Annotated in this window: 97 protein-coding genes and 1 tRNA gene (2 of these 98 running past the window's edge); 45 read left to right on the top strand and 53 right to left on the bottom strand. The window is 67.3% G+C overall.

Annotation, left to right across the window (positions count from 1 at the left end; genetic code table 11):
* Window positions 1–412: the 3' portion of a right-handed parallel beta-helix repeat-containing protein gene (locus tag LO787_RS21210; RefSeq protein WP_232492964.1), read on the top strand. Its footprint begins 533 nt before the window's first position; 412 of the gene's 945 nt are visible here — the last part of the coding sequence; its start codon lies off the left edge, out of view; it ends in the stop codon at window positions 410–412.
* A gap of 109 nt (window positions 413–521) precedes the next feature.
* Here the strand turns inward: LO787_RS21210 and LO787_RS21205 are convergent, their stop codons facing one another.
* The 4 genes from LO787_RS21205 to LO787_RS21190 all read right to left on the bottom strand — a co-directional run bounded on the left by LO787_RS21205 (window position 522) and on the right by LO787_RS21190 (window position 3954).
* Window positions 522–1379 (bottom strand): dienelactone hydrolase family protein, encoded by an 858-nt coding sequence (locus LO787_RS21205; protein WP_232492963.1) that lies wholly within the window; start codon window positions 1377–1379, stop codon window positions 522–524.
* Window positions 1380–1431: 52 nt separating this feature from the next.
* The gene (locus LO787_RS21200; protein WP_232492962.1) at window positions 1432–1833 is read right to left on the bottom strand and encodes a VOC family protein; all 402 of its coding nucleotides are present in this window, start codon (window positions 1831–1833) and stop codon (window positions 1432–1434) included.
* 235 nt (window positions 1834–2068) lie between these two features.
* Window positions 2069–2923 carry a formyltetrahydrofolate deformylase gene (purU, locus tag LO787_RS21195; protein ID WP_232492961.1) on the bottom strand — a complete coding sequence of 285 codons (855 nt, stop codon included), beginning with the start codon at window positions 2921–2923 and terminating at the stop codon, window positions 2069–2071.
* A gap of 11 nt (window positions 2924–2934) precedes the next feature.
* Window positions 2935–3954 (bottom strand): NAD(P)H-dependent flavin oxidoreductase, encoded by a 1020-nt coding sequence (locus LO787_RS21190; protein ID WP_232492960.1) that lies wholly within the window; start codon window positions 3952–3954, stop codon window positions 2935–2937.
* Window positions 3955–4102: 148 nt separating this feature from the next.
* Here LO787_RS21190 and LO787_RS21185 point away from each other — a divergent pair, with 148 nt between their 5' ends.
* The 3 genes from LO787_RS21185 to LO787_RS21175 all read left to right on the top strand — a co-directional run bounded on the left by LO787_RS21185 (window position 4103) and on the right by LO787_RS21175 (window position 7616).
* Window positions 4103–4477: a hypothetical protein gene (locus tag LO787_RS21185; protein WP_232492959.1), complete on the top strand. Its 375-nt coding sequence runs from the start codon at window positions 4103–4105 to the stop codon at window positions 4475–4477.
* A gap of 135 nt (window positions 4478–4612) precedes the next feature.
* Complete coding sequence (locus LO787_RS21180; protein WP_276574170.1) at window positions 4613–6127, top strand: catalase; 1515 nt, start codon at window positions 4613–4615, stop codon at window positions 6125–6127.
* 193 nt (window positions 6128–6320) lie between these two features.
* Window positions 6321–7616: an acetyl-CoA hydrolase/transferase family protein gene (locus tag LO787_RS21175; RefSeq protein WP_232492958.1), complete on the top strand. Its 1296-nt coding sequence runs from the start codon at window positions 6321–6323 to the stop codon at window positions 7614–7616.
* Between the two features lie 60 nt (window positions 7617–7676).
* On the opposite strand, the gene LO787_RS21170 is transcribed toward LO787_RS21175, so the two are convergent.
* The gene (locus LO787_RS21170; RefSeq protein WP_420847769.1) at window positions 7677–8936 is read right to left on the bottom strand and encodes an aspartate kinase; all 1260 of its coding nucleotides are present in this window, start codon (window positions 8934–8936) and stop codon (window positions 7677–7679) included.
* Between the two features lie 83 nt (window positions 8937–9019).
* Between LO787_RS21170 and ubiG the strand changes: the two genes are divergently transcribed.
* On the top strand, window positions 9020–9769 hold the full coding sequence (gene ubiG / locus LO787_RS21165) for a bifunctional 2-polyprenyl-6-hydroxyphenol methylase/3-demethylubiquinol 3-O-methyltransferase UbiG (protein ID WP_232492957.1): 750 nt from the start codon (window positions 9020–9022) through the stop codon (window positions 9767–9769).
* Window positions 9770–9844: 75 nt separating this feature from the next.
* Window positions 9845–10894 carry an NAD(P)H-dependent amine dehydrogenase family protein gene (locus tag LO787_RS21160; protein WP_232492956.1) on the top strand — a complete coding sequence of 350 codons (1050 nt, stop codon included), beginning with the start codon at window positions 9845–9847 and terminating at the stop codon, window positions 10892–10894.
* Here the strand turns inward: LO787_RS21160 and LO787_RS21155 are convergent.
* The 4 genes from LO787_RS21155 to LO787_RS21140 all read right to left on the bottom strand — a co-directional run bounded on the left by LO787_RS21155 (window position 10891) and on the right by LO787_RS21140 (window position 12744).
* Window positions 10891–11403, bottom strand: a complete 513-nt coding sequence (locus tag LO787_RS21155) for an AAA family ATPase (protein WP_232492955.1) — start codon at window positions 11401–11403, stop codon at window positions 10891–10893. The genes LO787_RS21160 and LO787_RS21155 overlap by 4 nt on opposite strands.
* Window positions 11400–11963, bottom strand: a complete 564-nt coding sequence (gene pnuC, locus LO787_RS21150; RefSeq protein ID WP_232492954.1) for a nicotinamide riboside transporter PnuC — start codon at window positions 11961–11963, stop codon at window positions 11400–11402. Before pnuC ends, LO787_RS21155 begins: the two co-directional genes overlap by 4 nt.
* A 15-nt stretch (window positions 11964–11978) precedes the next feature.
* On the bottom strand, window positions 11979–12326 hold the full coding sequence (locus LO787_RS21145) for an arsenate reductase (RefSeq protein ID WP_232492953.1): 348 nt from the start codon (window positions 12324–12326) through the stop codon (window positions 11979–11981).
* Window positions 12327–12423: 97 nt separating this feature from the next.
* Complete coding sequence (locus tag LO787_RS21140; protein WP_232492952.1) at window positions 12424–12744, bottom strand: antibiotic biosynthesis monooxygenase family protein; 321 nt, start codon at window positions 12742–12744, stop codon at window positions 12424–12426.
* Between the two features lie 177 nt (window positions 12745–12921).
* Here LO787_RS21140 and aroC point away from each other — a divergent pair, with 177 nt between their 5' ends.
* A complete protein-coding gene (gene aroC, locus LO787_RS21135; protein WP_232492951.1) occupies window positions 12922–14013 on the top strand; it encodes a chorismate synthase in 1092 nt (363 codons plus the stop codon).
* 293 nt (window positions 14014–14306) lie between these two features.
* Here aroC and LO787_RS21130 read toward each other — a convergent pair whose 3' ends face one another.
* The gene (locus LO787_RS21130; protein WP_232492950.1) at window positions 14307–14747 is read right to left on the bottom strand and encodes a hypothetical protein; all 441 of its coding nucleotides are present in this window, start codon (window positions 14745–14747) and stop codon (window positions 14307–14309) included.
* A 445-nt stretch (window positions 14748–15192) separates the two neighbouring features.
* Between LO787_RS21130 and LO787_RS21125 the strand changes: the two genes are divergently transcribed.
* Window positions 15193–15645 carry a YaiI/YqxD family protein gene (locus LO787_RS21125; protein WP_232492949.1) on the top strand — a complete coding sequence of 151 codons (453 nt, stop codon included), beginning with the start codon at window positions 15193–15195 and terminating at the stop codon, window positions 15643–15645.
* 24 nt (window positions 15646–15669) lie between these two features.
* Here LO787_RS21125 and LO787_RS21120 read toward each other — a convergent pair whose 3' ends face one another.
* Window positions 15670–15828, bottom strand: coding sequence for a hypothetical protein (locus LO787_RS21120; protein ID WP_232492948.1), 159 nt, complete (start codon window positions 15826–15828; stop codon window positions 15670–15672).
* Window positions 15829–16103: 275 nt separating this feature from the next.
* On the opposite strand from LO787_RS21120, the gene ahpC reads away from it, so the two are divergent.
* Together ahpC and ahpF are read left to right on the top strand one after the other, a co-directional pair.
* Window positions 16104–16670 (top strand): alkyl hydroperoxide reductase subunit C, encoded by a 567-nt coding sequence (ahpC, locus tag LO787_RS21115; protein WP_232492947.1) that lies wholly within the window; start codon window positions 16104–16106, stop codon window positions 16668–16670.
* Window positions 16671–16907: 237 nt separating this feature from the next.
* Window positions 16908–18518: an alkyl hydroperoxide reductase subunit F gene (gene ahpF / locus LO787_RS21110; protein WP_232492946.1), complete on the top strand. Its 1611-nt coding sequence runs from the start codon at window positions 16908–16910 to the stop codon at window positions 18516–18518.
* Window positions 18519–18593: 75 nt separating this feature from the next.
* Here ahpF and glpK read toward each other — a convergent pair whose 3' ends face one another.
* From glpK to LO787_RS21095, 3 genes are read right to left on the bottom strand one after another with little or no spacing between them, the layout of a single operon-like run.
* Window positions 18594–20069 (bottom strand): glycerol kinase GlpK, encoded by a 1476-nt coding sequence (gene glpK, locus LO787_RS21105; protein WP_232492945.1) that lies wholly within the window; start codon window positions 20067–20069, stop codon window positions 18594–18596.
* Window positions 20066–21535, bottom strand: coding sequence for a glycerol-3-phosphate dehydrogenase (locus LO787_RS21100; protein WP_232492944.1), 1470 nt, complete (start codon window positions 21533–21535; stop codon window positions 20066–20068). Before LO787_RS21100 ends, glpK begins: the two co-directional genes overlap by 4 nt.
* Window positions 21536–21543: 8 nt before the next feature.
* Complete coding sequence (locus LO787_RS21095) at window positions 21544–22611, bottom strand: YeiH family protein (RefSeq protein ID WP_232492943.1); 1068 nt, start codon at window positions 22609–22611, stop codon at window positions 21544–21546.
* A gap of 197 nt (window positions 22612–22808) precedes the next feature.
* On the opposite strand from LO787_RS21095, the gene LO787_RS21090 reads away from it, so the two are divergent.
* A complete protein-coding gene (locus LO787_RS21090; RefSeq protein ID WP_232492942.1) occupies window positions 22809–24080 on the top strand; it encodes an MFS transporter in 1272 nt (423 codons plus the stop codon).
* Window positions 24081–24325: 245 nt separating this feature from the next.
* Here the strand turns inward: LO787_RS21090 and LO787_RS21085 are convergent, their stop codons facing one another.
* Window positions 24326–26632 carry a TonB-dependent receptor gene (locus LO787_RS21085; RefSeq protein ID WP_232492941.1) on the bottom strand — a complete coding sequence of 769 codons (2307 nt, stop codon included), beginning with the start codon at window positions 26630–26632 and terminating at the stop codon, window positions 24326–24328.
* A gap of 208 nt (window positions 26633–26840) precedes the next feature.
* Here LO787_RS21085 and LO787_RS21080 point away from each other — a divergent pair, with 208 nt between their 5' ends.
* From LO787_RS21080 to LO787_RS21065, 4 genes are all read left to right on the top strand, one after another.
* Window positions 26841–28790, top strand: a complete 1950-nt coding sequence (locus LO787_RS21080; RefSeq protein ID WP_232492940.1) for an alpha-glucosidase — start codon at window positions 26841–26843, stop codon at window positions 28788–28790.
* A 136-nt stretch (window positions 28791–28926) separates the two neighbouring features.
* Window positions 28927–29943: a LacI family DNA-binding transcriptional regulator gene (locus LO787_RS21075; RefSeq protein WP_232492939.1), complete on the top strand. Its 1017-nt coding sequence runs from the start codon at window positions 28927–28929 to the stop codon at window positions 29941–29943.
* Between the two features lie 11 nt (window positions 29944–29954).
* Complete coding sequence (locus LO787_RS21070; protein ID WP_232492938.1) at window positions 29955–30860, top strand: aldo/keto reductase; 906 nt, start codon at window positions 29955–29957, stop codon at window positions 30858–30860.
* Entirely contained in the window at window positions 30857–31930 is a 1074-nt protein-coding gene (locus LO787_RS21065; RefSeq protein WP_232492937.1) for an LLM class flavin-dependent oxidoreductase, read from the top strand. Before LO787_RS21070 ends, LO787_RS21065 begins: the two co-directional genes overlap by 4 nt.
* Window positions 31931–32198: 268 nt before the next feature.
* Here LO787_RS21065 and LO787_RS21060 read toward each other — a convergent pair whose 3' ends face one another.
* The 4 genes from LO787_RS21060 to LO787_RS21045 all read right to left on the bottom strand — a co-directional run bounded on the left by LO787_RS21060 (window position 32199) and on the right by LO787_RS21045 (window position 40568).
* Window positions 32199–34463 (bottom strand): NADP-dependent malic enzyme, encoded by a 2265-nt coding sequence (locus LO787_RS21060; RefSeq protein WP_232492936.1) that lies wholly within the window; start codon window positions 34461–34463, stop codon window positions 32199–32201.
* Between the two features lie 319 nt (window positions 34464–34782).
* Window positions 34783–36219 carry an efflux transporter outer membrane subunit gene (locus LO787_RS21055; RefSeq protein ID WP_232492935.1) on the bottom strand — a complete coding sequence of 479 codons (1437 nt, stop codon included), beginning with the start codon at window positions 36217–36219 and terminating at the stop codon, window positions 34783–34785.
* Between the two features lie 2 nt (window positions 36220–36221).
* Window positions 36222–39395, bottom strand: coding sequence for an efflux RND transporter permease subunit (locus LO787_RS21050; protein WP_232492934.1), 3174 nt, complete (start codon window positions 39393–39395; stop codon window positions 36222–36224).
* 6 nt (window positions 39396–39401) lie between these two features.
* Complete coding sequence (locus LO787_RS21045; RefSeq protein WP_232492933.1) at window positions 39402–40568, bottom strand: efflux RND transporter periplasmic adaptor subunit; 1167 nt, start codon at window positions 40566–40568, stop codon at window positions 39402–39404.
* A 218-nt stretch (window positions 40569–40786) separates the two neighbouring features.
* Here LO787_RS21045 and LO787_RS21040 point away from each other — a divergent pair, with 218 nt between their 5' ends.
* Both LO787_RS21040 and LO787_RS21035 read left to right on the top strand, forming a co-directional pair.
* Window positions 40787–41284, top strand: coding sequence for a TetR/AcrR family transcriptional regulator (locus LO787_RS21040; protein ID WP_232492932.1), 498 nt, complete (start codon window positions 40787–40789; stop codon window positions 41282–41284).
* 142 nt (window positions 41285–41426) lie between these two features.
* On the top strand, window positions 41427–41699 hold the full coding sequence (locus tag LO787_RS21035) for a hypothetical protein (protein ID WP_232492931.1): 273 nt from the start codon (window positions 41427–41429) through the stop codon (window positions 41697–41699).
* A gap of 29 nt (window positions 41700–41728) precedes the next feature.
* Here LO787_RS21035 and LO787_RS21030 read toward each other — a convergent pair whose 3' ends face one another.
* On the bottom strand, window positions 41729–42745 hold the full coding sequence (locus LO787_RS21030; RefSeq protein ID WP_232492930.1) for a LacI family DNA-binding transcriptional regulator: 1017 nt from the start codon (window positions 42743–42745) through the stop codon (window positions 41729–41731).
* Entirely contained in the window at window positions 42742–43998 is a 1257-nt protein-coding gene (locus tag LO787_RS21025; protein WP_232492929.1) for an MFS transporter, read from the bottom strand. Before LO787_RS21025 ends, LO787_RS21030 begins: the two co-directional genes overlap by 4 nt.
* 152 nt (window positions 43999–44150) lie before the next feature.
* Here LO787_RS21025 and LO787_RS21020 point away from each other — a divergent pair, with 152 nt between their 5' ends.
* Window positions 44151–46604 (top strand): TonB-dependent receptor, encoded by a 2454-nt coding sequence (locus LO787_RS21020; protein ID WP_232492928.1) that lies wholly within the window; start codon window positions 44151–44153, stop codon window positions 46602–46604.
* A gap of 283 nt (window positions 46605–46887) precedes the next feature.
* Complete coding sequence (locus LO787_RS21015; protein ID WP_232492927.1) at window positions 46888–49344, top strand: glycoside hydrolase family 3 protein; 2457 nt, start codon at window positions 46888–46890, stop codon at window positions 49342–49344.
* Window positions 49345–49587: 243 nt separating this feature from the next.
* Here LO787_RS21015 and LO787_RS21010 read toward each other — a convergent pair whose 3' ends face one another.
* From LO787_RS21010 to LO787_RS20995, 4 genes are read right to left on the bottom strand one after another with little or no spacing between them, the layout of a single operon-like run.
* Window positions 49588–50739, bottom strand: a complete 1152-nt coding sequence (locus LO787_RS21010) for a glycosyltransferase (protein ID WP_232492926.1) — start codon at window positions 50737–50739, stop codon at window positions 49588–49590.
* A gap of 11 nt (window positions 50740–50750) precedes the next feature.
* Window positions 50751–51260 (bottom strand): DUF2141 domain-containing protein, encoded by a 510-nt coding sequence (locus LO787_RS21005; protein ID WP_232492925.1) that lies wholly within the window; start codon window positions 51258–51260, stop codon window positions 50751–50753.
* Window positions 51257–52204 carry a hypothetical protein gene (locus LO787_RS21000; RefSeq protein ID WP_232492924.1) on the bottom strand — a complete coding sequence of 316 codons (948 nt, stop codon included), beginning with the start codon at window positions 52202–52204 and terminating at the stop codon, window positions 51257–51259. Before LO787_RS21000 ends, LO787_RS21005 begins: the two co-directional genes overlap by 4 nt.
* Before the next feature lie 17 nt (window positions 52205–52221).
* The gene (locus tag LO787_RS20995; RefSeq protein ID WP_232492923.1) at window positions 52222–53400 is read right to left on the bottom strand and encodes a glycosyltransferase; all 1179 of its coding nucleotides are present in this window, start codon (window positions 53398–53400) and stop codon (window positions 52222–52224) included.
* A gap of 332 nt (window positions 53401–53732) precedes the next feature.
* Here LO787_RS20995 and LO787_RS20990 point away from each other — a divergent pair, with 332 nt between their 5' ends.
* The 4 genes from LO787_RS20990 to LO787_RS20975 all read left to right on the top strand — a co-directional run bounded on the left by LO787_RS20990 (window position 53733) and on the right by LO787_RS20975 (window position 58928).
* Complete coding sequence (locus LO787_RS20990; protein ID WP_232492922.1) at window positions 53733–56087, top strand: TonB-dependent receptor; 2355 nt, start codon at window positions 53733–53735, stop codon at window positions 56085–56087.
* A gap of 292 nt (window positions 56088–56379) precedes the next feature.
* Window positions 56380–58119: an alkaline phosphatase D family protein gene (locus LO787_RS20985; RefSeq protein ID WP_232492921.1), complete on the top strand. Its 1740-nt coding sequence runs from the start codon at window positions 56380–56382 to the stop codon at window positions 58117–58119.
* Window positions 58120–58222: 103 nt separating this feature from the next.
* The gene (locus LO787_RS20980; protein WP_232492920.1) at window positions 58223–58579 is read left to right on the top strand and encodes a hypothetical protein; all 357 of its coding nucleotides are present in this window, start codon (window positions 58223–58225) and stop codon (window positions 58577–58579) included.
* A complete protein-coding gene (locus LO787_RS20975) occupies window positions 58566–58928 on the top strand; it encodes a hypothetical protein (protein ID WP_232492919.1) in 363 nt (120 codons plus the stop codon). Before LO787_RS20980 ends, LO787_RS20975 begins: the two co-directional genes overlap by 14 nt.
* Before the next feature lie 24 nt (window positions 58929–58952).
* Here the strand turns inward: LO787_RS20975 and LO787_RS20970 are convergent.
* A tRNA-Ser gene (locus LO787_RS20970) sits at window positions 58953–59043 on the bottom strand.
* A gap of 78 nt (window positions 59044–59121) precedes the next feature.
* Here LO787_RS20970 and LO787_RS20965 point away from each other — a divergent pair.
* A complete protein-coding gene (locus LO787_RS20965) occupies window positions 59122–60030 on the top strand; it encodes a peptidylprolyl isomerase (RefSeq protein WP_232492918.1) in 909 nt (302 codons plus the stop codon).
* On the top strand, window positions 60027–60359 hold the full coding sequence (locus LO787_RS20960; RefSeq protein ID WP_232492917.1) for a DUF1905 domain-containing protein: 333 nt from the start codon (window positions 60027–60029) through the stop codon (window positions 60357–60359). The genes LO787_RS20965 and LO787_RS20960 overlap by 4 nt, the downstream gene beginning before the upstream one ends.
* 170 nt (window positions 60360–60529) lie before the next feature.
* On the opposite strand, the gene pepF is transcribed toward LO787_RS20960, so the two are convergent.
* The 7 genes from pepF to hisS form a co-directional block, all read right to left on the bottom strand.
* Complete coding sequence (gene pepF / locus LO787_RS20955; RefSeq protein ID WP_232492916.1) at window positions 60530–62416, bottom strand: oligoendopeptidase F; 1887 nt, start codon at window positions 62414–62416, stop codon at window positions 60530–60532.
* Between the two features lie 232 nt (window positions 62417–62648).
* Window positions 62649–63863, bottom strand: coding sequence for a methionine adenosyltransferase (metK, locus tag LO787_RS20950; protein WP_232492915.1), 1215 nt, complete (start codon window positions 63861–63863; stop codon window positions 62649–62651).
* 44 nt (window positions 63864–63907) lie between these two features.
* Window positions 63908–65551 (bottom strand): apolipoprotein N-acyltransferase, encoded by a 1644-nt coding sequence (gene lnt / locus LO787_RS20945; RefSeq protein WP_232492914.1) that lies wholly within the window; start codon window positions 65549–65551, stop codon window positions 63908–63910.
* A 79-nt stretch (window positions 65552–65630) separates the two neighbouring features.
* Window positions 65631–66497, bottom strand: coding sequence for a DUF4167 domain-containing protein (locus LO787_RS20940; RefSeq protein ID WP_232492913.1), 867 nt, complete (start codon window positions 66495–66497; stop codon window positions 65631–65633).
* Between the two features lie 266 nt (window positions 66498–66763).
* The gene (gene prmC, locus LO787_RS20935) at window positions 66764–67612 is read right to left on the bottom strand and encodes a peptide chain release factor N(5)-glutamine methyltransferase (RefSeq protein WP_232492912.1); all 849 of its coding nucleotides are present in this window, start codon (window positions 67610–67612) and stop codon (window positions 66764–66766) included.
* 7 nt (window positions 67613–67619) lie between these two features.
* On the bottom strand, window positions 67620–68690 hold the full coding sequence (gene prfA, locus LO787_RS20930; RefSeq protein ID WP_232492911.1) for a peptide chain release factor 1: 1071 nt from the start codon (window positions 68688–68690) through the stop codon (window positions 67620–67622).
* Window positions 68687–69931 carry a histidine--tRNA ligase gene (gene hisS / locus LO787_RS20925; protein ID WP_232492910.1) on the bottom strand — a complete coding sequence of 415 codons (1245 nt, stop codon included), beginning with the start codon at window positions 69929–69931 and terminating at the stop codon, window positions 68687–68689. The genes prfA and hisS overlap by 4 nt, the downstream gene beginning before the upstream one ends.
* Before the next feature lie 103 nt (window positions 69932–70034).
* Here hisS and LO787_RS20920 point away from each other — a divergent pair, with 103 nt between their 5' ends.
* Both LO787_RS20920 and ppa read left to right on the top strand, forming a co-directional pair.
* On the top strand, window positions 70035–71975 hold the full coding sequence (locus LO787_RS20920; RefSeq protein ID WP_232492909.1) for a M61 family metallopeptidase: 1941 nt from the start codon (window positions 70035–70037) through the stop codon (window positions 71973–71975).
* A gap of 174 nt (window positions 71976–72149) precedes the next feature.
* Window positions 72150–72692: an inorganic diphosphatase gene (gene ppa, locus LO787_RS20915; RefSeq protein ID WP_232492908.1), complete on the top strand. Its 543-nt coding sequence runs from the start codon at window positions 72150–72152 to the stop codon at window positions 72690–72692.
* Window positions 72693–72794: 102 nt separating this feature from the next.
* On the opposite strand, the gene LO787_RS20910 is transcribed toward ppa, so the two are convergent.
* The 3 genes from LO787_RS20910 to LO787_RS20900 all read right to left on the bottom strand — a co-directional run bounded on the left by LO787_RS20910 (window position 72795) and on the right by LO787_RS20900 (window position 76134).
* The gene (locus LO787_RS20910; protein WP_232492907.1) at window positions 72795–73544 is read right to left on the bottom strand and encodes an SDR family NAD(P)-dependent oxidoreductase; all 750 of its coding nucleotides are present in this window, start codon (window positions 73542–73544) and stop codon (window positions 72795–72797) included.
* Window positions 73545–73792: 248 nt separating this feature from the next.
* Entirely contained in the window at window positions 73793–74992 is a 1200-nt protein-coding gene (locus tag LO787_RS20905; RefSeq protein ID WP_232492906.1) for an amidohydrolase family protein, read from the bottom strand.
* 104 nt (window positions 74993–75096) lie between these two features.
* Complete coding sequence (locus tag LO787_RS20900) at window positions 75097–76134, bottom strand: AraC family transcriptional regulator (protein WP_232492905.1); 1038 nt, start codon at window positions 76132–76134, stop codon at window positions 75097–75099.
* Window positions 76135–76248: 114 nt separating this feature from the next.
* Between LO787_RS20900 and LO787_RS20895 the strand changes: the two genes are divergently transcribed.
* From LO787_RS20895 to LO787_RS20885, 3 genes are all read left to right on the top strand, one after another.
* Window positions 76249–77307, top strand: coding sequence for a hypothetical protein (locus LO787_RS20895; protein ID WP_232492904.1), 1059 nt, complete (start codon window positions 76249–76251; stop codon window positions 77305–77307).
* An 84-nt stretch (window positions 77308–77391) separates the two neighbouring features.
* A complete protein-coding gene (locus tag LO787_RS20890; protein WP_232492903.1) occupies window positions 77392–78243 on the top strand; it encodes a sulfurtransferase in 852 nt (283 codons plus the stop codon).
* Between the two features lie 92 nt (window positions 78244–78335).
* Window positions 78336–81287 carry a CHAT domain-containing protein gene (locus tag LO787_RS20885; protein ID WP_232492902.1) on the top strand — a complete coding sequence of 984 codons (2952 nt, stop codon included), beginning with the start codon at window positions 78336–78338 and terminating at the stop codon, window positions 81285–81287.
* Between the two features lie 142 nt (window positions 81288–81429).
* Here LO787_RS20885 and LO787_RS20880 read toward each other — a convergent pair whose 3' ends face one another.
* From LO787_RS20880 to LO787_RS20860, 5 genes are all read right to left on the bottom strand, one after another.
* Window positions 81430–81975, bottom strand: coding sequence for a glutathione peroxidase (locus tag LO787_RS20880; RefSeq protein WP_232492901.1), 546 nt, complete (start codon window positions 81973–81975; stop codon window positions 81430–81432).
* A 72-nt stretch (window positions 81976–82047) separates the two neighbouring features.
* A complete protein-coding gene (locus LO787_RS20875) occupies window positions 82048–83007 on the bottom strand; it encodes an NAD-dependent epimerase/dehydratase family protein (protein WP_232492900.1) in 960 nt (319 codons plus the stop codon).
* A gap of 4 nt (window positions 83008–83011) precedes the next feature.
* Window positions 83012–83698, bottom strand: coding sequence for a glutathione S-transferase family protein (locus tag LO787_RS20870; protein WP_232492899.1), 687 nt, complete (start codon window positions 83696–83698; stop codon window positions 83012–83014).
* A 201-nt stretch (window positions 83699–83899) separates the two neighbouring features.
* Window positions 83900–84535: a CoA transferase subunit B gene (locus LO787_RS20865; RefSeq protein ID WP_232492898.1), complete on the bottom strand. Its 636-nt coding sequence runs from the start codon at window positions 84533–84535 to the stop codon at window positions 83900–83902.
* On the bottom strand, window positions 84535–85242 hold the full coding sequence (locus LO787_RS20860) for a CoA transferase subunit A (RefSeq protein WP_232492897.1): 708 nt from the start codon (window positions 85240–85242) through the stop codon (window positions 84535–84537). Before LO787_RS20860 ends, LO787_RS20865 begins: the two co-directional genes overlap by 1 nt.
* A 96-nt stretch (window positions 85243–85338) precedes the next feature.
* On the opposite strand from LO787_RS20860, the gene LO787_RS20855 reads away from it, so the two are divergent.
* The 3 genes from LO787_RS20855 (at window position 85339) to LO787_RS20845 (ending at window position 90218) form a co-directional block, all read left to right on the top strand.
* Window positions 85339–86208: a LysR family transcriptional regulator gene (locus LO787_RS20855; protein ID WP_232492896.1), complete on the top strand. Its 870-nt coding sequence runs from the start codon at window positions 85339–85341 to the stop codon at window positions 86206–86208.
* A gap of 348 nt (window positions 86209–86556) precedes the next feature.
* Complete coding sequence (locus LO787_RS20850; RefSeq protein ID WP_232492895.1) at window positions 86557–87330, top strand: universal stress protein; 774 nt, start codon at window positions 86557–86559, stop codon at window positions 87328–87330.
* A gap of 578 nt (window positions 87331–87908) precedes the next feature.
* Window positions 87909–90218 (top strand): CDC48 family AAA ATPase, encoded by a 2310-nt coding sequence (locus tag LO787_RS20845; RefSeq protein ID WP_232492894.1) that lies wholly within the window; start codon window positions 87909–87911, stop codon window positions 90216–90218.
* Between the two features lie 416 nt (window positions 90219–90634).
* On the opposite strand, the gene LO787_RS20840 is transcribed toward LO787_RS20845, so the two are convergent.
* From LO787_RS20840 to polA, 3 genes are all read right to left on the bottom strand, one after another.
* Window positions 90635–91717, bottom strand: a complete 1083-nt coding sequence (locus LO787_RS20840; protein ID WP_232492893.1) for a hypothetical protein — start codon at window positions 91715–91717, stop codon at window positions 90635–90637.
* A gap of 483 nt (window positions 91718–92200) precedes the next feature.
* Window positions 92201–93355 (bottom strand): mechanosensitive ion channel family protein, encoded by a 1155-nt coding sequence (locus tag LO787_RS20835; protein ID WP_232492892.1) that lies wholly within the window; start codon window positions 93353–93355, stop codon window positions 92201–92203.
* A 63-nt stretch (window positions 93356–93418) separates the two neighbouring features.
* Complete coding sequence (polA, locus tag LO787_RS20830) at window positions 93419–96259, bottom strand: DNA polymerase I (RefSeq protein WP_232492891.1); 2841 nt, start codon at window positions 96257–96259, stop codon at window positions 93419–93421.
* Window positions 96260–96465: 206 nt separating this feature from the next.
* Between polA and LO787_RS20825 the strand changes: the two genes are divergently transcribed.
* Window positions 96466–96792: a hypothetical protein gene (locus LO787_RS20825; RefSeq protein ID WP_232492890.1), complete on the top strand. Its 327-nt coding sequence runs from the start codon at window positions 96466–96468 to the stop codon at window positions 96790–96792.
* A 182-nt stretch (window positions 96793–96974) separates the two neighbouring features.
* Here the strand turns inward: LO787_RS20825 and LO787_RS20820 are convergent, their stop codons facing one another.
* From LO787_RS20820 to LO787_RS20800, 5 genes are all read right to left on the bottom strand, one after another.
* Window positions 96975–98036 (bottom strand): serine hydrolase, encoded by a 1062-nt coding sequence (locus LO787_RS20820; RefSeq protein ID WP_232492889.1) that lies wholly within the window; start codon window positions 98034–98036, stop codon window positions 96975–96977.
* Between the two features lie 204 nt (window positions 98037–98240).
* Window positions 98241–99017 (bottom strand): aspartyl/asparaginyl beta-hydroxylase domain-containing protein, encoded by a 777-nt coding sequence (locus LO787_RS20815; protein ID WP_232492888.1) that lies wholly within the window; start codon window positions 99015–99017, stop codon window positions 98241–98243.
* A 237-nt stretch (window positions 99018–99254) separates the two neighbouring features.
* Window positions 99255–100898, bottom strand: a complete 1644-nt coding sequence (groL, locus tag LO787_RS20810; protein ID WP_232492887.1) for a chaperonin GroEL — start codon at window positions 100896–100898, stop codon at window positions 99255–99257.
* Between the two features lie 41 nt (window positions 100899–100939).
* Window positions 100940–101227 (bottom strand): co-chaperone GroES, encoded by a 288-nt coding sequence (gene groES / locus LO787_RS20805; protein WP_232492886.1) that lies wholly within the window; start codon window positions 101225–101227, stop codon window positions 100940–100942.
* A 175-nt stretch (window positions 101228–101402) separates the two neighbouring features.
* Window positions 101403–102833: an MATE family efflux transporter gene (locus LO787_RS20800; protein ID WP_232492885.1), complete on the bottom strand. Its 1431-nt coding sequence runs from the start codon at window positions 102831–102833 to the stop codon at window positions 101403–101405.
* A gap of 169 nt (window positions 102834–103002) precedes the next feature.
* Here LO787_RS20800 and LO787_RS20795 point away from each other — a divergent pair, with 169 nt between their 5' ends.
* Both LO787_RS20795 and LO787_RS20790 read left to right on the top strand, forming a co-directional pair.
* Entirely contained in the window at window positions 103003–103440 is a 438-nt protein-coding gene (locus LO787_RS20795; protein ID WP_232492884.1) for a c-type cytochrome, read from the top strand.
* Complete coding sequence (locus LO787_RS20790; protein ID WP_232492883.1) at window positions 103437–103892, top strand: nuclear transport factor 2 family protein; 456 nt, start codon at window positions 103437–103439, stop codon at window positions 103890–103892. The genes LO787_RS20795 and LO787_RS20790 overlap by 4 nt, the downstream gene beginning before the upstream one ends.
* Window positions 103893–104087: 195 nt before the next feature.
* Here LO787_RS20790 and LO787_RS20785 read toward each other — a convergent pair whose 3' ends face one another.
* A complete protein-coding gene (locus tag LO787_RS20785; RefSeq protein ID WP_232492882.1) occupies window positions 104088–104693 on the bottom strand; it encodes a hypothetical protein in 606 nt (201 codons plus the stop codon).
* Window positions 104694–104875: 182 nt separating this feature from the next.
* Entirely contained in the window at window positions 104876–105499 is a 624-nt protein-coding gene (locus LO787_RS20780) for a c-type cytochrome (RefSeq protein ID WP_232492881.1), read from the bottom strand.
* Between the two features lie 136 nt (window positions 105500–105635).
* Between LO787_RS20780 and LO787_RS20775 the strand changes: the two genes are divergently transcribed.
* From LO787_RS20775 to LO787_RS20735, 9 genes are all read left to right on the top strand, one after another.
* Window positions 105636–106535 carry a prephenate dehydratase gene (locus LO787_RS20775; protein ID WP_232492880.1) on the top strand — a complete coding sequence of 300 codons (900 nt, stop codon included), beginning with the start codon at window positions 105636–105638 and terminating at the stop codon, window positions 106533–106535.
* 67 nt (window positions 106536–106602) lie between these two features.
* Window positions 106603–107277, top strand: a complete 675-nt coding sequence (locus LO787_RS20770) for a hypothetical protein (RefSeq protein ID WP_338045390.1) — start codon at window positions 106603–106605, stop codon at window positions 107275–107277.
* Entirely contained in the window at window positions 107274–108593 is a 1320-nt protein-coding gene (locus LO787_RS20765) for a DUF4350 domain-containing protein (RefSeq protein ID WP_232492879.1), read from the top strand. The genes LO787_RS20770 and LO787_RS20765 overlap by 4 nt, the downstream gene beginning before the upstream one ends.
* Window positions 108590–109564: an AAA family ATPase gene (locus tag LO787_RS20760; RefSeq protein WP_232492878.1), complete on the top strand. Its 975-nt coding sequence runs from the start codon at window positions 108590–108592 to the stop codon at window positions 109562–109564. Before LO787_RS20765 ends, LO787_RS20760 begins: the two co-directional genes overlap by 4 nt.
* Before the next feature lie 4 nt (window positions 109565–109568).
* Window positions 109569–110897 carry a DUF58 domain-containing protein gene (locus LO787_RS20755; protein WP_232492877.1) on the top strand — a complete coding sequence of 443 codons (1329 nt, stop codon included), beginning with the start codon at window positions 109569–109571 and terminating at the stop codon, window positions 110895–110897.
* On the top strand, window positions 110894–111913 hold the full coding sequence (locus LO787_RS20750; RefSeq protein WP_232492876.1) for a stage II sporulation protein M: 1020 nt from the start codon (window positions 110894–110896) through the stop codon (window positions 111911–111913). The genes LO787_RS20755 and LO787_RS20750 overlap by 4 nt, the downstream gene beginning before the upstream one ends.
* Entirely contained in the window at window positions 111910–112821 is a 912-nt protein-coding gene (locus tag LO787_RS20745) for an RDD family protein (RefSeq protein ID WP_232492875.1), read from the top strand. The genes LO787_RS20750 and LO787_RS20745 overlap by 4 nt, the downstream gene beginning before the upstream one ends.
* A 20-nt stretch (window positions 112822–112841) precedes the next feature.
* A complete protein-coding gene (locus LO787_RS20740) occupies window positions 112842–113306 on the top strand; it encodes a GNAT family N-acetyltransferase (RefSeq protein ID WP_232492874.1) in 465 nt (154 codons plus the stop codon).
* The gene (locus LO787_RS20735; protein WP_232492873.1) at window positions 113303–113815 is read left to right on the top strand and encodes a GNAT family N-acetyltransferase; all 513 of its coding nucleotides are present in this window, start codon (window positions 113303–113305) and stop codon (window positions 113813–113815) included. Before LO787_RS20740 ends, LO787_RS20735 begins: the two co-directional genes overlap by 4 nt.
* A gap of 35 nt (window positions 113816–113850) precedes the next feature.
* On the opposite strand, the gene LO787_RS20730 is transcribed toward LO787_RS20735, so the two are convergent.
* Together LO787_RS20730 and LO787_RS20725 are read right to left on the bottom strand one after the other, a co-directional pair.
* Window positions 113851–114861: a zinc transporter ZntB gene (locus tag LO787_RS20730; RefSeq protein WP_232492872.1), complete on the bottom strand. Its 1011-nt coding sequence runs from the start codon at window positions 114859–114861 to the stop codon at window positions 113851–113853.
* A gap of 42 nt (window positions 114862–114903) precedes the next feature.
* Window positions 114904–115343 carry the end of a S41 family peptidase gene (locus tag LO787_RS20725; RefSeq protein ID WP_232492871.1) on the bottom strand. 664 nt of this gene lie beyond the right edge of the window, so 440 of the gene's 1104 nt are visible here — the last part of the coding sequence; the start codon falls outside the window, past its right edge; its stop codon occupies window positions 114904–114906.

Genomic DNA, 115343 nt, shown 5'->3' with positions numbered 1-115343 from the left:
CATCGGCAACTACGGTGCGCTGACGGTGACGCGCAGCCGCTTCGAGGCGGGCACCGGCGGCCACTACGCCAAGAGCCGCGCGGCGCGCACCGCCATCGTCAACTGCTGGTTCGACGATACGCACGGCACCGGCACCAACTACATGATCGACATGGCCGACGGCGCCACCGGAGAGATCACCGGCAACTGGTTCGTGCAGGGGCGCGACAAGGAGAACTATTCCGCCTTCATCGCCATCGCCGCCGAGCACCGGAACCATCCCTCGGGCGGGCTGCTGATCGCAGGCAACGACGCCAGCTTCGCCCCCGGCGTGGACCGCCGCAGCGCCTTCGTGGCGGACTGGTCCGGCGATGCGGTCAAGCTGGGCGAGAACACGCTGGGGCCGGGGTTGTTGCGGTACGAGCGGCGCTAGCCCCTAACGTTCGTCATTGCGAGCGTAGCGAAGCAATCCAGAGCGGCTCGTGCGACGCTGGATTGCTTCGCTACGCTCGCAATGACGAAGGGAGGAGTATCCCACCCCCTCACAACTTCGCGAACGTCGCCACCATCGCCTTCCATGCGCGATCCGCCTCGCCCGGATCGTAGGCGGGAGAGTCCGGCACGCACCAGCCATGGTCGGCAGCATAGACCTCGACCTGCGCCGGGCGCTTCGCGGCTTCCGCCGCCTTCTTCAGTTCGGTCTTGGCATCGGGTTGCTTGGCGTCGTCGTTGCGGGCGATGGCGAACATGAAGCTGGCCTTCGTGCCCGCCAGAACGCGGTGCGGACTGTCCGCCGCTTCCGTCACCAGCCCGGCGCCGTGGAGCGACACCGCCGCGCCGACGCGCGCGGGCACCGCTGCCGCCGTGCGCACGGTGAACGGCCCGCCCATGCAATAGCCGTTGCTGCCGATGCCACGCTTCCTGTCCACCGCGTCCTGCGTGTCGAGGAACGCGACATAGGCCTTGGCATCGCGCGTGATAGCATCGGGCGTCAGCGCCGCGCGCATCGGGCCGATCTTTGCCTGCCCCTCGGGCGTGCGGTACTCGGCGAAGCTCTGCATCACCGGCGCGGGGCCGGAGCGGTAGTACTGGTTCACCACCAGCACCGCGAAGCCCTGCGCGGCGAGGTTGCGGGCCATGATCTTCTTGGCCTCGCGCAGACCCGCGATGTCCGGCCACATGACGATGCCGGGATGCGCGCCCTTGCCCGGATGGACGAAGAACGCATCGCACACGCCGTCGGTCGTGGTGATCGAAACCATGCGCTCGCTCACCGAACCGCCTTCCGCCGCGACCGCGCCGCAGCCCGCCAGCGCCGCGCCCATGCCGAGCACGGCAAAGGTGCGACGGTCGATACCGCCCGTTTCCGCGAAATCCTCGGGGGCAAGATCGTCACACATGGCACTGGTCTCCGCTGGTTGCGGGTGCAACCTAACCAGAGCTGACGGGAACTCAATCGCCGTTGAAATTCAGCTCGATGTTCACCGCGTTGGGATCGGCGAGGAACAGCTGGCGCAGGCCGATGTGGGTGAGGTCGTTGAAGCGATAGGCGATGCCCATGCCGTCCAGCTTGTCGCGCATCGCTTCGAAACCCTGGCAGCGCAGCGCGACATGGTGGAAGCCATTGGTGGACTGGCCGGGCAGGTAGTCGTCGTAGCGGCCCGGCGCCGTCGTGCGGTCAACGAGGTGGATGATCGGCAGCCCGCCGGTATCGCGCATCCAGTAGCCCGCCGTACCCGCGCGGATCGAGGGGTTCTCGCTGCGTATCAGGCCGAGCACGGCCTCGTAGAAGCTGGCGGTGGCTTCGAGGTCGTCGGTCAGGATGTTGACGTGATCGATTCCGCTGACCTGCATGCCGTGCTCTCCCGTGGTTGCCGGTGTTGTCGCGCATGGCGGGCCTTGGGGCAAGGGTGGTGAGGTTGCGTCCTGCCGCCGGGGCTTCGACAAGCTCAGCCTGAGCGGTATTTAGAGCAAATCTATCAAATCCGCTCAGGCTGAGCTTGTCGAAGCCCCGGCGTGCAAGGCACCCCACCGCGAACTGGCCCGTTCCTGGCCAGCGGTCCCGGATCAAGTCCGGGACGACGACCTCTCAGCTCCTGAAAACCACCGTGCGCGCGCCGTTGATGAGGACGCGGTCCTCAAGGTGCAACCGCACCGCTTCGGCCAGCACGCGGCGTTCGATGTCGCGGCCGGTGCGGACCATGTCCTCGGGCGTGTCGGCGTGAGTCACGGGCTCCACGTCCTGATGGATGATCGGCCCTTCGTCGAGGTCCGCCGTTACGTAATGCGCCGTCGCGCCGATCATCTTCACGCCGCGCGCGTGGGCCTGGTGGTAGGGCTTGGCGCCCTTGAAGCCCGGCAGGAACGAGTGGTGGATGTTGATGCAGCGGCCCGAGAGGAACGCCGCCATCTCGTCCGAGAGGATCTGCATGTAGCGCGCCAGCACCACCAGTTCCGCGCGCGTCTCGTCGACGATGGCGCGGACCTGCGCTTCCTGCTCGGCCTTGTTCGCCTTCGTCACCGGCAGGTGATGGAAGGGAATGTCGCCCAGCATCAGCGTGTTGATCGCCTCGCGCGGGTGGTTGGAGACGACGCCGACGATCTCCATGCCGATCTCGCCGATGCGATGGCGATAGAGCAGGTCGGCAAGGCAGTGGTCGAACTTGCTGACCATCAGCAGCACGCGGCGCGGACGGTCACGGCGCTGCATCGACCAGGCCATGCCGTATTCGTGCGCGATGGGACCGAACCCCTCGCGGATATCCTCGCGGTCGGTTGCGCCCGGATCGAACGCCACGCGCATGAAGAAGCGGCGCTGCTCGATGTCGTCGAACTGCTGCGCCTCGATGATGTTGGCCCCCATCTGCGCGAGGTAGCCCGTCACCCGTGCGACGATGCCCGGACGATCGGCGCAGGAGAACGCGAGGATCAGCGGTTCGGTCATGCTGCCGGTCCTCAGGCCGCGACGCGGTTGGTCAGGGCGGCTTCGCTCTCGGCCATGAGTGCGGCGATGATCTCGGCCACCGGCTCTTCCTTGCCGACCATACCGACCGACTGGCCCGCCATGATCGAGCCGCTCTCCACGTCGCCGTCGATCACTGCGCGGCGCAGGGCTCCGGCCCAGAAGTGCTCGATCTTGAGCTGAGCCTCGCCCATGTCCACCTCACCGGCATCGAGCAGGCGCGCGACTTCGATCTGCTTGGCGGTGAACTCCTCGGTGCCCTTGTTCTTGAGCGCGCGGACGGGGATCACCGGCAGGCGCGGGTCGACCTGCACCGAAGCGACGGCATCGCGGGCGGAGGCGCGGAAGAACGCCTTCTTGAAGTCGGCATGGGCAATCGATTCGCTTGCGCAGGCGAAGCGGGTGCCAAGCTGCACGCCTGCCGCGCCCATCTCCAGATATCCGGCGATCGCCTCGCCCCGGCCGATGCCGCCCGCGACGAAGACAAGGTTGTCGGCGGCAAGCGTCGGCAGGATCTCCTGCGCCAGCACCGAGGTCGAGACAGGGCCGATGTGGCCGCCCGCTTCCATGCCCTCGATCACCAGCGCGTCCGCGCCCGAACGCAGCAGCTTCTTGCCGAGCGCCAGCGTGGGCGCGAAGCAAATGACCTTGGCCCCGTTGGCCTTGATCGCCTCGACGCTGCCCTTGGGCGGGATTCCGCCCGCGAGGACGACGTGGGTAACGCCGTGCTTGGCGCAGACGTCGATCAGTTCGAACAGCGCCGGGTGCATGGTGATGAGGTTGACGCCGAACGGCTTGCCAGTCAGCGCCTTGGTCGCCGCGATCTCGGCATCGAGCAGCGCGGGCGTCATCGCCCCGCAGGCGATCACGCCGAAGCCGCCCGCATTGCTGATCGCCGAAACGAGGTTGCGCTCGGACACCCAGGACATCGCGCCGCACAGGATGGCAGTCTCGCTGCCGAGGAATTCGCAGCCACGCGCCATCAGCGCGGAAGTCTTGGAGTAAGCGGTCATGAAGGTCCCATAGCCCGGATTTTTCTACAGCCGTGCGCCATAGGGTGACGAAACGCCCCAGACAAGCGGCGAGCGAAGGAACCGAACGCGGACAGGCGCATTGTGCTGAGGCATACTTGCAAGGTGCAAAACAGGGGTCACATATAATATGCAGCACGACGACGAGCCGCTGGGTGGAGTCACGACGCCTTCCGGCGCGCCCGAAAACGCAGGCGCAGGGCCGCAGGCTACATCATCGGCCATCGACGAAAGGCTGTTCGAGGATATCCTCGATCTGGAAGGTGCGCTGCGCCTCACCACGCAGGCGACCGCCGGTCTCGGCGCTCCGCGTGCGGGAGAGATTGAGGCGCTGGGCCGCCAGTTGCCGGAACCGGCCGGCTCCCGCCTCCAGCAATTCGCCAACGATATCCGCGCGGCCACGCAGGCCGGCAACATCATGGGTGTTCGCGAGGCGCAACTGGGCGTAATAGATTCGCTGACCGCGCTGCGCACAGCGGTGTGGTCGACGAGTTCCGAAGATTGAGCCCCAGTTCCATCGTTTTCTTCGATTACTCTTAGATGTTCGTATAGCTTCTCCGACCCAGGGGGCTCCGATAGGTCTTCGGTATGACGCCTCTGGGCGGATAAAATCGACCATGACCGAGAAGGAGCCCCAGCGATGCACGGATCCAACCCCGAAGACGGCAAGTGCCCCTACAGCGCGACCCCGCTGACCACCCAGTTCGGCGCGCCCGTCATCGACAATTCCAACTCGATGACCGCAGGCCCGCGCGGCCCCCTGCTGATGCAGGATGTCTGGCTGCTGGAGAAGCTCGCCAACCTCAACCGCGAAGTCATTCCCGAACGCCGCATGCACGCCAAGGGATCGGGCGCGTTCGGCACCTTCACCGTCACCGGTGACGTCTCGAAGTACACCCGCGCGAAGTTCTTGGCGGAAAAGGGCAAGCAGACCGAGATGTTCGCCCGCTTCACCACCGTGGCGGGCGAGCGCGGCGCGGCCGATGCTGAGCGCGACATTCGCGGCTTCGCGGTGAAGTTCTACACCGAGGAAGGCAACTGGGACATGGTCGGCAACAACACGCCGGTCTTCTTCGTGCGCGATCCCCGTCACTTCGCCGATCTCAACAAGGCGGTGAAGCGCGACCCGCGCACCAACATGCGCAGCGCCACGAACAACTGGGACTTCTGGACCCTGCTGCCCGAGGCGTTCCATCAGGTCACCTACGTGATGGGCGACCGCGGCATTCCCAAGTCGTACCGCCACATGGACGGCTTCTCCAGCCACACCTACTCTTTCTACAACGAGGCGGGTGAGCGGTTCTGGGTGAAGTGGCACTTCAAGACCCAGCAGGGCCACGCGCACCTGACCGATGCCGAAGCGGCCGAAGTCGTCGCCGGTGACCGCGAGAGCAACCAGCGCGATCTCTACGAAGCGATCGAGCGCGGCGAGTTCCCGAAGTGGAAGGTCATGGTCCAGATCATGCCCGAGGCCGAGGCCGAGACCTGCGGCTTCCACCCCTTCGATCTCACCAAGGTCTGGTCGCAGAAGGTCTATCCGCTGATCGAGGTCGGCATGATGGAACTGAACCGCAACCCGGAGAACTTCTTCGCGGACGTGGAGCAGAGCGCCTTCAGCCCTTCCAACCTCGTCCCCGGCATCGGCGTCTCGCCCGACAAGATGCTGCAGGCGCGCCTGTTCGCCTACTCGGATGCGCAGCGCTACCGCCTCGGCGTCAATCACCACCAGATCCCCGTCAACGCCGCGCGCTGCCCGGTATTCAACAACCAGCGTGACGGTCAGGGCCGCGTGGACGGGAACTACGGCGGGCGTCCGCACTACCACCCGAACTCGTTCGACCAGTGGCAGGGCCAGCCCGAATTCCGCGAACCGCCGCTGCGCGTCTCGGGCGATGCGGACTTCTGGAACTTCCGCGAGGATGACGACGACTATTACAGCCAGCCGCGCGCGCTGTTCCACCTGATGGACGACGCGCAGAAGGAGCGCCTGTTCGGCAACACCGCCCGCGCCATGGGCGACGCGCCGGAGTTCATCAAGCAGCGCCACATCGACAACGCCACCCGCTGCGATCCCGCCTACGGCGCGGGCGTGGCGGCAGCGCTGGGCATGAGCGTCAGCGCCCAGCTTTCGCCGGAGCCTGAACTGGCGGACTGACCTTCCGGCGAGCCGCCCGCGCGTTCCCCCTCGCGCACGGGCGGCCCCGGCAGCGGCGGCAAGCGCCGCACAAAGCCTCACGCGCCACCCCCGGCGCGTGAGGTTTTTGTTTGGGCGATTGCGGCGCCAGCATTTGCGCATTTCGCAACGGCAAGCCTATCCTGCACCCACAAGATACGAAGGGAGCGGGACGATGGACCCAAGGCGGCTATATGCCGAGAAGCTGGCGAGCGCCGACGAGGCGGTGCGCCTGATCTCCAGCGACAGCGACATGGCGATGGGCATGGCCGTGGCCGAACCGCCCGCGATCCTCGCCGCCCTTGCCCGCCGGGCCGAAGCGGGAACGCTCCACGACCTGCGCGTCTGGTATCTGCTCTCTCAGTCCCACGCCGGATCGACGATCCTGCGCCGCGACCTGTTGGGCGCGATCCGGCCGCGCTGCATCTTCATGAGCGGGGTGGAGCGCAAGCTGATCGCCGCCGACCCGACCGCCGCTGCGCTGATCGACTTCGTGCCTTGCGCCTTCAGCGGCTCGCCCCGCCTTCTGCGCGACGAACTTGCACTCGACGCCTGCGTGCTCACCGTCTCGCCGATGGACGAGGACGGATACTTCAGCTTCGGCGTCGCCAACGACTACACGTCGGTCGCGGCGCATTGTGCCCGGACTGTCATCGTCGAAGTGAACCCGGCGATGCCGCGCGTGGCCTGCTCGACGCCGCTCCATGTCTCGCAGGTGAGCGCGGTGGTGGAGAACGCCGTGCCCCTCCTCGCCTTCGGGGAGCAGGCCGCCGCGCCCGAGGACGAGGCCATCGCCGCCCACATCGCCGCGCTTGTCGATGATGGCGCCTGCCTGCAGATGGGCATCGGCAACCTGCCCGCCGCCGTGTGCAGCCGCATCGGCAACCGCGCCGACCTCGGCATCCATACCGAGCTGCTGACACCGCCGCTGGCCGCGCTGGCGCAGTCGGGCGCCGTCACCAACCGCCGCAAGGCCACGCATCCGGGCCGCAGCGTCTATGCCTTCGCGATGGGCGACGCGCCGTTCTACCGCTGGATGGACGGCAATGCGCAGCTCTATTCCCTGCCCGTCGACGTGGTGAACGATCCTGCGGAAATCGGGCGCAACGAACATGTCGTCTCGGTCAACGCCACCATCCAGGTCGACCTGCAGGGCGCGTGCAATTCCGAATTCATGGGCGGTCGCCAGCATTCCGCGGCGGGCGGCCAGCTCGATTTCGTGCGCGGGGCCGCTGCCTCGAAGCGCGGTGTATCGGTCATCGCCTGCCGCTCCACCGCAAAGGGCGGGACACTGAGCCGCATCGTCCCGCGCCTCGACGGCCCGGTGACGACGCCGCGCAACGACGTCCACTGGATCGTCACCGAGCACGGCGCCGCGAATCTGCGCGGCAAGTCGCTGCATGAGAGGGCGGAGCTGCTGATCGGGCTGGCCGACCCGAAGTTCAGGGACGAACTGGCAAAGGCGCTCTGATACGAAAAAGGCGGCGCTCGTCGCGCCGCCTCTTCCGCATTACCGTAGTGACGGGGACCGTCAGGCCGCCGCGTCAAGCCCGTAGGCGGTGTGCAGCACGCGCACCGCAAGCTCGGTCTCGTCGGTGTCGATCAGGACCGAGACCTTGATCTCGCTGGTCGAGATGGCGATGATGTTGATGCCGCGATCGGCCAGCGTCTTGAACATCGTCGCCGCGACGCCCGCATGGCTGCGCATGCCGACGCCCACGACGCTGATCTTCGCCACGTTGCCCTCGGCGATCATGCGGTAGAAGCCGATGGCTTCCTTGCGCTCTTCCAGCATCGCCTGCGCGCGGGCGAGGTCGGCCTGCGGCACCGTGAAGGTGACGTCGGTCTCGCCCTTGTCCTTGGCGACGTTCTGGATGATCATGTCGACGTTGATGTTCGATTCCGCCAGCGGCGCAAAGATCGACGCCACCGCGCCCGGACGGTCCGCAATGCGGGTCAGGGTGATCTTCGCCTCGTTCTTGTCGGCGGCGATGCCGGTGATGAGCTGGCGTTCCATATCGCTTCCTTCAAGTTCTTCGTCGCTGACGATCAGGGTTCCGGGGATGGTGTCCGCAGCCGGGGCGGTCTCGTCGATGAACGAGGACAGCACCTGCACGCGCACGTTCTCCTTCATGGCGAGGGAGACCGAGCGGGTCTGCAGCACCTTGGAGCCGACCGAGGCCAGTTCCAGCATTTCCTCATACGTCACCAGCGGCAGTTTGCGCGCCTTGGCGACGATGCGCGGGTCGGTGGTGTAGACGCCGTCGACGTCGGTGTAGATGTCGCAGCGGTCGGCCTTGACCGCCGCGGCCACCGCCACCGCCGAAGTGTCCGAGCCGCCACGGCCCAGCGTGGTCACGCGGTTGTCCGGCGAAACGCCCTGGAAGCCCGGGATCACCGCAATCTCGCCCGCCGCCATCGAGGCGATGAGGGCGTCCGAATCGATTTCCTCGATGCGGGCCTTGGCGTGGGCGTCGTCGGTCTTGATCGGCACCTGCCAGCCCAGCCACGAACGCGCCTTGCAGCCCATCGACTGCAGCGTCAGCGCCAGCAGGCCGGAGGTGACCTGTTCGCCCGAGGCGACGACCACGTCGTATTCGGCGGGATCGTAGAGCGCGTTGGCTTCGCGGCAGAAGTTGACGAGGCGGTCGGTCTCGCCCGCCATCGCGGAAACCACCACGGCCACTTCGTGCCCGGCTTCCTGCTGGCGTTTGACGATCCCCGCCACGCGCCGGATTCGCTCGGACCCGGCCATGGAAGTGCCGCCGAATTTCATCACGATACGAGCCAAGGCGCCGTTGCTCCCCTGCGTAAAACACCCGCGCGACATGCCCGGGTGTGGATAAGAGTCGGCGGCGCTGTTAGGGGGGGATCATGGACAATGCAACTGCCTCTCTTACCCCTTCCGGCGCAACAATCGATCCGAAGGAGGCCGCCCACTTCGGCGCGCTCGCCGCCGAATGGTGGGATCCGAAGGGCACTTCGGCGATGCTCCACAAGCTGAACCCGGTCCGCCTCGCCTTTATCCGCGAGGCGATCGACGGCCATTTCGGCACGGATTCGCGGTCGTTGAAGCCGCTCGCGGGCAAGCGCGCCCTCGACGCGGGCTGCGGCGCGGGCCTGCTGTGCGAGCCGCTGGCCCGCATGGGCGCCGCCGTCACCGGCGTCGACGCCGCGCCGGAGAACGCCGCCGCCGCCCGCGCCCATGCCGAAGCGGGCGGCCTCTCCATCGACTACCGCGCAGGGGAACTCGGGTCGCTCGGCCTCTCTGGATTCGATCTCGTCTGCTCGCTCGAAGTGATCGAGCACGTCACCGACAAGGCCGCCTTCATCGGCCAGCTTGCCGGTGCCCTGGCCGATGACGGGCTGATGATCCTCTCCTGCCCCAACCGCACCGCCCGCTCACGCGTGCTGCTGGTGGAGGCCGCCGAACGGCTCGGCCAGGTGCCGCGCGGCACCCACGAATGGAGCCAGTTCGTCACCCCTGAGGAACTGCACGATCTGGCGGCGGGCGCGGGTCTGGAACTCGGCACCCCGCGCGGCATCTCGTGGTCGCCGCTAAAGGGGCTGCACCTCTCGGACGATCTCTCGCTCAACTTCATCGCGACCGCGCGCAAGGCCTGATCCCCGCGCGGGGACTACCCTCCCCGCGCCGCCCGCCCGACACTCGCCCGAAACGGGCCGAAGCGGGAGAGTGAGATGGACAAGCTGCGCGTCATCCAGTGGACCACCGGCAAGGTCGGCAAGCATGCCCTGCGCGCCATCCTCGACGATCCGCGACTGGAACTGGCGGGCTGCTATGCGTGGTCGGACGCCAAGAAGGGTGAGGATGCCGGTGCGCTGTGCGGGCGGCCCGACACCGGGATCGCCGCCACCAACGACATCGACGCCCTCATCGCACTCGGCGCCGATACGGTGCTCTATACGCCGTTCGAGGCCGATCTGGACCATGCCGTGCGGCTGCTGGAGAGTGGGCTGGACGTGATCTCGACCAACCTGTTCCTCAACGTCGGCGGCATTCGCGGCGCGGTGAAGGACCGGCTGGAGGCGGCCTGCGCGAAGGGCGGTTCCTCGCTCTACATCACCGGCATCAACCCCGGCTGGATCAACTCGGTCATCGCCAGCATGACCGCGATCTGCCGCGACGTGCGCTCGGTCGCGATCACCGAATCGGCCGATTGCTCGGTCTATGAATCTGTGGAGACCTGGGGCTTCCTCGGCATCGGCGAGCCCGGCGGCATGACCGAGGAACTGGCGGGGCGCGCGCAGGCGTGGCTGATCCTGTTCCGCGACGCGGTGGAGAGGATCGGCGACGCGCTGGGCCTCGCCTTCGACGACATCGAGTTCTTCTGCGAATACGCCACCGCCGCCGAGGACGTCGACCTTGGCTGGCTGCGGATGGACAAGGGCACCAATGCCGCCCTGCGCGGTGGCTGGCGCGGCAAGCTGGGCGGCGAGACGGTCGTGAGCCTGACGGTGATCTGGTATCTCACCCGCAAGCTCGCCGAAGGCTGGGCCATCGACGACGACCAGTACCACCTCGTCGTCGAAGGGGAGCCGAGCATCGACACCCGCATGCGCCTGATCCCGGCAGAGCACTGGAAGAACCACGACTGGGACATCATGACCGCCCTGCCCGCCGTCAGCGCGGTGCCGCAGATCAAGGCGGCGAGGCCGGGCGTGCTCGGGCTGCTCGACGCCGGCCTGCCGGTCGCTCCGGTGGGTGAATGGAAGCGGGCGCGCCGCTAAGCCGCTAGCAGCCCCTCGATCGCGGCCACCGCCTTCGCCTCGCGCTCCTCCCATGTCCCGGCGATGCGCACGAAGGGCACCCCGGCGTGCAGAAGCGCCTCCTCCGCCAGCGCGGCGAAGCGGGCGCGGGTCTGGTCCTCGCCGAAGAAGCGGGTGCCGTCCTCGCGCCAGGGCACGTCCGCCTCGAACAGCAAGTAGAGGTCGGCCTTGGGATAAGTGAGAAGCTGCTCCGGCACTTCGCCGAACAGCATCTGCGCCCAGGCCGCCGTCATCAGCTGGTCGGTGTCGAACAGCAGCACCTCGGGCGCGTCCTGCATCGCCCTGCGATTGGCGCGGGCCTGACCTTCGGCGATGACGAGAAGGTCGGTCATCGTCAGGTCGATGCCGTTCTCCTCGCAATAGGTCCGCCCGTATTCGGGCACGAAAGGCCAGCCGCGGGTGACGAGGAAGCGCTCGCACAGCACGGATTTCCCCGTGCTCTCGGCGCCGTGGAGGCAGACGGTCTTCATGATTGCTTTCTGTACGCCGCGATCCATTCGCGCAGGCCCAGCGCCGACATCACCAGGAACACGGTATAGAGCGCGGCGGTCGGCCACAGGCCCTTGGTGACGTAGACCGCGACCGATGCCACATCGATCAGGATCCACAGCACCCAGTTCTCGATCCGGCGGAAGCCGAGCAGGATCTGCGCGGCGATACTGGCCCCGGCGATGGCCGCATCGGCATAAGGCAGCGAGGCGTCGGTGAAGCGGTGCATCACCCAACCAAGGTTGAGCGCCAGCGCCGCCGTGGCCGTCGCCCAGACGAGGCGGCTGAGATTGCCCAGCCAGCGCACCGGCACCTGCGAATCGCCCTCGCCGGCGCGCACCCAGAGCCACCAGCCCCAAGCCTGCGCGGCGAAGAAGAACAGCTGGAGCCCGGCCTCTCCGTAAAGCTTGGCCTCGAAGAACACGACGGCGTAGAGCGCCACCATCGCCATGCCGAACGGGTAGTTCCACACGCTGCGCCGCACCAGCAGCGCGATGTTCGCAAGGCCGAGCGCGGCCGCGATCCATTCGACCCAGTTCACGGCTTCAGACCCGAATCAGGCCAGCGCCGCCGCCCACTCGGGCTCCTTGAAGCCGACGAGAACGCCCCCGGGATGCTCGACCACGGGCCGCTTGATCGTGCTGGGATTGGCGACCATCAGCGCGATCGCCTTGCCCGCATCGAGGTCGGCCTTGTCGGCATCGGGCAGCTTGCGGAAAGTGGTGCCCGCGCGGTTCAGCACCTTGTCGAGACCGGCCGCGTCGATCCACGTCGCCAGCTTCTCGGGAGCCGCGCCTTCCTTCTTGTAGTCGTGGAAGGTGTAGGCCAGCCCCTGCGCATCGAGCCAGACACGCGCCTTCTTCACGGTGTCGCAGTTGGGGATGCCGTAGACCTCGATCGCCATGCCGTACCTATCGTGCTGGATCGCAGGGATAATCGCAAGGAATGCGCCTGCCTTGCACGGGGCGATACACGAAGCCGTGGGCGGTGAATACCCGCGTTCAGCCCTGCGGCGCGGCGCTCATGTCGAAGCGCTGCACCCTTGGCACATCGCAGGCGTAGAGCGTGTATTCCTGATAGTACTCCGCACGCCCGCGCTGCTGGACGACGACGTGTTCGGCATGGCGCGCCCAGGCTGCTGCATGCTCCGCGCTTTCCCATTCCGACATGGACAGAACTTCCCCGTCGTCCGCCGTGTAGCTGCGGAACAGGAGGAACCCGGGCTGCGCCTCGGCGAGCGCCTCCATCTCCATCGAATCGTGGATATAGGCGTCGACGTCGATGTCGGCACGCTTGCGGTTGCGGAATACGACCAGAAACATCGTTCTCCCCTGCCGATGCCAAACCGAATCGACAAGTGTTCAAAGGGACCGTTTTGAGCGGGAAGTGTCTCGTCATGGGAACGATTACGTCCAATGCGGGCGCATCGCCCCGATCCGACCGCCGCAGTGTACTCCACTGGACAAACCGCGCGTTTGCCGACAAGGCGCAGAGCCATCATGAGCGTGAACAGCTTCGGCCGCCTTTTCCGTTTCACCACCTGGGGCGAAAGCCACGGGCCCGCCATCGGTGCGGTCGTCGACGGGTGCCCGCCGGGCCTCTCCATCGACGAGAGCGTGATCCAGCCCTTCCTCGACGCGCGCCGTCCGGGGCAGTCGAAGTTCACCACCCAGCGACAGGAGCCGGACCAGGTCCGCATCCTCTCGGGCGTGTTCGAAGGCCGCACCACCGGCACCCCGATCAGCCTGATGATCGAGAACGTCGACCAGCGCTCCAAGGACTACTCCGAGGTCGCGGTCGCCTATCGCCCGGGCCATGCCGACTATGCCTATGACGCCAAGTACGGTTTCCGCGACTATCGCGGCGGCGGGCGTTCCTCCGCGCGCGAAACCGCCAGCCGCGTGGCGGCGGGGGCGGTGGCGCGGCTCGTCATCCCCGAGGTGAAGATCCTCGCCTACGTCTCCGAGATCGGCGGCGACATGATCGACCCCGGCAAGTTCGACGAGGCCGAGATCACCCAGAACCCATTCTTCTGCCCCGATGCCGCCGCCGCGCAGCGCTGGGAGAAGATCGTCGATGATGCCCGCAAGTCCGGCTCCTCGGTTGGCGCGGTGGTGGAATGCTACGCCAGCGGCGTGCCCGCCGGCTGGGGCGCGCCGCTCTACGGCAAGCTCGACGCGGACCTTGCGGCGGCGATGATGGGCATCAACGCGGTCAAGGGCATCGAGATCGGCGACGGCTTCGCCGCCGCGCGCCTTTCGGGCGAGCAGAACGCCGACCCGATGCGGCCCGCCAAAGTCCAGGGCGCCGAAGGACCGGACGGCGCGCCGGAGTTCCTGGCGAACCACGCGGGCGGCATCGCCGGGGGCATCTCGACCGGCCAGCCGGTGACGTGCCGCGTGGCGTTCAAGCCGACCAGCTCGATCCTGACCCCGCAGCAGACCATCAACCGTTCCGGCGAAGCGACCGAAATGTTCACCAAGGGCCGCCACGACCCCTGTGTCGGCATCCGCGGCGTGCCGGTGGTGGAGGCGATGATGGCGCTCGTCCTCGCCGACCACAAACTGCTCCACCGGGGGCAGTGCGGGTAATCGGGCGGCTGAACTGACCGCCTCGGGTCGTGCCGCAAGGCGACAGGTTTACACGGTTTACACGGTCCAGAGGGCAAACCTGTCACCTTGGGGCGGAATGTGTCGCCTTGTGGGTGCAGAGTGTCGCCTTCCCCGGGAAATGTGTCGCCTTGTGCGCCGAAAGTGTCGTCTTGTGGCGGCGTGCATCGGGCGTGCGGGAGAATGACGTGGCTGGGCGGGACATTCGCGCAGGCTACCGTGGGCATGGGGCTGTAGGAAAGCGGGCTGTCGGGATAGGGTTCGGTTCGACCGTCTCAACGATCTTGCCGCGCACGCGATTTGCCGCGCAGGACAAGACAGGCGATCGGAACATGCAGACCTGCGATCACAGAGCCGAACAGCGGACAGACCCCGCGCATGAACGAACCGTCAAAAAACAGGCCTTGAATTACAAGGCCAAGCAAGCCACCAATGAGTGAGACGATAAAGAAGTCGACCACGGGCTGCTGAATAAAGCTGTCGCCATGGAAATAGACGACCGGCACGGCAACCAGCAATATCAGCGGACCCGTCAGAATTACGCTTATAAGCGCAAGCTGCGTGGCAGCAAAGAATAACCCCACAAGATAATCGTCTTCCGCCATATTGCGCCAGGAAACACATAATACGTAAATGAATGACGCAACAGTGCTTCCGATTGCCGCAGAAAAGCCGGGAATGGCGAATGCGTAAAGAGGGTTCCGCTCGACAGTCATGCCGCAATTCTAGACGGGTTCGATAAAATTTTCTTGAACGCCCATGACCACAAACGTCCTGCTGCCGGACGCAACGCAATCGTCGTCCCGGACTCGATCCGGGACCGCTGGCTGCTCTTGAGGCGATAGCTTTGAATGAGTCACTGCGACGTGGCGCTGGCACTCAAGCTCGGGCGGTTTTGCCAGCGATCCCGGCCTGCGCCGGGATGACGGAAAAGATCGGGTTCGCGCAAAGGTGTCGTGCATTTGGCAGCGAAGCTCCTCCTTTCAGCGGTGCGGTTTTATCGGCGTTGACGAGAGAACGGGTCTGCGGCGCAGCCCGACACCTCTGCGCCTTTGTGCGAACCCCTTCTTCCTTGCCCCTTCGGCGAAGCTGACGCTGAACCCCCACCTGCACCATGCCCCCGATATGGCCATACCCCACGCCCCGGTGTAAGGCCGCGCCATGATCCGTATCCTCATCGACGCCGACGCCTGCCCGGTGAAGGACGAGACCTACAAGGTCGCCATGCGCCACAAGGTGCCGGTGACGGTCGTCAGCAACAGCCCGATCCGCGTGCCGCAGAGCGCGCTGATATCGCGCAAGCTGGTGAGCGACGCCTTCGATGCCGCCGACGACTGGATCGTCGAGAATACGGACGCCTCAACGGTCGTGATCACTGCCGACATCCTGCTGGCCGACCGCTGCCTGAAGCTTGGCGCCAGCGTCGTCGCGCCCAACGGCAAGCCCTTCACCACGTCCTCTATCGGAGGCGCCATCGCGACGCGCGCGATCATGGCGGACCTGCGGGCAGGCGGCGACGTCGTGGGCGGACCGCCACCGTTCTCGAAGCAGGACCGCTCCCGCTTCCTTTCGGCGCTGGACGAAGTGCTGGTCAGGATGGCGCGCCGAGGTTGAATGCGGCGGACCTGAACGCTGCCGTCAGGAGCGTCGGTCGGATTTCTTGAGCCAGGCGAACATGCCGACTACGCCCGCGCCCACCAGGGCGCCGACGAAGGCTCCCACGTTTCCTGTCATCACGCTGGCCGAAATCGCGAGAGCCAGTACGACGGCAAGCAGCAGGATCAGCTTGGGACTCATCGATATTTTCTCCGATCTGAAGGCTGGGACAAATGGGGCCTGGCAACCCTTCCTAGATCGTATCACCCCGAATCGGGGGCATTCTTCGCCTTTCCGTGGCTGAGTCGGGGTGGATTGCAGGCCCGCAGCATCTCATCGACAAAGCCGCACAATCTGACGCTCATTTATCGACACATTCGATCAAGCCAATCGGATCAAGACCCTACTAATCGTCACACCTCCGGCCTATCTCCCTCTCACCAGTTTCAACCACCCAACTGAGGGAGCTTACATCCATGGGTATCGTCGGCAGCACCATCAAGCCGTTCAAGAACACCGCCTTCCAGGCCGGCAAGGACTTCTTCGACGTCACCGAAGCGGACATCGCGGGCAAGTGGGCCGTGTTCTTCTTCTACCCCGCCGACTTCACCTTCGTCTGCCCGACGGAGCTGGAAGACCTCGGCGACCAGTACGCGACCCTGCAGGGCCTCGGCGTAGAAGTGTTCGGCGTTTCGACCGACACGCACTTCAGCCACAAGGCATGGCACGACACCTCGGAGACCATCGGCAAGCTCAAGTACGCTTTCCTCGGCGACCAGAACCACGCCCTGACCAACAACTTCGGCGTGCTGCGCGAAGGCGTCGGCCTTGCTGACCGCGCCACCTTCGTGGTCGATCCGGACGGCGTGATCCAGCTGGTCGAAATCACCCCCGAGGGCGTGGGCCGCAACGCGGTCGAACTCGTCCGCAAGATCAAGGCCGCCAAGTACTGGCGCGAGCACCCCGGCCAGGTCTGCCCGGCCAAGTGGGAAGAAGGCGCTGAAACGCTTGCTCCCTCGCTCGACCTCGTCGGCAAGATCTGATTGTTCCGGGCGGCCGGGGAAACTTCGGCCGCCCGCCTACCTGCCTTCCCCCTCGATGGGGGAAGGATAGCGTAGCTTGACCCGGAAGGGTCTAGCGAAGCTTGGATGGGGGTGCGAACGGCGCACCCCGCCCCACACCCCCACCCAACTGCGGCTAGGCCGCTACCGCGACCAAGCCTGCGTATCCCTCCCCCATCAAGGGGGAGGATCGTGAGATCGTGAAAGGAAACCTTTGACATGCTCGACGCCAACCTGAAGCAACAGCTCTCGCAATATCTCGGCATGCTGCGCGAGCCGATCGAGCTCGTCGCCTCGCTGGGCGATGGGCAGAAGTCCGCCGAGACCCGCGAGCTGCTCGAGACCATCGCCTCGCTCTCGGACAAGGTCACCGCCACTTTCGACGGCGACGACAAGCGCCGCCCCAGCTTCATCATCCGCCGCGCGAGCGACGCGAGCGCCTGGGTGCGCTTCGCAGGCCTGCCGCTCGGCCACGAATTCACCTCGCTCGTCCTCGCCCTGCTGTGGACCGGCGGTCACCCGCCCAAGGTCTCGGACGAGGTGCTTGAGCAGGCCAAGGCGCTGGAAGGCAGCCTCGAATTCGAGATGTACTTCTCGCTGTCGTGCCACAACTGCCCCGACGTGGTGCAGGCGCTGACGCTGATCGCGCTGAACAACCCGCACGCCGACGTGACGCTGATCGAAGGCGGCACGTTCCAGGCCGAGGTCGAGGAGCGCGGCGTGATGGCCGTGCCCGCGGTCTTCCTGAACGGCCAGATGTGGGGTTCGGGCAAGATGAGCATCGAGGAAATCCTCGGCAAGCTCGACGTCGGCGCGGATGCCAAGGCGGCTGCCAAGCTGGCCGAGAAGAAGCCTTTCGAGGTTCTCGTCGTCGGCGGTGGTCCTGCCGGTGCGGCTGCTTCGGTCTACACCGCGCGCAAGGGTTTCAGCACCGGCATCGCCGCCGAGCGTTTCGGCGGGCAGGTGCAGGACACCATGGGCATCGAGAACTTCATCTCGGTCCCCTACACCGAAGGTCCGAAGCTCGCCGCCGCGCTCGAGGCGCATGTGGCCGAGTACGACATCGACGTGATGAACCTGCAGCGCGCCGAGAAGCTGATCCCGGCAAGCGAAGTGGGCGGCTATCACGAAGTCGTGTTCGCGAACGGCGCTTCGCTGAAAGCCCGTTCTGTGGTGCTGACCACCGGCGCGCGCTGGCGCAACCTCGGCGTCCCCGGTGAGGCCGAGTACAAGAACAAGGGCGTGGCCTACTGCCCGCACTGCGACGGCCCGCTGTTCAAGGGCAAGCGCGTGGCGGTGATCGGCGGCGGCAACTCGGGCGTCGAAGCGGCGATCGACCTTGCCAACATCGTCGGCCATGTGACGCTGATCGAATTCGACGCCAAGCTGCGCGCCGACCAGGTTCTGGTCGACAAGCTGAAGTCGATGAAGAACGTGGACATCTTCACCAGCGCCCAGACCACCGAGGTCGAAGGCGACGGCGAGAAGGTCAACGCGCTCGTCTACAAGGACCGCAACACGGGCCAGGAGCACAAGGTCGAGCTGGAAGGCGTGTTCGTCCAGATCGGCCTGGTGCCCAACACCGAATGGCTGAAGGACAGCGGCATCGAACTGACCGGCCGCGGCGAGATCGTCATCGACGAGAAGGCCGCGACCAACCTGCCCGGCATCTTCGCGGCGGGCGACGTGACCACGGTGCCTTACAAGCAGATCATCATCGCCATGGGCGAGGGTTCGAAGGCGGCGCTGTCCGCATTCGACTACCTGATCCGCAACGAGGCTCCCGAGGAGATCGCCCAAGCCGCGCAGGCTGCTGCGCAGGCGGCCTGAACGACGCTGAAGCTATAACGAGAGGCGGGCGGGGATCGTAAGGGTCCCCGCCCGTTTTTCGTGGGGCGCCGGGGCTCAAACCCCGTCGATATGCCGCTTCAGTCCCGCCTGCCACATCGCGATGCGCGTTGAACGCACGCCGTCGGCCATGTCCGGCACGAACCGCCGTCCGCCGCCGCCCATGGTCATCGCGTGCTCCAACGAAGCGTGGATGCCGACGCCGACCCCCGCCAGCATCGCCGCGCCGAGCGCGGTCGTCTCAGTGTCCGCAGGGCGCTGTACGGGGATGGCGAGCACGTCGGCCAGGTCCTGCGCCATCCAGTCGTTGGCGCTCATGCCGCCGTCGATGCGCAGGGTCTTCCAGGCGGCGCCGTCGGCGGCGAAGGCGGCCTGCAGGTCGTGGCATTGGTGCGCCATCGATTCCATCGCGGCGCGCACGATATGGGCGCGGCTGGTCCCCTGCGTGAGTCCGGTGACGACGCCCTTGGCGTCCGGACGCCAGTGCGGCGCGCCCAGTCCGGCCAGCGCGGGCAGGAACAGCACGCCGCCGTTGTCCGCCACCGCACGCGCCAGTTCCTCGCTCTCGCGCGCCTCGCGGATCACGCCGAGTTCGTCGCGCAGCCACTTGATGAGGCTGCCCGCCACGAAGATCGAGCCTTCCAGCGCATAGATCCGCTTGCGGTCCTGCTGGCACAGCACGGTGCCGAGCAGACGGTGCGACGAACGCGGCAAGGTCTCGCCCATGTTGGTGAGGATGAACGCGCCGGTGCCGAAGGTCGCCTTGGTCTCCCCCGCCTTGAGGCAGTGCTGGCCGATCGTCGCCGCCTGCTGGTCTCCGGCAAGGCCGCTGATCGGGATCGCCGCGCCGAGCACCTCAGGGTCGCAGGTGCCGACCGTGCCGATGGTGTCTACCACACGGGGCAGCGCCGCGCGCGGCACGCCGAACAGGCCGAGCAGTTCGTCGTCCCAGTCCGCCCCGTCTAGCGCGAGCAGCTGCGTGCGGCTGGCGTTGCTGGCGTCGGTTATGTGCAGGCCCCCGGTCAGCTTCCAGACCAGCCAGCTCTCGACCGTGCCGAGCGCGAGGTTCTCTCCAAGGTCGCGCGCGGCGGGCACGTTGTCGAGGATCCAGCGCATCTTGGTGCCGGAGAAATAGGGGTCGATCACCAGCCCGGTACGGGACTGGATCATCTCTTCGTGCCCGCCCTCGCGCAGCGTCGCGCAGATCGGAGCGGTGCGGCGGTCCTGCCAGACGATGGCGCGCGTCACGGGCTCGCCGCTGCGGCGGTCCCAAGCCACCACCGTCTCGCGCTGGTTGGTGATGCCGAGCGCCGCAATGCGACCCGCACCGCCCGCCTTCCGGATGACTTCGCGCGCGCAGGCGAGCGTGCGGTCCCAGATCTCCGCCGCGTCATGCTCGACCCGGCCGGGCTCGGGGTAATACTGCGTCAGTTCCTGCTGCGCCACATGCAGCACCGCGCCGTCCGCGTCGTAGACGATCGCCCGCGTCGAGGTGGTCCCTTCGTCGAGGACCAGAATGTATTCGCCCGTCACCGTCCCTCACCCATGTAGTTCTTCAGTCGTTCGACCTGCGCGGCATCCAGCCGCAGCCCCAGCTTGGTGCGCCGCCACAGCACATCCTCTGCCGTCATGGCCCACTCATTCGCCATGAGATAGTCGACTTCCGCCCCGGTCAGGCCATGGCCGAAGTCCTCACCCGGCGTGGCGGAAAGCCACGCGCGCGCCTTCGTGCCATAGGCCCGCGCCACGCGGTCCACCGTCATGGCATCGAGGCGCGGATAGTCGCGGGCGAGTTCGGCCTTGAGCGTGTCGATCGCGCCCGTCGCGAAATCGCCGCCCGGCAGCGGCGCGGTGGCGGTCCAGTCCTTGCCCGAAAGCGCGGGGACAAGCGGCTGCAGCTTCTCCACCGCATCCTTGGCGAGATGGCGGTACGTGGTGATCTTGCCGCCGAAGACCGAGAGGAACGGCGCGCGCCCCTCTGCGTCCAGATCGACGTCGAAATCGTAGCCGCGCGTCGCCGCCTCGGGCTTGCCGGAACCGTCGTCCACCAGCGGGCGCACGCCGGAATAGCTCCACACGACGTCGGCAGGGGTGATCGCCTTGGCGAAGTAGGCGTTGGCCGCGTCGCACAAGTAGGCGATCTCCTCCGCGCTCGCCTTCACTTCGCTCAATGGGCCTTCATGGTCGCGGTCGGTCGTGCCGATCAGCGTGAAGTCGCCCTGATAGGGGATCGCGAAGAAGATGCGGCCATCGGGGATCTGGAAGAAGTAGGCGTAAGGGTGATCGAACAGGCGCGGCACGACGATGTGCGAGCCCCGCACCAGCCGCATCGCGCGTTTTGTGCGCTCGCCCGCGCGGCCGACGAGGTCGAGCACCGCAGGCCCTGCCGCGTTCACCACCGCCTTCGCGCGGAAGGTGCCGCCGCTGGTGTGCAGCACCCAGCCGCCGCCCTCGCGCTCCAGACGCTCGACGCCGGTGCGGGTCAGGATCGTCGCGCCCCGGTCCGCCGCGTCGCGGGCGTTGAGGACGACGAGGCGTGCATCATCCACCCAGCCGTCCGAATAGACGAAAGCCTTGCCGAAGCCGGGCTTGAGCGGCGCGCCTGCCGGGTGGCGGTGAAGATCGATGCTTTCGGTCGCGGGCAGCGCCTTGCGCCCCCCGATGTGGTCGTAGAGGAACAGGCCGAGGCGCAGCAGCCAGCGCGGGCGCAGGCCCTTCACATGCGGCAGCACGAAGCGCATCGGATGGATGATGTGCGGAGCGATCTTCCACAGGCGCTCACGCTCGGTCAGCGCTTCGCGCACGAGCGCGAACTCATAATGCTCCAGATAGCGCAGGCCGCCGTGGATCAGCTTGGTCGATGCGGACGAGGTGCCGCCGGCAAGGTCGCCCTGCTCCAGCACCAGCACCTTGGCGCCGCGTCCCGCCGCATCGCGCGCGATGCCGCAGCCGTTCACGCCGCCGCCGATGATCGCGATGTCGTAGATAGTCTCGGTCATTCAGGTACTCACAGGATCATCATGCTGAAGCCCAGCGCCACCACCAGCGAGGCGAGGGTCGCGGCCACCACCGGCATCGCCGCCCGCCAGCCCATCTGCATCACCAGATCGAGCCGCGAACGCATCGCCGTCGCCGTCACCGCCAGCAGGAGGAGGGACTTCGACAGCGTCAGGTTCAGGTGAACCACGAAGGGCGGGATCGTCACCAGCGAATTGACGACGACCACGGCCAGAAACAGGGTAATGAACCAGGGCATCGCGAGTTTCCGGATCCAGTGCCGCTGGCCCGCGTCCTCGTCCGTGAACATCAGCGAGACCACCGCCACGATCGGCGCGAGCAGCGCGACGCGGCTCAGCTTGACGATGGTGGCATAGCTGCCCGCAATGTCCGAATAGGCATAGCCGCCGCCGATGGCCTGTGCGACGTCATGGATCGAGGCACCGATGAGGAAGCCCGCCTGCCGGTCGTCGAGGTGCATCAGCCCTGCCAGCGGCGGATAGAACGACATGGCAAGCGCGCTCGCCATCGATATCACCACCAGCGTCAGCGCGAACTGCGCCTGGCTGACGCGCTTCGCGCCCAGCACGCCGAACAGCGCCAGCGCGGCGGAGGCGCCGCAGATCGCCGTCGCCCCGCCCGCAAGGATGCCGATGGCGGTGGAGGCCCCGGTCGCCCGCGCCACCAGCAGCGCGGCGGCCATGGCAGCGGCCATGACCATCAGCAGCGCCAGGAACGGCACCGGCCCCAGCGCCACGATCTGCGCCAGCGTCACCTGCGTGCCCAGCACCACGATCCCCCAGCGCAGGCACGCCTTCGACGCGAAATCGAGGCCGGGATGCGTGCGCGCCTCGCTGGTCACGAAGTTGAGCGACAGGCCGATCAGCAGACCCATCAGGATGATCGGCGCGCCGTAATGCTCCGAAAGCCAGGCGGCGGCGATGCTGGCGATGCCGCAGATGGCAAGACCGGGCCACAGCGTCTTCCATATCTCGATCCGGCTCGGCTTCGTGGCCGGACCGTCGAGTCCGGCCAGGAACATCTCGCCGTAAAGATCGCCTGCGTGGTCTGCGCTCACTGGTCCCCGTCCTTTCGCCGCATCCTTCTTGGGAAGATGCTGGCGTTCAAATCGGCGCGTCCTAGACGAAGGCGCTTGCCGTATGTCCTACGCTGTCATATCCACCTCTATGGCCATGCGCGCCATGGAGCAAGAGCTTTGCGCAAAAGGCTGGACGAATTGCCGCCGGACCAACGGCGGGATAGGGGAGAGCAGGAATGACTATTCACGAACACCCGGCGCCGCAGGTGCACGCCCCTCCCCCCGATCCCGGCGCTGACCGTGCCGCTGCCCGCGCGCAGAACGTGCTGATCGCGCTGATCTTCTTCGCGACGGCGCTGAACTACGTCGATCGGCAGGTTCTGGCGCTGCTCAAGCCGATGCTGGAGGCGGAGTTCGAATGGAGCGACCAGCAGTTCGCGCACCTCGGCTCGATCTTCCAGCTGGCGGCGGCTGTCTCGCTGCTCGGCGTCGGCTGGTTCGTCGACCGCTTCGGCGTGCGTTTCGCCTATGGCCTTGCCGTGACGGTGTGGAGCCTAGCCGGCATGGCGCATGCACTGGCCGCCAGCGTCCAGCAGTTCGTCATCGCCCGCGCCGTGCTGGCGACCGCCGAGTCGGTGAACACGCCCGCGGCAATGAAGACCGCGGCGATCTACCTCCCGGTGCAGCGCCGCTCGGTCGGCATCGGCATCATCAACACCGCGCCGAACATCGGCGCGATCCTGACGCCGCTCATCATCCCGCCCTTCGCGATGGCGTTCGGCTGGAAGGCCGCGTTCCTCGTCACCGGCGGGCTCGGCCTCGTCTGGCTGGCGTTGTGGAAGCTCAACACCGCGAAGCTCACGCCCGTCGCCGGGCAGGCCGCGACCACGCGCGGCAAGGTCGAATGGGGCGCAATCCTCTCCGACCGGCGCAGCTGGACGGTGATCGGCGCGAAGGCCTTCACCGACCTCGTCTGGTGGTTCGTGCTGTTCTGGACCCCGGACTTCTTCGCGCGCCAGTTCAACCTCAGTCAGGGACAGCTGGGCTGGCCGATCGCGGTGATCTTCGTCCTTGCGGCGCTGGGCGCGGTATCCTCGGGCGCGCTCTATCCCGCGCTGCTGCTGCGCGGCGTGTCGATGAACCTTGCGCGAAAGGGCTCTATGCTGGCCTATGCGCTGATCGTGCTGGTCATGCCGCTGGCCCTGATCGCCGGCGATCCGTGGATCGCGGCGGTGTGCATCGGCCTCGGCCTGTTCGCGCACCAGGGCTTCTCGACCAACATCTTCGGCATGGCGACCGAGATCATCCCGGCCCGCCGCATGGCCACCGTGATCGCGCTGGGCGCGGTCGCGGGGAACCTGACCGGGACCGGGATCATCGAGTTCGCCGGCTGGTCGCTCGACACCGGCCTCGGCTACGCGCCGCTGTTCGTGGTGTGCGGTTCGGCGTACCTGGTGGCGACCGCGTTCATCCACCTCATGCAGCCCAAGCTGGAAGCTGCGGAGTAACCTGAATTCCTCCCCGAGCTTGTCTCGGGGAGGGGGACCGCCGCGAAGCGGTGGTGGAGGGGGAGAACCTCGCGCAATTCCCCCTCCGTCAGCCCTGACGGGCTGCCACCTCCCCGAGACAAGCTCGGGGAGGAACTAGCTTAAAAGGCAAAAGAAAACCCCCGGCGGAGAGGAGATCCGCCGGGGGTTCTTTTGTGCGGGCTTTCAGCCTAGGACGTTTGCGGCCCCCGGGGTTCAACTTGGCCTCAGTTGAACTTCGCCCGCAGGTTCAGGCCTGCGTAACGGTCGGCATCGCGCGGGATCATCAGGCGCTGGCCGTTTGTGGTGTTGAGCAGGACGTAGCTGTCGTCCAGGATGTTGCGGACCATGAAGGTCAGGCGATACTTGTCGTCCGCGTCCGACACGCCGATGCTGGCGTTCCAGATGCCGTAGGGGTCGATCTCACCGCTCTGGCCAAGGTCGGAGAACTGCTTGGAGACGTGGTGCCAGTCGCTCGACAGGTACAGCTTCACCGGGCCGACGGGCACGTCGTAGTCCGCGCCGATGGTGTAGCTGAACTTGGGCGCCAGCGGCAGGCGGGTGCCGTCGCGGGCGTCGGGCGCGTTGGTCAGCGGGTTCGGGTTGAAGCGGCGGACCTTGGCGTCGGCATAGGCAGCGTTGGCGCGGAAGGTCAGGCCCTCGGTCGGCGCGACGGTCAGGTCAGCCTCGAAGCCCTTGGAGCGCACGGTGCCCGCGTTGGTCAGGTTCGTCACCACCGCGCCGTTCAGCAGCACGAAGTTGTTCGCCTGGAAGCCCTTGTAATCGACCAGGAATGCCGCCGCGTTCAGCTGCACCATGCGGTCGAGGAACTGGCTCTTGAAGCCGACCTCGAAGCTGTCCGACTTCTCGGGATCGATCGGGGTCGAGTTGGTCGGTGCAGTGTGGTTGAAGAAGACGTTGAACGCCGGCCCCTTGTAGCCGCGGGTGTAGCTGCCATAGACCATCACGTCGTCCATTACGTCGTACTGCAGCACCGCCTTGCCCGAGAAGTTATCGGCGTTGGTGCTGCCGCGCGAGGTGTTGGTGCCGTTGCCGCCGCTTGCCAGCGTGCCGCCCGCACCGACGCCCGAAAGGCCCGCGCCGGTGGCCGGAAGGCCGGTGGTGGCGTTGACCGCAGGGGCGCGGGTGTGGACGAAGCTCACACTGTCATGCGTGAAGCGGCCGCCCAGCGTCAGGCGCAGGCTCTGGGTTAACTCGTAAGTCGCCTGTCCGAAGACCGCCCAGTTGCGGAACGAGACGTCCGACCGCGAGGTTGCAGTGGGGAACAGGGTGTTCACCGTGTCGGTCAGGTTGCACGGACGCGCGCCCGTCGCCGGATCGATCGGCGAGGTCGACGTCGCGCAGGTCACGTCGCTGCGGGTGAAGTCCTGCGTGTTCTTGGAATACCACATGAAGCCGCCGACCTGGTAGGTCAGTGCCTGGTTCTGCGGCGAGGCGAGGCGGACTTCGGCGGAAACTTGGTCGGTCTCCACAGTGCCGCGGTCATGCAGCTGCGGCGTGCCGACGATGGCGCGCGGCAGGAAGTCGCCGTCGCGGATCTCGGTGTTCTTCCAGTTGCGGTAGCCGGTGACGATCGAGAACGTGTGGTCCGCGAAAGTGTCGATATCGGCGCTCATCGTCACGCTGTACTGGCGGTCCAGCGAGCGGGTGATGAGGTTCTGGTTGACGTCGCGGGTGTCCTCGCCCTGCGGCACGATGCCCAGTTCGTTGTCGATCACCGTGCCGCGCGACACGCCGGTCACTTCGGCGCAGCAGTCGTCGTTGGCCTTGAAGTAGTCCGCGATCAGGCGGAAGCGACCGCCGTTGCCGTCGTAGTCCAACAGGCCGCGCGCGCCGTAGTGCTCGTAACCGTTGACGGTCTTGTCGTAGTAGGTGTTCTTGATGTTGCCGTCGAAGTTGCCGTAGAAGCCGGTCAGGCGACCGGTCAGGTTCTCGGCGATCGGGCCGGAAAGCGTCATCTTCGCGCGGTATTCGTCATCGGTCGTGCCGGAAACGTTGGCTTCGGCCTCGAAACGGTCGGTGCCGCCCTTCGACACGATGTTGACGAGGCCCGCCGAGGCGTTCTTGCCGAACAGCGTACCCTGCGGGCCGCGCAGAACCTCAAGACGCTCGAAATCGACGAGGTCGAGGAACGACTGGCCCGAACGGCTCAGCACCACGCCGTCCACAACGGTGGACACGCTGGGCTCGGCAGCGATCGAGAAGCTGATGGTGCCGACGCCGCGCATCACGATGGCGCTGTTGGCGTTGGTCGTGCCCTTGCGGAACGTGACGGAGGGGACGATTGAGGTGATGTCTTCCAGGCTCTTGGCGCCGGCGCGGGCCATCGCCTCGCCCGTGACCGCGCTGATCGCGATCGGAACGTCCTGAACGTTCTGCTGAACCTTCTGAGCAGTAACGATAATCTCGTCCACCTGCGCGTTCGCGGGCGTCGCCGCGATCATTGCGACGGCGGACGCGGAAAGCGCCAGCGCAGCGCGTGCGAACGTAGATGTGGCGTGTGTGGAAATCATGATTCTCCCCTCCTTGCGCAGTGAGCCTGGGTGTTGACACCTCAGGTGGTCCTGTCGGTTTCGACCCTCTTGATTGGCTCGATCATTTCTGTCAAGCGTTGTCACATCAGGACAGCGCGGCGGCCACGCCAGTGCTGCAAAAGAAGCACACCATGGGAGCTGGGCCTTGCCGCTGACCTTCACCTTACGGGAAGATGGATTTGTCTGCGTGATCGCTGGGCGGGAAATCCTGCGCAGTTCGCCGGAGAATCCCGCCTTTTCCGTGGCTCGCGGCGATCCCGACGTGAAGATGGTGCGCGGCAACTTCTCCATCGAGGACGCCCCGCAGGACCGCGTTTCGCTCTCCCACGCATGGGCCGATGACGGCGATATCCTCCTGTCCGCCGGGACAGGAAGTGCCCCGCTGCTGCGCCTCGCCACGGCGGGCGACTCGCTGACGGTGACGGCGCTCGACCCTGCCCATGACCGCGTCTGGGTCGATCTCGTCGCGCAGCCGGGCGAGCATATCTGGGGCGGCGGGGAGCAGATGAGCTACCTCGACCTTTCGGGCCGTCGCTTCCCGATCTGGACGAGTGAGCCCGGCGTCGGGCGTGACAAGTCCACCGAACTGACCCGCCTGATGGACCAGAACGGCATGGCTGGCGGCGATTACTGGTGGACCAACTATCCCCAACCCACCTTCCTGACCTCGACGCTGTGGGCCTGCCATCTGGGATCGAGCGCCTATTCGGTGCTCGATTTCACCGATGCCGCCCGCCACCGGATCGAGGTGTGGGAAGGCAGCTTCACCCTCGAATTCTTTGCCGAAGATACCCTGCCCGCGCTGGTCGGCACGCTTTCCAGCCGCTTCGGTCGCCAGCCCGCCCTGCCCGACTGGGCCATCGGCGGCGCCATCGTCGGCCTGAAAGAAGGCGAAAACAGCTTTGCCCGCCTCGAAGCGATCATGGACGCGGGCGCGGAAGTCTCCGGCCTGTGGTGCGAAGACTGGATCGGCATCCGCCAGACCAGCTTCGGTCGCCGCCTGTTCTGGGACTGGTCGTGGAACGAGGCCCGCTATCCCGCCCTCCCCGCGCGCATCGCCGAACTGGCCGAAAAGGGCGTGCGATTCCTCGGCTACGTGAACCCCTACCTCGCCAACGACGGCAAGCAGTACGTCGAGGCGGAGGCGCTCGGCTATCTCGCGCTCCGGCAGGATTCGGACGATGTCTACCTCGTCGACTTCGGCGAGTTCGACTGCGGCGTGGTGGACTTCACCAATCCCGCCGCGCTCGACTGGTTCGCGGACCGCGTGATCGGCCGGGAGATGCTGGACTTCGGCCTCTCTGGCTGGATGGCGGACTTCGGCGAATACCTTCCCGTGGACCTGCGCCTCCACGACGGCAGCGACCCGATGCTGATGCACAACCGCTGGCCGGTGCTCTGGGCTGAGGCGAACGCGCGCGCCGTGGCGTCGCGCGGCAAGACCGGCGAGGCGGTGTTCTTCATGCGCGCCGGGTTCTCGGGCGTGCAGGCGCATTGCCCGCTGCTGTGGGCGGGCGACCAGTCGGTTGATTTCACCCGGCACGACGGCATCAACACCGTGCTCACCGCCGCGCTCTCGGCGGGTCTGGTCGGCAACGCCTATTCGCACAGCGACGTCGGCGGCTATACCAGCCTCCACGGCAACGTGCGCACGGCGGACCTAATCCTGCGCTGGTGCGAACTCGGCGCGTTCTCGCCGGTGATGCGCAGCCATGAGGGCAACCGCCCGGACGACAACCTGCAGATCGATTCCAGCCCGGAACTGCTCGACGCATTCGCCGCGATGTCGCGCGTCCACAAGGCGCTCGCGCCCTATGTGCGCCACCTCAGCGACGAGGCGGTGGCCACCGGCCTGCCGGTGCAGCGCCCGCTGTTCCTGCATTACTTCGATACTGCGCTGTTCGCGGTACAGGACCAGTACCTCTACGGCGCCGACATGCTGGTGGCGCCCATCGTCGAGGCCGATGCGACGCAGCGCGAGGTGATCCTCCCCGGCAAGCAGCCCTGGCGCCACCTCTGGACCGGCGAGGACTTCGCGCCGGGCACCCACACCATTGCCGCCCCCTACGGCCAGCCGCCCGTTTTCTACTTGCCGAACAGCAAGTTCGCCGCTCTTTTCGACACGTTGAAGGCATGACGACACTGCCCCCCATCCTCGTCATTGCGAGCCCCGCAGGGGTGCGGCAATCCGGCGCGCGTGCAAGCCGCCGGGGATTGCTTCGCTCCGCTCGCAATGACGAACGGGGGTGTGCGTCATGTTCGGGGGAGAGCACATGAGCGAACGATCCAACATCAAGGACGTCTCCGCACTCGCGGGCGTGTCGATCAAAACGGTCAGCCGCGTGCTGAACGGGCACCGCTACGTCAGCGCCGACACCAAGGAGCGCGTCGAGAAGGCGATGCAGGAACTCGGCTTCCGGCCGAGCGTCGCCGCGCGCATCCTGGCGGGCACCAAGTCCGGCCAGATCGCGCTGATCTACGACAACCACAGCCCCTACTACATGAACCAGGTGCAGATGGGCTGCTGGGAAGCGTGCCACGAAGCCGGATCGCGCCTGCTGGCGCAGCCGGTGGACGTGACCGACCCGCTGGTGGGCGAACAGGTGCGCGGCCTCGTCACCGAGACGCACGTCGACGGCATCATCCTCTCCTCCCCCGTCACCGACTGCGTGCCGGTGCTGAAGGCGCTGGAGGGCATGGACATTCCCTTCGTGCGCATATCGCCGGGCACCAACCATGCGATGACCTCCTCGGTCTTCATGGACGATGCGCAGGCGGCGGACGACATGACGAGCTACCTCATCGCCAAGGGCCATCGCCAGATCGGCTTCGTGAAGGGGCACTCCAACCACATGGCCTCGGAGGAGCGCCTGTTCGGCTACCGCCGCGCGCTCGACCGCGCCGGGCTGCCGTTCGAGCCCGCGCTCGTCGCGCTGGGCGAGTTCGACTTCGACAGCGGCGTCGCCGCCGCGCGCACCTTCCTGACCGGCAAGCGCCGCCCGACCGCGATCTTCGCCAGCAACGACGACATGGCGGCGGGCATCCTCTCCGTCGCGCACGACATGGGGCTTTCGGTGCCCGAGCAGCTTTCGGTGGTCGGCTTCGACGACACCATGGTCGCGCGCATGGTCTGGCCGCAGCTCACCACCATCCGCCAGCCGACGCGCGAACTGGCGCTGGCGGCCACCCAGCTTCTTCTCGAAGGCGCGCAGGCGACACATCGCCGCCTGCCGCACGACCTCATCGAGCGGGCATCCGTCGCCCGCATAAATCCCGACCTTCTCCCCTGACAGGATAACCCATGACCTACCTCCCCTCCCCGGCACCCCGCCGCCAGCTCGGCAAGAGCGGCATCGAAGTCTCCGCCCTCGCCTGGGGCAACTGGCGCATGGAAGGCGAGGCAGCCGACGCCGTGCACCTGCTCCATGCCGCGCTGGATGCCGGGATCGACTTCGTCGACACCGCCGACATCTACGGCTTCGACGGCAAGGGCGGCTTCGGCGACGCGGAAGTGCTGCTGGGCAAGGCGCTGGCCAGCGAGCCGGGTCTGCGCGACAAGCTGGTGATCGCCACCAAGGGTGGCATCATGCCCCCGCTGCCCTACGATTCCAGCGCCGAGTACCTCACCAGCGCCATCGACGCATCGCTCACCCGCCTCGGCACCGACAGCGTCGAACTGTGGCAGATCCACCGTCCCGACATCCTCACGCACCCTTCGGAAATCGCAAAGGCCGTCGAAGCGGCACATAAGGCGGGCAAGATCCGCAGCTTCGGCGTGTCGAACTTCACCGTGAGCCAGATCGCCACCCTGCAGCAGTTCGTGGACCTGCCGATCGTCTCGACCCAGCCGGAAATCTCGGCCCTACGCCTCGACACGATCGAGAACGGCGAACTGGATCAGGCCATCGCCATGGACATGGCGGTGCTGGCCTGGTCGCCGCTCGGCGGCGGGCGCATCGCCAATCCCGAGGACGCGCGCACCAAGGAAGTCGCCGCGCTGCTCGACCAGACGGCGGAAGAGTTCGGCGTGTCGCGCACGGCGGCCGCCTACAGCTGGATCATGGCGCACCCCGCGCGCGTCATCCCCATCGTCGGATCACAAAAGGCCGACCGGATCGCCGAAGCAGCAGACGCACTGAAGGTCCGCTGGACCCGCGCCAGCTGGTACGCGGTACTGGTCGCATCGAAAGGAGAGCCCCTGCCATGAGTGCAACTGACAAGACCTGTGAGGTAAGCTGGTTTTCGGCGCTGTGCGACGATGACTACGAGTTCCTCGGCCAGCCCGACCCGGCGCTGGCGTCGAGCTGGGAGCATTGCCGCAACATCGTGCTGCAGGCGGAAAAGGGCGGGTTCGACAACATCCTGCTCCCGTCGGGCTACAGCCTCGGCATCGACACCACCATGTTCGCGGGCGCCATCGCCCCGCTGGTGGAGAAGATCCGCCTGCTCTGGGCCGTGCGCATGGGCGAGGACTGGCCGCCGCAGCTGGCGCGCCGCATCGCCACGCTCGACCGTATCCTCGGCGGGCGGCTGACGGTGAACATCATCTCGTCCGACCTGCCCGGCGAAAAGCTGGACAGCCGCGCCCGCTACCAGCGCACGCTGGAGGTGATGCAGATCCTCAAGATCATGCTCTCGGGCGAGCACCTGAAGTACGAGGGCGAGTTCTACAACCTCGACCTCGCCCCGGCGCGGATCAGCACGGTGTCCGGCAAGTGCCCGCCGCTCTACTTCGGCGGCCTGTCCGAAGACGCGCGCGAGGCGGCGGCGCAGGGCTGCGACGTCTACCTGATGTGGCCCGACACGATGGACAAGGTGCGCGAGACGATCGCGGACATGACCGCGCGCGCCGCCAAGTACGGCCGCACGCTCAAGTTCGGCTATCGCGCCCACGTCATCGTGCGCGAAACCGAGGACGAGGCGAGGGTCTATGCCGACCGCCTGCTGTCCAAGCTGGACGATGCGGCGGGTGAGGCGATCCGCCAGAAGTCGCTCGACACCGCCAGCGTCGGCGTGACCCGTCAGGCGGAGCTGCGCTCGGCTGCCGGCGGCGACGGCTTCGTGGAAGAGAACCTGTGGACCGGCATCGGGCGCGCCCGTTCGGGTTGCGGTGCCGCGATCGTCGGCAATCCGGATCAGGTGCTGGCGAAGCTGAAAGCCTATCAGGCCGAGGGCATCGATGCCTTCATCCTGTCTGGCTATCCGCATGCGGCGGAAGCGGACCTGTTCTCGCGGCATGTTCTGCCGCAGATCAACCACGCGCCGCTGGTGCTCTGAACCATCGTCGTCCCGGGCTCGACCCGGGACCGGTGGCTGTCTTTAGGCGATTGCTGGCCGCTGGACGCATCGACGATAGCGAGGCCGTTCACGGCCAGCGGTCCCGGATCAAGTCCGGGACGACGATACTCTCCCTCGTCATTGCGAGCGCAGCGAAGCAATCCAGCGGCCCAATCCAGCATTGGGGCCGACCGTGGATTGCTTCGCTGCGCTCGCAATGACGAAAGAAGGGGAAAGGGGAGAGAACCGAAGCCCCCTCCCCCTCAAATCAATGCCCGTCGGCGGCGCAGACCGCGATGCTGGTCAGGTTCAGGATGCCGCGCGCGGTCACGCCCGGGGTCAGGACGTGGATCGGCTGCGACAGGCCCAGCAGCATCGGGCCGACCGTGGGCGAGCTGGACGAGGCCGAGAGCGCCGTCAGCGTGATGTTCGCCGCATCGAGGTTCGGCATCACCAGCAGGTTCGCCGCGCCCTCGAAGGCCGAATCCGGCACCAGCTTCTCACGCAGGGCCTGGCTGAGCGCGGCGTCGGCGTGCATCTCGCCGTCCACCTTCAGTTCGGGCGCGACGGCGCGGACCAGCTTGGTCGCCGCCCGCATCTTGCGGGCGCTCGGGCTGTTGGACGAGCCGAAGTTGGAGTGCGACAGCAGCGCCACCTTGGGGTCGAGACCGAAGCGACGCACCGCGTCCGCCGCCAGCACGGTCATCTCGGCGATCTGCTCCGGCGTCGGGTCCGGAACCATGTGCGTGTCGGTGAGGAACAGCACGCCCGCGTCGAGGATCAGGCCGGACAGCGCATAGACGCGCTTCACGTCGGGCGCGCGCTCGATGATGCGCAGGACGTGCTCGATCTGGCCCCAGTACTCCGAATTGCCGCCGACCAGCGCCGCATCGACCTTGCCGGTGCGCAGCAGCATCGCGGCGGTGACGGTCGGGCGACGGTAGGTGTGGCGGATGACTTCGGCGGTCGGCACGCCCTTGCGCCCGGCGATGGCGCCGTAGGCCGCGACCAGCTCGTTCATGATCTCGTGATCGGACTCGGGATCGACCAGATCGACATGCTCGTCGAGGCGGAACGAGAGGCCCAGTTCGGGCAGCTTCTGCTCAAGGATGCGGCGGCGACCGACCAGCGTCGGGCGGACCATGCCTTCGTCGAGCGCATCCTGTACCGCGCGCAGCACGCGCTCGTCCTCGCCTTCACCGTAAGCAACGCGCTTCATCGCCCCGCGCGCGGCCTGGTAGACGGGCAGCATGAGCTGGCCCGAGCGGGTGTTCATGTTGCCGAGCGAGCGCTTGTACTCGGCGATGTCGAGCGTCTTGGTCGCGACGCCCGAATCCATCGCCGCCTTGGCGACGGCCCCGGCGATCTCGACGATCAGGCGCGGGTCGAACGGGGTCGGGATGATGTATTCCGGGCCGAACACCAGCTTGCGGCCGCCGTAGGCCTGCGCGACGCTGTCGTGGGCGGGCATGCGTGCCAGACCGGCGATGGCTTCGGCGGCGGCGGCCTTCATCGCCTCGTTGATCTGCGTCGCGCCCGCATCAAGCGCGCCGCGGAAGATGTAGGGGAAGCACAGGACGTTGTTGACCTGGTTCGGGTAGTCCGAACGGCCCGTAGCGATGATCGCGTCCGGGCGAACCTCGCGCGCGGCCTCGGGGCGGATTTCCGGCTCGGGGTTGGCGAGCGCGAAGATCAGCGGCTTGTCGCCCATCAGCGGCAGCCATTCCGGCTTGAGCACGCCCGGCGCCGACAGGCCGAGGAACACGGTCGCACCCGGCAGCACGTCGGGCAGCGAACGCGCGTTGGTGTCGCGGGCATAGCGCGCCATGTTGGGCAGCATGCCCTCGCGGCCCGAATGGATCACGCCGTCCTTGTCGGTCAGCGTGACGTTGTCGACCGGCAGGCCCATGGAGACGAGCAAGTCGACGCAGGCCAGCGCCGCCGCGCCCGCGCCCGACGTGACGAGCTTGGCATCGGCCAGCGTGCGCCCCTGCAGCACGAGCGCATTGCGCACGGCGGCGGCGACGACGATCGCGGTGCCGTGCTGGTCGTCATGGAACACCGGGATGTTCATGCGCTTCTTCAGCTCGGCCTCGATGTGGAAGCACTCGGGCGCCTTGATATCTTCGAGGTTGATGCCGCCGAAGGTCGGCTCCAGCAGGGCGACCGCCTCGATGAACTTCTCGGGATCGGTGGTGTCGACCTCGATGTCGAAGACGTCGATGTCGGCAAACTTCTTGAACAGGACGGCCTTGCCTTCCATCACCGGCTTCGAGGCCAGCGCGCCGATCGCGCCGAGGCCGAGCACGGCGGTGCCGTTCGAGATGACGGCGACGAGGTTGCCGCGCGCGGTGTAGTCCAGCGCCTTCGACGGGTCGGCGGCGATCTCGGTGCAGGGCACGGCGACGCCGGGCGAATAGGCGAGCGCGAGGTCGCGCTGGTTCACCATGCGCTTGGTGGGCTCGACGGTCAGCTTGCCGGGCCGGGGCAGGCGGTGGTAATCAAGTGCGGCGCGGCGCAGCGTCTCGTCCATGTGTTCGTCCCGTGCGTGATCAGTTGGGGCGCATCGTCAGGGCGATCCGCCGATGCGCTGTTCCCCCAACACGGTTAGAGCGCCGCTGTCGAGTGCCTAGAGGGCGATTTCGGCGCTAACGACACACTTCGTCATGGCAAAGGGCGCTGCACATGCGCCTGACCGCATCTGCGCACGGCGAAGGCGGCCTCCGGACACCGGGCTCGGTGGGGTGATGTCCGAAGACCGCCTGCGCTTCCGGCGAGGCCGGAACGGCAAGATCGCGTGCGGGATTGGCCGCGGAAGATTGCGGCGCGATTACGGATTTGTCTGAGGCTTGTTACTGCGCGCCGACCGGCGTGGTCTCCTCCAGCCCGCCGCCGAGCGAGCGGTAGAGTTCGACGAGGTTGCTCGCCTGCACCAGCCGCGTCGCCACCAGCGCCTGCTCCGCCGCATAGGCGTTGCGCTGCGAATCGAGCGTGGTCAGGAACGAGTCCACGCCTGCGCGGAACCGTGCGTCGGACAGCTTCGCCGCCACGCCCGCCGCCTCGGCGCGGGTGGACTGGGCACGGATCTGGTCGCCGATCCGGCCACGCTGGGCCAGCGCGTCGGAGACTTCGCGGAACGCGGTCTGCACCGCCTTCTCGTAAGTCGCGACGGCCACCTTCTGCGATGCCTTGGCATAGTCCAGATTGCCCGAGCGGCGCCCGAAGTCGAACAGCGGCAGCGAGACGCTGGGCTGGGCGTTGTAGGTGTAGGTGCCGTCCTTGAAGAGCCCCGACAGCGCCGTGCTCAGGGTGCCGAGCGTGCCGGTGAGCGAGATCGTCGGGAAGAACGCCGCACGGGCGGCGCCGATGTTGGCGTTCTCGGCGATCAGCTGGTGCTCGGCTTGCAGCACGTCGGGACGGCGCAGCAGCACGTCGGAGGCGATGTCGCCCGGCAGCGCGTCGCGCGTCATCGGCTCGCCGGTGAAGCCGGTCGGCAGTTGTGCTGCCGAAACGGTGGTGCCGACCAGCAGGTTGAGAGCGTTCTGGTCGCGCGCGACGCTGGTTTCCAGCGTGGCGATATCGTTGACCGCGCCCTGATAGCTCGTCTCGGCCTGGCGCACTTCCAGTTCGGAGCCGATGCCGACGCGGAACTGCTCGCGCGTCAGCTTGAGCGTTTCCTCGAAGGCTTTCGCCGTCTCGCGCGAGATGCGCAGCTGCTCGCTGTCCGAGGCCATCGTCAGCCAGGCGTTGGCGATTTCCGCGATCAGGCTGATGCGCGCGGAACGCTGTGCTTCCTCGCTCGCGAAGTACTGCTCCTGCGCAGCGCGCGACAGGTTGCGCACGCGGCCGAACAGGTCGAGTTCGAAGGCGGAGAGGCCGACGGTCGCCTGATAGGCCTCGATATCCTGCGAGCCGCCGCCGGCACCGCCGCCCGCGCCGAAGATGTTGTTGGTGTAGACGCCGGTGCCGGTGGCGTTGACCGTCGGCAGGCGGTCGGCGCGCTGCACCCGGTACTGCGCCCGCGCCTGCTGCACGTTGGCAGCCGCGATGCGCAGGTCGCGGTTGTTGGCGAGACCGGTCTCGATGACCTGCCGCAGCCGGTCGTCGAGGAAGAAGTCACGCCAGCCGATGCGCGATACGTCCACCGCGTCGGTCGGGGCCGCCGGGTAGACGCCGCCCTGCGGCAGCGTCACCGGCACGGCCCCGGCGGGCCGCTCGTACTTGGGGGCAAGGTTGCACCCGGCGAGCAGCGTGGTTCCGGCGAGCAGGATGAGGATCGACTTTTTCATGTTCAGCTTTCCTGCGGCTGTACGCCGCCTTCATTATGCTGCTCGTCCTGTTCCTCGCCCTTCGTCTGCCCGTGCTTGAACAGGCGGGCGACGACCACGAAGAACATCGGCACGAAGAAGATCGCGAAGATCGTGGCGGAGAGCATGCCACCCACCACCGCACGACCGATGGCGTTCTGGCCGCCAGCGCCCGCGCCGGTCGACACCGCCAGCGGCAGCACGCCGAAGACGAAGGCGAGCGAGGTCATCAGGATCGGGCGAAGGCGAAGCCTTGCCGCTTCCATCGCCGCGTCGAAGGCGTTCATGCCCGCCTGCACGCGCTCCTCTGCGAACTCGACGATGAGGATCGCGTTCTTGGCCGAGACGCCGATCGTCGTGATGAGGCCCACCTGCAGGTAGATGTCGTTGCCCAGACCCGTCAGCCACGCCGCGAACAGCGCGCCGACGACGCCCAGCGGCACCACCAGCATGACCGCGATCGGCACCGACCAGCTCTCGTACAGCGCCGCAAGGCACAGGAACACGATCGCCAGCGACAGCGCGTAGAGCGCGGGCGCCTGACCGCCAGAGAGACGTTCCTCGTAAGACAGGCCGGTCCATTCGATGGCCGTGCCCGCAGGCAGCTTCTGGTGCATCTCCTCGATAGCCTGCATCGCGCCGCCGGTGCTCAGGCCCTGACCCGGCGCACCCTGAAGCTGCATGGCCGGACGGCCGTTATAGCGGGTCAGGATGACGGGAGCCTGCTTCCAGTCGAGCGTCGAGAAGGCACTGAACGGCGCCATTTCGCCACCCGTGCCGCGCACGTAGAGGTTCTGGATCGCCTCGGGCGACGAACGATAGGGCTGGTCGGCCTGCACGTAGACGCGCTTGGTACGGCCGCGATCGAGGAAGTCGTTGATGTACGAACCACCCCAGGCGGTCGAAATCTCCGAGTTGATCGCGCTGATGTCGAGGCCGAGCGCGCCCGCCTTGTCCTGATCGATCTTGACGTCGAGCTGCGGCGCGTCGTCGAGGCTGACCGGACGGACCTGCGCCACGCGCTGGTCCTGCGCCGCCATGCCGAGCAGCTGGTTGCGTGCGGCCATCAGCTTTTCGTGACCCATGTTGGTCTCATCGACCAGCCACATGTCGAAGCCGGTGGCATTGCCCAGTTCCTGTACCGCCGGCGGGATGACCGCGAAGATCATCGCGTCACGGTACTTGGAGAACGCCCCCATCGCACGCCCCACCAGCGCGGGCGCGCGGTTCTCGGCGCCGCTGCGCTCCTCCCAGTCCTTGAGCTTCACGAAGGCGATGCCTGCGTTCTGCCCCTGACCCGAGAAGGAGAAGCCGTTGATGGTGAAGATCGAGGCGACGTTGGCCTTCTCGTCCTCGAGGAAGTGCTTGCGCACCACGTCGAGGCCCTTCTGCGTGCGCGGCATCGTCGCGCCCGACGGGCCCTGGACGAGGGCGATGATGAAGCCCTGATCCTCGTCCGGCAGGAAGCCGCTGGGCAGGCGCATGAACAGCGCACTCATGATGCCGACGATCACCACGTAGACGAGCAGCGCCCGCTTCCAGCCGCGCGCGGTGCCGCGCACGCCCTTGCGGTACTTGTTCGTGCCCTGGTCGAACTTCTCGTTGAACCAGCGGAAGAAGCGCGCCAGCAGGCCGTTGCCCTGACCCTGCTCGGGGTCATGCGGCTTGAGGATCGTGGCGCACAGCGCCGGGGTCAGGATCAGCGCGACCAGCACCGAGAGCGCCATCGACGAGACGATGGTGATCGAGAACTGGCGGTAGATGACGCCGGTGGAACCGCCGAAGAAGGCCATCGGCAGGAACACCGCCGACAGCACCATGCCGATGCCCACCAGCGCGCCGCTGATCTCGTCCATCGACTTGCGGGCGGCCTGCTTCGGGGAAAGATGCTCCTCCTGTATCAGTCGCTCGACGTTCTCGACGACGACGATGGCGTCGTCGACCAGCAGGCCGATGGCGAGCACCATGCCGAACAGCGTCAACGTGTTGATCGAGTACCCCAGCACCGCCATGACGCCGAAGGTGCCGAGCAGCACGACCGGCACCGCGATCGTCGGGATCAGCGTCGCACGCCAGTTCTGGAGGAACAGGAACATGACGAGGAAGACGAGCACGACCGCCTCGACTAGCGTATGCACGACCTGCTCGATCGAGAGGCGCACGAACGGCGTGGAGTCGTAAGGGAAGGCGACCTTCACGTCGGGCGGGAAGCCCTTGGCGATCTTCTCGACTTCGGCCTTCACCGCATCCACGGTGTCGAGCGCGTTGGCGCCCGAAGCGAGGCGGACGCCGAAGCCCGATGCGTTCTTGCCGTTGAACTGGGTGTCGAAGCCGTAGATTTCGGCGCCCAGTTCGACCCGCGCCACGTCGCGCAGGCGCACATTGGCGCCGCCCGCCGTCGAACGCAGACGGATGTTGCCGAACTCCTCGGGCGTCTGCAGGCGCGACTGCACCGAGACGGTGGCGTTCAGCATCTGCTCCTTGGAAGCCGGCAGCGCGCCGATCTGGCCCGCCGAAACCTGCGCGTTCTGGCCCTGAACCGCCGTCGTCACGTCGGCGATGGTCAGGTTATAGCTGCGCAGCTTGAGCGGATCGACCCAGATGCGCATGGCGTACTGGGTGCCGAAGATCTGCAGTTCGCCGACGCCGTTGATGCGGCTGACAGGATCCTGAAGCTGGCTGACGATGTAGTCCGAAAGGTCGGTGGCGCTGTGGCTGCCGTCCTCCGAATAGACCGCCGTGACGAGCAGGAAGCTCGCCGCCGACTTCTGGACCTGCACGCCCTGGCGCTGCACTTCCTGCGGCAGCAGCGGGGTCGCCGCCTGCAGCTTGTTCTGGACCTGCACCTGCGCGATGTCGGGGTCGGTGCCCTGCTCGAAGGTCAGGGTGATCGTCACCGTGCCTGCCGAGGAAGAAGACGCCGAGAAGTAGCGCAGGTTGTCGATGCCCTTGAGCTGCTGCTCGATGATCTGCGTCGTCGTGCGTTCCAGCGTCTCGGCGTCAGCGCCCGGGTAGGTCGCGTTGATCGTGACGGTGGGCGGCGCGATCTCCGGGAACTGGGCGATCGGCAGGCTGCGGATGGCGATGATGCCCGCCATCATCATGACGATGGCGATGACCCATGCGAAGATGGGCCTGTCGATGAAATAGCGTGCCATGGTCGGTTACTGGCCCTTGTTGGCAGGCTGGCCGGCGGCGGCGGGCTTCGCGCCTGCCTGACCCTGGCCCTGCGGCGCGACCGGCTTCACCGGCATGCCCGGACGCAGCATCTGCGCGCCGTCGACAACGACCTTGTCGCCCGCCTTGAGGCCCGACGTCACCAGCCAGCTGTCGCCGACGGTACGCGGAGCGGTGATCTTGCGCATCTCCAGCTTGTTCTGGGCCCCGATGACGAGGACGGTCGGCTGACCCTTCTCATCGCGGGTGACCGCGACCTGCGGGACGAGCAGCCCGTTGGCCTTGGTCGCCTGCGCGAACTCGGCGCGCACGTACATGCCGGGGAGCAGCAGGCCGCGCGGGTTCGGGAACTGCGCACGGATGACTTGGCTGCCGGTCGTCGGATCCACGGTCACGTCGGTGAACTTGAGCACGCCTTCCTGCGGATAGGTGCTGCCGTCCTCCAGCTTGAGCTTCACGGTGACGTTGCCGCTCGCACTGGTGAGGTCGCCCGCGAGCAGCTGCTGGCGCAGGCGCAGGACGTCGGCGCTGGACTGCTGGATGTCGACGTAGATCGGATCGAGGCGCTGGATCGTCGTCAGCGGATCGGCCTGCGAGGCCGAGACGAGCGCGCCGGTCGTGAAGGTCGAGCGCCCGATCCGGCCCGAGATCGGCGCCTTGATCGTGGTGCGACCAAGGTCGATCTGCGCGGTGCGGAGCAGAGCCTGCTGTGCCGCGACGTCGGCGCGCGCCTGCTGGGCGCTGGTGACGGCGTTCTCGTAGTCCTGCTTCGAGATCGCGTTGATCTTGACCAGTTCGCCGTAGCGACGGGCCAGCGCCTCGCTCGATGCGATCGCCGCGCGCGAGCGGGCGACGGCGGCCTGCGCGTTCGCCACGGCGGCCTGATAAGGCGCAGGATCGATGCGATAGAGCGGCTGTCCAGCACGCACCTGGTCACCCTCGGTGAACAGGCGCGAGAGGATCAGGCCATTGACCTGCGGCCGCACGTCCGAGCTTTCGTAGGCGCTGGTACGCCCCGGCAACTCGTTACTGAGCGACACCGACTGCTCCCTGACCGCTACCACGCCTACCTCTGGCGGGCCCGCAGGAGGCTGCTCCTGTCCTCCACCGCAGGCGGAGAGAATCAGCACTAGGGCCGGAGCGATCTTTTTCATGGAGTTGGTCCACCAAGAGGGTTAAAGCGTGAGTGAGCGTTCACTCATGATTCGCGCGACTGTTATTGCGTCGCAGCATGAAAAGCAAGCCGGACAGGGAAATGACAACCGAGAGTACTACGGAAAGCCCCCGAGCTGCAAAGTCGGCCGCACGCCGACAGCACCTGCTCGACACCGCGCGTAACCTTTTTGTCGAGCGCGGGTTCCATCAGACCGGAATGGCGCAGATCGCCGCGGCTTCAGGCATCGCCGTGGGACAGATCTACCGGGACTTCGCCAACAAGGAGGCGATCATCTCCGCCATCTGCGAATCCGAGATCACGACATGGCTCGACGAGGAGACGCTGAGCGCCGCCGTCGCCGCGCAGGACCGCGCCGCGATCCTCGCCTGGATCGAGCGCGTCGGCTTCGACGAGCCCGATTGCGATGATCGCCGCCTGATGTGCGAGCTGCTGGCCGAAGTCGGCAGAAATCCCGCGATCGCGCAGATGAACGCCAAGGTCGACACCCGCCTGCGTGCCAGTCTGGGGGAAGCGCTGACCTCGCTCGCGCCCGAGGCTTCGGCACAGCGGCAGTCGACGGTGATGGACTTCATCATCACGATGTCATGGGGCATGGTGGCCCTTCGCGAACTGTCCCCCGGCAGCGACCACGAGGCGCTGCACTGCCGCCTCGCCTCGCTGCTGCGGCAGGAGGTCGCCGCGCTGGAGCAATAAAGCTACTTGCTTTCCGATTATTGCGCCGCACAATAAATTACAACAAGGGAACGCTGTTCTTTTGACTCACTGGACATCGTTTCGGTGTTGTATCATCCTGTCTTCAACGCCGGCCGAAACGGCCGCTCGAGAGGACGGAGACATGATCGAAGCGATTGAATCCAATGAAGTTGATTCCGGCGAGAAGGCGATGATTCTGCTCCAGAGCCTGATCTGCTACCTGCGTGAGAAGAATGTGCTTTCGCGCGCCGATATCGAGGAACTGCGCGACCGCGTGGAAGCCCGCATCGCCGCGAACGAAACCAGCCTGCCCTGCACCGCCGCCATGGCCTCTGCCGCCGCGACGGAAATGCGCGAGCTGGACAGCTATTGCGGCAAGACTTACGGCGGCAAGCACCGTCGCCGGGTCAACTGACCGACGGGAACACCTGACCGCCCGGCTCGCTATGCCGGGCCGGTGCTTCCCCTGACGATCATCGCGTGCGCCAGCATGAGCCGGAACGCGGGATCGGCGCTGTTCCTGCGGAACGCCGGGTCGACCAGCACGTCGACCGCCGCCGCCGCCATCTCCGCATTGGGCTGACGGATCGTCGTGATCTGCGGCCAGGCCGCGCGCGACGACGCGACATCGTCGAACCCGCATATCGACAGCTGATCGGGCACCGTGATGCCCCGCTTCATCGCCGTGATGAGCGCGCCGAGCGCCATGTCGTCATTGCAGGCGAAGATCGCGCTGGGCGCATCGGGCAGGTCGAGCAGCACGTCGCCCAGCTCCAGACCCGAGCGGAAGCTGAAATCCCCCCGCACTACCGCCCGCTCGTCCACCGCGATCCCGGCCGCCGCCAGTGCCGCGCGGAAACCCTCCTCGCGCCGGGCCGAGGCGCTGTGGCTCTCCGGCCCCTGTATGAAGCCGATGCGGCGGTGGCCGAGACCGAGCAGGTAGTCCGCCATCTCGCGCGCGGCGGCACGGTCGTCCATCCACACCGCGCCCGAATCCACCGGCGGATCGGACGGCGCGATGAGGACATGCGGCACCTCGGCCTCGGCGAAGATCGCCAGCAGTTCCGCGTCGTCGCAGATCGGCGGCGCGACGATGGCCCCGTCGAGCCGCAGGCTGGCGAGGCTCGACCGCACATGGTCCTGCCAGTCCGCGCACTTGAGGTCGACCGGCTCGACGACGAGGTGATAGCTGCGCTCCCGGCATTGCAGAAGCGCGCCGTGCTGGACTTCCGCCGCGTAGCCCGACACCGGATCGTCGATGAACAGGCCGAGCAGATACGAGCGCGAACTCGACAGGCTGCGCGCGAAGGCGTTGGGGCGGTAATTCAGTTCCGCCACGACGCGTTGCACCGCCTCGCGGATCTCGGGCCGGACGTGGTCCTCGCCGTTGATGACGCGCGAGACCGTCTTGGGGGAGACGCCCGCGCGCGCGGCGACATCCTTGATCGTGACCGTCTTCATGCCCGCGCCTCCCCCGGCCGCAGGCAGATCGCCGCGAATACCGCGATGAGCGCGTAGCACGCCGCAGGCACGACGAGCGAGGGCAGAAGCGCGGTCATGTCCGCGACCACGCCCGTCGCCACCGGCACCACCGCACCGCCGACGACCGCCATGCACAGCCACATCGAGGCGACCGGCGCCTGCCGCTCGTCGCCCGGCAGCGCGAGCGCGTAGATCGTCGGGTACATGATCGAATTGCACAGCCCCACCGCGACCAGCGCCGCCGCACCGATGACACCGGGCAGCGTCACCGCGCCCAGCGTGAGCGCGACCGCGCCGAGTGCGGCCCACAGCAGCATCCGCGCCTCGACCACCCGCGTCATGCCCCAGGCCCCCGCGAAGCGCCCGACCATCGCGCCTGCCCAGTAAAGAGCAACAAGCTGCCCCGCCGCGACTGCGCTCGCGCCCAGCCGATCGGGCCGCATCAGCACGCTCGGCAGCAGCGCGCCGATCGTCACTTCCGCGCCGACATAGACGAAGATCGCCGCCGTGCCCCACCGCAGCCGCCGCGAATTGCGCAGGACGCCGAACATGCGCCGCAAGGGCACGAAGGCCGCGCCGCGATCCGCCTCACCCAGCAGGGCGCGATGGCGGGCGTAGGCCGCGGCGAGCATCAGCGTCACCAGCGCGGTCGCCACGAAGGGCAGCGTCGCTGCGGGGCGCCATGCGTGGCCGCGCTCCACCTGCGCCAGCAGCAGCGGCGCGCTCACCAGCGGGCCGACTACGGTGCCCAGCGAATTGAACCCCTGCAACAACGTCAGCCGCACCGCCGCTCCGCGCGCCGAGCCGATCACCGTGACCACCGTGTTCGCCGCGATCTGCAGGAACGTCTGCCCCGCCGACAGCAGCAGCAGCGCGCCGAGCACCAGCGCGAACGACAGGCTTCCCTGCGCGACGGCAAGCGAGATGCAGCCCGCTCCCATCACCGCCAGTCCCACCGCGATGGCACGCATGTAGCCCGATGCGACGATGAAGGCCGTGATCGGCAGCGCGAACAGCAGGTAGCTCGCATGGAACGCCAACTGCACCATGAGCGCGCCCGCATAGTCGAGCGCGAGCATCAGCTTGAGCTGCGGCACCAGCAGGCTGACCGAGGACGTCAGGAATCCGCCGATGAAGAAAACCCCCACTGCCAGCCGGAAGAGCAGGTTAGCGGCACGTTCATCATCGGGTTTTCGCAAGGAAATCTCGGCCTTCGCCATCGGGGCAGTCATGTTCGGCGGCATCCTATCGCGCTTCCTTCGACCGGGGAAGCTCTGACAATGTCGATTTGACATCGATGTCAGAATGAATGTTGACAACGATGTCAAGCTTTGGTCTACGAGCGGCCGGAAAGCAGAAAGGTCTGCTTCAGGGAGAGAGAGAGATGACCCGGAACGCGCTCATCGCGAGCACGGCGCTTGCGACTGCAATGCTCATTGCCGCACCCGTCTACGCACAGGATACCGCCCCGCAGGCTGCCGCTCCGGCCTCGGACGGCGACATCATCGTCACCGCCACGCGCCGCGAAACGACGCTGCAGTCCACCCCGATCGCGGTTTCCGCCTTCGGCCAGGCGCAGCTCGACAAGCAGCAGGTGAAGGACGTCACCGACCTCGCCCGCTTCGTCCCCTCGCTCCAGTTCAACCAGCAGGGCGACCAGTCGGCGGTGCTGCTGACGCTGCGCGGCATCGGCAACGACAGCGCCTATACCGAAGTCGCCGACCCCGAAGTCGCGATCTACGTCGACGGCATCTACTCGCCCCGCTCGCAGGGCGCGTCGGTGCTGATGTACGACATGGAGCGCGTCGAGGTTCTGCGCGGCCCGCAGGGCACGCTGTTCGGCCGCAACGCCACCGTCGGCGCGCTCAGCCTGATCTCGGCCAAGCCCAAGCTGGGCGAGTTCGAGGGCAACGTGGAAGTGACCGGCGGCAACTACGACCGCCTCGGCATCCGTGGCGCGATCAACCTGCCGATCACCGACACGCTGGCCGCGCGCATCGCCTTCGTCGCCGACCGGCACGACGGCTTTGCCGACTTCCAGCCCGCGCCCGACATCGACGGCATCAACAAGTCGGCCTTCGTCACGCGCGGCAAGAAGTACTACGCCGCCGACCAGAAGTCGGTTCGCGGCTCGCTGCTCTGGCAGCCGAGCGACAAGTTCAGCTGGAACCTCTCGGCAGAAGGCTTCTGGGACACCGGCGCACCGGTCATCGGCCTGCTCCAGACCCCGCGCGCGGGCACCAAGCGCTGGTCCACCCTGTCCGACACCGCGCCCGACACCGACCGCTACTCGGCCGCCGTGCGCAGCACGATGAACTACGACGTGACCGACGGCATCCAGGTCAGCTACATCGCCGGCTGGTCGCGCATCGGCGGCTCGACCCAGACCGACGCCGACGCGGGCGCGCTGCCGCCGACGGGCCAGAAGGACGCGGCGGGCAACGACCTGCCGCTCGGCGCCTTCGGCGAAAACCGCACGCTGTCCTCGCGCTATGACTTCCAGAGCCACGAAGTTCAGCTGAAGTCGAGCGGCGAGCAGACCTTCGACTGGATCCTCGGCGCCTACTACAGCCACGAGAAGAACCGCATCCGCTTCGACATCGACCAGCGCAACGGCTACCGAGACGGCACCTTCAGCTGGGCGGGCAGCTTCATCCAGGCAAACCGCCAGATCGATTCCCGCGCGGTGTTCGGACAGGTGGTCTGGCACGCGACCGACGCGATCCGCGTCACCGGCGGCCTGCGCTACACGTCGGACAAGAAGGAAGACATCGGCGGCCGCAACGTGACCTATTCGGGCGCGGGCTGCACCCCGGCGGACCTCGCCCCCGGCGGCGCCTGCCAGGGCGGCATCTTCGGTGCCTATCCGAACGCCACCGCGCAGGAACTCGTCGCCCTGCTGCCGGGCTTCTCGATCTCCAGCAACGACGTGAAGGGCAAGTGGAACAAGCTGACGTACCTCGCCCGCGTCGATGCGGACATCGCCGAGGACGTGCTGGGCTACGCCAGCATCAGCACCGGCTTCAAGTCCGGCAACATCCAGGACAACGCCGGGCTGACCGATCCAGAAACGCTGACGAACTATGAAGTCGGCCTCAAGAGCCGCTTCCTCGACCGCATGGTCACCCTGAACCTTGCGGCCTACTACAGCGACTTCAAGGGCTACCAGGTCAACCAGGCCGTCACCTTCCGCGATGCGCAGGGCAACGTCGTGCGCAGCCAGATCGTGACGCAGAACGCCGACGGCGCGAAGGCCTACGGTCTGGAAGCGGAACTGACAGCCAACTTCACCCCCGCCGACCGCCTGCAGTTCTCCGGCACGCTCCAGAAGACCAAGCTGGACGATCTGGAAAGCGTCGACGGTCGCCTCTATGACGGTGGCAAGCAGTCCTCGATCGCGCAGCTCAAGGGCAACGAACTGGCCCACGCGCCGCGCTTCTCGGCGACGATCAGCTACGAGCACGACTTCGAACTGGCGAGTGGCGCGACGATCACCCCGCGCCTGACCACGCACTACGAGACGGCAAGCTGGCTGAGCTACTTCAACGGCGACGCCAACCCCTTCGTCAACGCCAACCTGCCTGCGGACAACATGCCCGATCGCGGCACCAACGGCACCGACTGGGATCGCCAGAAGGCCTACTTCCGCTCGGATGCCGCGCTGCGCTTCACCGCGCCTGACGGCAACTACACGGTCGAGGCCTTCGTGCAGAACATCGAGAACGGCAGAATCCGCACCAACGCCAGCGCCTTCGGCGCGCCGCGCTACGATCCGGTGTTCCTGTCGAACCTGCAGGCGCCGCGTACCTGGGGCGTGCGGGCCAAGGCCAACTTCTAAGCCCTGGCGAGCCGTCCGGCCCTTGCCCCCTCGATCCCGGCTGCCGGGATCATGCCGGACAGCCCGTCACGATCCACCCGTCGCTCCCGCTTGCCCGGGAGCGACGGGACAATTTCCCGGAGCATGAACCGCTCCCCACATAGCTCCCGGTGATGCCCGCCGCTGCACCCTCCTCCGCAGCACGGGCCGTCACTCCGGGCGGCGGCACGATCAAGAGACCGGCCGCCGCCCGCTCCCTTCGACCCGCCATCCTCCGGTCGCAATCGCAAGCCAAGGACGCCGCATGACCGCCTTTTCCCGCATCTCGCTTTCGGCCCTGTGCATCGGCCTCCTCGCCGCGCCGCTCGCAGCCCAGAACACGTCGTCCACCGCCCGCCCCGACATCTGGCCCGCCGTCAAGGCGCAGCCCGGCCGCGATCCCGCCGTAGAGAAGCGCATCGACGCGCTGCTCAAGGCGATGTCGGTCGAGGACAAGGTCGGCCAGCTGATCCAGGTCGATATCGGCTCGATCAAGCCCGAGGAAGTGCGCACGACGCGCATCGGTTCGGTGCTGAACGGCGGCAATTCCGGCCCCTACGACGACGAGTACGCATCGCCTGCCAAGTGGCTGCGCCTTGCGGACGAGTTCTACGATGCGTCGATGGCTGCAAAAGGTCCGAAGATCCCGATCATCTGGGGCACGGATTCGGTCCACGGCAACAACAACATCGTTGGCGCCACCCTCTTCCCGCACAACATCGGCCTCGGCGCCGCGCGCGACCGCGACCTGATCCGCGAGATCGGCCGCGTCACCGCGCTGGAAACGGCGGCGGCGGGCCTCGACTGGACCTTCGCCCCGACCCTCGCCGTGGTGCAGGACGATCGCTGGGGTCGCACTTACGAAAGCTATTCGGAGGAACCCGAAGTCGCCGCCGACTATGCCGGTGCGATGATCGAGGGCGTGCAGGGCAAGGTCGGCACCAAGGGATTCCTCTCGCCCGACCACCTGATCGCCACGACCAAGCATTTCCTCGGCGACGGCGGCACCGGCGGGCGCGACCAGGGCGACACGCGCGTCTCCGAGGAAGTGTTGCGCGACGTCCACCTTGGCGGCTATCCCGCCGCGATCGAGGCGGGCACGCAGTCGGTCATGGCCAGCTTCTCCAGCTGGAACGGCGAGAAGATGAGCGGCAACAAGTCGCTCCTGACCGGCGTGCTCAAGGATCGCATGGGCTTCGACGGCTTCGTCGTGGGCGACTGGAACAGCCACGGACAGGTCAAGGGCTGCTCGAACGAGGACTGCGCGGCGGCGATCAACGCCGGGCTCGACATGTTCATGTACTCCGGCCCGGCCTGGAAGACGCTCTACGCCAACACCCTGCGCGAAGCGAAGGACGGCACCATCCCCGCCGCCCGCCTCGACGACGCGGTGCGCCGCATCCTGCGCGTGAAACTGCGCGCGGGTACTTTCGACCGTGGACGCCCCTCGACCCGCGCCTTCGCGGGGAAGTTCGACAGCATCGGCTCCGCCGAGCACCGCGCCATCGCCCGCCGCGCCGTGCAGGAATCGCTGGTGCTGCTCAAGAACGAGGGCGTGCTACCGCTCAAGCCCAGCGCCAACATCCTCGTCGCGGGCGAGGCAGCGGACAGCATCAGCCAGCAGTCCGGTGGCTGGTCTATCACCTGGCAGGGCATCGACCTGCCGAACTCCGCCTTCCCCAACGCCCAGTCGATCTGGAAGGGCATCGAGGAGACCGTGAAGGCAGGCGGCGGCACCGCGACTTATGCGCCCGACGGCATCTTCGCGAAGAAGCCCGACGCCGCCATCGTTGTCTTCGGCGAGAAGCCCTATGCCGAGTTCAAGGGCGACATCCCCAACCTCGAATACAGCCCGAACGACAAGAAGGACGTCGAGATGCTGCGCCGCCTCAAGGCAGCGGGTATCCCTGTCGTGGCGGTGTTCCTCTCCGGTCGTCCGCTCTGGGTGAACGCGGAACTGAACGCGTCTGACGCTTTCGTCGCCGCGTTCCTGCCGGGCAGCGAGGGCGGCGGCGTCTCGGACGTGCTGTTCGCGGGCAAGGATGGCAAGCCGCAGCACGACTTCCGCGGCAAGCTGACCTTCTCATGGCCCAAGCGCCCCGACCAGTACGTGCTGAACCGTCGCGATGCGAACTACGACCCGCTGTTCGCCTTCGGCTACGGCCTCAGCTATGCGAAGCCCGGCAAGGTCGGCAAGCTGGACGAGACACGCCCTGCCGGGCTCGAACAGGCCGCGCCGACCACCTTCTTCGAGCGCGGACAGGTGCCTCCGGGCTGGGAAGTCGCGGGCGACGGCGTGCGCCAGTCGGGCGTCGACCACCGTGCGCAGGAAGACGCCAAGCGCCTGACCTGGAGCGGCCCCGGCGCCGTATCCTTCACCGCCCCGCGCCCCTTCGACATCGCGCGTGAGAGCAACGGCGAGATCAGCCTGGTCTTCGAATACCGTCTGGAAGGCAAACCCGCGGGCGCGCTCTCGGCGGGCTTCGCGAGCGGCGGCAAGACAGTGGAAGTGCCGATCTCGGCCACCCTCGCCGCCACTGGCGCGGGCCAGTGGGGCCGCCTCGCCATCCCGCTCAAGTGCTTCGCGGCGCGCGGCGCGGACATGGCCACGGTGACGTCACCGCTGGTCCTGCGCTCCACCGGCGCGGCGGACATCAGCGTGTCCGACGTGAAGCTGGATTATGTATCGATCCCGATGACGCAGTGCGGGGACGAGAAGTAAGCTCTAATCCCCCAAAGGCCTCTCAACTCCGCTCAGGCTGAGCCTGTCGAAGCCCCCGGCGACCGGGCGCCACGCCTCACGCGCTTCGACAAGCTCAGCGTGAGCGGGGGGAGAGATCAGTACCATCAATTTGAACCACCATTCGTCATTGCGAGCGTAGCGAAGCAATCCATGGTCGACCCACGACTATGGATTGCTTCGCTACGCTCGCAATGACGAGTAAGTAGCGTCAGATTGTATCGATCAAGCCGCGCGCAGCACGCCGTTGGCGGTCGTCTCATACATCGCAAACAGATCCACGAAATGATCCGTGCTGGTCCGCGCCAGTTGCGGACAATGCGAGCGATCCTCGAGCACCGCGACGATGGCTCGCGCCGCCGCTGCCGCATCACGGGCCGCATACGTCACTCCGCCGCCGCGCGCGGCGTGGTCGACCGCGCCGCCCTCGTCGGGCACGATGATCGGAATGCCGCTCGCCCTCGCCTCGGCGGCGACCATGCAGAACGTCTCCGCCTCGCTGCCGTGGACAAGCGCGTCGGCGCTGGCGATGATGCGGGGGAAGATCGTCGGATCGCGCTCGGGCTCGAACAGGCGGACATGCGGGTTCTCCCCGATGTGCTTGAGGATCGCGCGCTGTTCACGCCCCTCGCCGAACAGCACCAGCCCGATCGGCATCTCGCGCGACGCGGCGGAGACCGCGTCGATCACCATCGGCCAGCGCTTCTCTCCGGCAAGCCGACCGATGCCCAGTAGCAGGCTGGCGCTTTCCGGCAGGTCGCAGGCCGCGAGCAGCCGCGCGCGAAGGGCGGCGTTACGGTTCTGCGGAGAATAACGCCCCGGCTCGACCCCCATCGGCACCGTCACCGTCGCCGAAACCCCGCTTTCGGCCAGTCGCCGCGTCAGGCTGGAATTGGCGCAGACGACATGGTCGAAGCGGCGGCTGTGGCGGCGCAGATGCTCCCAGAACATCGAGAACTGCCGGTCGATGGTGTCCCGCGCGAAGACCTGCCCCAGCCAGCGGTAGGCATAGGCCGACATCGGGTCGGCGTGCATGATGAGGCTGCGCGGCGCCGGTCCCGCCCATTCCGCGACCAGCGAGGCGCTGCGCCACGGCGATGCCGCTTCGACGAAATCGGGCTGAAGCTCGTCCAGCGCGTCGTGAAGCTGGGGGGCCGAAGCGAAGTACCAGTACTTGCGGTCCACCGGCAGGCGCGGGTTCTTCAGCGTGATGATGCGCGCGTTCGGCCCTCGCTCGATCACCGCGTCCTCGTCGCCTGGGGCGAGGATGACGATCTCGTGCCCCAGTTCCGGGCCTACCCGCAGCTTCTGCTCCACATAGGTGCGCACGCCGCCGCCGTAGGGCGAGTAGAAGGCGCAGACGTCGACGATCCTCATGCCCTTCTCCCTCAGTTCGATGCGAGCGGGGCGACGCCGAAGCCCCGGCGGTAGTTCAGGACGATGGTGATCGGGGTGCGCACGCCCTCCACCATGGCGCTGGCCTTGTTCGCATGCGGCTTGCTCCAGCCGAGCTTCGGGTTGCCCGCGAAGCCGATGCCGTCGATCCTCCAGCCGAACTTGCGGTTCTCGTCGCGATCGTGAAGCAGGCTGACGGCATAGCGACCGGGACCGGGTACGCGCACGCAGAGCCGCACCGGGCCGCTGGCGGGCACCGGAACCTCGACGCGGCGGAAGGTCTTGCCCGCGCTGATCAGCTTGTTGTCGTCGGCCAGGAAGTCGGTGTCGTTGGCCGGATAGACCTCCAGCTTGAGGTTGCCGGTGCGGTCCTTCAGGCCCTTCACCTGCACTTCGAACGAGGCGTCGTCGCCCGGTCTGCATCGCGCCTCGGCCTTGCCGAGATCGGGGGTGGACGGGATCAGCGCGGCGCCCGCCGCCAGCGTGAGCAGGGATCCGATCATGAACGTCGCTCCGGGTTGGCCAGATCGTTGAGGGCGATGAGCGCGCCGAGCACGAGGTGCGTGGCCAGGATCAGCCCCGCCATCAGCGCCATGAGCGCGCCGATGTCCCGCTCCTCGCCCAGCACCACCACGGTGATGCCCGCGAAAAGCAGATCCTTGTTGGGCACCAACGGCAGGCGCGAAACCAGCAGGCGCAGGGTCGAGAGATAGAGCCACCAGCTCAGCGCGACTTCGGGCAGGACGAGGTGCCAGAGCATCGCGAGCAGCACGGTGGAGGCCACGATGCGCGCGAAATGGATGCCGGCGATCATCCACAGTTCCTCGCGCGGGAGCGTGAACACGCGGCGGCGGAAGGCCATGGCGCCGAGCGAGATCGTCAGAATCACCGCCAGCGAGCCGGTGAGCACGCGCCCGTCGATGCCCAGCTTGTCGAAGCCAAGGAACGGCACCGCCACGACCAGCAGCCCCAGCGTCACCAGGTTGCCGGTGACCGCCGACAGGATCGCCACGTCCTTGACCGCGCCGAACGGCGTCGCGGTCAGCGTCACGCGGCGGCGCGCCCAGGTGTAGAAATAGGCTTCGCCGAGATAGCCCAGCAGCAGCTCGTTGTAGATCTTCTTGCGCAGCAGCGGCAGGATTCCACTGCCCGGAATGCGCCAGAGCTGCCGGAAGATCAGCCAGTCGCCCGCCGGAGCGGCGAGGTAGGAAGCGGCGAAGATCAGCCAGAACCCCGGCGAGGTCGGGATCATCTCGGCCATGCGCCACAAGTCGAGGCTGCGCGTCTCCAGCACCACCGCCGCGATCACCGCGAGCGACAGCACGATGGAGAATATCGCGTTGCGTCCCCGTCGCGGCGCACGGTCCTGCGCCACGAACTCGATGGGATTGAGCTCGATGGCCGGCAGGCTGGCGGGGTCCACGGCGGCGGATTGGGACAAGGGCATCTCCATGTAAGGGCGTGCTACTGGGAGCGCCGCAGGGACCGACAGGGTGCGAGGGTACTGGCGGCGAGTTCCCGGCTGCGGTCGCGCTGGCGCCGCAGGGTCACTTCACGCATGAGGTCGATGTACCGGCGGGCCGCGCCTTCCAGCTCGTAGCGGGCGGCGACCGAGCGGGCGCGTTCGGGATCGCCGCGCATGTCGCGCAGGCGCACGATCCCGCGGGCGAAATCCTCCAGCGAGCGCGGCGGGACGATCAGCCCGGTGCGTTCGTGGTCGATCAGGTTGGCCATGCTGACGCAGCAGTCGGTCGCGAGGATCGGCACCCCGCCCGCCAGCGCCTCGACCACGACGCCGGGAAGGCCTTCGTAGTCGGAGCTCAGCAGCAGCGCGTCGGCATGCTCCAGCAGCGGGTCGATGGCGGCGACATGGCCAAGGAAATCGATCCTGTCGGCGAGGCCGAGCGAGGCGGCCAGCGCTTCGAGCTGGCCGCGTTCCGGGCCGTCGCCGGCGATGGTCAGACGATCCTCGGCGCGGGCGGCCTGCGCGAAGGCGCGGAGCATCAGCGCGAAGTTCTTCTGCGGGGCGAGCCTGCCCGCGGCCAGATAGCGCATCCCCCAGGCCGAGGGCGCGCGCCGCTCAAGGCTGCCGAGGCGGCGCAGGCGCTGGCGCGAGAGGATGGGATTGGCGATCACCGAGACCTGCGCGGGTTCCGCCAGCATCCGCTCGCGCACCTCGCGCCGCATCGGTTCCGACAGCGCGACGATCGAATCGAACACGCCGCCCTGCGCGCGCAGCCAGGTGCCGTAGCCGCGCCGCATGGCCGGGGGCATGTCCGGGCGATCCAGCGCATTGCTGACTTTCAGCATCATCGGCGGGGCGTGGGGGCCGAGCAGCAGCTTCATCGCCGCGCCGATGACGGCATAGGTGTTGCCGGGGCAGAACAGCACGTCGATGCGGTTTTCGACGAGGAAACTGTAGAGGCTGTGGACCATCCACGGCGTCTGCCAGCCCGCCGTGGCAAGGCGCGTGGGCAGGCTCCAGTAGTCGAGCGGTGGTGCGCTGCACAAGTTCGATCCGCCCGATCGGCCGAGCACGATGGTCACCTCATGCCCGCATTCTCGCCATTGCGTCGCCAGGCCGAGCGCCACCCGCTCGACGCCGCCGGGGCCGAGGCTGTGGATCGGAATGGCTATGCGCAACGGTGTCTGCATCTGTCCCGGGCGAACGGCGGATAGTTTCGCCGCCGGGCTCTATGTGTCCGTCTTTGCGGGTTTGTGACGAAGCCGAGGCGGTCAAACGGCGGACACCGAACCGCCATCGAACCGACACTGAACGGCACCTAGGGGTACTTGAACGGCACCGGCAGGGTATTTGCGCTTACCGGAGAAGCACTAAGCTCGCCCCCGGCGCAACCGTCAGATCACCGTCACCGAACCGTCCGCAAATCGTCCCTGAACTGTCTGCACGGCGTCAGATTAAGCGCCCAGATGCTGCGCCGCACAAAGCAACGCATCAGGGGGTCAACCAAGCCATGCGCGCCAATTCCATTCGCCGTCTCGCCGTCCTCAGCGCGAGCCTCGCCGCCATCGTCGCCAGCACGCCCGCCTTCGCGGCGGACGCTGCCGATGCCGCAGCCGCAGATGCCGCAGCCGACGCTGCGTTCGACGATGCCGACGCCATCGTCGTCACCGGCCAGAAGACGACCTACAACAACGCCGCCCTCGACGAGACGCTGATCGACGACAAGTCGCCCATCGCCTCGGCCATCGACCTCATCGGCACCCTGCCCGGCGTGCAGGTGAACGAGGGCGACGCCTTCGGCTTCGACGACTGGTCGACGACCTACTCGATCCGCGGCTACCAGACCAACCTCGACACCCAGCAGGTCGGCCTGACCATCGACGGCCTGCCCAACGGCGGCTCGGGCTACGGCGGCGGCTCCAAGGCCAACCGCTTCATCGACACCGCCAACATCGGCACCGTCGAGGTGTTCCAGGGCACCGCCGACATCGCCTCGCGGTCCAACGAAGCACTGGGCGGCACGATCAACTTCGTCACCGCCGACCCCATCGACGAGATGCGCGTGCGCCTGCAGGGCTCGGTCGGCGACTATGCCTCCAGCCGCTACTACGGCCGCTTCGACACCGGCCTGATCGGCGGGGTCGCCAAGGCATGGTTCTCCTACGGCCACCAGCAGGCGACCGACTGGCTGGAAGGTTCGGCCAACAACCGCCGCGACAACTTCGCGATGAAGTTCATCGTCGACACCCCCGTCAAGCTGACCGGCTACGCCAGCTACGACGATGCGTTCGAAAGCAACTACGACCAGATCTATTCGCAGGCCCAGTACGACAGCGGCGCCTACAACGACGGCCTCGTCGGCGTGTGGACCGGCGTGCCGGTGGCCGACCAGCAGTACCGCCAGGTCTGGAACACCAAGCGCAAGAACTTCTTCGCCTACCTGAAGGCCGAGACGAAGATCGCCAACGCGCTCGATCTCAAGGCATCGGTCTATTACCACGACATGGCCGGTCGCGGTGACTGGGCGCCGCCCTACATCGTCAACGTCGCGCAGGACACCTCGGGCGTCCAGAGCGAGATCAACGGCACCAGCACCGTCAAGGGCACCCCCGCATGGTGGGCCACCCTGCCCGCCGGTTCGGGCACGCCGACCTACTTCGCCACCAACGCCTCCGGCCAGATCGTCGCGCCGACGGCGGCGGGCGCCATCCAGCAGCAGTCCTACCGCCACACCCACTACCGCAAGGACCGCCTCGGCGGCACGCTCGACGGTGCGTGGACGATGCAGTTCGGCATGGTCGAGAACACCCTGCGCGGCGGCCTGTGGTACGAGGACACCAACCGCCGCGAATGGCGCGACTGGCACCACGTCAGCGACACCCGCGTCGGCCCGGCCTATGACGCCATGCCCTACTGGACCCAGTACGACCGCAAGTATCCGCAGAGCACCTTCAAGTGGTACGCCGAGGATCAGGTCGTGGTCGGCCCCGTCACCGCGAACTTCGGCGTGAAGCAGTTCATCAACCACCTCGACCGCACCGACCTGTTCGGCGAAAGCTCCGACTCCAGCGTCAAGTCGAAGTCGAAGGTGCTGCTCTCGGGCGGTATCCAGGTCGAGCCGATGAACGGCCTGAACGTGTTCGGCGGCTATTCGGAGAACTTCAAGGCGCTGTCCGACACGCTGCTCGAATACAGCGAGGACGCCTTCGAGAGCATCGAGCCCGAAACCGCCGAGAACTGGGAAGCAGGCGTTCGCTACACCAACCCGATCTTCAACGCCTCGGCCACCTGGTTCAAGAGCAAGTTCTCCAACCAGGTGATCTTCGTGCCCAGCAACTCCTCTGCTGGCCCGGACTACCTGAGCGAAGGCGACGGCCAGTTCTTCAACGCGGGCGGCATCGACTCCGAAGGCTTCGAGCTTCTCGCCGCCGTGCGCCCCGTCACCGGCCTCAGCCTCTACGGTTCGTACACGCACATCGACGCGAAGTACCGCGGCACCGGCAACGCCGCGCTCGACGCCGAGCAGGGCGTGACGGCGGGCAACCGCGTCGCGGGCATCCCCAAGGACATGTGGGTGCTGTCGGGCACGTACAACTACGGCCCCGTCACCCTGGGCCTGACCGGCAAGTACACCGGCAACCGCTTCGTCGATGCCGACAACAGCTGGACCGCGAAGAACTACTTCCTGACCGACCTGTCGGTCGCCGTGCACGGTGAAGCCCTCACCGACACGCTCAAGGATCTGACCTTCGCGCTCAACGTCACCAACCTGACCGATGAAAAGTTCCTCGGCGGTATCTCGGGCAACTACGCCTTCCTCGGCACGCCGCGCACGATGGTCTTCAGCGTCACCGCCGATTTCTGATGCGCGCGGAACGGGTCGGCGTTCGGGGGAACGCCGACCCGTTCCTTCCCTGATTTTGTCATTGCGAGCCCGGTGCAGCACCGGGGCAGGCAGGCCAGCGGAGCGAAACCCGCTTTGGATTGCTTCGTCGGCTTCGCCTCCTCGCAATGACGAAACAGGGAGCAGTAGTCTCTGTCCCGTCGCCCCTGCCCTTCGTCATTGCGAGCGCAGCGAAGCAATCCACAGCCTCGCGATGACGAAAAGAGGTGCTTCGCCCCTATCCAACCACCCCGCAACCACAGGACTGCCCGCCATGACCACGCCCCGCACCGCCGCACGTTCCGGCCAGGTTTCCCGCCGCGCCCTGCTCGCCGGTATCGCCGGGGGCGCGGCGCTCATGGCGCTTCCGCTGTCCGCCCTCGCGGCAGCCGCCGTGAACCCGGTATTCCGTCATGGCGTGGCCTCGGGTGATCCCGATGCGTCGAGCGTGGTGCTGTGGACCCGCGTGACCGCTGCCGCGTCCGTCGACGTCGCGTGGGAACTGTCGGACAGCCCGGCCTTCGCGAAGATCCTCAAGTCCGGTTCGGTCCGCACAGACGCTGCGCGCGACTTCACCGTCAAGGCGCTCGCCACCGGGCTGCCTGCGGGCGGCACCTTCTTCTACCGCTTCCGCATGGGGAAAGCTCGCTCTCCCATCGGTCGCGCGCGCACCCTGCCGACCGGGCACCTGGAGACGCTGGGCATCGCGCTCGCCTCCTGTTCGAACTTCCCGTTCGGCTTCTTCAACGCCTATGACGCGATCGCGAAGGATCCCGCGATCGACTTCGTGCTCCACACCGGCGACTACATCTACGAGTACGGCGGCGAGACCGACTGGGGCAAGGACGTCGCCCGCCGGATCGGCCGCGAGCACGCCCCCGCGCACGAGATCGTGACGCTCAGCGACTATCGCATCCGCCACGCCCAGTACAAGACCGACGCCGGATCGCTGGCGATGCACGCGCAGCACACCCTGCTCGCCTGCTGGGACGACCACGAAAGCGCCAACAACCCGTGGACGGGCGGCGCGCAGAATCACCAGCCCGACACCGAAGGCGACTGGGCGACGCGCCGCGCCGCCTCGATCCGGGCCTATTACGAATGGATGCCGGTGCGCGAGCCGGAATGGCTGGAGGTCAAGGGCCGCAGCCGCGCGCAGTTCTGGCGCGGCTACAGCTTCGGCGACCTCGCCCTGGTCCACACGTTGGAGACACGCCACACCGCCCGCGCGCAGCAGGTGGAATATACCGACCATGCGCGCGAGATCGTCGACGACGCCTCGGCCGAGAAGTTCAAGCGCGACGTGCTCGGCGCGCCGAACCGCCCGCTGATCGCGCCCGAACTGGAAGCGGACCTCTCCGCCGCGCTGGCGAAGTCGGTCAAGCAGGGCCAGCCGTGGCGCGTCATCGGCTGTCCGATGGTGATCGGCCGCCTGATCGTGCCCGACTTCGTGAAGCTCGGCATCCTGCCCGACCCGATGCCCCGCCTCGCCGCCGCGAAGAGCGCCGAGGAACTGGGCAAGCTCGCCGCCGATCCCGGCGTCTCCTTCGCCTGGCGCGGCCGCTGGGGCCTGCCCGACTACACCGACGCATGGGGTGGCTACCCCTGGGCGCGCGAGCGGTTCTACGACCTGTCGCGCAACGCGGGCGCAGGCGATCTCGTCTTCCTCTCGGGCGACAGCCACAGCTTCTGGACCAACGACCTCGCCGACGCGCAAGGGCGCCCGGCGGGCATCGAGTTCGGCACCGCGGGCATCTCCTCGCCCGGCGACTTCATCTCCAGCGGCTTCGACGCCGACATGTCGCGCAGACTGGACGTGGCCTATGCCGAGCACATCCCCGAAGTCGTCTGGACCGACAACATGCACCAGGGCTACGTCCGCGTGGAATTCGGCCGCCGGACCGGCACCGCGAGCTTCGTCGCCGTCAGCACCGTCCTCTCGCGCGACTACACCACCAGCGTCATCCGCAAGGACGCCTTCCGCCGCGACGGAGACCGGGTGCGCCTCGGCTGAGCGGCTTGAAGTATCGATCAAGTCATCGTGTCGGGCAGGCGGCGGTCCTGCTCGACTCCATTTGGCGATAGCGGCATAATCGGCCCCGAAGGGGAGAGCGCCGATGATCCCGCCAAGTACCGATGCCGTCGTCGACCCGGAGCCGATCGCTCCGGCCGATGCCGCCGATCAGGCCGATGTCGGCGGCTTCTTCTCGGCGGGCGAGATCCAGCTTACCGTCATCATATTCATCTTCGGCCTGCTGGCGCTGTTGCTGTTCTTCATGCTGGTGAAGACCGGCAAGGCGACGCCGTTCCTGATGCGGATCTACGTCGTCCTGATCCTCGTCTTCGGGACGCTGCTGGTCCTCTCGAGTTCCTACACCACCAGGCAGATCGCGCCCTTGGTCGGCTTCTTCGGCACGATCGCGGGCTACCTGCTCGGCCGCACGGAAAAGGGAGACGACAATGCGAAGGACTGAACGCGCCACGCTGCTGCCCCTCATCCTCGGCCTGCTCTGCGCGCCCCTGCCCGCATGGCCCCAGGCGACGAGCGGCGAGGCCTTCTTCGTCAAGAACAACACCAACCTGCGCCTGCGCTGCACCACCGGCGACACGGTGGAAGGCTGGTCCGAGTGGAAGACCGTCGATCCCGGCAAGGAAATCCACCGTTTCACGACCGAGGAAGGCCGCCAGACCTACCTCGCCTGCACCCCGCCCGTCGAACAGCGCACCTTCCGCCTCAAGGCCGGAGAGCGCTACACCTTCCTGCGCAGGAACGGCAGCAACGAAGTAACCGTCCGCCGCATCGCCGCCTCGGACGAGGAGTGATGGAGCCGATGCTGTCGGGGTAAATGGCGGAGCGGGAGGGATTCGAACCCTCGATACGCTTTTGACGTATACTCACTTTCCAGGCGAGCGCCTTCGACCACTCGGCCACCGCTCCGCATGCACTGGTAAGGAGGCGGCCACTAGCGTGGGGCGCGGGGTTTCGCAAGCGGTCTAGTGATGGCATGAACGCTTCATGCGCAAATTCTTGTCGGGCCTCGCCCTTTCCATCCTCGCCATTCCCTCGCTGGCTGCCGAGAACAGGCTCGCCACCCCCAACGACATCGTCGAGGCTGCCCCGGCGACGGACTGGAAGGCGATCGCGCCTGCCGACCTCATGGTCATGGACCTTGCCCCGGATGTGAAGGGCAAGCCGCGCCGGGTGGTGATCCAGCTGATTCCCGCGCCGTTCTCGCAAGGGTGGACGCAGAACATCCGCAAGCTCGTCGCCGCGCGCTGGTTCGACGGGATCGCGGTGGTGCGGGTTCAGGACAACTACGTCGTGCAATGGGGCGATCCCGACGGCGAGACGCCGGGCAAGGCGAAGCCGCTGCCGGGGGGGCTCACCAAGGTGCCCGAGAGCGAATACATCACGGCGAAGGCGGCACTGAAAGCCAATGGCGGAAGCGATGCCTATGCCGGGCGGACAGGCTTCGAGGCGGGGTGGCCCGTGGCGGGAGACGAAAAGGCAGCGTGGCCGACGCACTGCTACGGCATGGTCGGCGTCGGCCGCAACCTGTCGCCCGATACCGGCACCGGGGCGGAACTCTATACCGTGATCGGGCAGGCGCCGCGCCAGCTCGACCGCAACATCGCGGTGGTCGGGCGGATCATCTCCGGGATGGAGCTGCTCTCCTCGCTCCCGCGCGGGACGGGGCCGCTGGGCTTCTACGAGACGCCGCAGGAGCGCACGCCGATCGTTTCGGTGCGCATGGGCAACGAAGTGCCCGGCCTGCCTGCCTACGAATACCTCTCCACCGAAAGCACCAGCTTCGCCGCCTACCTCGACAAGCGCGCGAACCGGAAGGACGACTTCTACATCCAGCCGGCGGGCGGCGTGGACATCTGCAACGCGTCGGTGCCGATCCGGGTCGCGAAGAAGTGAGCGCAGAAACCTTTGCAGAACATCTCACGCATACCGGTCGCCTCTGGCGCTGGACGGGCGGCGCCAACAACGGCACCTGGCACTTCCTGACGATCGACGGCCCGGCGGGCGAAGCGCTGTCCGGCACCGCCGTGATGCGCCGCCTGGAGGGCACTTCGCGCGGGTTCGGCTCGCTCAAGGTCAAGGCGCGGATCGGCGATACCGGCTTTGCGACCTCGGTGTTTCCGAGCAGTTCGGACGGCGGCTGGCTGCTGCCGGTCAAGGCCTCGGTGCGGCGCGCGGAAGACCTTGCCGAAGGGGACGAGGTGGAGGTTTCGCTGGCGTACTGACGCCCTTCCCCCTCCACCACCCGCCACCTGTATTTTGGGCGGGCGGTCCCCCTTGTATCTGAATTGCAGGGCCGCGAAGCGGTGGTGGAGGGGGAGAAGGCGCGCAACTCCCCCTCCGTCAGCCCTGACGGGCTGCCACCTCCCCGAGACAAGCTCGGGGAGGAACCTGCTCACCCCATCAGCGTCTCGATCTCGTCGATGGTCGCCTTGAAGTCCGCCACCAGCTGGCGATACGGATCGGGCGCGGTCATATCGAGGCCCGCCTTCTTCAGGATGTCCACCGGATCGGCCGAACCGCCCGCGCGCAGCACATCCAGATAGCGTTCCCGCTCCGCCTTGCCGCCGTTCAGGATCGAGTGCGCGAACCACGTCCCCGCCGAGATCGAGGTGGCGTACTGGTAGACGTAGAACGTGCTGTAGAAGTGCGGGATATAGGCCCACTCGATCGCATAGGGCACGTCGATCACGAAGTTCGGCCCGTGGTAGCGCTTGAGCAGCTCGCCGTAGACGCGCGTCAGGCTTTCGCCCGACAGGCCCTCCCCGGCCTCCGCCATCTCGTGCATCTTCAGCTCGAACTCAGCGAACATGGCCTGCCGGAAGAACGTGCCGCGCATGTTCTCCAACCGCATGCCGAGGTAGTAGATCTTCTCTTCCTTGGTCTTCGCCTGCCTGAGCATGTACTCGGTCAGCAGCACCTCGTTGCAGGTGGAGGCGATCTCTGCGGTGAAGATCGGGTAATCGGCCAGTTCGTAGGGCTGCGAGGAATTGGCCAGCAGCGAGTGCATGGCGTGGCCCCACTCGTGCGCATAAGTGGACAGCCCCTCGTAGTTCTCGCCGAGGTTCAGCAGCAGGTACGGATGCACCTCGTAGGCGGCGCCGTTCATGTAGGCGCCGGGGCGCTTGCCCGGACGCGGCCAGGGGTCCATCCACTTCGCCGCCGTCGCCATGCCGAGCCGCTTCACGTAGTCGGGGCCGAGCGGCTCCAGCGCCTTGAGCGTCACGTTGCGCATGTCGGTCAGCGTGAACTTGCGCTCCAGGCTGACCAGCGGCGGGTAGATGTCGTAATAGTGGATGTCCGGCAGCTTGAGGATCTTGCGCCGCAGCTGGAACGAGCGGTGAAGCTGTGGCAGGCCCGCGTTCACTTCGGCCAGCAGCGTGCGATAGACGCCCTCGGGCACGGCATTGGGCGAGAGCGCCATCGACAGGCAGCTCTTGTAGCTGCGCGCCCGCGCCTCGAACACGTCGCCCTTGAGCTTGGCCGACATCGCCGCGCCGAGCGAGCTTTCGAACTTGCCCATCTGGCCGAAGAAGCCATCGAACACCGCCTTGCGATCATCCCGGTTCGCCGCGTCGCGCGCCAGCGAATAGCCCTGCGCGTCGAGCGTGCGCTTGCTGCCGTCCGACAGCGTGACCTCGGGCCACGGGATGTCCGAGCTGAACAGCTGCTGGCGGATCGCCCCCGGCCCCGACAGCGGAGAGGACGCTGCCGCAAGCAGCTGCTCGCCCTTGGCATCGAGCGTGTGCGCCGCCTCGCGCAGCGTCTTGCGCAGCGGATAGGCGAAACGGGCGGACAGGGCCTTGTTCGCCGCGATGAAGCCCTCGACCTTCTCCGCGCCGAGCTTCAGCGTCTCGGGCGCGGTCCACGCCGTCGCCTCGCCGAAGGAGGAGAACAGGTCCGTCACTTGCGCATCGCGCTCCTGGTTGGCGGAAACGCGCACGTCCTCGTCGGCGCGAAGCGAGGCATAGAGGTAGACGCGCGCCAGCTTCATCGAGACGGCGGAGATGTCCTCCAGTGCGGCGAGCATGGCCTCGGCGCTCTGGCCGAAGGTGTCCTTGCCCGCGGCGAGACGCGGCAGCGCGGCGACCACGTCCTTGCGCGCGACGTCCCAGGCATCGAGACTGGGGTAAAGCTCGGTGAGATCCCAGAGCGCGGCGCCCGAGGCGCCGGGGCCGGAAGTGGCGACATCGGCGGCATGGACGGCGCTCGCCAGCAGCGGCGAGGCGAAGGGAAGCGCGGCGGCAAGGCCGATGATGCCGCGACGGTCGGTTTCGATCATGGATGTGTCCCTCAACAACGTGCCCTCGCCCGCGCCCGGAAAAGCGCGGCGGGACGATCGGCCGAAGCTATCGAGCGCACAGGGCTTGGCAAGAGCCTCCCCGCCCCCGGTCGAACCGCGTCTGTCGTTCGTCGATGGCGCTGAACGAGACCTCACCGATGTTGGAGCCGCATACAAAAAGGGCCGGATCGGCAGTCCCGATCCGGCCCTTTTTCGTGTCTTCAGCGAAGGATCAGGCCAGCGCGGCCTTCAGCGCGTCGACGAGATCGGTGCGCTCCCACGGGAACAGGTCGCCCTCGGGCTGGCGACCGAAGTGACCATAGGCAGCGGTCGGGCCGTAGATCGGCTTGTTGAGGCCAAGGCCGACGCGGATGCCGCGCGGGGTCAGGCCACCGAGCTTGTCGGCCGAAACCTTGGCGATCGCGGCTTCGAGAACGGCGTCCTCGACGGTGCCGGTGCCATGGGTGTCGACGTAGAGCGAGAGCGGCGCGGACACGCCGATCGCGTAGGACACCTGGATCGTGCAGCGCTTGGCGAGGCCCGCCGCGACGACGTTCTTGGCGAGGTAGCGGGTCACGTAGGCGGCCGAACGGTCCACCTTCGTCGGATCCTTGCCCGAGAATGCGCCGCCGCCGTGGGGCGAAGCGCCGCCGTAGGTGTCGACGATGATCTTGCGGCCGGTGAGGCCCGCGTCACCGTCAGGGCCACCGATCTCGAACGAGCCGGTCGGGTTGATGTGGAACACCGTCTCGACGGTGACGAAGCCTTCGGGAAGAAGCTCGGTAACGACCGCCTTCACGTAGCCCTTGAGTTCGGCTTCCTTGTCGCCGGTGTCGTAGCCCGGCGCGTGCTGGGTCGAGACGACGACGGCGGTCGCGGCGACCGGCACGCCGTTCTCGAAGCGCAACGTGACCTGGCTCTTGGCGTCGGGTTCGAGGAACGGTGCCGCGCCCGAGTGACGGTCTTCGGCCAGGCGGTGCAGGATCTTGTGGCTGTAGTCGAGCGTCGCCGGCATCAGGTCCGGCGTCTCGTCGCAGGCGAAGCCGAACATGATGCCCTGGTCGCCCGCGCCTTCATCCTTGTTGCCTGCCGCGTCGACGCCCTGCGCGATGTGCGCGGACTGGCCGTGGAGACGGTTGATGAATTCGAGCTGCTCCCAGTGGAAGCCGTCCTGCGCATAGCCGATCTTCTTGACGACGGCGCGGACGGTGTCCTCGATCTCCTGCAGTGCGCCCTCGGCCCACTCGCCGTTCTCGTAGACGCCCTTGCAGCGGATTTCACCGGCGAGGACAACGAGTTGGGTCGTGGTAAGCGTTTCGCAGGCGACGCGCGCCTCGGGATCCTTCGACAGGAAGAGATCGACGATGGCGTCGGAAATCTGGTCGGAAACCTTGTCCGGATGCCCCTCGGAAACGCTCTCGGACGTGAAGACGTAGTTGCTGCGCATGTGATCCCTTGGGATATAAAGAATGCTTTATGTGGGTGCGCGGTCTAGCCCCGACGGCGACCGAGTGCAACCACGCAAAGCGCAATCGCCATCAGCAGGACGGCAAGCGCCAGCGGCAGGACGTTGCCGAAGCGGGCGAAGGCGGTGGGTTCGTGCGCAGGCGGGATCAGTCCGTCGAGCCGTCCGGCGCGGTGCCATGGCACGAAGGCGCGCACGATGCCGTCGGCATCGACGACCGCGCTGATGCCGGTGGTGGTCGAGCGCAGGACCGGAAGCCCCTCCTCGATCGCACGAAGGCGCGCCTGCGCGAGATGCTGGGGCGGGCCCCAGGCGCCGAACCAGCCGTCGTTGGAGGGGTTGAAGATATAGTCGGGCCGATGGGCGGGATCGGTCACCTCGCCGCTGAACACGATCTCGTAGCAGATCTGGACGCCCGCCTTGCCGTAGGCTCCGAAGTCTATCGTGCGCGCGCCCGGCCCCGGTTCGAAATCGAGCTGCCCCGCGACAAGGCGACTGGCGCCAAGCGGCTCCAGCAGCCAGCGCAGCGGCAAGTACTCGCCATAAGGGACGAGGTGCGCCTTGGAATAGCCCGCAAGGATCGAACCGTTGCCGTCGATGGCGGTCACGGAGTTGCGCGCCGCCTTCTCGTCGCCATCCTCGATGACCAGATCGACCGCGCCGGTCATCAGCAGGCCATAGGGGCCGACCACCCGGCCGAGACGGCGACGAGCGATCACCGGGTCTCCGGCGTAGGTATAGATGCGATAGAGGAACGGCGGATACCCGTCGCGCAGGAAGTCGCCAAGGCCCGATTCGGGCCAGAACACCACGCGCCGGTCGCCCGGATCGCGCGGTAGGGAAAGGCGGGCGAGGCGCTGGAAGTTGCGCTCGAAATTGCGCGGGTCGTCGATGAATTCCTGCCGGATGTCCGGCTGGACCAACGTGTAGCGGACGGCGCCTTCCTGCGCCCGTGGTCCGGGCAGGTGCATGGCGAAGGCGAGACCACCCGCCAGCGCGACGACCGCGATGCCCGCAAGCGCACGAAGGCGGCCAGTCCTCGCTGCCAGACCGGGCATCGCGGCCAGGAATGCCAGCGCGCCCGAGAGGCCGTAAGTCCCGATCCACGGCGCCAGCAGGGCGAGGCCCCGGCTTTCGAAGCCGCCTAGCAACGCGACGCCCAGCGGGTTCCACGCGAAGCCGGTGAAGAGCCAGCCGCGCATCCATTCGGTGACGATCCACGCGGCGGCGAAGGCGAATGCCAGCGCCGCGAAGCCGCGCAGCCCTTCGTTACGGTCGGGCCGCGCCACCAGCCATGCGGCAAGTGTAGCGGCGGCCGGGAACAGTGCGAGGTAGAGCGCCAGCAGGAAGACCGCGATCATGCCGAGCCAGTGCGGCATCTGCGCCTGATAGGTGAATGCGGTTGCGATCCAGTTGTTGCCGAGCGTGAAGTGGCCGAGCCCGAAGCACCAGCCGAGCAGGAAGACCTGCCGACCGGCCCGCGCGCGCGCCAACAGCTCCAGCAGCCAGACGACTGCGATCAGGGTGAGAGGCCAGAGTGCGAGCGGCTGGAAACCGCACGCTCCCAGCGCGCCGGCGGCGATCGCCGCGACGGCACGCGGGGCAGGCCGCGGGGGCACGGCCAACAAAAGGGCTTTGAGGAAGGGCGAAGCGCGCCGGTCGGACTGCATCGCCAAGGGCTTGTAAGCCCGGTCCGGCGCGACGCAAGGGACCAGTTAGGTTCCCCTGCACTCGCGCCGGAAAAAGGGATCAGCCGTTGACGGCCTCGGGTGCAGCGTCGTCGGTCGCGGCCTTGCGGGTGCGGCGACGGCGGGGCTTGTCCTCGCCTGCGACGTCCGCCTCGGCAGCCGGAGCGGCGTCCTCGACAGCGGCCTTGGGCGCGCGCTTGCGGGCGGGCTTGGCCGAGATCGCGGGCGGCAGCGTGTCGACGTCGAAGCCTGCGGGCTCTGCCTGAGCAGCAGGAGCCTCGGCCGGAGCGGCCTGCGCCTGCTCGGCTTCTTCCCCGTCTTCGCGACGCGGGCCGCGCGGCTTGCGCTGCTTCAGGCCGCGCGAGGCGCGATTGTCACGCACGAAGGGGTTTTCCGCAGGCTCGTAGAGGTTGCGCTCCGCCTCGACGGTCTCTTCGATGACGGGCTCGCCCGCCTCTTCGGCCACCGGCTCGGGCTGCTGCTGGGGAGCACGCTGCTCGTAGTTGCGCTGCTCGCGATCCTGGCGCGGCTCACGTTCCTGGCGCGGTTCGCGCTCGGGCCGGGGAGCACGCTCGACCGGAGCCGAAGGCGCCTCGCCATACGGATCGTCGTAGGAACCGTAGTCGTCGCCGTAATCGTTCTGGCGGTAGTCGTCGCGGCGCGGCTGCTGGGGCTGGCGCGATTCTTCCTGGCGCTGCTTCTGGTCGGCGATGACGCGGAAGTAATGGTCGGCGAACTGGAGGTAGTATTCCTCGGTCACGCGGTCGCCATTGAGGTGCGCGTCGTGCGCCATCTTCCGGTACTTTTCCAGAAGCTGCGGCGCGTTGCCGCGCGCCCTGCTGTCGATCCGGTTGGTCTGCTGACCGCCCTGCTGGCGGTTGTTACCGCGGCCGCGCCGACGGTTGTTACCACGATTGTTGTTATTCAAGGGATGACTTTCCTCAAAACCCCGGGCCTTCAAACCCTGGGACGCTCCGGTCCCGATAAGACGGCCCGATCAATCAGGCTGCGCTGCGTCACATGATCACGGCCGGCCCCCCGGCCGCCGCGATTTTCCCCATCTGCCCTGTCGGCGACGTTGACGCCACCGACCGCTTGCAAATGCTGGAGGCGAACCGGGTATGGGAAATCATCGTCCATAGGCCGGTTCGCCGTAATCATTAGGGGTTGTAGCGGAGGATTCCAAGCGGAAACTTACGCCCCCTCTACGTTTGTCCCCGAAAACGCGACGACACGATCCCTGCCTCCCAGATCGCGGTGAACGCGCGCACGAAGGCCCGCCTGAACCCCGATCTTGACGACCGCCTCGGCCTGTCGCCAGCCGATCTCGACCATCGCCACGCCGCCCGGCGCCAGCAGGCCGGGAAGCTGGGGGACGAGGATGCGATAGTCATCCAGCCCCTCGGGACCGGAAAACAGAGCGCCCGCAGGCTCATAGGCGCGCACCGAGGCATCGAGCGGGGCCTCGTCCTCGACATAGGGCGGGTTGGTCAGGATCAGGTCGAAGCGACCCAGGTCGGCCGACCAGTCCGGCTGTGTCCAGTCGGCCACCAGCAGCCGCGCGGCGGGCGCATGGCGGTCGGCGTTTGCCTGCGCCACGGCCAGCGTATCGGGCGAGCGGTCGATGGCCACTCCTTCCGCCTCGGGCCAGAGCGACAGCGCCGCCAGCAGCAACGCGCCGGTGCCGGTACCGAGATCGAGGATTCGCGCAGGCAGACGATCCGCCAAGACTTCGCGCGCCGCCTCGATCAGCGTCTCGGTATCGCCACGGGGGATCAGCGTCGCCGGAGTGACATCCAGTTCAAGGCCGTAGAACTCCGCCTTGCCGATGATGTAGGCCACCGGCTCATGCGCGGCGCGGCGGTCGACCAGCGCGGCGAAGACCGCAGGCGCCGGATCGCGCATCCGGCCCAAAAGCAACTGCGAGCGGGTGACACCCAGCGCGTGGGCCATCAGCACTTCGGCGTCGAGGCGGGCGGTGTCGCTGGTCTCTGCGAGCCGCAGGGCGGCGTCGCGGATGGCCTCGGCTACGTTCTCAGCCATCCCCCCTTTATCCATCCATCGCCGCCAGCCGCTTCGCCTCGTCCTCGGCGATCAGCGCGTCGACCAGTTCGGCGAGGCCCGTGCCTTCGAGCACTTCGGGCAGGCGGTGCAGGGTCAGGTTGATGCGGTGGTCGGTCACGCGGCCCTGCGGGAAGTTGTAGGTGCGGATGCGCTCCGACCGGTCGCCGGAGCCGACCATGGCCTTGCGCGCCTCGGCCTCGGCACCCTGCGCCTCGTCGCGCATCTTCTCGTAGAGGCGCGCGCGCAGCACCTGCATGGCCTTGGCCTTGTTCTTGTGCTGGCTGCGCTCGTCCTGGCAGGTAACGACGAGGCCGGAGGGCAAGTGCGTGATGCGCACGGCCGAATCGGTCGTGTTGACGTGCTGCCCGCCCGCGCCGGACGCGCGGTAGATGTCGATCTTGAGATCCTTGTCCTCGATCTGGACATCGACCTCGCTGGGCTCGGGCAGGACCGCGACGGTCGCCGCCGAGGTGTGGATGCGTCCGCCCGATTCGGTGACGGGCACGCGCTGGACGCGGTGGACGCCGCTTTCGAACTTCAGCTTGGCGAACACGCCCGACCCGGTGACGTTGGCGACGACTTCCTTGAAGCCGCCGACGTCGCTGGCATTGGCGCTGACCATCTCGACCCGCCAGCCCTGCTCGGCGGCGTACTTCTCGTACATGCGATAGAGGTCGGCGGCGAACAGCGCGGCCTCGTCGCCGCCGGTGCCGGCGCGGATTTCCAGCATCGCCGGGCGCACGTCGGCCGCATCGCGCGGCAGCATGGCGATGGCGAGGCGGCGCTCGGCATCGGGCAGTTCGGCCTTGAGGCGCGCGGCTTCCTCGGCGGCGAGGGCGCGCATCTCGGGATCGGGGTCTTCCAGCGTCTGGAGCGCCTCAAGTTCGCCCCGCATGGACACGACTTCGGCGGCGGCACGAGCCACCGGCTCAAGCTCGGCATAGTCGCGGCTGGCTGCGACGAAGGCCTCGCCCTCCAGCGTGCCCGAAGCGAGGCGCGCCTCCAGTTCGGCCAGACGGCCGCCCAACTGGGCAAGGCGAACGTCGGAGATGCTCACGGCTGGATCGTCACCAGAACCTGCTCGACCGCCAGACGCGCGGGGGTGGTTTCACCGGCGCGCAGGTTGGCGACGGGCACGCCGTCCTTGACCACGAACGAGACGATCGCCTTGGCGTTCGACTTCACCGCCTTGTCGAAGCGCTTGCGCGGGCTTCCGGTGGCGATGATCTCGGCATCGATGCCCTGATGGCGCAGCGCGGTCAGCGTCTTGAGCGCGAAGCCCAGCGCCGCGTCGTCCTCCACCGCGAGCATCGCCGTCAGCGGCGCCTCGGTGGCCTGCCCGGCATCGGCGACCAGCATGGCGAGGCGCTCGATCCCTGCCGCCCAGCCGACCGCCGGGGTCTCGGGGCCGCCGAGCGCGACCATCAGGCCGTCGTAGCGGCCACCGCCCAGCACGGTGCCCTGCGCACCGAGGCGGTCGGTCACGAATTCGAAGGCGGTGTGGCGGTAGTAGTCGAGCCCGCGCACCAGCGCCTCGGCGCGGGTCCAGGCGACGCCCGCCGCATCGAGGCCGGAGGTCACGGCGCCGAAGAAGTCCCGCGCCTCGGCCGACAGGTAATCGTCGATCTTGGGCGCATCGGCGGTGAAGGGCTTGTCGCGCGGATCCTTGGAATCGAGGATGCGCAGCGGGTTGCGCTCCAGCCGGTCCTGCGAATCTTCCGACAGGTCCGCCTTGTGGGAGCGGAAGTATTCCACCAGCGCGGCGCGCCAGGCCTCGCGGCTCTCGCCGTCGCCCAGCGTGTTGAGTTGGAGCGTCACGCCCTCCGCGATGCCCAGTTCCTTGAGCAGTTGGTCGGCCATGACGAGCAGCTCCACGTCGGCCATCGGCTCGGCCGCGCCGATCACTTCGGCGTCGATCTGGTGGAACTGGCGATAGCGGCCCTTCTGCGGGCGCTCGTAGCGGAACAGCGGGCCGTGCGTCGCGACCTTGAGCGGAGCGAACTGCTTCCAGCCGTCGGTCAGGTAGGCGCGGGCGATGCCGGCGGTGAACTCGGGCCGCAGCGTCAGCGATTCGCCGCCGCGATCCTCGAACGAGTACATTTCCTTGGACACAACGTCGGTCGTCTCGCCCAGCGAGCGCGAGAATACGGCGGTCTTCTCGAACACCGGCATCTCGACGCGGCGGAAGCGGTAGAGCTTGCGCACGCGCTCGAAAGTCTCGACGACATGCGCGAAAGCCTCCGCGTCTGCGCCGAAGATGTCCTGGGTTCCGCGAATGGCCTGAGGTGTGGTGTTCATCCGCGCGCGCTTAGCCGGAATGGCGCTATTGGAAAAGTGGTCCCGCCATTTTGAGGGGATTGGATGGTTGCCAAATGCGGCAACAAGCGCAAAGAACCGCGTAATGAAGACTTTGATCGCGGGCGCGACCCTCCTCACCTCCCTGCTGCTGTCCACTTCGACCTTCGCGCAGGATGCCACCCGTTCCACCCCGATGGCGCCGCCGCTGCCCCCGGCGATGCCCGCCGCGCAGGACGTGCCCTATGCCGGGCCGATCGACCTGAAGATCAATGCGAGCGACGTCACGCGCGGCGTCTACCGTGTCACCCAGACGATTCCCGTGGCGGCGGGCGCGCGCGACCTGATCCTGCTGCAGGCGGGCTGGCTGCCGGGCAACCACTCGGAAACCGGGCCTTACGGCCTGCTCGCCGACATCCATTTCTACGCCGACGGGAAGGAAATCGCCTGGGTGCGTGACACTGTCGCCGTCAACGCCTTCCGCCTCGCGCTGCCCGAGGGCACGAAGCAGGTCGTCGCCAAATTCGTCCACACCTCGCCGCTCCAGTCGAGCGAGGGCCGCATCACGATGACGCAGGAGATGCTCAACCTCCAGTGGGAGAAGATGAGCCTCTACCCGGCGGGCTATTACACGCGCGGCATTCAGTACAAGCCGACCGTGACCTTCCCCAAGGGCTGGCAGGTCTTCACCGCGCTCGACGGGTTCAAGCGGACCGGGGACACGGTGACGTGGAACACGATCGATTTCGAACGCCTCGTCGATTCGCCGATCTTCGCAGGGCTTCATTCGCAGCGCTGGGATCTGGGGCAGAACGTGTTCATGGACGTCGTCGCCGACGAGCCCAAGCTCCTTGCCATCAAGCCCGAGAACCTGCAGACCTACCGCAACCTCGTGACCGAGGCGACGACGACGTTCGGTTCGCGCCACTTCGACCACTACGACTTCCTGCTCGCCCTGACCGACCGCATGGGCGGCATCGGGCTGGAGCACCACCGGTCGAGCGAGAACCAGCAGGAGCCCAAGTCGTGGATCGACTGGGACGGCATGGACTGGGACCGCAACGTCATCTCGCACGAGTTCGTTCATAGCTGGAACGGCAAGTTCCGCCGCGGCGCCGATGCATGGACGCCGGACTACCAGCAGCCGATGCAGAACACGATGCTGTGGGTCTACGAAGGCCAGACGCAGTTCTGGGGCTACGTGCTGGCGGCGCGCTCGGGCGTGCAGTCGCGCGGGATGGTCATGGCGATGTTCGCGACCGCCGCGGGCAAGTATGCCGAAGGCACTCCGGGCCGCGCATGGCGCTCGGTCGAGGACACCGTGAACGCGCCGCAGCTGATGCGCCGCCGCCCGCTGCCCTACACCTCGCTCACCCGCTCCGAGGACTACTACGTCGAGGGCGCGCTGGTCTGGCTGGAAGCGGACCAGATCATCCGCCGGGGCACCAAGGGCGCCAAGGGCCTCGACGATTTCGCCAAGGCCTTCTTCGGCGTGCGCGATGGCGATTGGGGCGAAGTGACCTACGACTTCGACGAAGTCGTGAAGGTGCTGAACGGCGTCTACACTTACGACTGGGCGAACTTCCTGCGCACGCGCCTCTACGCCACCAACCAGCCCGCACCGCTGAACGGCGTACAGATGGGCGGCTACAAGCTGGTGTGGAAGGAGCAGCCCAACGTCTACGACAAGGGCATCGCGGAAGAGCGCAAGACGCTCGACCTCACGTATTCGCTGGGCATGTCGCTCAACAAGGACGGCGATGTCGTATCGACGCTGTGGGACGGCCCGGCCTACAATGCGGGTATCGTGAACTCGACCAAGATCGTCGCGGTCGGCGGACGTGCCTACGACAAGGACGTGCTGCGCGACGCGATCACCGCCGCCAAGACGTCGAAGGCGCCGATCAGCCTGCTGGTCAAGCGCGGCGACGTCTACCAGACCATCGAGATCGATTACCACGGCGGCCTGCGTTACCCCTGGCTGGAAACCACTTCGCCGGGCAAGACCAATGGCCTGGACAAGTTGCTGACCGCACGCGGTAAATAAGCATCGCAGACAGTTCCTCGCCGTCCCGGATCAGTCCGGGACGGCGATTTCCACCACTTACGGGCACATTTCGTCCGAAATGGCTGTTGCGACGCAATAAAGGCGACGCTAAGCCCCCGCATCGTGATGCCTCGGCACGAAGATGAGCCGCGCTCGTACTAAAGAAGGACAATTATGCGCATCGACATGATTCCCGTTGGCGACAATGCGCCGGAGAGCCTCAACGTCATCATCGAAGTTCCCGTCGGCGGCGAACCGGTGAAGTACGAATTCGACAAGGCGTCCGGCGCCCTCTTCGTCGACCGCATCCTGCACACGCCGATGCGCTATCCGGCGAACTACGGCTTCGTGCCGCACACCCTGTCGCCCGATGGCGATCCGCTCGACGCGCTGGTCGTCGCCCGCTCGCCCTTCATCCCGGGCTGCGTCGTCAAGGTTCGCCCGATCGCGGTGCTGAACCTCGAAGACGAGCATGGCGGCGACGAGAAGCTGCTGTGCGTGCCGATCAATTCGACCTTCCCGTACTACTCGCACGTGAACGAGAAGGAAGACCTGCCCGACATCGTCTACCAGCAGGTCGAGCACTTCTTCACCCACTACAAGGACCTGGAGAAGGAAAAGTGGGTCCGCGTCGGCACCTGGGGCACCGCCGCCGACGCTCGCCGCATCGTGCTGGAAGCGATCGAGCGCTACGAAGAGACCAAGGTCGACGCGTAAAGAGATAGCAGAGTCCACTTCCCCATGTGGACGGGGGCCGGCAGCGCAAGCTGACCGGCCCCTTTGCTTGTCTGGGTCATACGCTCGCAATGACGACGGAAATCAGCTCACCACGCGCCCGCCGTTGACGCCGATGGTCTGGCCGGTGACGTAGCCCGAAGCCTCGTGGCACAGCCAGGCGCAGGCGTTGGCGATGTCGCCGGGCTCGCCCATGCGGCGAACCGGAATGGTCTGGAGCAGCACTTCGGTCGGGATCTGGAAGCGCTCGCGGTTGGCCTCGGACATGATCGTGCCCATCACCGAGCCGGGCGGGATGTTGTTCACGGTGATACCGTAAGGTCCGAATTCCTGGGCCATCGAGCGGGTCATCGTCACCACCGCGCCCTTGGACGAGGAATAGCAGATCATGTTGATCGCCCCCGTCTGCGCCGAGGAAGAGGAGATATTGACGATGCGGCCCCAGCCCGCGTCCTTCATGTCCTTGATGACCAACTGGGTCATGACCATCGGCCCGCGCACGTTGATGGCGTAGACGAAGTCCCAGCGCTCGTCGGTCAGTTCCTCGAACGGGGTGAAGTCGGTCACGCCCGCGTTGTTCACCAGGATCGAGATCGGCCCCAGCGCATCGCGGCACTTCGCCACGGCGGCAGCGGCCTGTTCGCGGTTGGAGATGTCCGCGCCCAGCGCGATGGCGGTGCCACCCGCGTCCTTGATCGCCTGCACCGTGTCGGCACAGCGCTCCTCGTCGAGATCGAGCACGCCCACCGCAATGCCGTCCTGCGCCAGCCGCTTCGAACAGGCCGCGCCGATCCCGGCAGCCGCGCCGGTGACGATGGCAACACGGTAGGTCATGCATTCTCTCCTGAAGCTGTTTGCGGCGCAGGCTTACCGACAATCGCCGCAGGCAGAAGCGGAGAGCGGGGGCGAGGTGCAGAATCCGCCGGGGCGTAGCGTCGGTGGTGGCTTCGACAAGCTCAGTCTGAGCGGATTTGAGAAATTACCTTTAAATCCCGCTCAGGCTGAGCTTGTCGAAGCCCCCGCCGCAAGCGCCTGCCTGAAAACCGCCAGCGGTCCCGGGTCGAGCCCGGGACGACGATACCTCACACCTCGATACGGTACAGCTTCGCAGCATTACCGCCCAGCACCTTCACCTTCTCCGCATGGGTCAGGTCGCCCATCCGCCCTTCGAGGTTCTCGATCGGATAGAGCCCGGTGGGATGCGGGAAGTCGGTCTCGAACAGCACGTTGTCGACGCCCACCTTGCGCACCATGTCGGCGGCGTTCTGCCCGGTCTCGAACCAGAAACAGGCGTAGAAGTTGCTCTGGAAATACTCCGAGGGCTTCTTCTCGAAATTGCGCCCCTCGGCGATCTCGACGAGCTGGTAGTCCAGCGCCTCCATCATGAACGGCACCCAGCCGATGCCGCTCTCCACCGAGACGAACTTGAGCTTGCGGAAGCGGTCGAGCAGCCCCGAATAGATGAGGTTCGCCACCACCTTGCCGTTGTTGAAGAAAAGCATCGCGCCCGAGATGCCCGACCGCAGGTCGCGCGTCAGCGAGGGCCAGCCCTGCTGCCCCATCCAGTCGATAGAGGTCTCGGAGGCGCCGATGTGGAAGTTGATCGGCATCTCCAGCCCCTCGCAGGCTTCCCAGAGCGGATACCAGTGTTCGTTGGCGAGGTCGGGGATCTTCTCCCCGTCGAGGTCGACCAGATGCGGGTCGGAATTGATGTTGATGCCGCGCAGGCCCATCGCCGCGCAGCGCTCGGTCTCCCTGATGGAAAGGTCGACATCCCACCACGGCAGCAGCGCCATCGGGAAGAAGCGGCCGTTCGATTCGGCCTGCATTTCCGCCACGGCATCGTTGTAGATCTTCACGCAGGCCAGGCGCAGATCGGCATCCACCTTCGCCGCCGCCTGCCCGCCGAAGCCGAGGATGTTGGGATAGACGATCTGCGCGAAGATGCCGCACTCGTCCATCACCTGCAGCCGCTCCCTCAGCGAAGACGAGCCGACATGGACATCCTCGAACTGGAGCTTCAGGAAGTCGTCGAGCACCCGCACCTTGCCGCCGTCCTTCAGGATCGCGCTGTTGGGATGCGCGCCGGTGCCGATCGACTTGTCGCCATCGATCACCCAGCAGCGCTGGCCGTTCAGCATCTTCACCTGCGGCACCCGGTCCCGGATCGAGGCGGGCGCGCGGCGGGTCCACATATCATGCGGTTCGGTGAGGTGGGTGTCGGCGTCGATCACCTTGTAGGCGGTGTCGGCGTGCGGACGATCGAGTGCGGCAGTGGCCATGGTCTTCTCCCGTGTTCGTGGTTGAAGACTGCTTCCTCCCGTCGGCTGCTGCGGAGAAGTCCCGTGCCCCCACCTGCCTTGACCGATCGTCCAGCGACGCGGGCTCAGTGCGGCTTGCTGCGCACCGCCAGCACATGACCGGGGGCGATGCGTTCCGCCTTCGCGCCTGTCACCTGCGGCCGGCTGCGCTCCGCCCGTTCCCGCGCTCCCGCAAGCAGGGCGCGGAACGAGGGCACCGGGGCGGCACCGGCGCGGGCGATGCGGGCGGCTTCGCGCATCTGGCTCGGCGTCACGCCGAAGTGGCGGCTGAACCGGCGGCAGAATGCAGCTTCGGAGCCGTACCCCGCCAACTCGGCGATCTCGGCGATCTTCATGCGCCCCTGCCGCAGCAGCATCGCGGCGTGGTCCATGCGTCGCTCCGCCACCAGTTCCATCGGCGCCTTGCCGACCCGGCCGGAGAACTGCGCGGCGAAGTTGGAGCGCCCCATGCCCACCGCGCGGGCGAGCGATTCGACCGTCCACGGCTGCGCGGGGCTGGCGGAGATGAGCTGGATCGCCTCCTCCACCGGATCGCGCTTCTCACCCGAAAGGATGCTGCGACAGGCCGGATCGGCACGCAGTCCCGCGACCATCACCGCCTCCGCCAGCCGCGTGAGCAGCGCCGTCGATCCCGCGCCCATGCCCGACAGTGCCAGCGCATCGGCACGGAGCAGATCCACCCCCACGCGCAGCAGCGAGGGGAGCCCGGCGCGCGAGACTCCATCCGGCCATGTGGCGCGCAGGCGACCGCTCAGCACCCGCGCCCGCACGCGTCCCTCGCCGAAGCCGCGCACCAGCGGCAGGTCACCGCAGCCGTCACCGCGCAGGGCATCGTGCGGGCGGGTGGAGGCGCTCGCGTCGGTGCGCAGGGCATGGGCCTCTCCCGACAGCACCATGGCGACTTCGCCCGGCCCCAGCAGCGCCATCGCGCCGCCCGCGCAGGCCAGCCGCACCGAACCGTGGATCACCGCATGGAAGAAGACTCCGTCGCCCCCGGCCACGGCGCACCCCGCGCGGTCCGCAAGGTCGGCATAGCACCAGGTCCGCCCCGACAGGCGCAAGTCTCCCAGCAGCTCGGACAGGCTGAATCCCGCAGCAGGCATGTGTCTCTCTCCCGCCGATCCCGTGGACGATCGGTCGCGTGCGGGGAGGATATGGGATTGCGCAGGACGGTCAATCCGCGCGAAACCCCTGCTTAAATGCAGGGAGAGAGAAGCATGCGGCAGGTGGAGGTGGTGATCGACGTCAGCGACGCGGTGGGCCTCGGCATCGCCGCAACGGTGAGCGCCAGCGTCGTCCTGCCCGACCCGCAAGCGCTGGGCGAGCGCCCCGTCGTGTGCTTCGCCCTGCCGAGCAGCAGCTACGCGCGCGGCTACTACACGCACGAGTTGCCGGGCCCAGGCAAGGGCGCGCAGGCGAGCTTCCACGCGGCGCGCGGCTGGATCTTCGTCGCGCTCGACTGGCTGGGCTGCGATTCAGCGGGCGGCATCGACCCGGAGGATCTGGGCTACGCCGCGCTCACCGCCGCCGCCCATGCCGCGCGCGAGGAGATCGTTCTACGCCTCGCCAACGGCGTGCTGGCGCCCGACTATCCGCCGGTCAGTGCCGCCTGCGTGATCGGGATCGGCCAGTCGCTGGGCGGAGCGCTGCTGATCCACCAGCAGGCGCACCGGCGCAGCTTCGACGGGATCGCGGTGCTCGGCTTCAGCGCGATCCATTCGCACCCCACCACGCCGCCGGGCGGCGCTCCCGTCACCGTCGCCTGGTATCCGCGCGACGCCCGGCTGGAGGACTGCGCCGAACCGCTCAACGCCGCGCTCCTCGCCGAAGCGGGCGGCGCGGCGGCGCAGGCCGCTTGGGAGGCGATCGCCTGGGGCTTCCACTACGACGACGTACCCGCCGACGTGGTGGAGCAGGATCTCTCCCACTACGAAGGCATCGCGCAGGGCGGCGAGCCGGACGCGCCTTCGCCGCCATGGTATGCCCGGCGTACCCCGCAGCGAGCCGCGCGTTCCACGCTCACGCCCGGCGTCGTCGCCCCGGAAGCCGCCGCGATCACCGTCCCCGTCCTTGCCGCGATGGGCGAACGCGACCTCGTGCCAGACCCGCGTGCGGAGCCCCGCGCCTATGCCTCCTCCCCCAGCATCGATGTGTTCGTCTGCCCGCGCATGGGCCACGTCCACAACATGGCGGGCACCCGCGCGCTGCTGTGGGAGCGCATCCACGTATTCGGAGAGTGGGCAGCATCGATGAAAAGCACCGTCAGATCGACCTAAATCATCGACTCCCCCGGCCGCAGGGCCTATCCTCTTATATGTTCACCAAATCACATATACTTTGCCGGGGGGCAGGGAAAATCGATGGCCTACGAAACGTTGATCGCGGTCGACGCGCTCAAGGACATGCTCGCGTCGGGTTCCGACGTGCTCGTCTTCGACTGCGAGTTCGAACTCGGCGCACCTGACAAGGGCGCGGAAATCTACGCGAAGGGCCATATTCCCGGCGCACGCTACGCCCATCTCGACGAGGATCTCGCCTCCCCGCCCGACGGCGAAAACGGCCGCCATCCCCTGCCCGCGCGGGTGGCGCTGGTCGCCTGGCTGCGCTCGCAGGGGTTGCGCAAGCAGCAGCAGGTCGTCGCCTACGACAGCAACGGCGGTGCGTGGGCGGCGCGGCTGTGGTGGCTGCTGCGCTGGCTGGGCCATGCGCCGGTCGCGGTGCTCGACGGTGGCAAGCCTGCATGGATGGACGCCGGGCTGCCGCTGGAGACCGGCTCTCCGCAGCCGTCCGCCTCAGGCGATTTCGAGCCGGGCGAACCGCTGGTGCCCACGCCCGTCAACGCCGCCGACGTGCTCGCCAACATCGAGACGCAGGATGCCCGCGTGCTCGACGCGCGCGATCCCTCGCGCTTCGCGGGCAATCCCAATCCGCTCGACCCGGTGGCGGGGCACATCCCCGGTGCGCGCAACCACTTCTTCCGCGACAACCTGGGCCCTGACGGCCGCTTCCGCCCTGCCGATGAACTGGCCGAAGCCTTTACCGCCGTGCTGGGCGACGAACCGGCGATCCTCCAGTGCGGATCGGGCGTCACCGCCTGCCACAACGCGCTCGCCATGGCAGTCGCGGGGCTCCCCGCCGGGCGGCTCTACCCCGGATCGTGGAGCGAATGGATCGCCGATCCCGCCCGCCCCGTCGCCACCGGGTCCGAGTAAGGTCCGGAACGGGTCCATGACAGCACTTGTTCATTGCATCGCAGGGGAAAGGTGCGCCATTTCCGTCACCTGACGCGAGTATAGGGACAGGCATGCGCAAGGCGCTCTGCGCGATATTGCTGGCGACGACGGTGGCCATGGCCACGCCCGTTGCGGGAAGCCGGGCGGCGACGCCCCTGCCCGCCGTTGCCCTGACTGCTGCTCCCATGCCTGCCGCTACCGACGAACTGCGCGAATTGCGCGGCTACGACACTACCGGAGACCCGGAAACGGCGCTGCGCCACGTCGAGGACGTGCTCGCCCGCGCCGCGCGCACAGGCCGCAGCGACCCGGTGGACCTGCTCTACGCGCAGGCGGTGCGCGCCCGCGCGCTGTCCTCGCTCGACCGCACCGAGGAGGCACTGGCGCTGTTCCGGCAGGTCGATGCCGGGCTTGCGGCACGCAAGGCCCCGGTCACGGCGGAGCGCGCCAGCCTGCTGCTCCAGATCGGCTCCGAACTCGGCGCGCTGGGCAAGCTCGACGAGGCGCAGGACTATACCCAGCGCGCGCTCGACCTCGCCGACCGGGTCGCGGGCAGGCAGAGCCCGGAATATGCCGATGCGCTCTACGGCCTCGCCCTGCTCGACTACCAGCGCGGCGCGCAGGCCACCGCGCTGCCGCGCATCGCCGAGGCGCTGTCGATCGCGCGCGCCCACGCGACGGCGACGGGCGAGAACCTCGACAGCGTGGTGGTCTACGGCGTCAGCCTCTCGGCGCTCCAGCTCAACGTTTCCGATGCCGAGACCGCCGTCGTCACCGCGCGGGACATCGCCGCGTGGGCGGAGGAGCGGTTGCCCGAGAACCACCGCCTGCGCGTGCAGGCCACCCAGCAGCTCGGCGCGATCCTGTCGGAAGCGGGGCAGTATTCGCAGGCGATCCCGATCCTGCGCGCCACGCTGGAAAAGCGCCGAGCGATGCTGCCTGCGGGCGATCCCAAGATCGCGATGTCGCTCCACGCGCTCGCCTACGCGCTCGACAACTCGGGGATGCGGGCGGAAGCCGGGCCGCTCTACGACCGCGCGGTCGAGATCTTCGAGGCCAACCCCGACCGCATCCAGGCCAACGGCCTCTCCACCATGATCGGCCAGCAGGCGCGCGTGGCGCAGTGGGAGGGGGACGAGGCGCGCGGCCTTGCCCTGCGCGAGAAGGCGCTGGCGACGGCGCGCCGCTATTCCGCCTCGCCCGAAGACCCGATCGTGCTGGCGGCCGAGAACAACCTCGCCTCCGCACTGTTCGACGCCGACCGCGATGCGGAGGCCGCGCCACTGCTCGCCCATGTGCGCGCCAACCTCAAGGTCGGTCCCACCGCCCGCCAGCGCATCTCCGCCGAGCTGCTGGCCGCCCGGATCGAGGCGATCCGCGGCAGCAATGCGCAGGCGGTGAGCGACCTCGGCGAAGCGCTCGCCCCGCTGCGCACCCGCCTGCTCGACCGGGCGACCGCGCGCGGCGACGTGCTCTCGATCGCGGCGGAATCGCGTGCGGCGTTCATGCAGCTTGCCCGCATCGCCAGTCGCGGCCCGGCGCAGGACCGCGCCTTCGACGCGCTGCAGATGGCCAACCTCGGCGACCTGCAGGGCGCGTTCTCGTCGCTCGCGGCCTTGCAGGACGAATACGGACCGGAGGCGCGCGAGGCGATCCGCAGCTACCTCGCGCTCGCCGCGCAGGGGCGGCAGTTGCACAAGCGGCTCGACCGCGCGCTGGTCGCCGGGGATCAGGCGGCGACGCGCAGCCTTCAGGCCGAAGTCGCGGCGAGCGACGCACAGCTGCGCGAGGCCGATGCACGGCTGGCGGCGCTGGTGCCGGGATACCGCGCGATCACCGCCGTCGAGCCTGCCCGCCTTGCCGATGCGCAGGCGCGGCTCAGGCGCGGGCAGGGTCTCCTGCTGATCGGCAGCGACGAGACCGGGCTGGTGACGCAGCTCGTCACCCATGACGGCGTGGTCTCGGGCGAGGCGGGGGTGTCCGGGCGGCACCTGATGCAGTTGCAGCAGCGCCTGCGCGCCTCGGTGGAGAACGGGCTGCTCGACGAGGACGCCGCCGGGTTCGACCGGCAGGCCGCGTTCGAGCTGTTCCGCCTGATCTTCCCCGACCCCGTGCGCAAGGCGCTGCGTTCGGTGCGCGAGCTGGAAATCCTCGCCCCCGGCAGCCTTTCGACGGTCCCCTTCGCCGCGCTCGTCACCCGCACGCCGGAGGGGGCGGACACCGATCCGCAGGCGCTGCGCCGCACCCGCTGGCTGGCGCGCGATCTGGCGACGAGCGTGATGATAAGCGCCGAGCCGCTACCCAGCCGCCCCGCCGTGGCGGGCCGCAAGCTGACCTTCGCGGGCATCGGCGCGCCGGTGCTCGGGCCGCCGACGCTGCTGGCGATGCGCTCCGCCCCGCGCGTGAAGGCGGGCGACGTAGGCGTCAAGGCGCTGGCCGAACTCGGCAGCCTGCCCGATGCGGCGCTGGAACTGCGCACCATGGCGAGCCGCTTCGACGGCGGCAGCCAGCTCCTGATCGGCGCGGACGCGACCGAGACTGCGGTGAAGGCCGCCCCGCTGGAGCAGGCGCGGGTGATCGCCTTCGCCACGCACGGCCTCGTCGGCGGGGCGCTGCGCGGGGTGGTGGAGCCGGGCCTCGTCATGACCCCGCCGCGCGTGGCGACGCCGCTCGACGACGGGCTGCTGACCGCTTCGGAAGTGGCGCAGCTGCGGCTCGATGCGGACTGGGTGATCCTCTCCGCCTGCGACACCAGCGCGGGCGACAGCGAGAACGCGCCGACCTACTCGGGCCTCGCGCGCGCCTTCATATCGGCGGGATCGCGGGCGCTGCTGCTGTCGCACTGGCCGGTGCGCGACGACGTGGCCGGACGACTGACCCTGCGCACGCTGGAAGGCGCACGCAAGGGCCTCTCCCGCGCCGAAGCGCTGCGGCGCGCGCAGCTCGAAGTGCTGGAAAGCGGCGACGTTGCGGGTGCGGCGCACCCGGCTACATGGGCGCCGTTCGTGCTGGTGGGGGATTGAGGGGCGACCTCGGCGCGGGCCGCTGTGGATTGCTTCGCTGCGCTCGCAATGACGAGCGAAAGGCCTATCACGCACTGCTTCGTCATTGCGAGCGCAGCGAAGCAATCCAGGGCGGCATCGCGCCGCCCCGGCATACGCAGCCTTACTTCGCCAGTTCGGCCTCGATCGCGCCGGTCAACAGCGGATCCTTGGGGTCGGTGCCCGGCGCGAAGCGGCCGGCGACCGAGCCGTCGCGGGCGATCAGGAACTTCTCGAAGTTCCACAGCACTTCGGGATCGTCGTTCGGGGTCATGCCGTAGCCGCGGAACTTCTCCTTCATGCCCTCGACGTCGCCCTGCTTGGTCGGCACCGCCTCGGTCAGCGCGGCGTAGAGAGGCTGCTTGGCGTCGCCGGTTACGTCGGCCTTGGCGAAGAGCGGGAACGAGACGCCGTAGTTCAGCTTGCAGAACTCGACGATCTCCTCGTGCGTGCCGGGCTCCTGCGCGCCGAAGTCGTTGGCGGGGAAGCCGAGGATCTCGAAGCCCTTGCCCTTGTACTCCTCGTAGATCGCCTCGAGGCCCTCGTACTGCGGAGTGAGGCCGCACTTGGAGGCGACGTTGACGACCAGCAGCACGTTGCCGGCGTGATCGCCCAGCGTGTCGGGCTTGCCGTCGATGCGGGTGAGCGGGATGGAGGCGAGATCGGCCATTCGAGATTCTCCCAGAAGTTGCGTGCGGTTTATGGGGCTGCGGTGTGACCGCCGCAAGGCTGTCCGGCCCGACTACGCCGTCGCGTCACCGAGGACCGGTGAAATCCAGTCGGGATCATGCGCGAAGGGCATTTCCGCTCCGTCGCGCAGGGCGGCGAGGATCGCGGCGAAGTCTGTCCGCGCGCGCCAGCCGAGCAGGCGCTCGGCCTTCGCGGGATCGTAGACCCGCTCGATCCGCTCGGGCAGCACCCACCCAGCGCGGGCGTAGAGTTCGGCGGCATCCGGGAAGTACCGCGCGATCACCGCAGGCGCATCGACCGCCAGTTCGACCGCATCGGCGCGGGTGAACGGCGGCGGGGCGGAGAGGACGAAAGTCTCGCATCCCTCGGCCCGCTCCAGCGCGGCGAGGTGCGCCAGCGCAGCGTCGCCCACGGTCAGGCGGCGGTTGAGGAATTCGTTGGCCTTGAGGTTCGGGCCGGAGGGGATGGCATGGGTGTCGTCGTCCTCGGGAAAGAAGCGCCCGGTGCGCAGGATCGCCACCACCATGCCGCTTTCGCGCGCGATCAGGCGGCACATGTCCTCGCCCGCGCGCTTGGTCACGCCATAGACGTTGCGCGGAGCGATCGGGCCGAAATGCTCGTCCATCCACCACGCGCCCGCCTCCCCCGCCCCGGCGCGCACGTCGTCTCGGACCATGAGCGAAGTGGTGGAAGTGAACAGGAACCGCGCATGCCCCGCCTCGACCGCGGCCTCCAGCAGGTTCAGCGTCCCGGTCACGTTGACGTCGACGAAGGCCTGCCGGGGGAAGCGCACGATATCCGGCTTGTGCAGCGCGCCGGAGTGGACGATCGCCTCGATCCCGTGCTCCGCCACGGTGCGGAACACCAAAGCGCGGTCGGCGACCGACCCGATCACCGAAGTCGCCGCGCCCGGAGCCACGTCGAGGCCGACGACCGTGTGCCCCTTCGCCTCCAGCAACGGCGCGAGGTGCCTGCCGAGCCAGCCCGAGGAGCCTGTCAGCAGCACTCGCATTGGTTCAGGCCTGCACGCGGTAGTCGGCGATGATCTCGCCCGCCTCGGCGATCTCGGCCTCGTGGCTTTCCTCGCGCCATGTCTCGGCGAGGGCTTCCTGCTCCCACTGGAGCATCGCCGGGTGGGCGAGCATCGCATCGACCCACGCCTGCCCGCCGCCGACATCAAGGCCATAAGTGCGGATGCGGAAGGCGACCGGGGCGTAGAACGCGTCGACCGCGCTGAACGCGCTTCCCGCCAGCCACGGGCCGCCGAAGCGGTCCAGCCCTTCTTCGAACAGTTCGCGCACGCGATGCACCTCGCGCACCAGCGCGCCGCTCATCGGGCGTGGCTTCACGCGCACGCCCACGTTCATGGTGCAGGCGCTGCGCAGCGCCGGGAAGCCCGCGTGCATCTCGCATACCGCGCTCTGGGCGAAGGCGCGCGCGTCCTCGTCCTGCGGCCAGACACCGGGGTGGCGGTCCGCCAGATAGAGCGCGATGCCCAGCGAATCCCACACCGTGCGATCCTCGTCGATCAGCGCGGGCACCTGTCCGGTGGGGGAGAAGCTGCGGAAGGCGTCGTAGTTCACCGGCATCGTGAAGAGCTCAAGCTCATCCTCGAACGGGATGGCGAGCGCCTTCATCAGCACCCAGGGGCGCAGCGACCAGCTGGAATAGTTCCGGTTCGCGGTGATGAGGGTGTAGGTCATGGATGGTTTCCCTGCGAAGAGTGGGCGAGGGATAACGCGAACTTGCTGCGGTGGCGAGAGGGTGACAGTTCCTCCCCGAGCTTGTCTCGGGGAGGTGGCAGCCCGTCAGGGCTGACGGAGGGGGAATTGCCGGGCCTCTCCCCCTCCACCACCGACTGCGTCGGCGGTCCCCCTCCCCGAGACAAGCTCGGGGAGGAATTTTCAACTCACGTAATGCGCGGTCGTCTTCGCGGCGACTTCCTCGGCCGTCACGCCGGGGGCCAGTTCGATCAGCCTGAACGGGCTGTCGTGGTCCGGGCGCTGGAACACCGCGAGGTCGGTGACGATCATGTCCACCACGTTGGTCCCCGTCAGCGGCAGCGTGCAGGCGGGGATGAACTTGGGGTCGCCGTTCTTGGAGGTGTGCTCCATGACGACGATGATCTTCTTGACGCCCGCGACGAGGTCCATCGCGCCGCCCATCCCCTTGATCATCTTGCCGGGGATCATCCAGTTGGCGATATCGCCGTTCTCGGCCACTTCCATAGCGCCCAGCACGGTCAGGTCGATGTGCCCGCCGCGGATCATGCCGAAGCTGGTGGCGCTGTCGAAATAGGCGGAGTGCGGCAGTTCGCTGATCGTCTGCTTGCCCGCGTTGATGAGATCGGGGTCCACCTCGTCCGGATAGGGGAACGGCCCGATGCCGAGCATCCCGTTCTCGCTCTGCAAAGTGACGGTGATGTCCTCGGGCACGTAGTTCGCCACCAGCGTCGGGATGCCGATGCCGAGGTTCACGTAGAACCCGTCCTGAAGCTCCTTCGCCGCGCGCGCGGCCATTTCATTGCGATTCCAGGCCATTACGCGCTCTCCCTTTCACGGGTGGTCGTGAACTCGATCTTCTTGTCGTAAGGCGCGCCCAGCACGATGCGCTGGACGAAGACGCCGGGGAGGTGGATCGCGTCCGGGTCCAGCGAGCCGGTGGGGACGATCTCCTCCACTTCGACGATGCAGACCTTGCCGCAAGTGGCGGCGGGCACGTTGAAGTTGCGTGCGGTCTTGCGGAACACGACGTTGCCGGTCTCGTCCGCCTTCCATGCCTTCACCACCGAAAGGTCGGCGAAGATGCCTTCTTCGAGGATGTAGTCCTCGCCCCGGAACTGCTTCACTTCCTTGCCTTCGGCCACCTGCGTGCCGACGCCGGTCCTGGTGTAGAAGCCGGGGATACCCGCGCCGCCCGCGCGCATGCGCTCAGCCAGCGTGCCCTGCGGGCAGAACTCTACCTCAAGCTCTCCGGCGAGGAACTGGCGTTCGAACTCCTTGTTCTCGCCCACGTAGGACGAGATCATCTTCTTCACCTGCTTGGTGCGCAGCAGCTTGCCGATGCCCTCGTTGTCGATGCCGGCATTGTTCGAGGCGAAGGTGAGATCCTTCACCCCCGAATCGCGGATCGCATCGAGCAGCCGCTCGGGGATGCCGCAAAGCCCGAAACCGCCGCTGGCGATCAGCAGGCCGTCCTTGAGCACGCCTTCCAGCGCGGCTTCGGCGCTGGGATAGATCTTCTTCATCGAGGGCCATCCTCTTTGTGGTTTCGACGGGAATCTAGACAGCTTCTCCCATCACGAATAGCGATTGTTTTTTATCGGTTCCGATAGGAAATGGTGATGAAACGGATCGCGCTATTCCATCTGGAAACGCTGATGTGGATCGACCGGCTGGGCACTTTCGCGGCGGCAGCGGCACGGCTCAACACCACGCAGCCCGCGATCTCGGCGCGCGTGCGAGAGATCGAGGAGCAGCTTGGCGTGCCCCTGTTCCAGCGCGAAGGGCGGCGCATGGTGCTTTCGGCGCGCGGGCGGCGGCTGGTTCAGGCGAGCGAGCCGCTCTACCATGGGCTCGAACAGGTCCTGCTGGAGGCGAGCGACTTCGCCGGGGCCACCGCCGCCGTGCGCATCGGTTCGGGCGAGATCGCGGCGGCCAGTTGCCTGCCCGCGTTCATCCAGGCGATCGAGCGCGACCGCCCCGGCGTCGCCATGGAAATCGAGATCGACCTCACCGCGCCGCTGCTCCAGCAACTGCTGGCGGGCACACGCGACATCGTGTTCCTGGCCGGGCCGGTGGCGAGCCCCGGCATGCGCACCGCTGCGATCGGATCGGTCGAACTGGTCTGGGCGGCGGGCGCTGCGGTGGCCGAAGCGGGCGGGTTCGCCAGTCCGCTGCCGGTGTGGTCGCTGCCCGATCACTCGCCGCTCCATGCCGTCACGCACGAGACGCTGGAAGAGCACGGCATCGTCCCGCGCGCGCTCCACACCTGCAACAACGTGCGCACGCTGATCGAGATCGTCGTGAGCGGCCAGGGCGCGGCGGTGCTTCCCGCGACGATGGTGCAGGACCGCCTCGCCGCCGGGCACTTGCGCGAAGTCCTCCCCCGCCCGCGCCACCACGTCCACTTCGAAGCCGCCATCCGCACCCGCGAGCGCGATCCGGTGATCCTCGACCTGTTCGAGCGCGCGGGGCGGTTGCGGATCGGGTGATTGTTGGCCTTCGGGGGCTTCGACAAGCTCAGCCAGAGCGGAATTTAAAGATTCGCTCTCAAACCCGCTCAGGCTGAGCCTGTCGAAGCCCCCGGAACAAGGCGCCACGATGCCCTTGTCAATTTTCGTCATTGCGAGCGTAGCGAAGCAATCCACGGTCGGCGCACGATGCCGGATTGCTTCGCTACGCTCGCAATGACGAGTGAATTTCAAAGCATTGCCGCCCCCCGCCCCGCCGCAACCCCGCGCTGGCCTGCACGTTTCGCTTTCACGACCCAAGTTTGATCCCGGTCATGGAACCCCCACCGTCACGGGCTAGACTGGACAGGCTCGAAAGGGAGAAAGACCATGCGCTCGATACTCGTCAACGCCGACCGCAAGCCGGGCAGCGATGCCCGCCTCCAGACCGCGCTGGACATCGCGCGGCGCGAGAACGGCCATGTCACCGTGCTCGTCGATACGCCCGTCTCGCGCTACATCGCGATGGACCCGATGGGCGGCAGCTACGTGATCTCCGGCGCGCTGGACAAGGCGCGCGAGGCGGATGACGAGATCGCCGCCGCCGCCGAGACCCGCCTCGCCGGGGCAGGCGTGCCGTTCGAGGTGGTGCGCTGCGAGGACGACCCCGTCACCGCCTTCGCCTACGCCGCGCGGCTGGCCGACCTCATCGTCGTCTCGCGCTCGGGCGGGCTGGCCGGAGACCTCGCCCTGCGTGCCCGCGCACCGGTGCTGGCGCTGGCCGACGCGCCGCTCCACATCCCGGTGAACAGCGCCGCCATCGGCTGGGATGGCGGGGAGCAGGCCGCCGCCGCCCTGCGCGCCGCCGCGCCGCTGCTGGCACAGTGCTCGTCGGTGAAGCTGATCTGCGTGGTCGAGAAGGAGGGCGGCTTTCCCGCCACCGACGCGCTGCGCTACCTTGCCCGCCACGGCGTCAGCGCCGAACTGGAGGAGCACGAACGCCGCGATTCGACACAGGAGACGCTCGCCAACGCGGTGCGCGGCACCGACCTCCTCGTCATGGGGGCCTATGGCAAGAGCCGTGTGCGCGAATTCCTGTTCGGAGGCGTGACCGAGTTCTTCCTCAAGGAAGAGACCGCACCCGCGCTGCTCCTCGCGCACTGACATACGCCCCACAAATGCACGCGCGGCGCCGGTCCGAAAGGGCTCGGCGCCGCGGTCATATTACGATTTGAGGTCATATGCTTACCTCGGCAAGCAATTGTCGCGGCGCAACAGGCAAAGGATTGCAGCCCATCGCCCCGGCGTTGTGATCTGACGTAAGCGTCAAGCCGAACCTGAAGGCTAGTTCATTATCATACATGGCGGAAACCCTGACATTTTGTTCAGGTATCTGCGTCTCCTGCAACATTTCGCAACGATGGTTGTAGTTTTCGCAATGATAGAGGGCCGTTTCGCACTTGCACAAAACCCGAGTCTGGGTCATACAGACAGTGCCTTTCAGGCATCCTCTCCCAAAACTTCCACGGCCCGGTCGGCAACGACTGGGCCTTTTTTCTTGTCCGAGTAATGGCGATTCGCGCGCCGTTCCCCGGTCCGTCCTTCCGTGCCATCCGTCCAGGGAACCGCACCGACTCGCACAGGTTGGTTTGCAATCCGGTGGCGGCATACCCAGCTATCCGTCACCGCCCGGTCGATCACAGGATGACCGGGATCGGGATCGAGGAAGGAACACCCCGCACATGGCGGAAACCGACACCAAGACCGAAGACCGCACCGTCAGGCTGCAGGTCGCCGCCGCTCGTCAGGAAGAGAGCGGCCAGGGAATCGCCCGCCTCTCACGCGCCTCGCTGTCCGAGATCGGCGCGATGGAAGGCGACGTGCTGGAAATCACCGGCAAGGCCGTCACCGTGGCCCGCGCCGTGCTCGCCTACGACGAGGACGAGGGCCTCTCCGTCATCCGGCTCGACGGCCTCCAGCGCGGCAATGCCGAAGTCGGATCGGGCGACCACGTCACCATCCGCAAGGCCGAATCGCGCCCCGCCCAGCGCGTCGTCTTCGCGCCCGCGCAGAAGGACATGCGCCTGCAGGGCCCGTCCGCCGCACTGAAGCGCAACTTCTTCCAGCGCCCGATGGTGCAGGGAGACCTCGTCGCCACCACCGGCCAGCAGCAGGTCGCGGACATCCCGCCCCAGCTGCGCCGCATGTTCAACGCCCCCGCCTACGCGCTGACGCAGATCCGCCTCAACGTCGTCTCCACCACCCCGCGCGGCATCGTCCACATCGACGAGAACACCGAGGTCGAACTGCGCGAGACCTTCGAGGAAGCGCACGACGCCCGCGGCGACGTCAACTACGACGACGTCGGCGGCATGGGCGACACCATCCGCGCCCTGCGCGAGATGGTGGAGCTGCCGCTGCGCTATCCCGAGCTGTTCACCCGCCTCGGCGTCGCCCCGCCCAAGGGCGTGCTGCTCCACGGCCCGCCGGGCACCGGCAAGACCCGCCTCGCCCAAGCCGTCGCCAACGAGAGCGAAGCCAGCTTCTTCTCGATCAACGGCCCCGAGATCATGGGCTCCGGCTACGGCGAGAGCGAGAAGCACCTGCGCGAGATCTTCGAGGAAGCAACCAAGGCCGCCCCCGCGATCATCTTCATCGACGAGATCGACTCGATCGCCCCCAAGCGCGACCAGGTCCACGGCGAGGCGGAAAAGCGCCTCGTCGCGCAGCTGCTCACGCTCATGGACGGGATCGACAGCCGCGCCCACGTCGTCGTCATCGCCGCCACCAACCGGCCCGACGCCATCGACGAGGCCCTGCGCCGCCCCGGCCGCTTCGACCGCGAGATCGTCATCGGCGTGCCGGACGAGAAGGGCCGCCGCGAGATCCTCGGCATCCACACCCGCGGCATGCCGCTGAGCGAGCGCGTCGACCTCAACGAACTTGCCCGCACCACGCACGGCTTCGTCGGCGCCGACCTCGCCGCCCTGACGCGCGAGGCCGCGATCGAGGCGGTGCGCCGCATCATGCCCAAGCTCGACCTCGAAGCGCGCACCATCCCCGCCGAAGTGCTCGACAACCTGCAGGTCTACCGCGAGGATTTCCTCGCCGCCCTGAAGCGCGTCCAGCCCTCCGCCATGCGCGAGGTCATGGTGCAGGTGCCGAACATCGGCTGGGCCGACATCGGCGGGCTCGACGAGGCGCAGCTCAAGCTTAAGGAAGGCATCGAGCTGCCGCTGAAGAACCCCGAGGCGTTCCACACGCTGGGCATCCGCCCGGCCAAGGGCTTCCTGCTCTACGGCCCGCCCGGCACCGGCAAGACCCTGCTGGCCAAGGCCGTGGCGAAGGAGGCCGAGGCGAACTTCATCTCGATCAAGTCGTCCGACCTGCTCAGCAAGTGGTACGGCGAGAGCGAGCAGCAGATCGCCAAGCTCTTCGCCCGCGCCCGGCAGGTCGCCCCCTGCGTGATCTTCATCGACGAGATCGACAGCCTCGTCCCCGCCCGCGGCATGGGCGGCTCCATGGGAGAACCGCAGGTGACGGCCCGCGTGGTCAACACCATCCTTGCCGAGATGGACGGGATGGAGGAACTGCAGTCCGTCGTCCTCGTCGGCGCCACCAACCGCCCGGCACTGGTCGACCCCGCCCTGCTGCGCCCCGGCCGGTTCGACGAACTGGTCTACGTCGGCACCCCCGACGCACCGGGCCGCGAACACATCCTGGGCATCCACACCAGCCGCATGCCGCTGGCCGAAGACGTGCGCCTCGGCGAGATCGCCGACCGCACCGAACGCTTCACCGGCGCGGACCTCGAGGACGTCGTCCGCCGCGCCGGCCTCATCGCCATCCGCAAGCGCGGCGCGGCGGTGGACGCGGTGACCATGCAGGACTTCGAGGAAGCCCTCGAAGACAGCCGCGCCACCGTGACCGAGGACATGGAAGCCGAATACAAGCGCATGAAGACCGACCTGAAAAAGCGCGCCATGGAAGTGACGCCCATCGGCTTCATCGCCCCCGGCATGGTCGAAAGCACGCGCGAACGGAAGCACTGACGACGGTCGGGAGGCAGGACAACCCGCCTCCCGCCGCGTTTCTCAGCGACAGGCGGTCGCTTCGGCAAATCCCAAACTTCGACACACCCCAAACTTCGTCATTGCGAGCGCAGCGAAGCAATCCAGAGCGGCAGAGCCTGACGCCGGATTGCTTCGCTGCGCTCGCAATGACGATAGGGATGGAATGCAAAAGCCCGGTCGGTTCGGCCGGGCTTTTCTGTTTCAGGCGGGGAGGAATGGAGAAGAGGAGATGCGAGGGCCATCGCCCTCGCGCTCCCGCGAATTGGCGAACTTGCGGTATTCGGAGACTGTTCTGAACGATTGCGGATTATCGGATTACTGGAGGAATATTCTATTAGTATCTAATCTTTTGCAGACTCCATTTATTTCTAATACCCCATTTGCAGCGGATTTTGTTAAAACCTCAAAAACTCGTGTATGACTTTCAAAAGTGGTGATTTCCCATTAAGCTCGCCTTGCAAGACGCCGTAGATTATCGCGCCCAGAACCGTTCCGACGAGTGCGAGAAACCAAGAGGCCGCACCAGGCCAAATTTTTGCCAATCGTGATGGTTTCGTAACAGCCGAATACAGCACGAAATTCGGCACAAACTTTTGATGCAAAAAGGCATACAGCGTTTGAAGGCAAAGAACGCTGATAGCAAAAGCAAGCCTTCTCCAGAAATCCGACAGACCCGGAAGAGCCGCAAGCGACACTACATTTAAAATAAGATTTGGCGTTAGACCAAATTTCCTAAAATGTGTCGCAAGACTACGTTGATGATCGCGTAAATGCGCAAGCAACGCCTCAGCCTTCCCTATAGCCCAAGATTCTTGTGCGCTCTGCACTCGAATAACATTTTCCCCACTAGAGGTTAGCTCTATTATTACAACTTTATTTATCCCATTTTTCTCTGGCTCTTGAATATTTATTTTCAAATATTGGAGGTCGGGGAGCGTATCCAAAATTGCATCAAAATCTTCCGCATATACGGTCCGCTCGCCGGTATTTGCAAAATAAGTTACGATAGGCCGCTTTGCTGTGAAGTCTTTACATATCTGTTGAATGAGCGCCCGAACATTATCGGCATAAAGCCTAACCGCGCCTAACGTTCTAACCGCAGTATTCAATTGCTCCAATTCTGGCCCCACTAATGGCGCACTTGGAACGAGATGTGGATATAGTTGAAATGTACCGCCGGTTCCAATCGTAGACGACCACTGACCATTGAGACGGCCCTCAGGAGTTAGCGCACCACTTACAGTGATTTCACCATATTGGATGTCGGACGCCTGCGATGCTGGGACAACCTTTCCTTTAAGTTCAATTTTCCCGTCTATATACGTCCCAGTGACATTGAAGACCGATACACCGTGATTATCGTCGGCGATCCTGATAATTCCGGTGAGCGCGTTATTTTCGCCCTCCATCTGCACAGACACTTTTCCAGTATTTGTGCCAAATATGTAGCCGTTCCAGTTCTTACCGATTTCCGACATTTTGCCCCCAGCGCTTTGAGGGAACTATATCGGCGATTGCTCCATTTTGAAGGGATATTGCGCTCAATATGAGCGCGCCCAAGTGTGGGAAGGCGACAAACGGCGTATTGTAGCCCCTTCACATTGGCCGCCACTTTCCTACATCCCCCGCCTCGTCATACCCTCCCCGGCATGACCCAGCCTCACGCATCCAGATCGCACCGCCGGACGAACGCCGAATATCGTTGGACCAGAGCCAGCATTCATGCCTGCGTTGAGATGCTGGATCGGAGGGGCTGCGGCGCCGCCGCGGGAGGTGGCGATATCTCCGCCAGTCGTCTGCGCGCATGACAAAGCCACGCGCCTTGCACGCGGAAGGTCACACATCACAAGGCGGATTTTAACCGAGCATAACCGGCAAATAACTACAAATTAACGATTTTTCGTCACCGCAAGTCCCCTCACCCCGCGACACATCAACCCGCTTCTGTATGAACGAAAGCCTCAGTTCGGCGGCCCGGGCCTGACGTCTCCGATGCCGTTGCCCTTCCCCGCGAAGGCATCCATCATCGAGGGTGTGGCGGCGAGTTCCATCGGGGCGACCTGCAACTGGCGGCGGCGGGCGAGGGCCTCGGGCATCTCGCGGCGGATCCAGTCCATCATGCCCTCGCGGATCTCGCAGCGCAGGTCGAACAGGGTCGGTCCGTCGCGGGCGCTCATCAGCAGGCGCACTTCGAGCGTGGCGTCGCGGCAGTCGGTAACCTGGAGGATCTGCGCCCGCCCGTCGAACAGGCGATGGGCCTTGATCTGGCGGGTGTACTCCTCGCGGATCGGGCCGATGTCGACCCCGTGGTCGAGGTAGAGGAACACGGTGCCGAGCAGTTGCGAGGTGGTCTTGGTCCAGTTCTGGAAGGTGTCCTCCAGAAAGCGGTTGGACGGCACGACGAGGCGGCGGTCGTCCCACAGGCGCACGACGACGTAAGTGGTGCGGATATCCTCGATGCGGCCCCACTCGCCGTCGAGGATGATGACGTCGTCGATGGAGATCGGCTCGGTCATCGCCATCTGGATGCCCGCGATCAGCGCCTTGAGCGCCGGCTGCGCGGCGGCGCCGACGGCGAGCGCGGCAAGGCCCGCGGAGGCCATCAGCGTGACGCCGATCTCCTTCACCCCGGGGATCGAGGCCAGCATGCCCGAGATCGTGAGGAACACGATCAGGAAGGTGCCGAGGCGGCTCATGATCCCCAGCCGCGTCCGGCGGCGGCGGGCGTTGCGGTTGTTCTCGACGGTGATGTCGGCCCGCACGATCATCGCCTCGATGAAGGCCCGCAGGATGGCGATGGCCACCCAGCCGGTCAGCAGCGGCATGACGAAGGGCGCGAACCGCTCCCACACCGATTCGAGCGCGGGCGTCTCCCGCGCCGCCAGCACGATGCCGATCGAGACGAAGGCCCAGCGGGTCGGGCGATGCAGGCGATTGACGACCAGATCGTCCGCCTCCCCCGTGCTCTGCCGCGCGACGCGGTGGAGCACGCGGAACAGCACGGCATGGACGGCAAGCGCGATCACGACGCCCGCGAGCCCGGCCAGGATCGCGAGCACCGGCTGTTCGGCCCAGTTGGGCAGCCCGGCGACGTTACGTTCGATGAAGTCGATCATGGGGTTGAAACTATGCTGCAACGCAGCAGTTTCAGCCCCTGAACGGTTCGCCTCGCGGCAGGCTCAGTGCGCCGCGCCCCAGCTCGCGCCGTGGCCGATCTCGATGCCGAGCGGCACGTCGAGGGTGACGGCGGGCAGCGCCGCCTCGGCCATGACCCGCTCGATCACCGGGGACGCGGCGGCGACGTCGCCCTCGGGCAGCTCGAAGACGAGTTCGTCGTGGACCTGCAGCAGCATGCGCACGTTCGGCAGTCCCGCCTCGGCCAGCGCCGGGTTCATGCGGACCATCGCGCGCTTGATGATATCAGCGCTGGTGCCCTGGATCGGCGCATTGATCGCCGCGCGCTCGGAACCCTGCCGCTCGGCCTGGTTCTTGGAGTTGATGCGCGGGAACCACGTCTTGCGGCCGAACAGCGTCTCCGAATAGCCCTTGGCGCGCACGCTCTCCAGCGTCTCGTGGATGTAGCGCTGGATGCCGGGGAAGCGCTCGAAATAACGGTCGATCATGGCCTGCGCCTCGTCGGAAGACGTGCCCAGACGGCCCGCGAGGCCCCAGCGCGAGATGCCGTAGAGGATCGCGAAGTTGATCGTCTTCGCCCGCCCGCGCGTATCGCGGTCGACGGTGCCGAACATCTCCGTCGCGGTGCGGGCGTGGATGTCCTCACCCTGCGCGAAGGCGTCCTTGAGGCTCGGCACGTCGGCCATGTGCGCGGCGAGGCGCAGCTCGATCTGCGAATAGTCGGCGGCGAGCAGGACGTTGCCCGGCTCGGCCACGAAGCAGTCGCGGATCTGGCGGCCGATCTCGGTGCGGATCGGGATGTTCTGGAGGTTCGGGTCGGTGGAGGACAGCCGCCCGGTCTGCGCGCCGACGAGGCTGTAGCTGGTATGGACGCGCCCCGTCGCCGGGTTGATCGCCGCCTGCAGCGCCTCGGTGTAGGTGGAGCGCAGCTTGGACAGCTGGCGCCATTCCAGCACCTTGGTGGCGACCACCTCGCCATCGGCCGCCAGCTTTTCCAGCACCGACTGGTCGGTGGAATACTGGCCGCTCTTGCCCTTCTTGCCGCCCTTGTAGCCGAGCTTGTCGAACAGGATGTCGCCCAGCTGCTTGGGGCTGCCGATGGTGAATTCCTGCCCGACCTTCTCGAAGATCTCCTTCTCCAGCGCACCGATGGCCTCGGCGAACTGGCTGGAGAGGCCGGACAGTTTCTCCCGGTCGACCTTGACGCCGTTGCGCTCCATCTGCGCGACGACCGGGATCAGCGGACGGTCGACGCGCTCATAGATGCGTGTGCCACCTTCGTAGGAAAGCCGCGGTTTAAGGGCGCTGTGGAGTCGCCAGGTGACGTCGGCGTCCTCCGCCGCATACTGCGTCGCGCGATCGAGCGGGACTTCGCCGAAGGGGATCGCCTTCTTGCCGGTGCCGCAGATTTCCTTGAACGTCAGCGTGGTGTGGAGCAGGTGGCGCTGCGCCAGTTCGTCCATGCCGTGACCGCCGCCGATACCGTCCATCGAGCGACCGGCATCGAGGCAGAAGCTGACGATCATGGTGTCGTCGATGGGGGCAACCTCGATGCCGTGGCGGGACAGGACGTTAAGGTCGTACTTGATGTTCTGGCCCACTTTCAGCACCGCATCGCTCTCCAGCAGCGGCTTGAGACGGGACAGAGCGACACCTAGCGGCACTTGAACGGGCTTCTCGGCGAACATGTCGGAACCGCCGTGGCCCAGAGGGATGTAGCAAGCCTCGTTGGGGCCGACCGCCATCGAGATGCCCGCGAGGTCGGCGCGCATCGCGTCCAGCATCGAGGTTTCGGTGTCCACCGCGACCAGACGCGCGGCAAAAGCCTTGGCGATCCATTCGTCCAGTTCGGCCTCGGTGGTGACGCACTTGTAGGCCTCGCGGTCGATCGCGGGCCATTCGGGCAGAGGCTGGCGAGCCGCGCCTTCGAGCGGGTTGGCGGCGGCGGTCACCGCCTTGGCGGGGTTCAGCTGCGTCGCGCGCTCGGGGCTGCCGTGGCCGGTGTCGAGGCGCTTCAGCAGGCTGGTGAAGCCGTGGGTACTGAGGAACGCGGCCAGCGGCTCGGGCGGAATGGCGTCGAGCTTGAAGTCCTCCAGCGCCATCGGGAGGATGCAGTCCTCCTTCAGCGTCACCAGCACCTTGGACAGCCGCGCCTGCTCGGCCTGCTCGATCAGGCGCTCCTGCAGCTTGGACTTCTTCATCTCCGGTGCGGCGGCGAGCGCGCTTTCGAGATCGCCGTAGTCCTGGATCAGCTTGGTCGCGGTCTTGGGGCCGACGCCGTAGACGCCGGGGACGTTGTCTACCGCGTCGCCCATCAGCGCGAGGACGTCGCCCACCTTCTCGGGGGGAACGCCGAACTTCTCGATCACTTCGGGGATGTCGATGCGCTGGTTCTTCATCGTGTCGAGCATGTCGACGCAGCCGCCGCCGATGCCGCACTTGCCGACGAGCTGCATCAGATCCTTGTCCGACGACACGATCGTCACGTCCCAGCCCTGCGCGGTGGCGGCGCGGGCGTAGGAGGCGATGAGGTCGTCCGCCTCGAAGCCCACTTCTTCGATGCAGGGCAGCGAGAAGGCGCGAGTCGCGTCGCGGATCAGCGGGAACTGCGGGACGAGGTCTTCGGGCGGCGGCGGGCGGTTGGCCTTGTAGTCCTCGTAGATGTCGTTGCGGAACGAGTGGCTCCCGGCATCGAGGATCACCGCGAGGTGCGTCGGACCGTCAGCCTTGTTGAGGTCGTCCGCCAGCTTCCACAGCATCGTCGTGTAGCCGTAGACTGCCCCCACGGGCGCCCCTTCCGGGTTGGTGAGCGGCGGCAGGCGGTGATAGGCGCGGAAGATGTAGGCCGAGCCGTCGACGAGGTAGAGGTGCTGCTTGGAATCCATCCTCGATCCCTAGCAGCGCATGGTGCCGCCGTCAGCAGCGGTGATTTCTTGGATGTGCAGGAACCGTGCATGTCCATAGGAGTTTTGGCGCTGCGCTTGAAACGCCGCACGGCCCCTCTTACCCACGGGTCTGAGCCCACTGACAAGGAGGCTCACGCGGCGGCAACGCCGACGGGGTAACTCGCAGAAAGAGGGATAGAAGACCAATGCGCAAGATCGTTTTCGCCGCCGCAGCAGCCGTGGCCGCCATGTCGCTGGCCGCATGCTCGCAGCAGACCCAGGATTCCGCCAGCGAAGCCGCATCGTCCGCCGGTGACGACATCGAAGCCACCGCTTCGGACGTGGGCGACGCGCTCGGCTCTGCCGGGGACAAGGCTTCGGAAGCCGCCAACGACACCGCCGACGCGGCCAAGGACGCCGCCAAGAGCGCCGAGAAGACCACCGACGACATCGCCGCCGACGCCGAGAAGGCCGCGAACGACGTTGCCAAGGAACTCGACGAGCACACCGACGGCAACCCGCATACCAACTGATCTTTTCGGGTCAGCTTGAAATGGGAAAGGGGCCTTCACGGGCCCCTTTTTTATTCCTCCCCGAGCTTGTCTCGGAGAGGGGGACCGCCGCGAAGCGGTGGTGGAGGGGGAGAGGCAAGGCAATCCCCCCTCCGTCAGTCGCTACGCGACTGCCACCTCCCCGAGACAAGCTCGGGGAGGAATTAACGCGACGACGCGCTGCGCGGGAAGTTCGGGCCTTCGGCGAGGTAGCCGTTGTAGATCGTGCGCGCGATACTGGCGATGCGGGTCTCGCGACCGGGGCGACCGCCCTGCCCGGTGACGTAGATGGCGACCGCGAAGACGCGCCCGTCCGGGGTCTGGATGATGCCCACGTCGCTCGACGTGTTGTTGAGCGAGCCGGTCTTGTGCGAGACCTGCACGTCGGCGGGCAAGCCCGCCGGAATGCGACGCTTGCCGGTGAGGCAGCGGCTCATGGCCCCCATGATGACGCCGCGGCTCGACGGGCTGAGCCACTTGCCCTGATAGATACCCGCGAGCAGGCTCACCATCGCCTTGGGGGTGGCGCTGTCGCGCTTGTCGACCACGCGGGCGGGGTCGATGGCGCCGTCGTCGCGTACCAGCGTCGCGATGTCGCGGTCGATGTGCCAGTCGTCGATGCCCGCGCGCTCGATCCAGGCGTTGACCGCCTTGGGGCCGCCGACGACCTTGAGCAGCGCGTCGGTGGCGTAGTTGTTCGAGCGGGTGATCATCAGCTCGATCAGGCGCGAGGCGGTCATGTACTCGCCCGGTCGCACGGGTGCGATGGCGCTGGAGAACGGGCGCGAGGCGACCGGGACCATCAGCGGGAATTCGCTGGAGAGGCTCCACTTGCCCTTGTCCACGCCCTCGAGGAAGGTCGCGGCGATGGCGATCTTGCTGGTGCTGGCCATCGGAAAGCGCTGGTCGCCCAGCACGTCGACCATGCGCCCGCTGGTGAGGTCCATCGCGGCGACGCCGATGCGGCCCTGCGAGGCATTGGCGACCGCGGCAAGCTGCTGCCCGAACGGCGAGGAATAGGTACGCGGCCCACGCTGCTCGGTGCCGAACAGATCATCGAAGCTGTTCTGGACCTGCACCACCTTCTCGCTGGGATGCTCCAGCGGATCGAGTTGCTTGGCCTGCACGCCAAGCGGCAGCGCGGCGGCTGCGAGCAGCGTCGCAGCGGCGAGAAAGCGTCCGGTGCCTGTGCGGCACCGCGCGAAAAGTCGGTCTGCCCCGGTCATGCAGCCCACACCCTACCTTCGTCCATACTCCCATTCGGTTAACGCCTGAGCGACGAAACGCCAGAGTCCAGCGACGAACCGCGTCTATCTTGCGGCGATTTCCGAAATGCGCACTTTCCTTTCACGCAGATGAACGAAGTTTTCTTCGCCATCCGTGATCACGGTAATGTGACAGAGGCGGCATGGCCGTGGGCTGAACGCCGCTCAGGCCCCGATCGCCTTCCTTGCGTCCTGCACGTAGCTGGTGCGCTTCACCGCGTTGAGGAACAGGGAGCCCGCCATCCGGCCCGGCCAGCGCATCGGGCGGCGCACCTGCAGGAACAGCACCACGCGCGCCGTCTGTCCGCGGTTCCAGGCCGAGTGGTCGTTGGTCTCGTCGAAGACGAAGAACTCGCCCTCCTTCCAGCCATGGTCCTGCCCGGCGACCCTGATGCCGCAGACCCGCTCGTCACCCGGCACCATGAGGCCGAGGTGGACGTTGAGCATCGCCTTGGTGACGCCGTGGTGGCGCGGCACTTCGGTTCCGGGCTCGAACACCGAGAAGAAGGCGACGACGACGCCGGGCACCCGGTCGATCAAAGCGGCGGTCTTCGGGCATTTCGCGCGACCGGCGGGGGCATCGTAGCCGTAGCCACGGAAGAAGAAGCTCTTCCACGCAGCGGTCGGCGCGATGCGGCGGTGGTCAGGGGAAATCTTCGCGAAGGCGGGCACCGAACCGCGCTCGGCCAGCACCGCGCGGGCCTCGTCGCGGATGACTTCCCAGTTGTCGCGAAGGATGGAAATGCCGGGTACTTCCGCCGCATCGAGCACCGGGCCAACGGGCATCAGCGAGAACCGCTCCAGCCAGCGGTTGAGCGGCTTGCGCAGCCGCTTGCCGTACTTGACCGCCGCGCTGTCGGCGGCCTTGTCGAAAGTCTCGTAGCGTGGTGCCGGAACCACGTCGAAGCGCGGATTGGCGGCGGTGATGGTCTCGATCTTCATCGGGGCATGGCTCCATGGCTCACTCCCCTGTCCCTGATGACCGCTTCGCCCGCGCCCGGGAATCATCCAGTGGTATAGATTGGCAGTGGTATAGATCGGCGCATTCCCCGGCCGATCCCGCATGCGTCGCGATCGAAAGACAAACGAAAAGGCCGGGGGAGCGTTCCCCCGGCCTTCGCGATTTTTGACGCTGGGTGACGAAGCGGACCGGAAGGCCCGCCCCGTCGACCGGGCTTCTTAGAAGCCCATGTCGCCCATGCCGCCCATGCCGCCGGGCATCGCCGGCATTGCGGGCTTGTCCTCGGCGCGCTCAACGATCGCGGCTTCGGTCGTGATGAGCAGACCGGCAACCGACGAGGCGTCCTGCAGCGCGGTGCGCACGACCTTGGTCGGGTCGATGACGCCGGCGGCCTTCAGGTTCTCGTAGACTTCGGTAGCAGCGTTGAAGCCGATGCCTTCGTCCGACTGGTCGAGCAGCTTGCCCGCGACGACGGCACCGTCGTTGCCGGCGTTCTCGGCGATCTGCTTGACCGGTGCGGTGATCGCCTTGCGGACGATGTCGATGCCGCGGGTCTGGTCTTCGTTGGCGCCGGTCAGGCCCTCGAGAGCGCGCGTTGCGTAGAGCAGCGCGGTGCCGCCACCGGGGACGATGCCTTCTTCAACGGCAGCGCGGGTCGCGTGGAGAGCGTCGTCGACGCGGTCCTTGCGCTCCTTCACCTCGACTTCGGTCGCACCGCCGACCTTGATGACGGCAACGCCGCCGGCCAGCTTTGCAAGGCGTTCCTGCAGCTTCTCGCGGTCGTAGTCCGAAGTGGTGACTTCGATCTGCGCGCGGATCTGCTCGACGCGGCCCTTGATGTCGTCGGCCGAACCCGAACCGTCGACGATCGTGGTGTTGTCCTTGTCGATGGTGACCTTCTTGGCCTGGCCCAGCATGCCGAGCGTGACGCTCTCAAGCTTGATGCCGAGGTCTTCCGAGATCATCTCGCCGGCGGTCAGCGTGGCGATGTCGCCCAGCATCGCCTTGCGACGGTCGCCGAAGCCCGGAGCCTTGACGGCAGCGATCTTCAGGCCGCCGCGCAGCTTGTTGACGACGAGCGTGGCCAGAGCCTCACCCTCGATGTCCTCGGCGATGATGAGGAGCGGGCGACCCGACTGCACGACCGCTTCCAGGATCGGAAGCAGCGACTGCAGCGACGACAGCTTCTTCTCGTGGATGAGGATGTACGGGTTCTCGAGCTCGACCGTCATCTTCTCGGGGTTGGTGACGAAGTAGGGCGAGAGGTAGCCGCGGTCGAACTGCATGCCCTCGACGACGTCGAGTTCGAATTCGAGACCCTTGGCCTCCTCGACGGTGATGACGCCTTCCTTGCCGACCTTCTCCATGGCCTCGGCGATCTTCTCGCCGACTTCGGTGTCACCGTTGGCCGAGATGATTCCGACCTGGGCGATTTCCGACGAACCGGCAACCGGGGTCGAACGCGACTTCAGGTTCTCGACGACCTTGACGACAGCGAGGTCGATGCCGCGCTTGAGGTCCATCGGGTTGGTGCCGGCGGCAACCGACTTCATGCCCTCGCGAACGATCGCCTGGGCGAGAACGGTCGCGGTGGTGGTGCCGTCACCGGCCTTGTCGTTGGCCTTCGAAGCCACTTCGCGCAGCATCTGCGCGCCCATGTTCTCGAACTTGTCCTTGAGTTCGATTTCCTTGGCGACCGACACACCATCCTTGGTGATGCGGGGAGCGCCGAAGCTCTTCTCGATCACGACGTTGCGGCCCTTGGGGCCGAGCGTCACCTTGACGGCGTTGGCGAGGGTGTCGACACCGGCGAGAATGCGCTCGCGAGCATCGCGCGAAAAGCGGACGTCCTTGGCTGCCATGTTAAATACCTTTCAGAATGTCAGATTGTGAGGTCGGATGCTCAGGCGATGACGCCGAGGATGTCCGATTCCTTCATGATGAGCAGGTCCTGGCCGTCGACCTTGACCTCGGTGCCCGACCACTTGCCGAACAGGACGCGATCGCCAATGGCGACGTCGAGCGGGGTCACGGTGCCGTTCTCGGCGCGGGCGCCGGTGCCGACGGCGACGATTTCGCCCTCAGCCGGCTTTTCCTTGGCGCTGTCGGGGATGATGATGCCGCCGGCGGTCTTTTCCTCGGCTTCGACGCGGCGCACGAGAACACGGTCGTGCAGCGGGCGGAAAGTCATTGGGTGTCTCCCTAGATCCAACGAATGATAAAACGGTTTTGGCACTCAGCAAAGGAGAGTGCCAACGGGCGGAGATATGGTCCGGTGCCCGGGGGCCGTCAATAGGGGCCCTGCCAGAAAAATTTAGCGACCGTTCAGGTTCGCGGCGAAGTGGTGCGCCGGAAAGATGATCGCACTATGACAGCGCGGCGACCGGAGCATCCGGCAACGCAGAGATAGGCCCCTGCCCGCTCGGTACAAGCCCGAATCGCCCGCGCCAGTGCCAGCGGCCCAGCAGCAGGATGGCCGCTACGGTGAGGCCCACGGCAAGGCCGATCCATACGCCCACGCCCTCCAGCGGCGTGAACAGGCCCAGCACCACCGACGTCGCGAAGCCGGCCAGCCAGTAGCCGACGATGGCGATGACGGCGGGCACGCGGGTGTCCTGCACGCCGCGCAGCACCCCTGCGGCGACCGCCTGAAGCCCATCGGTCAGCTGGAATATCGCCGCCACGAAGAGGTATTGCACCGCCAGCGCGACCATCCCGATGTTGGCCGGGTCGGACACATCGACATAGGCCGCGATGATCGTGCGCGGGATCGTCAGCATGGCGAACGCCGATAGCCCGACGAAGGCCATGCCGATGGCGATGGCGGCCCAGCCCGCTCGCCCGATCGCGTCGCGGTCCCCGGCGCCGAAGTGATAGCCGACGCGGATCGTCGCTGCCTGCCCGATGCCGAAGGGCACCTGGAAGGCGAACGCGGCGATCTGGAGCGCGACCGTATGCGCCGCCAGCTCCGTCTCGCCCACGCGGCCCATCAGGAACGCCGCGCCGGAGAACAGCCCGCCCTCCGCGATCAGCGTCGCCGAGATCGGCAGGCCGAGGCGCAGCATCTGGCGCAGCCGCTGCGTCTCGGGCCGCCAGAAGCGTCCGAAGATGTGATAGCGCCTGAGGTTCCGGTTGGTGCGGATCGCGATTACGTAGGCGAGCACGGTGACGCAGGCGGTGATCGTGCTCGCCAGTGCCGAGCCGGTCAGCCCCAGCGCGGGCATGCCGAGGTTGCCGAAGACGAGCGCGTAGTTCCCCAGCGCGTTCACGCCGATGGCGAGCGCGGTGATCATCGTCGCGAAGATCGGGCGACCCAGTGCCGAGACGAACGTGCGCAGCACGTTGGAGATCGCCATCGGCACCAGCGCCAGCGAGATCACCCGGATGAAGTGCCCGGAAATCGCCGAGACGCGCGGGTTCTGGCCAGTCAGAAGCATGATCTGTTCGCCCAGGAAGCACACCCCCACCGCGACGAGGCCCAGCCCGATCGCCAGCCACAGCGCCATGCGAACCGAGCGACGCACCTCGCGCACGGAGTAATGCTTGCGGCCGATCTCGGCGGCGATCAGCGGGGCGACCGATCCGGTCACGCCGTTCAGCCCCATCATCACCACGGCGACGATGGCGACGGCGAGGCTCGACGCGGCAAGCGCCTCCTGCCCCAGCCGCGCGACGAAGATGACGTCGATGGCGAAGACCGCCATCTGCAGCATGTTGGCGAGCGCCAGCGGCGCCGCAAGCCGCAGCGTCGCGCCGAGTTCGGCGCGGAACGGGTGGATTGTCTCGCTCTCCCTCATGTCGGCGGGGCGATAGATCGTGCGGGGCGGGAGGGGAAGCGATTTGATGCCCGCTTGATGCCCGCATAGGGGCCCGCGCGCGGCCTCCCCCAAAGCACGGGCGGAGATGTCCCGGCTTCCCCCGCGCGGCGCGCTATACTACCCAGCACAGGACAAGGAGAACGCCCCCATGACGAAGCCGGCGACCATCTTCGCCCTCTCGCTCGCCTCGGCGCTTGCCCTCGGCGGCTGCGGCGGCAGCGCGCCCGATCAGGCCGCCACGCCCTCGCCTCAGGCGCAGGCGCCGACTCCCGCCGCATCGTCCCCGGCCGTGACCGACCCCGCGCCGATCGCCTTCGCAAGCTGCCGTTCGTGCCATTCGACCGAACCCGGCCGGAACGGCATCGGCCCGACGCTCCACGGCATCGTCGGCTCGAAAGCGGGTGAGGTCGAAGGTTACGCCTTCAGCCCGGCGCTCAAGGAATCCGGCATCGTGTGGGACCGCAAGAGCCTCGACACCTGGCTGCAGGGGCCGATCAGGATGGTGCCCGGCACCAAGATGGTGCTGCCCGTCCCCGACCCGGAGAAGCGCAAGGCGATCATCGACTACCTCGAAACCCTGAAATGACCGCGATGAGCCCCGCGCAGGTCCACGCGCTCGCCGAGATCCGCCAGCACCTCGCCCGTTGCACGCAGGCGGGCGATGCCCGGCGCAGCGACGCCTATGCGGCGTGCTTCACCGAGGACGGCGTGCTCGAGCTGGCGCACGAGACGATCCCCGGCCGCGAGGCGATCCGCGCGTGGATGGGCGCGCCCTCGGTGATCCCGCCACCGGCGGACGGCGCGCCGGGCTTCGTCAGCCACCACCTGACGACCTGCCACGTCGAATTTTCCGGCCCGGAGGATGCGCCCGTCGAGGCCGTGGCCCGCACCTACTGGCTGGTGACGAGCGCCACCGGGCTCGACCACAACGGCTTCTACGTCGACCGCCTACGCCGCGAGCAGGGGCAATGGCTGATCGCCCACCGCCGCCCGCGCACGCTTTGGATCAGTTCGGCCAGCGTACTCCACGGGCGCTGACATCGCTTAAAGCTCGTCATTGCGAGCGCAGCGAAGCAATCCGGACGGCCCGCGCGACACCGGATTGCCGCGCGGCTGCGCCGCTCGCAATGACGAGGCGTGGACCAATGAAAAGGGCCTTGTGCGCTCCCGTGCACAAGGCCCTGTCACTCGGCGTCCAGGGGACCGGGGACGCCGCGGGGATATCGTGTCGCCTCAGACCTTGCGGCCGGGAGGGGGCGCCTGCTCGACGGGAGCATCGGCCTTGGCCGGGATCGCCTGAACCTGCGGCTTCGTGGCGTCGCACCCGTCGGAGGTTGCCTGCGTCATCTTCGGCTCTGCTCCGGAGCCGTCCGAACTGTAGGACACCGAACGGGTGCAGCCGTTGGCGTCGGTGCTCGACGAATAATAAGTGACATGCGCGCCCTGCGGCATGTCGCCGACGACGGTGAAACCCGGGGCGCCGCCGGTGCTCGAGCTACCGCCCGCAACCGCGTGCTGCTGCATCTGCGCCGCAGCCTGCTGCATCATCGCGGCGCGCTGCATCATGGCGTTCATCTGCGCGTCCATCATCGCCGAGATGCGCTCCATATGCGCGAAGGGATCGGCCATCACCGGCATATCGGCAGGCGACATCGCCTCTATCGGCACGAATTCGACCTTGGGCCCAACATCGCCGGAATACTGGACGTGGACGACTGAGCCGTCGGGCGCATCGACCTTCATGGTATGCATTCCGGCGCTGGCGGCCTCGGCCGCTCCGGCACCGAGCAGCGCCAGCGCTGCGGCGCCGACGAGATAAGCTTTGGGGCGCATTCGCATTGGGGGGCTCTCCTCGTGACTCGACCCTTTGCGAGAACGAAGCTGCCTCCCTCAAGCTGAACGCAGGATTACAGGAATGTCACCGGCGATCCGCGCCGGAAAGACGAAAACGGCCTGCAAGCGACTCGGCGACGCTTGCAGACCGTTTTCAACCGGCGTGCCCGAGAGGGCGCCGGATAGGATTACTGCGCGGCCGCCTCGGAGGCTTCCGGCGCCGCTTCGCCTGCTGCGGCACCCTCGGCGGGAGCGGCGGCGGCATCGGCAGCCGGAGCCGCATCGGCGGCAGGCAGCGGCAGGTTCGAGCCCTGCGTATTCAGATAGGCGATGATGTTGGCGCGGTCTTCCGGCTTCGACAGGCCCGCGAAGGTCATCTTGGTGCCCGGCGCGTAGGCCTTGGGGCTCTTGAGCCAGTCGTTCAGCGCGTCGAACGTCCAGTTGCCGCCCTTGCTCTTGAGCGCATCCGAGAATGCGAAGCCGCCAACGCCCTTGCCGACCGCCTCGCCGACGACGCCGTGGAGGTTCGGGCCGATGCCGTTGGCGCCGCCCGCGTTGATGGTGTGGCACGAGGTACACTTGGCGAACGTCGCCTGGCCTTTCGCCACGTCGGCAGTGGCCAGAAGCGTCGCAATCGGCGGGTCGCCGCCGCCTTCGCCTTCCTCGGCGACACCTTCAACTGCATACCCGGCAGTCTCGGGAGCATGGTGCTTGTCAGCCTGAAAATACATTGAGCTGGCGATACTCAGTCCCAGGCCAACGATGCCTGCAAACAGAGTCCAACCGGCGATTGTATTGAAACGATCGTCCATTCAGCATGCCCCGCGGGTGATTATTAGCTCATCCTGTTGGCTTGGGGCTCTACTGTCCGCCTTGATCCAGCGCAAGAGTGATTGAGGATTTGAGCCATTGCAGAACGTTGCCGGGCATCCTAATCGCGCGCACGTCATGCATGCCTATCCCCAGCCCGCCATCGCCCTCGTCGGCGACATGGAAGCCGCCGCCTCGGCAGAACCCTCCCGCGCCGTGGCGCTGCAGGGGGCGCCCGGCTGCAACGGACACCGCGCCGCGCTCGAATACGACGCCGACTGCCTGCCGCTGCCGTGCTTCTCGTTCGAGGACGCGCTGGACGCGGTGAAGGAAGGCCGCGCCGACCGCGCGATCATCCCGATCGAGAATTCGCAGCACGGCCGCGTCGCCGACATCCACTTCCTGCTGCCCGAGAGCGGCCTGTCGATCGTGGGCGAGCACTTCACTCCGATCCACCATGCGCTGATGGCCCTGCCCGGCGCGAAAGGCCCGTTCTCCGCAGCCTACAGCCACCCGCAGGCTCTCGGCCAGTCGCGCCATTACCTGCGCGAGCGCGGCATCATCCCGATGGCCTATGCCGACACCGCCGGCGCCGCCGCGCTGGTGCGCGAGCAGGGCGACCCCGCCGCCTGCGCCATCGCCCCCAAGCTCGCCGCCGAACTCTACGGCCTCGACATCGTCGAGGACAACGTGGAGGACGCAGCGGACAACACTACCCGCTTCGTGGTGCTGGCGCGCGAGCCGCTCGATCCCTTCGACCTCAAGGGCCAGCAGGCGATGACGACCTTCATCTTCGAGGTGAAGAACATCGCGGCGGCGCTCTACAAGGCGCTCGGCGGATTCGCGACCAACGGCGTCAACATGACCAAGCTCGAGAGCTACCAGATCGGCGCCAGCTTCGCGGCCACCACCTTCTATGCCGACATCGAGGGCGCGCCGGGCGACCCGCGCGTCGATTCGGCACTGCAGGAGCTGGCGTTCCACTGCAAGTACGTCCGCCCGCTCGGCACTTACCGGCAGGCGCGCAAGCGGGGCTGATAAGCAGAGCACGACGAAGCGTTTCAAGCGCTTGCGTGGCTTTCGCGGCCATGCAATCGTGCCGCCCGTGACGATTGGCGGGGGCAATGGCGCGGGTTCGGCCGCAAGCGCGGCGGCAGCGTCGGCGGACGACTGGAAAGCCGTGCGCGACGCCGCTGACATCCAGTTCACCCCGCTGCCCGCCCCCAAGCCTGTCCCGCCAACCGACGTGCCCGAATGGCTCAAAGCCCTCGGACGGCTGATTGAGGCGATGTTCGAGCCGCTAGGGCGGATGCTCGGCGTATCATGGCCGATCTTCCAGTGGGTGCTCATCGCCGCCGCCATCGCGCTCGGCCTGTTCATCCTCTGGCGGCTGGTGATGGAGCCGCTGCTCGACCAGTGGCGCGTCGGCCGTCCGGCCGAGGAAATCCACTGGACCCCGACCCGTGCGGAAGCCGTGGCGCTGCTGGAGGATGCCGACCGGCTCGCCGCCGAGGGCCGCTATGGCGAAGCCGCGCACCTGCTGCTGCGCCGCAGTGTCCGCCAGATTTCCGACGCCCGGCCCGACTGGCTGAACGCCGCCAGCACCGCGCGTGAGATCGCCGTGCTGCCGATGCTGCCCGAAGGCGGCCGACGCGCTTTCGCCGTGATCGCCGAGCGGGTCGAACGCGCCGTCTTCGCCCTGCGCGACCTCGACGCGAACGACTGGACCGAGGCCCGCTCCGCCTATGCGCAGTTCGCGCGGATCGAGCTTCGCGCATGAACGGCAGGGCCAAGGGCGTCGCGGTCGGGGCCAACCCGTTCTCGCTCTGGGCGGTGCTGGCCATCGTGCTGCTCGGCACGCTGCTCTTCGTGGCGCTGCTGTGGATGATCGGCACCGGCGTCGGCTTGGGTTCCGCCAACGACGGCAAGGCCCATGCCGAGGGCAAGGGCCTCAACGGTTATGCGGCGATGGCCGACTACCTTGAACGGCGCGGCTTCGCGGTGGAGACCACGCGCAACCCCGGCGCGCTCGATCGGCCGGGGCTGCTGGTGCTCACTCCGCCTGCGATCGCCAAGGGGGAGGACATCAACAAGATCGTCCTCGCGCGTCGTTACATGGGGCCGACGCTGGTCATAGCGCCCAAATGGCTCGCCGTGCCTCCAGGCCGCGAGGAGCAGGACAAGGCGAAGAAGGGCTGGGTCCGGCTCGCCGGTCCCGCGCCGCTGGAATGGCCGGGCTTCTTCGACGAACTCTCGGTGCGGACCGCCAAGGTGGCGCAACGCGACGCAAGGTGGAACGGCCTGGGCCTCTCGGGCACGCTCCCCGACGCGCGGCAGGTCATGTCCGGCGCAGGAACCGGCCTCGTCCGCATCGTCGCCGGTCAGGGCGAGCGGCTGACGCTGGCGGGCTTCATGGACGACGGCGGCACCTACCCCGGCCTCGAAGCCATCGCGCTCGACCGCGTGCTCCATTCGGGCGAGGAAGATGACGAGGATCGCTATCCCGTCGTCCTCGTCTTCGAGCCCGACCTTCTCGACAACTATGGCATGGCCCGCTTCGAGAATGCGCGGCTGGCCGACGCGCTGGTGCGCGCAACCGGGGTAGAACCCGGCGATCCCGTCGTGTTCGACATGACGCTGCCCGGCTATGGACGAGAGCAGAACCTGCTGACGCTCGCCTTCACGCCGCCGTTCCTTGCCGCGACGCTGTGCCTGCTGCTGGCAGCGGCAGTGGTCGGCTGGCGCGCCTTCCTGCGCTTCGGCCCACCGCTCGCCCCCGAACGCGCCATCGCCTTCGGCAAGCGCGCGCTGGTGAGCAATGCCGCCGGTTTCGTGCGCCGTACCCGCCGCCTGCACCTACTTGGCCCGCCTTACGCGGACCGGGCGCGCGAGCGACTGATGACCGCGCTCGCCCTGCCCCGCTCGCTCGATGCCGAACGCGCCGATGCCGCCATCGACCGCGCCCTCGCCGCGCGCGGGCACGACGCCGAACCCTTCTCCGTGATCGCCGCCCGCCTCCGCGCGGCGCGCCGTTCACACGATCTCCTCAAGGCCGCGCGCGATCTCCACGCGCTCGAAAGGATGCTGATCCGATGACCGATACCCTCGCTCCCGATATCGCGCAGGTGGGCGCGCTCGCGCAGGCGATCCGCGCCGAAGTGGGCAAGGGCGTGATCGGGCAGGCCGAGACCGTCGACCACCTGCTGATCGCACTGATGGCGCGCGGGCACGTCCTGCTCGAAGGCCCTCCGGGGACGGCCAAGACCTTCCTCGCGCAGTGCTTCGCCGCCACGCTGGGGCTCCGTTTCGGGCGCATCCAGTTCACCCCGGACCTGATGCCGGGCGACATCCTCGGCTCCAACCTGTTCAACTTCCAGACCAGCCAGTTCACCCTGACGCACGGCCCGATCTTCTGCGACCTGCTGCTGGCGGACGAGATCAACCGCACCCCGCCCAAGACGCAGGCCGCGCTGCTGGAGGCGATGCAGGAACGCCGCGTGACGCTGGACGGCACCGCGCACCCGCTGCCCGCGCATTTCACCGTCGTCGCCACGCAGAACCCGATCGAGAGCCAGGGCGTCTACCCGCTGCCCGAGGCGCAGCTCGACCGCTTCCTGTTCAAGGTGCTGGTCGACTATCCCAGCGCCGAAGAGGAGCGCCACATCGTCGCGCGCTATGGCGAGAACCGCGGCGCACCGACGCCTGCCGAGGTCGGCATCGCCGCCGTCGCATCCCCCGCGCAGCTTGAGGCCGTCACGCAGGCAGTCGCCTCGGTGAAGCTGGCCGACAGCGTGACCGACTACATCGTGCGCCTCATCCGCGCGACACGCGAAAGCGCCGACCTGTCGTCCGGTGCGAGCCCGCGCGCCGCCGTGCTGCTGGCGGGCGCCGCCCGTGCTCGCGCCGCGCTGGACGGACGCGATTACGTGGTGCCTGACGATGTGAAGGCGCTGGCAACCTCCGTGCTGCGCCACCGCCTGCTACTGAGCCCGGCGGCGGAGATCGAGGGCAAGCAGGTCGAGGCGCTCGTCGCCCAGCTGGTCGAGCAGACCGAAGCGCCGCGCTGACCCGGTGAAGGCGCGCCTCGCCCCCATTGTCCCCACCGCCCGCGCTGCGGTGACGCTGGCGGCCATCGCTCCGGTGGCGCTGGTGATCGCGGCGGCGCGCCCGGAACTGTGGGTGATCGCGCCCGTCGCGGGGCTGGCCGTGCTTGTCATGGTGGTGATCGACGCGCTGCTGGCGGGCCGCATCGCCGACTTGCGCGTCACGGTCCCCGGCGATGTGGAGGTCGGCGCGCAGGCGCTGATGGAGGCGGAGGTTTCCCTGCGTTCGGGCAGACCTTCACGCGCGGAAATGGCGCTGGAATGCGACCCGCGCCTCGCCCCCGGCGGCCGCCTCGTCTTCCCGCTGCTGCGCGGCGAGGCAGGTTGGCGCGGCGAAGGCGCCTTCACTCCTTCGCGACGCGGGACCGGCGCTGTCACCCGCGCTTGGCTGCGCTGGACCGGGCCGCTCGGCTTCGGGGCCCGGCAGACCGCAGGCACGCTGGACGAGGCGGTGCGGGTCTGGCCCAACATCGCCGCCGTCCGCTCCCCCACGCTCCAGACCTTCCTCAAGGACGCACAGTACGGGTTGCTCGCTCGCCGCATCCGGGGCGAGGGTACGCAGTTCGAATCGCTCGCCGAGTACCAGCCCGGCATGGACCGCCGCCGGATCGACTGGAAAAGCTCAGCCCGCCACGTCCACCTCTACGCCAAGGAATACGAGGTAGAGCGCAACAATCAGATCGTCTTCGCCTTCGACTGCGGGCAGGCGATGTGCGAGCCGATCGCCGGTATGCCCCGCCTCGACCGTGCGGTGTCGGCAGCGCTGGCGACGGCCTTCGTGGCGCTGAAGGGCGGCGACCGCGTCTCGCTGTTCGGCTTCGCCTCGCGCCCCGAAGTCTCGACGCCCTTCATCGCCGCCAGCAGCGAGTTCCATCGCCTGCAACGCGCCGCCGCCGGGCTGGAGTACCGCTCCGAGGAGCCCAACTTCACCCTCGCGCTGGCGACGCTGGCGGGCCGGTTGCAGCGCCGCTCGCTGATCGTGATCTTCTCCGACTTCTCGGACCCGACCAGCGCCGAACTGATGATCGAGAGCATCGGCCGCCTCGTCTCGCGCCACGTCGTCCTGTTCGTGACGATGGCGGACGAGGAACTGGAGACGCTCTCCGCCGCCGACCCGGACGACATGGAAGTGCTGTCGATGGCGGTCGCCGCCGACGGCCTGCTGCGCCAGCGCGCGCTCGTCACCCGGCGGCTGCGGCAGATCGGCGTCGACGTGGTCGAGGCGCCCTGGCGGCAGATCGGCACGCGCCTGATCGACGCCTACCTTGCCATCAAGCGGTCGGGAGCGATCGGATGAACGCACTTTCAAACGCCGCCATCGAAATCGCCGCGCTGCGCTCCGACCGCTTCCGGCTGGAGCGCGAGGCGGACTGGCAACGCCTCGAATCGATCGTCGTGCGCATGGAGAAGGGCCGTCTGCGGGGCATCTCCGACGAAGACCTCCTCGCCCTGCCCGGCCTCTATCGCACCTTGGCCTCCAGCCTGTCCATCGCGCGCGAGACTTCGCTGGATGCGGCGACGCTCGCCTACCTCGAATCGCTGGTCCAGCGCGCGTGGTTCGTCGTCTACGGACCGCGCTCCTCGCTATGGGAGTGGCTGCGGGGGTTCCTCGGCGGCGGGTGGAGCGCGGCGGTGCGCGGCATCGCCTTCGAGATCGCGGTTGCCCTGCTGGTCATGGTGGCGGGCACGGTGGTCGGCTGGCTGCTCGTCGCCCACGATCAGGAATGGTACTATGCCATCGTCGGGCGCGACATGGCGGGCAACCGCGTCCCCGGCGCCAGCGTCGAAGCGCTGCGCGGCACGATCTTCGGCAATGCCGAAAAGGACGGCATGAGCGTTTTCGCCGCGCAGCTGTTCAGCAACAACGCGCAAGTCTCGATCCTCGCCTTCGCCTTGGGCTTCGCGCTCGGCATCCCCTCGCTGCTGCTGCTGGTCCATAACCTCGCAGGCCTCGGCGCGATGGGCTGGCTTTACTGGAAGGCCGGACTGCTGACCGACTTCGCAGGCTGGATCAGCATCCACGGCACGACCGAGCTGTTCGCCATCCTGCTGTCCGGCGCGGCGGGCCTGCACATCGGCCGCGCCATCGCGTTTCCCGGCAACCGCCCAGTGCTGACCGCGACGGCGGAAGCCGGACGACGCTCGGCGCTGGTGATGACCGGCGTCGTGCTGATGCTGGTCGTCGCCGCGCTGCTCGAAGGCTTCGCGCGCCAGTTGGTCGACCAGACGCCGGGGCGCTTCGCGGTGGGCGGCTTCATGCTGCTGCTGTGGTGCGCCTACTTCTTCGCCTATCGCGGAAGGGCGGGCCGATGAGCGCCACCCCCCGCAAGCGCTTCGGCCGGCAGGGCAAGGAGCGCGTACTGGTCACGCCCGAGGGGATATCGCTGCCCGTCACCGTGGCGGGGCGCGGCGCACGGCTGGGGGCGCTGATCCTCGACCTCATCATCATCTTCGTGCTGATGGTCGGCACCACCATAGCGCTAGTCCAGATCGCGGGCGGCGCGGCCCAGTTCGGGCAGGCGAGCCAGGCCAAGGGCGCGGCGGCGCAGGCGCTGCAGTTCCTGATGATCGTGTGGATCGTGGTCATGTTCCTGTTCCGCAACGCCTACTTCCTGTTCTTCGAACTCGGCCCGCGCGGCGCGACGCCCGGCAAGCGCATGACCGGCATCCGCATCGCCGCGCGCGACGGGGGGCGCCTCACCGCCGAGATGGTGATCGCCCGCAACCTGCTGCGCGACATCGAGATGTTCCTGCCGATCCCGCTCATCATGATGGCCGGGGTGGACAGCGGGATGGCCTGGCTGGCGGCGGCGGGCTGGTTCGGCATCTTCATGCTGTTCCCGCTGTTCAACCGCGACGGTCTGCGCGCCGGGGATGTGATCGCGGGAAGCTGGGTGCTCGAACGCCCGCGCCAGAAGCTGCAGGCGGCGATGACCACGTCCGAGGCCCCCGCCGCCGAGCGCTTCATGTTCCGCTTCGAGGATCACGAACTGGCGGTCTACGGAGAGTTCGAGCTTCAGGCGCTGGAACGCGTCCTGCGCGAGGACCGGGCGGACTCGCTCGACACCGTGTACCAGACCATCGCCGCCAAGATCGGCCGCAACGACGGCTGGGGCGCCGAACAGCGCTTCCTCTCGGACTACTACACCCAGTTGCGGGCGCGGCTGGAAGCGGGCATGCGGATGGGACGGCGCAAGGCCGATAAACATTCCAGCCTTTAGGCATTCCGGTTGAGGCACCAATGAACCTGACCATCGTCCCCGACGACCTCAACGGCGAGGCGGTGCTGGCGCTGCTCCAGTTCCACCTCGACGAGATGCACCGCTGGTCCCCGCCCGAGAGCGTCCACGCCATGCCCGCCGAGCGGCTGCGCCAGCCCGACGTCGCGTTCTTCTCCGCATGGGACGGCGAGGTGCTGGCGGGCTGCGGCGCGATCAAGCACCTCGGTGACGATCACGGCGAGCTGAAATCCATGCGCGCCGCCCCTGAATATCGGCGGAAAGGCGTCGGCAAGGCGATCCTAGCCCGCCTGCTGGAAGAGGCTCGCACCCGCGGTTACGCCCGCGTCAGCCTCGAAACCGGGCGGCCGGAGCCGTTCCACCCCGCCCACGGCCTCTATCGCGCTCACGGCTTCGTGGAGTGCCCGCCCTTCGGCGACTACGTGTCCGATGACTTCTCGATCTGCATGACGAAAGACCTGCGATGAACCTGCGCCCCGCCACTCCCGCCGACGCCGCCGCCCTCTCCCGCCTCGGCACCGACAGCTTCGTCGCCAAGTTCGGGCATCTCTACACGGCGGAGGATCTGGCCAACTTCCTCGCCGGGTCGCACAGCGAGAGCAAGGTGGCGAAGGAGATCACCGAGCCGACGATGCGCGTGATGCTGGCGGAGCAGGACGGGCAACTGCTCGGCTACTGCAAGCTGGTGATGGTCTGCGGCTGGCCCGAACACGCGCGCGGCCAGCGGGCGATCGAACTGAAGCAGCTCTACACCGCGCCCGAGGCCACCGGACAGGGCATCGGCGCGGCGCTGATGGAATGGGCGCTGGGCGAGGCGGTCACTTTCGGCGCGGACGAAATCCAGCTGTCGGTCTATTCGGACAACCCCGGCGCGCAGAAGTTCTATGCCCGCTACGGCTTCGAGAAAGTTGCCGACATTCACTTCATGGTAGGCGAGCAGCGCGACGAAGAGTTTCTCTTCGCGAAGGTGCTCTGACGTCGGCCCGGATCAAGTCCGGGACGACGCTGAACTCAGAACCACTTCAACCGGCGCAGCAGCAGCACCTCCACCGCCAGTATCGCGCCGCAGAGCCCGACGATGATCCAGAACCCGTGCGAGCCCTGCTCCGCCAGCGGGATGTCGCCGACGTTGATGCCGAGCAGGCCGGTGATGAAGGTCAGCGGCAGGAACACCCCCGCCACCACCGCCAGCACGTACTGCGTGCGCTGGGTGTTCGCGGCGGCGCGGGCGCGGATGTCGTCCTGCAGGACCACCGCCGATTCCTTGCTGATGTCGAGGTCGTCGAGATAGCGGCGCAGGCGGGCGATGGATTCGGCGATCTCGCGCCGGTCGTGATCCTCGAACCAGCCCGGCGCGCCGTTGGCGATCGCAGTCAGCGCCTCGTGCTGCGGCGACATGTGGCGCTTCAGGGCCAGGCAGTTGCGGCGGATCGTCACGATCTTGTCGAGCAGTTCGTCCGGGTCGTTCGGCGTCGTATCATCCTCAAGCTCGTCGATCACCGCGTTCATGTCGACGATGGCGTGGCTCATGCGGTCGATCAGGTGCTCGGTGAGTGCGGTGATGAGCGCGCCCGCGTCCTCCGGCCCCTCACCCGCATCAAGGTCGTTGGCCACGAGGCGCGGCGTCTGGAGCGGCGCGCGGCGCAGCGTGACGACGCGGTGCCCATCGCTCCACAGCTGGAGCGAGAGCATGTCCTCCGGCGCGGCGCCGGGGTTGAAGTTGATGCCCCGCAGCGTCGCCACCAGCGTTTGGCCTTCACGGAACGCGCGCGGCCGGGTGGCGTCTCCGGTGAGCAGTTCGGCGGTCGGCTCGGGCAGGCCGAGGCTGTCCTCCAGCCATTCCTGCACGCCCGCATGGGTGCGCAGCAGGTGCAGCCACAGCACTTCGCCTTCGTGTCCGGGCTGCCAGCCCTGCGCCTCTTCCCACTGGATCAGCCGCGCCCCGCCCTTCCCGTCGAGCAGGCGCCCGAACAGGAGCGGCAGGTGGCAGTCTTCGTCGTCGGTCAGCAGGTCGGGGCTCATCGCGCCTCAATGCCCGAAATCAGAGCGCGGCAAAAGGCCCCGTCAGGTCCGCTTGCGGCGCTCTGTCGGCAGCGTCGGGCGGTGCGCCTCCGCGAGGGCATGCGCCTGCGCTGTGGGCAGGCCGAGGTCGGTAAGTACCCATTCCAGCGCCGTTTCCTTGGATACGGCGACATCGGGAGCGACACCATCACCCTCCCAGTCCTTGCCGGTCGCAGGATCGAAAGTGCGCCCCACCGGCAGGAAGGCGACGAGGCCACCGGGCAGTCCGACCTGCCCCCCGAAGTGGTTTGCCCCCGCCGTCGGCTCACCCACCAGCGTGGCGCGGTGGGTCGCCTTCATGGCGAGCGCGAAATGCTCGGCGGCGGATGCGGTGCGCGGGCCGGTCAGCAGGTAGACCTTGGCCCCCCGCAGCGAAGTCTCCGCATTGGGCGTCACCCAATGCTCGCGCCGCGCCATGACCGGATCGGGCACGAGCCGCAGCG

The organism is Novosphingobium kaempferiae, assembly GCF_021227995.1.
In the GTDB taxonomy this organism is placed as follows: Bacteria; Pseudomonadota; Alphaproteobacteria; order Sphingomonadales; family Sphingomonadaceae; genus Novosphingobium; species Novosphingobium kaempferiae.
The sequence above is the reverse complement of the archived record's forward strand: the minus strand, read 5'-3'. Positions and strand labels throughout refer to the sequence as shown.

Coding starts and splice junctions, on each gene's coding strand:
- LO787_RS20845 (WP_232492894.1), top strand. CDS start 87,909: ATGGCGGAAACCGACACCAAGACCGAAGACCGCACCGTCAGGCTGCAG.
- ahpF (WP_232492946.1), top strand. CDS start 16,908: ATGCTCGACGCCAACCTGAAGCAACAGCTCTCGCAATATCTCGGCATG.
- LO787_RS21060 (WP_232492936.1), bottom strand. CDS start 34,463: ATGGACGAGACGCTGCGCCGCGCCGCACTTGATTACCACCGCCTGCCC.
- aroC (WP_232492951.1), top strand. CDS start 12,922: ATGAGCGTGAACAGCTTCGGCCGCCTTTTCCGTTTCACCACCTGGGGC.
- LO787_RS20800 (WP_232492885.1), bottom strand. CDS start 102,833: ATGAGGGAGAGCGAGACAATCCACCCGTTCCGCGCCGAACTCGGCGCG.
- LO787_RS21055 (WP_232492935.1), bottom strand. CDS start 36,219: ATGAAAAAGTCGATCCTCATCCTGCTCGCCGGAACCACGCTGCTCGCC.
- LO787_RS20895 (WP_232492904.1), top strand. CDS start 76,249: ATGCGGCAGGTGGAGGTGGTGATCGACGTCAGCGACGCGGTGGGCCTC.
- LO787_RS20815 (WP_232492888.1), bottom strand. CDS start 99,017: ATGAAGATCGAGACCATCACCGCCGCCAATCCGCGCTTCGACGTGGTT.
- LO787_RS20825 (WP_232492890.1), top strand. CDS start 96,466: ATGCGCAAGATCGTTTTCGCCGCCGCAGCAGCCGTGGCCGCCATGTCG.
- LO787_RS21130 (WP_232492950.1), bottom strand. CDS start 14,747: ATGACTGTCGAGCGGAACCCTCTTTACGCATTCGCCATTCCCGGCTTT.
- LO787_RS21185 (WP_232492959.1), top strand. CDS start 4,103: ATGCAGCACGACGACGAGCCGCTGGGTGGAGTCACGACGCCTTCCGGC.
- LO787_RS20905 (WP_232492906.1), bottom strand. CDS start 74,992: ATGGCCACTGCCGCACTCGATCGTCCGCACGCCGACACCGCCTACAAG.
- LO787_RS20760 (WP_232492878.1), top strand. CDS start 108,590: ATGACCGATACCCTCGCTCCCGATATCGCGCAGGTGGGCGCGCTCGCG.
- LO787_RS20900 (WP_232492905.1), bottom strand. CDS start 76,134: ATGCCTGCTGCGGGATTCAGCCTGTCCGAGCTGCTGGGAGACTTGCGC.
- LO787_RS21090 (WP_232492942.1), top strand. CDS start 22,809: ATGACTATTCACGAACACCCGGCGCCGCAGGTGCACGCCCCTCCCCCC.
- LO787_RS21040 (WP_232492932.1), top strand. CDS start 40,787: ATGGCGCAGATCGCCGCGGCTTCAGGCATCGCCGTGGGACAGATCTAC.
- LO787_RS20910 (WP_232492907.1), bottom strand. CDS start 73,544: ATGACCTACCGTGTTGCCATCGTCACCGGCGCGGCTGCCGGGATCGGC.
- LO787_RS21140 (WP_232492952.1), bottom strand. CDS start 12,744: ATGTTTCTGGTCGTATTCCGCAACCGCAAGCGTGCCGACATCGACGTC.
- LO787_RS21025 (WP_232492929.1), bottom strand. CDS start 43,998: ATGACTGCCCCGATGGCGAAGGCCGAGATTTCCTTGCGAAAACCCGAT.
- LO787_RS20765 (WP_232492879.1), top strand. CDS start 107,274: ATGAACGGCAGGGCCAAGGGCGTCGCGGTCGGGGCCAACCCGTTCTCG.
- groES (WP_232492886.1), bottom strand. CDS start 101,227: ATGACTTTCCGCCCGCTGCACGACCGTGTTCTCGTGCGCCGCGTCGAA.
- LO787_RS20795 (WP_232492884.1), top strand. CDS start 103,003: ATGACGAAGCCGGCGACCATCTTCGCCCTCTCGCTCGCCTCGGCGCTT.
- purU (WP_232492961.1), bottom strand. CDS start 2,923: ATGACCGAACCGCTGATCCTCGCGTTCTCCTGCGCCGATCGTCCGGGC.
- polA (WP_232492891.1), bottom strand. CDS start 96,259: ATGGATTCCAAGCAGCACCTCTACCTCGTCGACGGCTCGGCCTACATC.
- LO787_RS21015 (WP_232492927.1), top strand. CDS start 46,888: ATGACCGCCTTTTCCCGCATCTCGCTTTCGGCCCTGTGCATCGGCCTC.
- LO787_RS21145 (WP_232492953.1), bottom strand. CDS start 12,326: ATGGCGATCGAGGTCTACGGCATCCCCAACTGCGACACCGTGAAGAAG.
- LO787_RS20890 (WP_232492903.1), top strand. CDS start 77,392: ATGGCCTACGAAACGTTGATCGCGGTCGACGCGCTCAAGGACATGCTC.
- LO787_RS21100 (WP_232492944.1), bottom strand. CDS start 21,535: ATGACCGAGACTATCTACGACATCGCGATCATCGGCGGCGGCGTGAAC.
- LO787_RS20990 (WP_232492922.1), top strand. CDS start 53,733: ATGCGCGCCAATTCCATTCGCCGTCTCGCCGTCCTCAGCGCGAGCCTC.
- ahpC (WP_232492947.1), top strand. CDS start 16,104: ATGGGTATCGTCGGCAGCACCATCAAGCCGTTCAAGAACACCGCCTTC.
- LO787_RS20780 (WP_232492881.1), bottom strand. CDS start 105,499: ATGGACGATCGTTTCAATACAATCGCCGGTTGGACTCTGTTTGCAGGC.
- LO787_RS20975 (WP_232492919.1), top strand. CDS start 58,566: ATGCGAAGGACTGAACGCGCCACGCTGCTGCCCCTCATCCTCGGCCTG.
- LO787_RS20790 (WP_232492883.1), top strand. CDS start 103,437: ATGACCGCGATGAGCCCCGCGCAGGTCCACGCGCTCGCCGAGATCCGC.
- pepF (WP_232492916.1), bottom strand. CDS start 62,416: ATGATCGAAACCGACCGTCGCGGCATCATCGGCCTTGCCGCCGCGCTT.
- LO787_RS21155 (WP_232492955.1), bottom strand. CDS start 11,403: ATGAAGACCGTCTGCCTCCACGGCGCCGAGAGCACGGGGAAATCCGTG.
- LO787_RS21190 (WP_232492960.1), bottom strand. CDS start 3,954: ATGACCGCTTACTCCAAGACTTCCGCGCTGATGGCGCGTGGCTGCGAA.
- hisS (WP_232492910.1), bottom strand. CDS start 69,931: ATGAACACCACACCTCAGGCCATTCGCGGAACCCAGGACATCTTCGGC.
- groL (WP_232492887.1), bottom strand. CDS start 100,898: ATGGCAGCCAAGGACGTCCGCTTTTCGCGCGATGCTCGCGAGCGCATT.
- LO787_RS21005 (WP_232492925.1), bottom strand. CDS start 51,260: ATGATCGGATCCCTGCTCACGCTGGCGGCGGGCGCCGCGCTGATCCCG.
- LO787_RS20870 (WP_232492899.1), bottom strand. CDS start 83,698: ATGACCTACACCCTCATCACCGCGAACCGGAACTATTCCAGCTGGTCG.
- LO787_RS20985 (WP_232492921.1), top strand. CDS start 56,380: ATGACCACGCCCCGCACCGCCGCACGTTCCGGCCAGGTTTCCCGCCGC.
- LO787_RS21020 (WP_232492928.1), top strand. CDS start 44,151: ATGACCCGGAACGCGCTCATCGCGAGCACGGCGCTTGCGACTGCAATG.
- LO787_RS20775 (WP_232492880.1), top strand. CDS start 105,636: ATGCATGCCTATCCCCAGCCCGCCATCGCCCTCGTCGGCGACATGGAA.
- prmC (WP_232492912.1), bottom strand. CDS start 67,612: ATGGCTGAGAACGTAGCCGAGGCCATCCGCGACGCCGCCCTGCGGCTC.
- LO787_RS21180 (WP_276574170.1), top strand. CDS start 4,613: ATGCACGGATCCAACCCCGAAGACGGCAAGTGCCCCTACAGCGCGACC.
- LO787_RS20850 (WP_232492895.1), top strand. CDS start 86,557: ATGCGCTCGATACTCGTCAACGCCGACCGCAAGCCGGGCAGCGATGCC.
- LO787_RS20980 (WP_232492920.1), top strand. CDS start 58,223: ATGATCCCGCCAAGTACCGATGCCGTCGTCGACCCGGAGCCGATCGCT.
- LO787_RS20735 (WP_232492873.1), top strand. CDS start 113,303: ATGAACCTGCGCCCCGCCACTCCCGCCGACGCCGCCGCCCTCTCCCGC.
- LO787_RS20740 (WP_232492874.1), top strand. CDS start 112,842: ATGAACCTGACCATCGTCCCCGACGACCTCAACGGCGAGGCGGTGCTG.
- LO787_RS20730 (WP_232492872.1), bottom strand. CDS start 114,861: ATGAGCCCCGACCTGCTGACCGACGACGAAGACTGCCACCTGCCGCTC.
- LO787_RS21070 (WP_232492938.1), top strand. CDS start 29,955: ATGACCTACCTCCCCTCCCCGGCACCCCGCCGCCAGCTCGGCAAGAGC.
- LO787_RS21125 (WP_232492949.1), top strand. CDS start 15,193: ATGATCCGTATCCTCATCGACGCCGACGCCTGCCCGGTGAAGGACGAG.
- LO787_RS20965 (WP_232492918.1), top strand. CDS start 59,122: ATGCGCAAATTCTTGTCGGGCCTCGCCCTTTCCATCCTCGCCATTCCC.
- LO787_RS21075 (WP_232492939.1), top strand. CDS start 28,927: ATGAGCGAACGATCCAACATCAAGGACGTCTCCGCACTCGCGGGCGTG.
- LO787_RS20875 (WP_232492900.1), bottom strand. CDS start 83,007: ATGCGAGTGCTGCTGACAGGCTCCTCGGGCTGGCTCGGCAGGCACCTC.
- LO787_RS21200 (WP_232492962.1), bottom strand. CDS start 1,833: ATGCAGGTCAGCGGAATCGATCACGTCAACATCCTGACCGACGACCTC.
- lnt (WP_232492914.1), bottom strand. CDS start 65,551: ATGCAGTCCGACCGGCGCGCTTCGCCCTTCCTCAAAGCCCTTTTGTTG.
- LO787_RS20820 (WP_232492889.1), bottom strand. CDS start 98,036: ATGACCGGGGCAGACCGACTTTTCGCGCGGTGCCGCACAGGCACCGGA.
- LO787_RS21085 (WP_232492941.1), bottom strand. CDS start 26,632: ATGATTTCCACACACGCCACATCTACGTTCGCACGCGCTGCGCTGGCG.
- LO787_RS20885 (WP_232492902.1), top strand. CDS start 78,336: ATGCGCAAGGCGCTCTGCGCGATATTGCTGGCGACGACGGTGGCCATG.
- LO787_RS20840 (WP_232492893.1), bottom strand. CDS start 91,717: ATGTCGGAAATCGGTAAGAACTGGAACGGCTACATATTTGGCACAAAT.
- LO787_RS20860 (WP_232492897.1), bottom strand. CDS start 85,242: ATGAAGAAGATCTATCCCAGCGCCGAAGCCGCGCTGGAAGGCGTGCTC.
- ppa (WP_232492908.1), top strand. CDS start 72,150: ATGCGCATCGACATGATTCCCGTTGGCGACAATGCGCCGGAGAGCCTC.
- LO787_RS21175 (WP_232492958.1), top strand. CDS start 6,321: ATGGACCCAAGGCGGCTATATGCCGAGAAGCTGGCGAGCGCCGACGAG.
- LO787_RS20750 (WP_232492876.1), top strand. CDS start 110,894: ATGAACGCACTTTCAAACGCCGCCATCGAAATCGCCGCGCTGCGCTCC.
- LO787_RS20835 (WP_232492892.1), bottom strand. CDS start 93,355: ATGATCGACTTCATCGAACGTAACGTCGCCGGGCTGCCCAACTGGGCC.
- LO787_RS20745 (WP_232492875.1), top strand. CDS start 111,910: ATGAGCGCCACCCCCCGCAAGCGCTTCGGCCGGCAGGGCAAGGAGCGC.
- LO787_RS21000 (WP_232492924.1), bottom strand. CDS start 52,204: ATGCCCTTGTCCCAATCCGCCGCCGTGGACCCCGCCAGCCTGCCGGCC.
- LO787_RS20865 (WP_232492898.1), bottom strand. CDS start 84,535: ATGGCCTGGAATCGCAATGAAATGGCCGCGCGCGCGGCGAAGGAGCTT.
- LO787_RS21205 (WP_232492963.1), bottom strand. CDS start 1,379: ATGTGTGACGATCTTGCCCCCGAGGATTTCGCGGAAACGGGCGGTATC.
- LO787_RS21035 (WP_232492931.1), top strand. CDS start 41,427: ATGATCGAAGCGATTGAATCCAATGAAGTTGATTCCGGCGAGAAGGCG.
- LO787_RS20855 (WP_232492896.1), top strand. CDS start 85,339: ATGAAACGGATCGCGCTATTCCATCTGGAAACGCTGATGTGGATCGAC.
- LO787_RS20880 (WP_232492901.1), bottom strand. CDS start 81,975: ATGGCCGATCTCGCCTCCATCCCGCTCACCCGCATCGACGGCAAGCCC.
- LO787_RS21065 (WP_232492937.1), top strand. CDS start 30,857: ATGAGTGCAACTGACAAGACCTGTGAGGTAAGCTGGTTTTCGGCGCTG.
- LO787_RS21160 (WP_232492956.1), top strand. CDS start 9,845: ATGGACAAGCTGCGCGTCATCCAGTGGACCACCGGCAAGGTCGGCAAG.
- LO787_RS20785 (WP_232492882.1), bottom strand. CDS start 104,693: ATGCGAATGCGCCCCAAAGCTTATCTCGTCGGCGCCGCAGCGCTGGCG.
- ubiG (WP_232492957.1), top strand. CDS start 9,020: ATGGACAATGCAACTGCCTCTCTTACCCCTTCCGGCGCAACAATCGAT.
- LO787_RS21050 (WP_232492934.1), bottom strand. CDS start 39,395: ATGGCACGCTATTTCATCGACAGGCCCATCTTCGCATGGGTCATCGCC.
- metK (WP_232492915.1), bottom strand. CDS start 63,863: ATGCGCAGCAACTACGTCTTCACGTCCGAGAGCGTTTCCGAGGGGCAT.
- LO787_RS21010 (WP_232492926.1), bottom strand. CDS start 50,739: ATGAGGATCGTCGACGTCTGCGCCTTCTACTCGCCCTACGGCGGCGGC.
- LO787_RS21030 (WP_232492930.1), bottom strand. CDS start 42,745: ATGAAGACGGTCACGATCAAGGATGTCGCCGCGCGCGCGGGCGTCTCC.
- LO787_RS21120 (WP_232492948.1), bottom strand. CDS start 15,828: ATGAGTCCCAAGCTGATCCTGCTGCTTGCCGTCGTACTGGCTCTCGCG.
- LO787_RS20920 (WP_232492909.1), top strand. CDS start 70,035: ATGAAGACTTTGATCGCGGGCGCGACCCTCCTCACCTCCCTGCTGCTG.
- LO787_RS21045 (WP_232492933.1), bottom strand. CDS start 40,568: ATGAAAAAGATCGCTCCGGCCCTAGTGCTGATTCTCTCCGCCTGCGGT.